This is a genomic window from Yersinia sp. 1652 StPb PI (genome assembly GCF_041538345.1).
GTDB lineage: Bacteria > Pseudomonadota > Gammaproteobacteria > Enterobacterales > Enterobacteriaceae > Yersinia > Yersinia enterocolitica_E.
This window is the reverse complement of sequence record NZ_JAULSM010000001.1, coordinates 400,633-515,975: the sequence shown is the minus strand read 5'-3', so window position 1 is coordinate 515,975 and position 115,343 is coordinate 400,633. Positions and strand designations below refer to the sequence as shown.

The following is a 115,343-nucleotide window of genomic DNA, read 5'->3' as shown; positions in this document are numbered from 1 at the left end:
GAGTTAATGACAATGTTTTCAACTGGGTCCCGTCTGCGTAGTGCCGCAGCCGATACTTTTGCACTGGTCGTGTATTGTTTTGTCATCGGCATGATAATTGAAATCGTGATCTCGGGAATGACCTTCCAGCAGTCTCTTTCTTCTCGCCTGGTTTCAATACCGGTCAATATCCTTATTGCCTGGCCTTATGGGGTGTATCGGGATGCCTTTATCCGCTTTGCGCGTCATCATGCCGGCAAGTATTTTTGGGCACGGAATCTGGCAGACTTACTGGCCTATGTCAGCTTCCAGTCTCCGGTTTATGCCATGATTTTGTGGTCGGTCGGGGCTGATTTAGAGCAAATCACTACAGCGGTTACCAGTAACGCGTTGGTTTCGATGGCGATGGGTGTGGCTTACGGCTATTTCCTGGAATATTGCCGTCGATTGTTCCGCGTGGCGGGCTATATTTGAATACCCGTCATCTTTCATGGTGCAGGTGTGTTGACTGTGCTCACTACTCGGCCCATCCATGAGCCTCACCTCGTTGAGGCCGCTGCCGCCTCCTGCACCATAAAATCTATTGGGTATTAAGCGTCTTAACCGAAATGTTTATTACTCGGTTACTTGCGGCTCAAACTGCCACGGCGGAACAAATTACGGCGAATACGGGTTAAACCCGGTTTCGGTTTATGCGGTTCATCCAGACTGGCTAATACCAGCTCCAGTACGCGCTCGGCAACATCGCGGTGACGCTGTGCCACCGCCAGTACTGGGCACTCAAGGAAGTCCAGCAGCTCGTTATCACCAAAAGTAGCAATCGCCAGATTACTGGGTAAACGCCCACTTTGCTTTAAGGTAACATCCATAACGCCCTGTAGTAGCTGGAATGAGGTGGTAAACAACGCCTGTGGCATTGGGTGGGTCTTAAGCCACTGCGCAAACAGCACACCGGCAGCTTCGCGCTCGTAGCTATTGGCATACAGGTAATCGACTTTACGTGGATCATCTTTCCACGCCTCACGGAATCCCATCTCACGCAAGAAACTGACTGACAGCTCCGGCAGCGCGCCTAAATACAATACAGATTCCGCCGGGAAGGCACGCAGTTCTTGTGCCAACATCAGTGCATCTTCTTGATCCGCGCCGACGACGCTAATGAAATGCTCCCGATCTAGCGCCCGATCCAATGCAATTATTGGCAATGGATCATTAGCCCAGCGCTGGTAAAAAGGGTGCTCAGGGGGCAATGCGGTAGAAACGATAATGGCATCAACCTGACGCTGTAACAGATGTTCGATACAACGCATCTCGTTATCTGGTTGATCTTCCGAGCAGGCTATCAACAGTTGATAACCGCGCTGGCGCGCCTGGCGTTCCAGATAATTTGCAATGCGGGTATAGCTGGTATTCTCAAGATCCGGGATCACCAAACCGATGGAGCGGGTTCTGCCCGCGCGCAATCCTGCCGCAACAGCATTTGGGTGATAGTTATGTTCCCTGACAACCGCCATAACTTTGTCTACTGTTTTATCGCTGACTCGGTACTGTTTCGCTTTGCCATTAATGACATAACTGGCCGTTGTACGCGAAACGCCCGCAAGACGCGCGATTTCATCCAGTTTCACATTAACCCCTTATAAACCCAATAAAGTGATGAAAGGCATGATGTCTGCCAGAGCTAAATATCCCAGCGTTTCTCAATACGCCAATAAACCGCAGTGTTACAGGCTAAAACACACGATTTATAGACATAGTTTAACTACGGATATAGCACACTGTAGATCTAACCGCAGAACTCACTATTGAGCAACCGCTTTAACCGCCCTATAACGCTATCTCGGTTAAAAAATAAGAAAAAAAAAGCCCGACACACCTGCCGAGCCTGATTATTGGAGATTAGTCAGTGTTAATAAGTTTCATTAACGCATAATCTTGTCACCGCGTGACACACCAACAATGCCTGAGCGGGCAACTTCAACAATTTCTGCCACTTCCCGCACCGCATTGAGGAATGCATCCAGTTTATCACTGGTGCCCGCCAGTTGGACGGTGTAGAGCGTGGCGGTAACATCCACAATTTGCCCACGGAATATTTCCGCACACCGTTTCACTTCCTCACGCCCGTAGCCACTGGCCTGCAACTTCACCAGCATAATCTCACGTTCAACATGTGAGCCAGAAACCAGCTCACTGACGCGCAGTACATCCACCAATTTATGTAGCTGTTTTTCTATCTGCTCCAGAACTTTGGCATCACCTACGGTCTGAATCGTCATGCGGGAAAGTGTAGGATCGTCGGTCGGCGCAACCGTTAAACTCTCAATGTTATAACCACGTTGAGAAAACAGGCCCACCACTCTTGAGAGGGCACCTGATTCGTTTTCCAGTAGAACTGATAAAATCCGGCGGCGCATAATTATGTCCTCTCCGTTTTGCTAAGCCACATTTCGTCCATGCCACCACCACGAATCTGCATCGGGTAAACATGCTCCGTTTCATCAACCGTCACATCTACAAATACCAAACGCTTGGTCGCGGATAATTGTGTCAGGGCATCAGCCAGTTTGCTTTCCAACTCATCCGGCGTGCGAATGGAAACACCAATATGACCATAAGCTTCAGCCAATTTGACGAAGTCAGGCAGCGAATCCATATAAGACTGTGAGTGGCGGCCAGAGTAGATCATATCCTGCCACTGTTTCACCATGCCGAGATAGCGGTTGTTCAGGTTCAGCACCAGCACTGGCAAGTTATATTGCAGTGCAGTAGATAACTCCTGAATATTCATCTGGATGCTACCATCACCGGTAACGCAAACTACGGTTTCGTCTGGTAACGCCAGTTTAACGCCAAGCGCTGCCGGCAGGCCAAAGCCCATCGTCCCAAGGCCTCCTGAGTTAATCCAACGGCGTGGTTTATCAAACGGATAATAAAGTGCGGCGAACATCTGGTGTTGACCGACATCAGAGGTGACATAGGCATCACCGCTGGTGAGGCGATGTAGGGTTTCGATCACTGCCTGCGGCTTGATTTTTCCGCTGTCTTTGTTGTAACTCAGGCAATTACGGGCACGCCATTGTTCGATGGATTGCCACCAATCACGCAAACTATCGCAATCTTGTGTGCAATCAATCTGAGACAGCAGCTCCAGCATCTGTACCAAGACTTGTTTAGCATCACCAACAATCGGAATATCAGCATTTACGGTTTTCGAAATTGAAGTCGGGTCGATATCAATGTGTACCACAGTGGCATTCGGGCAGTATTTCGCCAGATTATTGGTGGTTCGGTCATCAAAGCGCACGCCAACGGCAAAAATCAGATCCGTATTGTGCATCGCCATATTGGCTTCGAATGTCCCGTGCATCCCCAACATGCCCACGCTTTGGCGATGAGTGCCCGGGAAGCTCCCCAGCCCCATCAAAGAGCTGGTCACCGGCAAATTCAGTTGCTCAGCAAGAGCTAGCAGCTCTTCGTGGCAGGCAGAATTAATCGCCCCACCGCCGACATACATGATGGGCTTTTTAGCCGCCAGAATAGTTTGCAGCGCGCGTTTAATCTGCCCACGATGGCCTTGTACCGTGGGGTTATAAGAGCGCAAGCTAACCTGATCCGGGTAGGCGTAAGGCATTTTTACCGCAGGGCCAACGATATCTTTTGGTAAATCGATAACGACCGGACCTGGGCGGCCAGTCGATGCCAGATAGAAGGCTTTTTTCAGTACCATTGGAATATCTTCAGTGCGCTTCACCAGAAAACTGTGTTTCACCACTGGGCGGGAGATCCCCACCATGTCACATTCCTGAAAAGCATCGTAACCTATCAATGAGCTAGGTACCTGACCGGAAAGCACCACCATCGGTACAGAATCCATATACGCGGTAGCAATACCGGTAATGGCATTGGTCGCCCCAGGGCCGGAAGTGACCAGCACCACGCCAACCTCACCGGTTGCCCGAGCATAACCATCGGCCATGTGAACCGCGCCTTGTTCATGGCGTACCAGCACGTGATCGATGCCGCCGACCGTGTGCAGGGCATCGTAGATATCAAGTACGGCCCCGCCGGGATAACCGAATACATGCTTCACGCCCTGGTCGATTAACGACCGGACAACCATCTCGGCTCCTGACAACATCTCCATGGGTTTTGCCTCCAGGCTTTGTTTGCTCATTGGATAACGGGAAGTCATTTCCACGGGATCCTGTAGGAAAGGCACTACGCCCTGATTCCTATATTTATTATTTTTAACGTAACCAACTTATTAACATAACGTCAGATTTTCTGGCAGGCAAATGGCAATTCGCTGCGCTAAAGACAATTCTGTTGGTCGCACTCTGTTTTTGCTCGCATTCCAAACATAAAACACTGCCTGTTAAGGAGTGATCTTAGTTTAAACACCGTCAAGATGACCAATCATAGAACTTAATTAGGCTGATAATTTTTATGCATCGGAGGAAGAAAAAACCGGGGGCGATACCGAGCCAGGTGGCGAAAGTGCTGAACGTTCAGAAAAACAGCGGCTGCCTGTTAACAACAGACAGCAACGTAATAACACTATCGATTAATCACGGTACATCGAATCAATTTCATTCTGATAACGCTGGAGAATGATTTTGCGACGCAATTTCATCGTCGGTGTCAGTTCACCGGTTTCCATGGTGAATGCCTGTGGTAACAACGTAAAGCGCTTAACCTGCTCGAACATCGCCAACTCTTTTTGCATATCTTTCAGTCTTTGTTCAAACAAACCGACAATATGGCTATGGCGTAACAACTCTAACCGGTCGTGGTATTTCAGGTTTATCGAACGAGCATACTCTTCAAGTGATTCAAAACAGGGCACAATCAGCGCTGAGACAAATTTGCGCGTATCGGCAATAATCGCGACCTGCTCAATGAAACGATCCTGACCGAGTGTGCCCTCAATCATTTGCGGCGCAATGTATTTGCCGCCGGAGGTTTTCATCAAATCTTTCAGCCGTTCGGTGATAAACAAATTACCCTGAGCATCCAACGCCCCGGCATCCCCCGTTTTGAGCCAACCATCTTCGGTGAACGACTCTGCCGTCTGTTGCGGTTTATTAAAGTAACCACGCATCACAATCGGGCCACGTACCTGAATTTCATTCTCTGCGCCCAAACGCACATCAATCCCCGGTAATGGCTTACCGATAGAGCCGAACCGGAAGTCTTGCTCTTCCCAACAAGAGACGGTGGCACAGGTTTCGGTCATGCCATAGCCGTACTTAATGTTGATACCGATGGACTGGAAAAACAGGATGATATTGTCATCTAACCGAGCACCGGCGGCCGGTAAAAAGCGCACTCTACCCCCCAACACCCCTCGCAATTTCCTCAACACCAGACGATCCGCCAGCTGGTACAGCTGTTCGGATAACAATGATAATGTTTCCCCACGTTGCAGGCTTTGGAATTTGCGCTCACCCCGACCTACCGCCCAGCGAAACAATATCCGGCGATGCCATTTTGCCAGAGCAACTTTGTCATTGATGGCACTGAATACCTTCTCGTAAAAACGAGGGACGGCACACATCACTGTCGGCTTTACTACCTGCATCGCCGAGCGCACCCAATCAGTGTCGCTGATATAGACATTTTGTGCGCCGGTATGCATTACATAGAAGCTCCACGCCCGCTCAAACACATGGGATAATGGCAGGAAACTAAGAGAGACATCCTCTGCTGTCAGGGTTAAGCGCTGATCGTGCAAATAAAGCTGGGCTGCCATATTACGGTAATCCAGCATCACACCTTTAGGTTCACCCGTGGTACCCGAGGTATAAATCAGTGTGAATAAATCATTTAAGTCGCAACTATCTATACGCGTAGTGAGTAGGTGCTGTTGGACCGCATCAGGTTGTTGCTCAAAATCAGCTAAGTGTTGGGCGTATTCACAACCGCGCAAATCGACTGCGGGGTCTAATACAATAATTTGAGCAAGTTGTGGGCACAGCGGCTTTAGTGTTGCGGCAACATCAAATTGTGTCTGTCCACCGACAAATAAAATACGCACATCGGCATCATTGAGCACATAAGCCGCCTGAGTGCTGGTATTGGTGGCATACAGTGGGATGCTGACGCCACGCAACTGTAAAATAGCTAAATCCGCCAACGACCAAGTCATACTGTTGTTGGCAAAAATCCCAATGCGCTCCTGAATGGCAACCCCGAGGGATAACAAAGCTGCTGAAATCCGGGTGACATGCGTGTCAACCTGCTGCCAGCTTAGTTGTTTTTCACCCTCGGGTGACCATTCACGCCAAGCTATCTGGTCAGCACGGTGGCTGATTTGTTGGCGCAGACGGCGCACAAGGTGGTATTGCTCTAATGTGTGGGTCATAACATCGCCGCTCGCTATATACTTGCTGTCTTCCAAGTTGCTACTGTGTGATGGCGGGTGCTCATCCAAATCACGTGACGGAGTCCGTTCATTGGGAGCCTTTCATTTACCGCCTTGCTACACCTTGAAATCTATTGGGTATTGATTATCCATTAAAGTGTACTGTAACTTACCACTAATTGGCATTCAGCTTACATGTGTTCACTTTTTTTCGCGCAGTCTACCTGCTCTATTGGCTATGGCAAACAAAATTCAGAGTAGAAGTGTGAGCTGAAATTGACTTTGATGAAAAAGAGAGCGTTTAGAACCATAGGAGTGAGGGGTAAACACGGCAATAACGTTGTATTGAACTGACCAATGGCTGGAAACAAAATATGTTTTAATTTAGTTGTTACCTTTACCTGCCACTGAAAATAATATGATTCCAGCAGCAGGGGTTAACAAAAGTAATTACTCAGGAGTATCCAATTGGCTGAGTAACTCTTTCATCCACTGATGGCCTTTATCTCTATCAGTAGATTCGTGCCACGTGAGATAACATGGGCGGCATGTTTCCTTCCAAGGTAAAGAGATAAGTTTCAGATTAAGTGCTTCACTGTATGTTTGAACAAGCCAGCGAGGGGCAATAGCCACAAAGCAAGTTTGGGATACAATATTAAGCACACTATTCATATCGGTACTTTCATATACAATAGTTTGAGCACTTATTTCTGATTCATAATAATGCTCACTGAAAGAACCTATTTTATCCAATGACACTACCGCGTGTGACTCTGAAAGGAGCTGTTCTTGCGTAATTGAATTATCAATACGGGGGTGATTTTTTGAGACCGCCAAAACGGACTCATCATTAGATATTGATAAGTAATGGAAGTCTGGGCGCTCAAACTTGGTATAACCTATCACAAACTCGGTCTCTTGATAACGTAACTGATGCTCAATATTATCATTCAAATAAGATTTGATAATGAGTTGAACATTAGGCGCTAATTGCTTAACACTTTCTATTATTTGTGCCGTCAATCTAATATCTAACGGGCTACAAATAGATAGATTAAAGATTCGCCCACTTTTTTTGGCTTCAAAGCCAGCACCGGGTAGCTCATTTTGAACTAATTGTAGAGCTTGTCTAACCGGGCCAAACAACTGACGAGCCCTGGCGGTAGGCTGGATACCACGGCCATAACGAACAAACAGCTCATCATTAAACATCACTTTCAAGCGGGCGACTGCGTTACTCACCGCAGGCTGGGACATCCCCAGTGACTGGGCTGCACGTGTTACATTATGCATTTGCATCACAGCATCAAAAACCGTTAATAAATTGAGGTCGACACTTCTTAAGTGAACATCACTACCTTCTTTTTTAGTTACTTGGTCGTCGGCTACTAAGTTGTGTTCAAGCATGCTTAACTCCACTGATCTTTATGCAGATGACATGATTAATAGAAGAATCCTGCTGATACTTTTGCATACCTCAAAATATCTTTATTCTCTTACTATTAACGATGCCAATGTTCTCATCATTACTCTTATCAGGTAAAATGAGTCTCATCCTTGTATAAATGCAAAAGTATTAATTCCCTCCCTCCCTACCTTTCAGTTAATAACGCCCATAGATAAGTGCGTGAACAAGATATTCACATAAAGTATCTTATATATGCTCATACAGTAATTTACATCAGGAATACCAAACCATTAAATTATAAGTACCAATAATAAAATCAACAAGATGATCACATCACAAAATGGGATAGTTGACAACTATGCCATTAATAAATAATAAATTCATCAATTGAAACTTATTAGTTCTTATTTATTAGTGTGAATATATTAAATAGTGGATTGGATCTAACCACACTTAAGTATGAATTCACGCCATATTCATAACATCTAAAGCCAATAAATAATAGCATTTATTAGAGTGATGAATATTTATATTCAACAAATATATAATAGAAAGATAATAAGGCTTATTGTGAATTTATAATCATGGATTACTAATGGATTACTAATGGGTTACTCTTACTTACCTCATTCCATCTCCGGGAGACTTAAATATAACGTCCCAAAACTGACTTTCACCTCTCTAGCTAGAGAATTTACTATCCAAATATCAAAAAAGCACAATAATCCATATTATTAAGACTATGCCAAATAAAACAAAATCATCAGCATCTATTTTTAGATTAAAAATCCTATATTTTTAATTTTTAGGTTTTTTGTGTCGTCATAAGGAATTGATAACCCGTGCAACCAGTTGAACACGCCATTTTAAACAAAAGTTGACATGACCACAAAATTCACGTATCAATTTAGGCAACGCACTATTTTAACCCATGAGAAACTGAAAAATTATGTTCTACTCAACCCGCCTACTAAGCCTACTACTTAACGCATCTCACTTGCGCGGTATGTTGGTGGACGGAAATCAGAACTGATTCAGTCATCAAGATTAACAAGCCCGCGCAAATGCGCGGGTTTTTTTTTACCCGCTAAGCGCAAATGTAAACACGACAAGGAACAACCCATGAGCCAACAAGTCATTATTTTCGATACAACATTGCGCGACGGTGAACAAGCATTGCAAGCCAGCCTGAGTGTTAAAGAGAAGCTGCAAATCGCGCTTGCGCTGGAAAGAATGGGTGTCGATGTAATGGAAGTCGGTTTCCCGGTTTCCTCCCCTGGCGATTTTGAGTCAGTGCGCACCATCGCTCAGCAAGTCAAAAACAGCCGTGTGTGTGCTCTGGCTCGCTGTGTAGACAAAGATATTGATGTCGCCGCCGAAGCTTTACGTATTGCTGAAGCCTTCCGTATTCATGTGTTTTTGGCGACATCCACCTTACATATCGAATCCAAATTAAAGCGCTCATTTGATGATGTGTTGGCGATGGCAGTGCACTCGGTGAAACGCGCTCGCAACTATACCAATGATGTTGAATTCTCTTGTGAAGATGCTGGCCGTACCCCTATTGATAACCTGTGCCGCATCGTAGAAGCTGCGATTAATGCCGGCGCGACTACCATCAATATCCCTGATACTGTCGGTTACACCACTCCTTATCAATTCGGCGGAATTATCACCGACTTGTATGAGCGGGTGCCAAATATTGATAAAGCCATTATCTCAGTGCATTGCCATGACGATTTGGGCATGTCCGTTGCCAACTCCATCACCGCAGTACAAGCCGGTGCGCGTCAGGTAGAAGGCACGATTAATGGTTTGGGCGAACGCGCCGGTAACTGTTCACTGGAAGAAGTGATCATGGCTATCAAGGTGCGTGAAAAGATGTTGGGCGTGCATACCAATATCAATCATCAAGAGATTTACCGCACCAGCCAGTTGGTCAGTAAGTTATGCAATATGCCAATACCCGCTAACAAAGCCATTGTCGGTAGTAATGCTTTTGCTCACTCATCCGGTATTCATCAGGATGGCGTGCTGAAAAATCGTGAAAACTACGAAATCATGACACCACAATCCATTGGCCTGAAAGAAGTGCAGTTGAACCTGACCTCCCGTTCTGGTCGCGCGGCGGTCAAACACCGTATGGAAGAGATGGGTTATCAGGATAAAGATTACAATTTGGACTCTTTGTACGACGCATTCCTGAAGCTGGCAGATAAAAAGGGCCAGGTATTTGATTACGATTTAGAAGCGTTAGCCTTCATTAATAAACAACAGGAAGAGCCGGAACACTACCGTTTAGACTATTTCAGCGTGCAGTCGGGTTCCAGCGTAATGGCAACAGCATCCGTGAAATTGGTCTGTGGCGAAGATATTAAATCAGAAGCGGCCACAGGTAATGGCCCGGTTGATGCGGTGTATCAGGCCATCAATCGCATTACCGGTTATGAAATTGAACTGGTGAAATATCAACTGTCTGCCAACGGTCAGGGTAAAGACGCATTGGGTCAGGTTGATATCGTGGTTGACCATAAAGGCCGCCGTTTCCACGGCGTGGGTCTGGCAACAGATATTGTCGAGTCATCCGCTAAAGCGTTGGTTCACGTATTAAATAACATCTGGCGCGCTCATCAGGTAGAGATTGAGAAGCAGCGCTTGCAACAAAATAATCAGGAAATGGTGTGAACATGACTAAGACTTATCATATTGCCGTTTTGCCCGGAGACGGTATTGGCCCTGAAGTAATGGCTCAGGCAAATAAAGTATTGGATGCGGTGCGTCAACGTTTCGGCATCAAGATTTCAACCAGCGTTTATGATGTAGGTGGTGCAGCCATCGACCGTCACGGCAGCCCGTTACCGGCAGCGACAGTCAGCGGATGTGAGCAGGCTGATGCTATCTTGTTTGGCTCGGTAGGCGGCCCGAAATGGGAACATTTGCCACCGGCGGAACAACCCGAGCGTGGTGCGTTGTTGCCTTTGCGCAAGCACTTCAAATTATTCAGCAACTTGCGCCCGGCGCGGTTGTATCAAGGGTTAGAAGACTTCTGCCCATTGCGCAGCGATATTGCCGCCAAAGGTTTTGATATTCTGTGTGTGCGTGAATTAACCGGTGGTATCTACTTCGGCCAACCCAAAGGCCGTGAAGGCCAAGGCCAGCACGAGCGTGCTTTTGATACCGAAGTTTATCATCGCTTTGAGATTGAACGTATTGCCCGTATTGCCTTTGAATCTGCGCGTAAACGTCGTGGCAAAGTTACTTCTATTGATAAAGCCAATGTGTTGCAAAGCTCTATTCTGTGGCGTGAAGTGGTAACTGCCATTGCGGCCGATTACCCAGATGTTGCGTTGTCCCATATGTATATCGATAACGCCACCATGCAGTTGATCAAAGACCCTTCCCAGTTTGATGTATTGCTGTGTTCTAACTTGTTTGGCGATATTTTGTCTGATGAGTGCGCCATGATAACGGGTTCAATGGGGATGTTGCCGTCGGCCAGCCTGAACGAACAAGGTTTCGGTTTATACGAACCCGCAGGTGGCTCCGCACCCGATATCGCGGGCAAAAATATAGCTAACCCAATTGCCCAGATTTTGTCATTAACCCTGCTGTTGCGTTTCAGTTTAGGTAAAGACAAGGCCGCCGATGCTATTGAGCATGCGATCAACCAGGCATTGGAACAAGGCTATCGCACGGCTGATTTGGCCGGCGAAGGTAAAGCCATCGGTACCAACGAAATGGGCGATGTTATCGCTAAATTCGTGATGGAGGGGGTGTAAAATGGGTAAGACGTTATATCAAAACAAGACTTTATATCAAAAATTGTACGATGCGCACATCGTTTACGAAGCGCCAAATGAAACCCCATTGTTGTACATCGACCGCCATCTGGTGCATGAAGTTACTTCGCCGCAAGCCTTTGATGGTTTGCGCGCCATGGGTCGTCCGGTGCGTCAGCCGGGTAAAACCTTTGCCACGATGGACCACAACGTTTCAACCCAGACCAAAGATATCAATGCTAGCGGCGAAATGGCGCGGATCCAGATGCAGGAGCTGATTAAGAACTGTGCTGAGTTCGGTGTCTCTTTATATGACCTGAATCATCCGTTCCAAGGCATCGTCCATGTGATTGGCCCTGAACAAGGTATGACTTTACCGGGCATGACTATCGTCTGTGGTGACTCACATACCGCGACCCATGGTGCATTCGGCTCATTGGCCTTCGGTATCGGCACTTCAGAAGTTGAGCATGTGCTGGCAACCCAGACCCTGAAACAGGGCCGAGCCAAAACCATGAAAATCGAAGTTAACGGTACTGTCGGTGCAGGGATTACCGCCAAAGACATCGTCTTGGCGATTATCGGCAAAACCGGCAGCGCGGGCGGCACCGGCCATGTGGTGGAGTTCTGTGGCAGCGCGATTGCAGCGCTGAGCATGGAAGGCCGGATGACATTATGTAATATGGCGATCGAGATGGGTGCTAAAGCCGGTTTAGTCGCCCCGGATGACACCACTTTCGACTACCTGAAAGGTCGTCAGTTCGCCCCAACTGGCGAGCAGTGGGAACAAGGCGTGGCCTACTGGCGCACCTTGAAATCTGATGCTGATGCTAAATTTGACACTATCGTCACCCTGGATGCCGCCGACATCGCGCCACAAGTCACTTGGGGCACCAACCCGGGCCAGGTCATTGCGGTTAATGACATGATTCCTGCTCCTGAGTCCTTCAGTGATCCCGTTGAACGTGCCTCGGCGGAAAAAGCGTTGGCATATATGGATTTGCGCCCCGGCATTAAGTTGACCGAGGTAGCCATTGATAAAGTCTTTATCGGTTCCTGCACTAACTCACGCATTGAAGATTTGCGTGCCGCAGCAGCGGTGGCGCAAGGTCGTAAAGTCGCGACTGGCGTGCAAGCTATTGTGGTACCCGGCTCAGGCCCGGTAAAAGCACAGGCTGAAGCGGAAGGTTTGGATAAGATCTTTATCGAGGCCGGTTTTGAGTGGCGTTTGCCTGGTTGTTCCATGTGTTTGGCGATGAACAACGACCGTCTGGAACCCGGAGAGCGTTGTGCCTCCACTAGCAACCGTAACTTTGAAGGCCGTCAGGGCCGTGGTGGCCGCACACATTTGGTTAGCCCGGCAATGGCCGCCGCCGCCGCTGTCAGTGGTCATTTTGCTGATGTTCGCGCCTTAGAAGCCGCCACCCACTAACCGGAGACACCATTATGGCTAAATTTACTCAACACACGGGTTTGGTTGCTCCGTTGGATGCGGCAAACGTCGATACTGACGCGATTATCCCAAAACAATTTTTACAAAAAGTGACGCGCACTGGCTTTGGCCAACACTTGTTTAACGATTGGCGTTTTCTCGACGACGCAGGCAAAGTGCCAAACCCTGAATTTGTGCTGAACCAACCCCGCTATCTGGGTGCAACCATTTTGTTAGCACGTGAGAATTTCGGTTGTGGCTCCTCACGGGAACACGCGCCGTGGGCATTGACCGACTTCGGTTTTAAAGTGGTTATTGCCCCTAGTTTCGCTGATATATTTTACGGTAACTCGTTTAATAACCAATTATTACCGGTGACCTTAAGCGAAGCAGATATCGATACCTTATTCCAATTGGTTAACGATAATGAAGGCATCGAGTTTATTGTTGATTTGGAACAGCAAACAGTGAATGCCGGTGGCAATAGTTATTCTTTTGAAATAGACAGCTTCCGCCGCCATTGTATGATTAATGGTTTGGACAGTATTGGCCTGACGTTGCAGCATGAAAGTAATATTTCTGCATATGAAAAACAGCAACCGGCATTTTTACGTTAATTTATTTTAAGTTCATTTTGTGAGTATATTGTTGGTGTCAGGTAAGCCCTGACCCAACAATGCAAAATAGATAAAAACCCCATTTTGAAACGCCCCCTTCTTTCTTTCATCATTCACAAAAACAAACCCCACACCAATCAATTGGTTACATGAAATATTCTCAAGTCATTATTTTAACTAGATATTAATTATTCTAATATTGATTTATTTGATTATATTTTGTGCTGGCGGTCACTTTTTATTTCTTCAATCACGGTATGCTATTATTCACCATCGACTCGATACGCATTATACTGCGTTACGAAGCACGTATCTCCGGCGATAGCCGAGCCTGGTTTAATATAGATTAGCGCCTCGCCAACGATTTCCCGCGTTAATTCCCCCATTGCTTATTCAGCTTAGGCTGAAAAAATTCATCTCTTTATTTTGTTGCCGTCATTGGTAATGTGAATGGCTATTTTCACTCGCCAAAATATGACTGCATCTTAAATATTAATAATAAAAATACCCAAAATAATTGGCGTTGCAGAAACGTTAGCTGCGGCTTCAAGTTCCAAGGGTACCTACGAACCCCCGGTTCTGCGCCACTTTGTTACGCGATTAAAACCGGTCGAATAAAGCGCGACTGCCACTCTCCCCCTGCTCACTTCAGGCTGGGGGAATATTGCTGCCAAATAGGTTGGTCATTACCCTTAGCGCCCTACCGGGCGCTATGCCTCTCTCACCCGTGCACAGATGATTAACGCCAGAATAGCTAATCCCATCGCCACCACATATACCGAATTATGGCCCCAGGTTTCGGTCAATACCCCTTGCAGAACCCCAGCCAGAATCACCCCAGTGGAAATGCTATTGGTAAACAGCGTGGTTGCTGCTCCGGCTCTGCCTGGCATTAAATCCTGAAAATAGAGCATGCCAATCCCGGCGACAATACCAATAAAAATGGCATTAAAAATCTGCAATAGCATCAGTGCAGTTTTGAATTTGAATAACACCAATCCGGTATAAAACAGCACACCCGCCAGCACCGCAAACAGCATAATTTTGCGCTTACCAAAACGCCTGACCGAGTAACCCGCCAGCAGCATAATAGGGATTTCCAACCCGGCAGCAGTCCCCATCAACAGACCAGCCAACCGCTCAGGCAACCCCAAGTTTGCTGTGATATACAGAGGCATATCAATGATGTACATGGTGTTGCAGGTCCACATCAGCATTGAAGCAATAAACAGCAACAAAACGTCTTTATCGGCAAACAAACTGCCCTGCACCACCGCTGGCGCATCTACTACCGGCTCTGCTCGCTGCACCGAGGGCAAAATAAACCACACCACCAGCGCGCTGAGGACAAAAATACCGGCGGCGATACTGAACATCAACGTAAAGCCATAATTCAGCGCTAACATAAACGACAGCGGCGGGCCGATAACCCAAGCCAATGAAAGCTGCGCACGCATAATCGAGCTAAACATCACCACTTCCCGCGCCGAGCTATCGGCATATTCTCGCGCTAAGGCGAAAATCTGCGGCATGGCGGTATTTGCTACTGCTGCCAGCAGCACACCGGCGGTGATTAGCGTCAGATAGTCACGATTAAAAGCAAATAGCAGGCAGTTCCCCACCGCCATCAAGTAGCAGACCATAATTAGCTTGCGGCGGTCACCACGTAAATCTGATCGTTTGGCCAGTACAAAGCTGACGGTAATCCCGGCAATGGCATTGACGGTATAAAACAATCCCACCCACAGTGGGCGTACTTTCACTTCAGTGCTTAGGAACAAGCTTAATGTCGGTGCCTGTAACGCGCCAGCGATACCGGAAAGAAAAGCCACCACGAAGAAAGCGAGAAACACCGGGTTAATACGGCGGGAAAAGGTCAAAGCAGATTTCATTCCAGGCTCCAGCGCCAGAAATAACAATTAAACGCTATGCTACAGAAGCGGGTAGATTTATATAGAGAAAAGTATACCAGCAGCATAAATTTCACATCCAAATAATGGATGCGGCTGACCGTGTTTCAGCCTCAAGGAGGCAGGATATTATCCAAAGTCATTGGGGCTATAGCCAGGCAGCAAGCGAGCAAATCCCGATGAGCTTACTCAAGTAAGTGATTCGGGTGCGTGAACGCAGCTAACAACGCTATAGCCTCAAGGAGGCAGAATAAAAAAAGCCAGCAGACTATAAATCCACTGGCTGGTGAAAGTCACCATTACTCAGAAATTTTTGGTACACAGCAAGGCAAGACTTGGTTCATTTAACAAACATCAATATCAATTATCATCTACGACAGCTCACAAAGTGTGCTCGGTTCGGGCGATGATATCGTCTTGTGCATCTGGCGATAGCGCGGTAAAGAATGCCGAGTAACCGGCAACCCGCACCACCAGATCACGGTAGCGGTCTGGGTGCTGCTTGGCATCAAGCAATGTCTCACGCGATACAATGTTGTACTGCACATGCCAGCCCAGATACTCCTCGAAGAAGGTACGCAACATCATCATCAGCTTTTCGCGATCACGCGGGTTATCCAAAGTTGACGGATTCAGTTTTTGATTCAGTAGCACCCCGCCCAGAATAGAGGCTGTCGGCAGTTTTGACAGGGAGTTAAACACCGCAGTTGGCCCCAGATGATCAGTACCAGAAGCAGGGCTTGCTCCCTCCGCCAGCGGGCTGTGCGCTTTGCGGCCATCCGGTGTTGCCATCGTTGCCGCACCAAACGGCACGTTAGCAGAGATAGAGGACGTCCCGGCGTAATAGGTACCGCCTATCGGGCCGCGACCAAAGCGGGTATTGTGATATTGCTTCAGCTCATCAATATACGTCTGATAAGCGCGTACCAGCAGTTGGTCTACATCATCAACATCATTACCGTATTTCGGTGCTGAATTAATCAGATGTTGGCGTAATTGCTCACCGTTCAGGCCAGCAAAGTCATTCGTTAACGCCGTTGCCAGTTGCTGCTGGCCGATAAGCTGTTGTTCAAACACCAGTTTTCGTACCGCTGCCAGACTATTACCCAAATTGGCAATGCCCACCTGCAAGCCGGAAACCCAGTCATAACGCGCGCCCCCCTGCTTGATACTTTTACCGCGCTCAATACAGTCATCCACCAGTGCAGAACAGACAATATCGTGGGCATTCTCTTCCAACACCGTGTCCACCACACACTCAATTTCGATGGATTTTCGCGTGTAGTAACGAATCTGCTGATCCCATTGCGCCATCACTTGTGAGAAATCAGTGAAGTTACCCTTCGATAACCCCTGCTCTTGCGGCAAAAATACTTGCCCAGAGGTCGCATCTTTACCTTGCTCCAGCGCCGCTAGCATCACGCGAGCAAAATTAATAAAACTCATGCCGGTACAGCGATAGCCCCATTTCCCCCCCACCGCAGTTTCAATGCAACCAATGGCGGCGTAATCGTAAGCATCCTGTGGCTCTACACCCAATTTAATAAATTCAGGAATAACAATTTCATCATTATTAAATGCAGGCATACCAAAGCCGCAGCGAATGACCTGCACACAGGCATCGAGGAAATCATCACTGATACCGGCATGGTAGCGCACGCTGAGATTCGGCTGAGTTGAACGTAAACGGCCGCAAGACTCCAACACCGCATAAGAGAGCGGGTTAACCGCATCAATCGCTTTACCCTGCACCAGCTTCTGCCCACCAATAGTGACATTCTGATACAACGGGCTGCCTGCCGAGGCTTTAGAGTGCGAACCGGAACGGATCTTGTTCACTTCCAACAACTTGAGCCAGCAGCTATGCAACATCTCAATGGCTTTTTCGCGACTAAGGGTATTTTCCAGCTCCACGTCACGGCGATACCACGGATAGAGGTATTGGTCGAGGCGGCCAAAGGAAACCGAGTGGCCGTTAGATTCAATTTGCAGCATCAATTGGATGAAATAGCACAACTGCAAGGCTTGCCAGAAGGTCTGTGGCGGCTGGTGAGCAATCAGCTCGCAGTTTGTGGCGATAGTTTGTAACTCAATGCGCCGCCAATCACGGCTCTCTTCTTCTGCCATTTGCCGCGCAACCGCCGCATAACGTTCGATATGCTCGCTCAGCGCCGCCAATGAAATATCAATGGCTTTAAGAAATTGCTCTTTATGCAGGTCACTCCAGTCCGTCAGTTGTAACCGTTCGCGGCGACTTGCCACTTTGCTGCGCAGGCCATCCAGTCCTTTCTCCAGCAATAACGGGAAGTTAACCGCCAAATGCGCATCGCCGGAGGTCATATTACCTTCGGCTTTTATAATGCCGGTGGCCAATAACGCTTTTTGCTCATCGGTAAACATGCCGTAGCAGCGGTCCTGCACTGTTTGGCCGCGCCACCACGGGCAGATACGGTGCAATACCGCTTTATCTGCTGCACTGACCGAGAAACCCGCACCGGGGCGATCGGCCAGCTCATCAATTTCGTTTTCAATCCAACTCACGGTGTATTCAGGGAAAATTGGCGCGGCGCGCAGCTGACTGGCCTGATTACCGATAATCAGCTCATCATTTTTGATCCAGACGGTGCGAAGCTGTAAGTGATGCGCCAGAGCCAGCGCGCGCCTGACGGGGAGAGGTTTGTCCTGATGCTGCTGATAAGCCTCGGTATAATGCTGCGCTCGTTCGGTACAAACCGGCGGTTGCACAATGTGGATCAGTGCGTTTTTATGCTGTTGCGTCCGTTCGCTTAGCGTTACCAAATCAAGGGTGGTCATAGCATTATCCTCGTAAAATTGCGGTCAAGCCTTTATCACGGGCATAGCTTTCCGCGAAGTAAAGCAGTTCAGGAGCATCCAAAGGTGTGCTTGCTGCCCGATACTCTTCACCCAGCAGCGAATATTTGTTGATACCCAACGTGTGGTAAGGCAAAAAGTGAATCTCTTTAACGCCTATCTCATCAGCCGCAAAATCGACGATCCCTTGTATCGAGTGGCGATCTGCATTGAAATCTGGGATCAACGGCACCCGTACTGTGATGTTGGTGCCCGCAGCCGCTAACTGACGAAAGTTGTCCATCACCCGTTTAGCCGAACCTCCAGTCCACTGGCGAAAACGGTTTTCATCCGTGTGCTTTAAATCCGCCAGCATCAGATCCAGCCACGGCAAAGAGGGCGCGATGTAATGCCACGGCGTATGCAGACAAGACTCAACCGCCGTGTGGATACCAAGCTGATGACAGCGTTGCAATAACTCAGCTGCTACATCGGGTTGCATAAATGGCTCACCACCGGATAGCGTCACACCACCGCCACTGCGCCGATAAAACGACATATCGCGCAACAGTGTTGCCATAGTGGTATCAATATCAATCGGGCTACCACACACCGTCAGTGCACCACTCGGACAACGCACGGTGAGTGCCTGAAGGTCATCCTCTTCCAGCCGTTGGCGCGTGATAACAATGCAATCGTCAATGCGCTCTATTGCCTGCGGGCAGGTCTGTCGGCACAACTCACAACCTGATAAGCACAGGCGCGAGTCAAATAACACCTCCGCTTTACGTGATCGGCTTTCCGGGTTTTGGCACCAACGGCAACTCAGCGAACAGCCTTTCAGGAATACCACACTGCGAATACCGGGGCCGTCATGGGTGGAATAACGCTGTAAATTAAAAATCATTTATTCCTCCCGTTGGCGGCATTGCCACGATAACCCGCTTTCATTGGCAATCAGTATCTGCGTAATATAGGGAAAGAAAAATTGATGAAATTTGCCGTGGAGTTCCTCTTTTATGTCTGCCTCACGTCTACAACAGCAGTTTATTCGCCTCTGGCAACGTTTTAATGGCCAGCCGACGGAAACCACCTTGCAGGAGCTGGCAGACGTGCTCAGTTGTTCACGCCGCCATGTACGATCCTTGCTGGGCAGCATGCAGCAAGAGGGTTGGCTAAGCTGGCAGGCTGAAGCGGGTCGCGGTAAACGCTCACAACTGGCCTTCCTCTACTCCGGGTTGGCACTGCAACAACAGCGGGCCGAAGAACTGCTGGAGCAGGACCATATCGATCAGTTAGTGCAGTTGGTAGGGGATAAAAAAGCAGTGCGCCAAATGCTGCTATCCCAGTTGGGGCGCAGTTTCCGCCAAGGGAAACACATCCTACGGGTGCTCTATTATCGCCCGCTACAAAACCTGCTGCCCGGTACCGCGCTGCGCCGCTCCGAAACGCATATGGTGCGGCAGATTTTTAATGGCCTGACACGCATAAATGAGGAAAATGGGGAACTAGAACCGGATTTATCCCATCACTGGCAAGCTATCAGCCCGTTGCATTGGCGTTTTTATTTGCGCCCTGCCATCCATTTTCACCATGGCCGTGAACTGGAAATGGATGATGTCATCAGCAGCCTGACCCGGCTGATTCCACAGCCCTTGTTCTCTCATATCACCGCCGTGCGCTCACCAACGCCCTATGTGATTGATATCCATCTAAGTTGCCCGGATCACTGGTTGCCATGGTTGTTGGGTAGTGTTCACGCCATGATTTTGCCGCAAGAGTGGGAGAATCAACCCGACTTCCGCCGCCATCCTATTGGTACCGGCCCCTACTCGGTGATTAGAAATCACCATAATCAGTTGAAGATACAGGCTTTTGATAACTATTTTGGTTTCCGCGCACTGATTGATGAGGTCAATATCTGGGTGCTACCTGAGTTGTCTGAGGAGTTGGTTTATTCCGGTGTGCAATTGCAGGCTGACGATACCAGTAAAAACGAGCTGGAAAGTCGGCTGGAGGAAGGCTGCTATTTTTTACTGTTTGATCAGCGATCGCCTCAGACCAGTAACCCAGAGATCCGCCGCTGGTTGTGTGAGTTGATAACACCGGTCGCCCTGCTCAGCCATGCAGATCCTTTCTATCAACGCTACTGGTCACCGGCCTACGGCATGCTGCCCCGCTGGCATCACAACCGACTAACCACCCTTGAGCCAAAGCCCGTAGGGCTGACCGAATTGACGCTGACATTTTACAGCGAGCATTCCGAGTTTGACGCCATCAGCCAAACATTAACCACATTGTTGGCGGCACACGGCGTCACACTGGTGATACAAGTGTTGGATTATGTCAGTTGGTATCAGGGCGATGCACAGAGTGATATCTGGCTTGGCAGCGCGAATTTCTATCTGCCACTGGAGTTCTCCCTGTTTGCCACCCTGTACGAACTGCCGCTACTACAACATTGTTTGGATGAAAAACTGCATCAGGATGTTGAATTATGGCGAAATAATACCCTGCCGATGGCGGATTGGAGCCAACGGTTGGTTAGCCAGAATCAATTCCACCCACTGTTCCATCATTGGTTAGAATTATATGGGCAGCACAGTATGCGCGGGGTGCGCATGAACACGCTCGGCTGGTTTGATTTCAAATCGGCCTGGTTTACACCACCAGAGGGCTAACCTGCTTTCATCCGCCCAGATTAGTCTCTACAATGGCGTTGTCTCAACGGGGTGCGGAAAAACTGTTGTGGTCGTGTCCAGAATTCATGCTGGTTCGTTCCATTAACAATGAAACAAAAACGTCGCGAGGTAGGTTCAGTCGGAGGCGGACAGCACGCAGAAACCGGAGCGTACAAGTAGTACGTGAGGATTTCGAGTACTGCCCAACACCGGATCAACCTAACCGCAGCAAGTTTTTCGCTGAGAGCAAACCCGTCGAACCTGATCCGGCTAACACCGGCGGAGGGATTTGAGAAAAATAACGCTGCATTATCATGATATCGCTGTTATTTACCGCCTCAGATACCTTTGCCACCTTTATTGTTAAGGAGTGCAAAGTGTTTAAACGCATTATTCCCTGCTTGTTTTTGCTATCTGCCGCTGCGGTGGCCGCCGATAAACCGACACTGACGGTTTACACCTATGACTCCTTTGCCGCCGACTGGGGTCCAGGGCCTGCGATTAAAAAAGCCTTTGAAGCCGAGTGTGATTGCCAGCTTAAATTTGTGGCGCTGGAAGACGGTGTTTCATTACTGAATCGCCTGCGGATGGAAGGTAAAAACAGTCAGGCTGACGTGATTTTAGGATTGGATAATAATCTGGTGCAGGCGGCAGAACAAACTGGATTATTCGCACCAAGTCAGGTGGATACCGCGAACCTTACTCTCCCGGAGAAGTGGCAGAATAAGACTTTCGTCCCGTACGATTATGGCTATTTCGCCTTTGTGTATAACAAAGACAAACTGAAAAATCCGCCGAAGAGCTTGCAAGAATTAGTTGATAGCAAAGAGCCGTGGAAAGTGATTTATCAAGACCCGCGCACCAGTACCCCGGGCCTTGGTCTGATGCTGTGGATGCAGAAAGTGTATGGTGATAAAGCGCCACAGGCATGGCAGCAACTGGCGAAAAAAACCGTCACCGTTACCAAGGGTTGGAGCGAAGCTTATGGCTTGTTCCTGAAAGGTGAAGGGGATTTGGTGCTGAGCTATACCACTTCTCCGGCTTATCATCTGATTGAAGAGAAGAAAAGCAACTATGCAGCGGCTAATTTCAGCGAAGGCCACTATCTGCAAGTCGAGGTCGCAGGCTTAGTTGCCTCGAGCAAACAGCCGCAACTGGCACAGCGCTTTATGCAATTTATTGTGACGCCAGCATTCCAGGACCATATTCCTACCGGTAATTGGATGTATCCGGTGATTAAAATGGATTTGCCGGCTGGGTTTGAAACCCTTACCGTGCCGCAAAAAGCGTTGCAATTTGATGCTAAAGATGTGGCAGATAATCGCGGCAAATGGATTCAGGCATGGCAATCCGCCGTCAGCCACTGATCCCTGCATGGTTGTGGCCAGGGCTACTGGCGGCCTTACTGATAGTCGGTGTCGCCTTACTGGCGTTCACCGCTATCTGGCGTCACGCGCCTGCGGCAGACTGGCACAGTATCTGGCATGACCGCTATCTGTGGCATGTGATCCGCTTTACCTTTTGGCAGGCATTCTTATCCGCCCTGCTGTCAGTCATCCCTGCCATTTTCTTAGCACGAGCCCTGTATCGCCGCCGCTTTCCCGGCCGACAACTGATGTTGCGTTTATGCGCCATGACACTGGTGCTACCGGTGTTAGTGGCGCTGTTTGGTATTCTGACGGTTTATGGCCGTCAGGGTTGGCTGGCAGCCCTGTTTAGCTGGCTGGGGGTTGATTACCGCTTCTCACCTTATGGTTTACAGGGCATTTTGCTGGCACATATCTTCTTCAATATGCCACTGGCGACTCGCTTGCTATTGCAGTCACTGGACAGCATCGCGGTTGAACAACGCCAGTTAGCCGCACAACTGGGGATGAATGGCTGGCAGCACTTGCGCTGGGTTGAATGGCCCTATCTGCGCCGCCAAATCCTGCCAACCGCGGCGCTGATTTTTATGCTCTGTTTTGCCAGTTTTGCCACCGTGCTGTCACTGGGTGGCGGGCCGCAAGCCACCACTATCGAGCTGGCCATCTATCAGGCACTCAGTTATGACTACGATCTGGGGCGTGCGGCCTTATTGGCGCTAATCCAACTGGGTTGCTGTCTGGGTTTAGTGGTGCTAAGCCTGCGGTTAAACACAGTATTGGCAGTAGGTAATACTCACGGTCAAATCTGGCGCAGTCAGCAGGATAGCTATTGGTCTCGCATCAGCGACACCCTGTTAATTGGTACTGCTTTGCTATTGATGGTGCCGCCATTGCTAGCGGTAGTGATTGATGGCAGTAATCAAACTATGGTGACGGTGCTACAACAAACTGCGCTATGGCAAGCCTTCTTTACCTCATTGACTATCGCTATCGGGGCGGGGTTGCTGTGCGTGACACTCACGATGATGTTGTTGTGGAGCAGCCGTGAACTGAAACTGCGCCAACGGATGGCCTGTGGGCAGGCACTGGAAGTCAGTGGTATGGTGATTCTGGCGATGCCGGGCATTGTCCTGGCGACCGGCTTCTTTTTATTGCTCAACGATACCTTTGGCTTGCCACAATCCCCTTACGGGCTGGTTATCCTCACCAACGCACTGATGGCTGTGCCCTACGCACTAAAAGTGTTAGATAACCCAATGCGGGATCTGGCTGAACGCTACACGCCGCTGTGTTTATCACTGGATATTCGTGGCTGGCACCGTGTGCGCCTGATTGAATTAAGGGCACTAAAACGCCCGCTGGCTCAAGCACTTGCCTTTGCCTGTGTGCTATCGATTGGTGATTTTGGTGTGGTGGCACTGTTTGGCAATGAGCACTTCCGCACGCTGCCGTTTTACCTTTACCAGCAGATAGGTTCTTATCGCAGCAACGACGGCGCAGTTACCGCCCTACTGCTGTTGTTACTCTGTTTCTTGCTGTTTACTCTTATTGAACGACTGCCGAGCCGCCATGTTAAAGCTTGAGAAAATCACCTATTTGTATGACCACTTACCGATGCGTTTCGATTTGCATATTCAGCCCGGTGAGCGGGTGGCGATTCTTGGCCCAAGTGGTGCTGGCAAAAGTACCCTGTTAAGCCTGATTGCTGGTTTTCTCGCCCCCGCCAGTGGCCGTATGCTACTGAATAATCAGGATAATACGGCAACAGCCCCCGCCGAGCGGCCAGTATCGATGCTGTTTCAGGAGAACAATCTGTTCTCACACTTGACCGTCGCACAGAATATCGGGTTGGGTTTACATCCGGGGTTGAAACTCAGCCATGAGCAAAAGTTACTGTTACGCCAGATTGCCCAGCAGGTTGGACTGGAAGATTGCCTTGAGAGGTTACCCGCACAACTTTCCGGCGGCCAACGTCAGCGGGCAGCATTGGCACGCTGTTTAGTGCGTAGTCAGCCAATCCTGCTACTGGATGAGCCATTTTCCGCGCTCGACCCTGCGTTGCGCAATGAGATGCTGCAATTGGTCGATCACGTCTGTACCCATCGGCAACTGACATTACTGATGGTGTCACACAATTTGGATGATGCCGCCCGCATCGCCGATCGGACATTGCTCATTGTCGATGGCCGTATTTACTACGACGGCCCAACCCAGGCGCTGGTTAACGGCAGTGCCCCCGAAGCCAGTGTGCTGGGCATTACTACCCGACCATAATAACTTGTATACCCAAGGGGATTACCCAGCGAGAACCTTCCACAACAGATGACGATAAATCGGCATAATGGGCTGCATATGCAGCCAGGCAAAGCTGGCAATCGCTGCCACCATAGCCAGCACCGTCACCCAGCGCAGGCGAGCCAGTGGTAACCATTGGCTCAGGCGGTCGGGGCTACGTTTGCCAAACCGCCACCAGCGCCATGATAGCCACAGTGCCAACCAAATCAGCATCACCACCACAAATAGCAACCACTTAAACATATAGCTATTGGCGCTCGGTGGGATATCAATAGCAACACCTGCCAGTATGCCTGGGAAAAAGTAGAGCGGTGGCCAGGTCAGGCAGCCAATCACGTTGGGCAAGGCAAATTTTGCCGGTGGCAGGTTGAGCATGCCAGCAACCATCGGGACAATAGGCCGTGCCGGGCCGATAAAGCGCCCCAGTAGGACTGTTGCCATACTGTGGTTATGCAGCGCATGCTCAGTTTTATCCAGCATCGACTTATGCTTTTTCAGGAAGGACCAGCGGTGCAACGGTTCTTTAAAGCGCCGACCGATAAAATACGAGATCCAATCCCCCAGTAGGCAGCCGACAGTTGCAGCAGCCCAGGCCGAGTAAAAACCGACTTCACCACTGCCAATCAACGCCCCCACACTGGTCATCATTACCGTGCCGGGAAGCAACATCCCCACCAGTGCTAATGATTCGAGAAAAGTAACGAACATGACGATAAATAGCGTGAAAGCCAGAGATTGCGTCAATAAATGTAATAAATAGGCTTCCATAGAGTTGTCCGTTGGTTAACACCCAAGGTTCAGGGCGGAGGATTGTCCGGTGTGTCGTGAAATGAGTCAATCAACAAATTTCCCCTTCGTCCTTGAAGCCGCAGGGTTGTTAGCTGCGCTTACTCACCCAAATCACTTACTGGCCGTTGACCTTAAAATGAATAGACTCATCGGGATTAGACCACTTGCTGCCTACCTGCAACTCCAATGACTTTGGGTATACATGGAGCGAATGGAAATCATCATTAAAATAGACAAATACTGTATAAATAACCATACTAAGATAGCATAAACTCTCAGGCGTAATTGTTGCCGTCAGTTTGGATGCGGACAGCGCGGAGAAACCGGAGCGTACACGTAGTACGTGAGGATATCGAGCACTGCCCAAGTTCAAAATGACAAATAAAATAGCCTGTACATTACCTATAAAGGTTAGCATTGTGGCACAACATCGTCAGGGCTTCCTGCTCACTCGCCATTGGCGCGACACGCAGGCAGGCACCGAAGTTGAATTCTGGTTAGCTACCGATGAAGGGCCGCAGCAAGTCAGGCTGCCGCCGCAACCCTCGGTGGCATTTATCCCGGCCGAACAACGGCAACGGGCTGAAACCGTGCTGCGTGATGAACGCCGCTGGCAGTTGCGCCCACTTGAACTGACCGATTTCCATCAGCGCCCGGTGCTGGGCCTGTATTGCAGCCAACATCGTCAATTAATTCGTTTGGAGAAACTGCTGCGCGAAAGTGGTGTAAATGTCTATGAAGGTGATATTCGCCCACCAGAACGGTTTCTGATGGAACGATTTATTACCGCGCCGGTGTGGTTCAGCGGTGATGACAATAACCATGGCCCGCTGCTTAATACCCAAATGAAACCGGCCGAGGATTATCGTCCGACACTGAAACTGCTGTCGCTGGATATCGAAACCAGTGAACATGGCGAGCTGTACTGTATTGGGCTGGAAGGATGCGGCCAGCGTCAGGTTTACATGTTGGGGCCACCTAACGGTGATACGGTTGAAAGTGCGGCGCTGGATTTCAATCTGGAATACGTCGCCAGCCGCCCACAGTTGTTGGAAAAACTAAACCAGTGGCTGGCAGTGCATGATCCCGATGCCATTATCGGCTGGAATCTGGTGCAGTTCGACTTACGTGTTCTGCAAAAACACGCTGACCGCTATCAGATCCCACTGCGCTTTGGCCGTGGTGGCAACCTGCTGGAATGGCGTGAACACGGCTTTAAACAAGGGCACTTTTTTGCCTCGGCAGCCGGTCGATTGATTATCGACGGGATTGAGGCGCTAAAATCCGCCACCTGGAATTTCCCGTCATTTAGTCTGGAATCTGTTTCGCAAACCCTGCTGGGCGAAGGCAAAGCCAGCGACAGCCCTTATCAACGAATGGATGAAATCAATCAACGTTTCGCCCATGACAAACCGGCACTGGCGCGCTATAACCTGAAAGATTGCGAGCTGGTGACACGGATTTTTGCCAAGACCGAGCTGCTCAGCTTCCTGTTGGAACGTGCCACGGTGACGGGGTTAGCCGCGGATCGTAGCGGTGGCTCCGTGGCGGCGTTCACCCATCTTTACCTGCCACGGATGCACCGCATCGGCTATGTCGCCCCCAATTTAGGAGAGTTGCCAGAAGAGCACAGCCCCGGTGGTTTTGTGATGGACTCCCAACCCGGCTTGTATGACTCGGTATTGGTGCTTGACTATAAAAGCCTGTATCCGTCGATTATTCGCACCTTTTTAATCGATCCGGTCGGGTTAGTGGCAGGTATGGCTCAGCCTGATGAACAGCACTCAGTGCCGGGATTTCGCGGTGCCTGGTTCTCGCGCGAGAAACACTGTTTGCCCGCCATCGTTAACCAAATCTGGCAGGGCCGGGAAGCGGCTAAACGTCAGAAAAACAAACCGTTATCACAAGCACTGAAGATCATTATGAACGCCTTTTATGGCGTATTGGGTTCCAGCGGCTGCCGCTTTTTCGATCCCAGACTGGCATCGTCTATCACCTTGCGCGGCCATGACATCATGCGCCAGACCCGCGAGCTCATTGAAGCACAGGGTTATCAGGTGATTTATGGTGATACCGATTCAACCTTCGTCTGGCTGAAAAATGCTCACAGTGAAGAGCAGGCATCACAGATAGGTAAAGAGTTGGTACGCCAGGTCAATCTATGGTGGAAAGATCATATACAACAAACCTTTAATCTACCCTGCGCCCTGGAACTGGAATTTGAAACTCACTATCGACGTTTTCTGATGCCTACCATCCGGGGTGCCGAGCAAGGCAGTAAAAAACGCTATGCCGGGCTGATTTCTACGCCCGAGGGTGATCAGATGGTGTACAAAGGGTTGGAAACCGTGCGCACTGACTGGACACCACTGGCACAGCAATTTCAGCGAGAATTGTATCTGCGCATTTTTCAGCGGCAACCCTATCAGGATTATCTGCGGGATTACGTAGCGCGAACCCTGAATGGCGAATTAGATGAACAGCTAGTTTACCGCAAACGTCTACGCCGACGGCTGGATGACTATCAGCGTAATGTGCCACCTCACGCCAGAGCGGCACGCTTGGCGGATGAGTTTAACCGCAAGCTCGGTCGCCCGCTGCAATATCAAAATGGAGGCTGGATAAGCTATGTCATGACCACCGCTGGCCCCGAACCCCTTGAGATTCGGCAATCCCCTATCGACTACGATCACTACCTGACACGACAGTTGCAACCGGTAGCAGACGCTATACTTCCTTTTATGCACGATGACTTCACCACCTTAATAACAGGTCAGATGGGGCTATTCTGATACTTATACCCTAGATAATTCGAGTGCAGGAAGACGGCAAATGAGCGATAAATTGGTGGTAAACCATTTTAACAGCGCTTGCGCTGGCCCGTAGGGTGAGCCTCTGATGAGGCTCATAATCCCAAGAGCTTATTAATTTTAAGATCAAGAGCAGTAAGTGACTGGGGTAAACTGCGGCCGCCAACGCACATGCAGCTTGAAGTATGACGGGTATTTTACAGGTGACGAAACGCTCCGCTTCCATTACCATAGCGCCCTTGCCAAAATTCGCATTAATCACATTACATAACCGCTAGCCGTAATACTCCTTCTTATTGGGTGCTGCCTGTAGATGCCACATTTTCAGACAGACTCTCAGGCCGCATCGCCTGCGCGGAGGGTAGACTATTGCCAGTGGTTTTATGATATTTGGCTGCCACTAATTATTTATAACCAGATAATTTAAAAAGCATTTCCTTAACTGTCCAACAAAAAATCGAGCCGATAATTTATGCCTTTTACACTTGGTCAACGCTGGATCAGCGACACAGAAAGCGAACTTGGATTGGGTACTGTCGTTGCCATCGACGTACGCATGATTACCTTACTGTTTCCCGCAACCGGTGAAAACCGCCTTTACGCTAGAAATGATTCGCCAATCACCCGCGTCATGTTCAATCCGGGCGATACCATCACCAACCACGAAGGCTGGCAGCTAAAAGTGGAAGAAGTGACTCATGAAAATGGGCTGATTACTTATATTGGGACCCGTTTGGATACTGAGGAAACCGGCGTCTCAATGCGTGAAGTGTTGCTCGATAGCAAACTGACGTTTAGCAAACCGCAGGATCGGCTATTTGCCGGTCAGATCGATCGTATGGATCGCTTTGCCCTGCGTTTTCGTGCTCGTAAATATCAAAGTGAGCAGTTCCGTCTGCCATGGAGTGGGTTACGCGGTATCCGTGCCAGCCTGATCCCACACCAATTACATATCGCCTATGAAGTGGGTCAGCGCCATGCACCAAGGGTATTATTGGCCGATGAAGTAGGTTTAGGTAAAACCATCGAAGCCGGGATGATCATTCACCAACAGCTGTTATCAGGCCGTGCTGAACGTATCCTGATTGTAGTGCCAGAAAGCCTACAACATCAGTGGTTGGTGGAAATGTTGCGCCGCTTCAATTTGCGCTTCTCACTGTTTGATGACAGCCGCTACTCCGAAGCCCTGCTCGACAGCACCAATCCGTTTGAAACCGAGCAGATGGTTATCTGTTCACTGGATTTTGTGCGCCGCAATAAGCAACGGCTGGAACAACTGGCAGATGCGTCTTGGGATCTGTTGGTGGTGGATGAGGCGCACCATCTGGCCTGGAGCGAAGAAGCCCCAAGTCGTGAATATCAAGTCATTGAACAATTGGCTGAGAATATCCCAGGTGTGCTGCTGTTGACCGCAACACCAGAGCAATTGGGCCAGCAGAGCCATTTTGCTCGTCTGCGTTTGCTGGATCCCGATCGCTTCCACGATTACGAAGAGTTCGTCAATGAACAGCAGAAGTATCGTCCGATTGCAGATGCTGTGACGCTACTGCTGGGTGGTGAGCGCTTAACTGACGATAAACTGAATCTGTTGGGCGAACTCATTGATGAGCAGGATATTGAGCCCTTGCTGAAAGCGGCCAACAGCCAAAGTGAAGATAGCGAAGCCGCTCGCCAAGAGTTGGTAACAATGCTGATGGACAGACATGGTACCAGCCGGATCTTGTTCCGTAATACCCGTAATGGGGTGAAAGGCTTCCCGCACCGCGTCCTGCATCAAATCAAACTGCCATTGCCAACCCAATATCAGACGGCGATTAAAGTATCAGGCATCATGGGTGCCAAAAAAACGTTGGAAGCGCGCGCCAAAGATATGCTTTACCCGGAACAAATCTATCAGGAGTTTGAAGGGGAAAATGCCACCTGGTGGAACTTTGACCCACGGGTAGAGTGGTTACTTAACTATCTGATTGCTAACCGTAATGAGAAAGTGTTGGTTATCTGTGCCCAGGCAGCCACTGCCTTACAACTTGAACAGGTGCTACGTGAGCGTGAAGCTATTCGTGCTGCCGTGTTCCATGAGGGTTTATCACTGATAGAGCGTGACCGCGCTGCGGCCTATTTTGCCTCTGAAGAAGATGGGGCTCAGGTATTACTGTGTTCTGAGATAGGTTCAGAAGGCCGTAATTTCCAGTTTGCCTGCCAGTTGGTGATGTTCGACCTGCCGTTTAACCCGGACTTGCTGGAACAACGTATTGGCCGTCTGGACCGTATCGGTCAAAACCGCGAAATCCAGATTATGGTGCCTTATCTGGAACATACTGCGCAGGCGATATTGGTGCGTTGGTATCATGAAGGTTTGGATGCTTTCGAGCACACCTGCCCGACCGGGCGCACCATTTATGACAGTGGCTATCAAGAACTGATCGGCTATCTGGCAACGCCAAGTGAACAAGAAGGGTTGGATGAATTTATTCACGCCTGCCGTCTACAGCACGAAGAGCTGAAACTACAACTGGAACAAGGGCGTGATCGGCTACTGGAGATGCATTCCAACGGTGGCGAGCATGGTCAACAACTGGCGCAGATCATTGCAGATCAAGATAATGACGTTAATTTGGTTAGTTTCGCACTTAACCTGTTCGATATTGTCGGGATTAACCAAGAAGATCGCAGTGACAACCTGATCGTACTGACCCCCTCTGATCATATGCTGGTACCGGACTTCCCTGGGCTGCCGCAAGACGGCTGTACCGTGACATTCGATCGTGAACAGGCGTTATCGCGGGAAGATGCCCAGTTTGTGAGTTGGGAGCACCCGATCATCCGTAATGGTTTGGATTTGATCTTGTCCGGCGATACCGGAAGCTGTGCAGTTTCTTTATTGAAAAACAAAGCATTACCGGTAGGAACACTGTTGGCTGAATTGGTTTATGTGGTAGAAGCTCAAGCGCCGAAACACTTGCAATTAACCCGTTTCTTACCGCCCACCCCAGTGCGGATGCTGATGGACCGAAACGGCACCAATCTGGCGGCACAAGTTGAATTTGAAACCTTTAACCGTCAGTTGAATGCGGTAAACCGTCACACCTCCAGTAAGCTGGTCAACGCTGTGCAACAAGAAGTCCACGCCATGTTGCAACAAGCAGAAGCACTGGTTGAAGAGCAGGCACAACTGTTGATTGAATCGGCCAAGCACGAAGCAGATGATAAGCTGAGTACCGAACTGGCGCGTTTGGAAGCCCTGAAAGCGGTTAACCCGAATATTCGTGATGACGAAATAGAAGCACTAGAGCATAACCGTAAAATGGTACTGGAAAACCTCAATCAAGCGGGCTGGCGTTTAGATGCTATTCGCCTGGTGGTGGTCACACATCAGTAACCCTGAGTAATCATCTGTTTCTGCAATATACCCCATAGATTTCAAGATGCAGGCAGGCGACCAAGCAGCGACAAATCGGTTGGGAACCGATTTGAATAGCATTTATGCTAGCCTCAAGGATGAGGCGCATTAATCCTGATGAGCTTATACAGTCAAATTATTCGGGTTAACGAGAGCAGCCAACACACCTGTGACTTGAACGATGCAGGGTATAAATGGAGCACTAATGGAACCCTATAATCCCCCACGCGACCCTTGGCTGCACATCCTGTATCAGGATGAGCACATCATGGTGGTCAACAAACCTAGTGGGCTACTTTCTGTGCCCGGTCGCGCACCGGAGAATAAAGACAGTGTGATGACTCGTATTCAGGCTGAATTTCCGGCGGCAGAGTCCGTTCATCGGCTAGATATGGCCACCAGTGGCGTAATTATCGTGGCACTGACCAAAGCGGCTGAGCGCGAGCTTAAGCGCCAATTTCGCGAACGTGAACCGAAAAAGTCTTATATTGCCCGCGTCTGGGGGCATCTGGCCGAAGATGAAGGGCTGATAGATCTGCCGTTAATCTGTGACTGGCCAAACCGGCCAAAGCAGAAAGTCTGTTATGAAACCGGTAAATCTGCACAAACTGAGTATCTGGTGCTGTCACGCGATACTGATGGCAGCACGCGAGTGAAGTTATCGCCCATCACAGGGCGCTCACACCAATTACGGGTCCATATGCTGGCGATGGGTCACCCAATCCTTGGTGATGGCTTCTACGCCCATCCAGAGGCCAAAGCGATGGCATCCCGCTTGCAGTTACATGCGCAGGAGCTGTGTATTACTCACCCTGAGTTTGGAACGGCGATGCATTTTAAATGTGAGGCGGAATTTTAATTTTTGTCGTAATAATATTGGCCCGAAATTACCTCAGAACGGCGCATTAACGCCGATCTGAGGTGGGCACTGTTGAAACAAAACCTATTTAAATCCCTTCTCGCGCTTAATCAAATCATACGCAGCTTGAATCTCTTGGGCTTTTTGCTTCGCCATCTCCATCATTTCAGGTGGCAGACCTTTTGCCACCAACTTATCTGGATGATGCTCCCCCATTAACTTACGGTAAGCACGCTTGATGGTCACACTGTCGTCAGTATTGCTAATACCCAGCACTTTGCAGGCATCCTCTAAGGTCGGGCCATTCGAGGCTTGCTGATAGCCCCCCTGAGAATATCCACCCTGCTGGCCCTGCCAACCGCCGTGACCACCAAATTGACGGCCGCCTTCAATCATGCTCAAGAACTGATCAAACTGGCCGCGCGAAATCCCTAACTCTTCAGCAATGACATACAACACTTGCCGCTCGTTAGGATGCAAAGATCCATCAGCAAATGCGGCCTGTAATTGAATTTCCAGAAACATCCGAATTAAATCGAAACGCCCAAAACAGACACCACGTAATTCCTGCAATCTTTCACGCAATGGGAAATCGCTTTCTTTCCCTTCGCGAAACGCTTGCTGTGCGGCTGTTCGAGCTTCACCGTGCAATTGCATTCGATCCATCAACTGGCTGGCGAGTTGAATATCAACTTCCGTAACCCGCCCTTTAGCCTTGGTTAAATGCCCCATGACCTGAAAAGTGGCGCGGAAAAAAATTAATTGTCGTGTTTGTTGATCGGCAAAATAGCCGCGGCGCTTCGTGCTTCGCACCCTGTCTACCATATGGCCGACAAGCAACCCCAGTACCACACCCCAGAAACCAGCACCAGACATTAAGCCCAATACCAGACCGAGCAGTTTTCCCCAATACCGCATATACTCCTCAATTCATCATGCCGTCAGTCAAAATTTGCATTATCATACTCGGCATTCAGCTCAGCGCCTAACAACGAGACGTGCAAACGGCCGGATTTAACGCTAGCGCAACTGTGATGAGTAATATAGTCTCAGACCGTTTGCCGGCATGATGCCCCCCGATGACGGAACACCAAAACCGCGTATGAAAAAAAGATTCCCAACACTGCTGGCCACATTGATATGGACGGCACTATATAGCCAGCAATCGCTGGCCGGCCTCGCTGAGCAATGTATGCTTGGTGTACCCACCTATGACCAGCCATTGGTCAGCGGTGATCCGAATCAGCTACCGGTCCGTATTAATGCGGATAAAACCGAAGCCAATTATCCCGATAATGCCTTGTTCACCGGCAATGTCATTGTCCAGCAGGGCAATAGCACCCTGACCGCGAATCAGGTTGAACTGACGCAGGTACAAAAACCCGGTGAAGCTATCCCGGTTCGTACTGTCACGGCCACTGGCGACGTTAATTATGACGATCCGCAAATCAAGCTGAAAGGCCCGAAAGGCTGGTCAAACTTGAATACCAAAGACACTGATATGGATAAAGGCAAATATCAGATGGTTGGCCGTCAAGGGCGTGGTGATGCGGATTTAATGAAGTTACGAGGTCAGAACCGTTACACCATATTAGAAAATGGGACGTTTACCTCCTGTCTACCAGGTGATAATAGCTGGAGTGTCGTGGGTTCTGAGGTTATTCATGACCGCGAAGAAGAAGTAGCAGAAATCTGGAATGCCCGCTTTAAGATTGGCAAAGTACCGGTGTTCTACAGTCCTTATATGCAATTACCGGTTGGTGATAAACGCCGCTCAGGCTTCCTGATCCCTAATGCTAAATATACCAGTAATAACGGCATCGAATTTATGCTGCCATACTACTGGAATATTGCGCCCAACTTCGATGCTACAATTACGCCTCACTACATGGAACGGCGTGGGTTACAGTGGCAGAACGAGTTCCGCTACTTGCTGGCTCCGGGCAGCGGCACCATGGCATTAGACTGGCTACCGAGTGATCGCTTATACCACGGCACCGATGGTACCGATAAAGAGGCCACCCGCTGGTTGTACTACTGGGGCCATTCCGGTGTGATGGATAAAGTCTGGCGTTTCAACGTCAACTATACCCGTGTTAGTGACCCAGATTACTTTACTGATTTAACGTCGCAATACGGATCGACCACTGACGGCTATGCAACCCAAATATTCAGCGTTGGTTATGCTGATCAAAACTGGGATGCCACCTTGGCCTCTAAACAGTTCCAAGTCTTTACTGACGCCGGTAATAATAATGCTTACCGTGCCCAACCTCAGTTAGATATGAACTACTATAAAAATGATATTGGCCCGTTTGATCTGCATGTTTACGGTCAAGCCGCCAAATTCACCAGCGTCAATCCAGAAAACCCAGAAGCCAGCCGCTTCCATATTGAACCGGCGATTAACCTACCACTGTCCAACGGTTGGGGTAGCCTGAATACCGAAGCCAAATTACTGGCAACCCATTATCAGCAGGATATCCCAAATGGTTTTGCCAGTAATTATGCAAACCAAAATAATGGTGCGACAGCTCCGGATTTAAAAGACTCGATTAACCGGGTGATGCCGCAATTTAAAATTGATGGCAAAGTGGTATTTGATCGGCCAATGGATTGGAGTGAAGGCTTCACCCAGACACTCGAACCACGAATGCAGTATCTCTATGTTCCATACCGCAATCAGGATGATATCTATATTTACGACACCACGCTGATGCAGTCAGACTACTCGGGACTGTTCCGTGACCGTACCTATAGTGGCCTGGACCGTATAGCGTCTGCGAATCAGGTATCTACCGGTTTAACTTCACGCATATATGATGATGCGCTGGTTGAACGTTTTAATGCTTCTGTGGGTCAAATCTATTACTTCAGCCGTTCGCGTACCGGTAATAGCGAAACAATTGATAACAGTGATGATACTGGTAGCCTTGTTTGGGCTGGTGATACATTCTGGCGTATCAGTGATCAAGTGGGTCTAAAAGGTGGCGTGCAGTATGATACCCGCTTGGGGAGTTTGACCCTGGGTAACGCGGTAATGGAGTATAGAAAAGACTCAGAGCGTATGATGCAATTGAATTACCGCTATGCCAGCCCGGAATATATTCAGGCAGCAGTACCAAATGTAAAAAGTCCTGGTTATCAGCAAGGCATTTCTCAGATTGGTGCTACCGCCAGTTGGCCGATTGCGGATCGTTGGGCACTAGTCGGTGCTTATTACTACGATACCAAAGCCAATCAGCCCGCTAGCCAGTTAGTTGGCTTACAATACAACACGTGCTGCTGGGCAATAAACGTGGGCTATGAACGTAAAATTACTGGCTGGAATTCACAAACAGAAGCCAGTAAGTATGATAACAAGATTGGTTTTAACATCGAATTACGTGGTCTGAGCAGCGACCACAACCTGGGTACTGCACAAATGCTGCGCTCAGGCATTCTGCCTTATCAAAGTGCATTCTGATACTGTGTAACACACTGAATACAGTGAATTTTAACCCGCTAAAGCGGATTACATAAATGGAAAAGGTATGAAGAACTGGAGAACGCTTATTCTCGGATTGGTTGTCTGTGCCAATACCGCGTTCGCAGCACCACAAGAAGTTGATAAAGTTGCCGCAGTGGTTGATAACGGCGTCGTTTTGCAAAGTGACGTTGACGGTCTGTTACAATCCGTGAAACTGAATGCACAGCAGTCTGGGCAACAAGTTCCTGATGATGCGACGTTACGTCATCAGATTCTTGAGCGTCTGATCATGGATAATATCCAGTTACAGATGGCGAAGAAGATGGGTATTACTATCAGTGATGAAGCATTGGATAAAGCCATTGCTGATATCGCTGCGCAAAACCGCATGACTCCCGCTCAGATGCGTAGTCGTCTGGCTGCTGATGGCCTGAATTATGACACTTACCGCGAGCAGATCCGTAAAGAGATGCTGACTTCTGAAGTGCGTAACAACGAAGTACGCCGCCGAATAACTATCCTGCCACAGGAAGTTGAGTCACTGGCCAAACAAGTTGGGAACCAGACCAGCGGTGATGCTGAACTGAACCTCAGCCACATTCTTATCCCATTGCCAGAAAATCCCTCTCAGCAGCAAGTTGATCAGGCTGAAGAGCTGGCTAATAAATTAGTCTCCGACATTAAAGGCGGCGCTGATTTTGGTAAATTGGCTATCGCCAACTCGGCGGACTCTCAGGCGCTGAAAGGCGGCCAGATGGGTTGGGGCAAATTACAGGAACTGCCTTCTTTGTTTGCTGAAAGATTACAAACTGCGAACAAAGGTGATGTTGTCGGGCCAATCCGTTCTGGTGTCGGTTTCCACATCCTGAAAGTAAATGATATCCGTGGTGCGGATAAGACCGTTTCCGTGACTGAAGTTCACGCCCGCCACATCTTGCTGAAGCCTTCACCGGTAATGACCGACGATCAGGCTCGTGCCAAGTTAGCGGCAGCGGCGGCAGATATTAAGAGTGGTAAATCCAGCTTCGCCACTATTGCCAAAGAGATCTCTCAGGATCCTGGTTCTGCAATGCAAGGCGGTGACTTAGGTTGGGCATCACCAGATATTTATGACCCGGCGTTCCGTGATGCGCTGATGAAACTGCAAAAAGGTGAGATCAGTGCACCGGTTCACTCTTCTTTCGGCTGGCACTTAATTCAGGTTGTCGATACACGTCAGGTAGACAAGACTGATGCAGCACAGAAAGACAAGGCATACCGTATGCTCTTTAGCCGTAAATTTGCTGAAGAAGCTCAAACTTGGATGCAAGAGCAGCGTGCTGCTGCTTATGTAAAAATTCTTGATGGTAGTAATGCACAACCACAATAATCGTATTGTTATTACCCCCGGTGAGCCAGCCGGGGTCGGGCCAGATTTAGTCGTCGCTCTGGCTCAACAGGATTGGCCTGTTGAGTTAGTGGTGTGTGCCGATCCGGCCTTGCTACTTGCTCGGGCCCGTCAGCTTAATCTGCCTTTGCAGTTGCGTGAATATCAAGCCAGCAAGCCTGCGTTAGCGCAACAAGCGGGGTCACTGACTATCTTACCGGTAAAAACGGCCACAGAAGTGATCCCCGGCAAACTCGACGTCCAAAACAGCCACTATGTTGTGGAAACATTGGCCAAGGCTTGTGATGGCGCGATAAGCGGGGAATTTTCTGCATTGGTCACCGGCCCGGTACAAAAAAGTATTATCAATGATGCTGGCATCCCTTTTATCGGACACACCGAGTTTTTTGCAGATCGCAGCCTCTGCCCACGGGTAGTGATGATGCTGGCAACTGAAGAGTTACGTGTGGCATTGGCGACAACCCACTTACCTCTGCTGGCCGTACCTGGCGCGATCACTCAAGCTAGCCTGCATGAAGTGATCACGATTCTTGATAGCGACCTGAAAACCAAATTTGGCATTAGCCAACCACAGATTTATGTGTGCGGACTGAATCCTCACGCAGGTGAAGGTGGCCATATGGGCCATGAAGAGATCGATACCATTATTCCTGCACTAGATGCACTGCGTCAGCAAGGTATAAATCTTATCGGCCCTCTACCAGCAGACACCCTATTTCAACCTAAATATCTACAACATGCAGATGCGGTTCTGGCGATGTATCATGATCAAGGATTGCCAGTGCTGAAGTATCAAGGGTTTGGCCGGGCAGTAAATATCACTCTCGGTTTGCCTTTTATCCGCACTTCTGTGGATCACGGTACCGCTTTAGAACTCGCCGCAACCGGTTCTGCCGATGTTGGCAGTTTCATTACGGCATTAAACTTAGCCATTAAAATGATAAATAACAGCAATGAATAATAGAGTCCACCAAGGGCATTTTGCCCGCAAACGCTTTGGACAAAACTTTTTAAACGATCAGTTTGTCATCGACAGTATTGTTTCTGCAATTCACCCCGTTCCTGGCGAAGCCGTAGTTGAAATAGGTCCCGGTTTAGGGGCATTGACTGAACCTGTTGCTGCGCGTATGGATCATATGACGGTGATCGAGCTTGATCGCGATCTGGCGGCTCGTTTAGCCAGCCATCCGCAACTGAAAGACAAGCTAACCATCCATCAACAAGATGCGATGAAAGTTAATTTTTCTGAGTTAGCAGAGCTTGCTGGGCAGCCATTACGTGTGTTTGGTAACTTGCCATACAACATTTCCACCCCGCTGATGTTCCATCTTTTCAGCTATACTGATGCTATTCGTGACATGCATTTCATGTTGCAAAAAGAAGTGGTTAATCGTCTGGTCGCAGGACCTAATAGTAAAGCGTATGGCCGACTGACGGTGATGGCGCAATACTATTGCAATGTTATCCCGGTGCTAGAAGTACCGCCAACGGCGTTTACCCCCGCGCCAAAAGTTGATTCGGCCGTGGTGCGCTTGATTCCGCATGTCAACATGCCGAATCCGGTTGGTGACGTTCGTATGCTTAGCCGCATTACCACGCAAGCATTTAATCAGCGCAGAAAAACCGTGCGTAACAGCTTAGGTGATCTATTCACCCCAGAGCAGTTAATCGAATTAGGTATTGACCCGATATTACGGGCAGAGAATATTTCGGTAGCGCAATACTGTAAGCTGGCTAACTGGCTTTCAGCTCAATCGACACCGCAAGAATAAGCAGGAGCACATTATGATTGAACAGCCCCGCGTTTGTGTACAGGTGCAAAGTATCTATGTGGAAACCCAGTCGATACCTGATGAAGAACGTTTCGTCTTCGCCTATACCGTGACGATACGCAATTTGGGTCGTTCAAATGTGCAACTGATTGGCCGTTATTGGTTAATCACTAATAGTAATGGCCGGCAGACTGAAGTTCAGGGTGAAGGGGTCATCGGCGAACAGCCATTGATCCAGCCAGGTAATGAGTTTCAATACACCAGCGGTGCTGTACTGGAAACCCCGCTGGGTACCATGGAAGGGCATTATGAGATGGTTGATCACCTTGGTCAGCCCTTCCGTACTGCAATTCCGGTGTTCCGCTTAGCGATCCCAGCACTGATCCATTAACTCTGATCTTTCAACTATGTCTACTTATCTTATTGGCGATGTTCATGGCTGCCTCGATGAGCTGCTTGCGCTATTAGCACAGGTGAGCTTTGATCCGCAGCAGGATACTTTGTGGTTAACCGGTGATTTAGTTGCCCGTGGCCCAGCATCACTGGATGTTTTACGTTATGTCCGCTCATTAGGGCCTGCTGTTCGTATGGTTCTGGGTAACCATGACCTGCATTTACTGGCCGTTTATGCCGGTATCAGCCGTAATAAACCCAAAGATCGTATTACTCCACTGCTTGAGGCGCCGGATGCTGATGAGTTGATTAATTGGCTGCGTCGCCAACCGGTCTTACAAGTTGATGATGAATTAAAATTGATCATGGCTCATGCCGGGATAACACCTCAATGGGATATTGAAACCGCCCAAATGTGTGCACGTGAAGTGGAGGCGGTATTAAGTAGTGATAGCTATCCACTCTTCCTCGATGCCATGTACGGTGATATGCCGAATAACTGGTCACCAGAGCTATCCGGGCTAGCACGCTTGCGTTTTAGTACTAATGCACTGACCCGCATGCGTTTTTGTTTCCCGAACGGGCAGTTGGATATGATCTGTAAAGATACGCCAGAAAATGCCCCCGCTCCACTCAAGCCTTGGTTCGAGTTGCCAAGATTGGTCTCCCCTGACTATTCAATTATTTTTGGTCACTGGGCATCGCTGGAAGGGAAAGGTGTTCCTGAAGGTATTTATGGCTTGGATACCGGTTGTTGCTGGGGCGGCGATTTAACGCTGCTGCGCTGGGAAGATAAACGCTATTTCACACAGCATGCATTCAAAGTGGAAGCAGAAGTAAGTAACACTAATGAAATAGCAGCGGCAAAAGCCCCCTTTAGTTATCTGTAACATACTGATAATTATATGTTAAAAAATAAAGGCGCATAATATGCGCCTTTATTTTTGGTGCCGTTCTTGTTTGAGGCAGGCAGGTCTTATTTGGGATGGTAGCAATAATCAGCGGCGCTCAAGGATCTCAAAACAATAGCTGTGCGAGTTCGCTTCATCTGCGTCATGAAACTCACTGAATGTGCTTTCCCACTCATCCGGCTCATAGTCAGGGAAATGAGTGTCCCCCCCTACTTCCGCATCGATATGGGTAAGATACATACGATTCGCGCGAGCTAAGAATTGCTTATAGACCCGCCCCCCCCCCATCACCATAACTTCTTCTACGTCGCCAGCGAAAGAGAGAGCTTCTTCAATTGACGTAGCCCAGGTCACGCGCTCATCAGTACCCGGCTGGCTACTGATAACAATATTCAACCGCCCCGGCAAAGGACGACCGATTGATTCGAAGGTCTTACGACCCATAATTACCGGTTTATTTAACGTGTTACGTTTGAACCACGCTAAATCAGCCGGTAAGTGCCATGGCATGGCGTTTTCCATACCAATAACGCGATCCGCCGCCAACGCAGCGATCAGGCTGATAATCATTTTTAAACCCTGTAGGCTACAAGAGCCAGTACCGAAAAATTGCTCACACTATACGTAAAGCCTAATCAAGCGTCGATAGCGATAAGCAGGCTAATCACACATATAAGATTGCTCTTAGCCTGATACATGAACAGAGCAGAAAAAAAGTCTTATACACCAGGACGTTTGCGATATAACCATAATCCTGGCAAAGATAAACCAATCGACAACGCTCCAACAATAAATGACGCTTTCAAGAAATTGGTCACCATCGTGGACATTAACGCTTCGCTATAACCCAAGTGAGAAATCTCAACGACCGATATCATTGCGGTATAGGCGGAAATACCCGGAAACATAGGAATAACAGCCGCGACAGTGAAAACTTTTGGATGTGCCAGCAACCAACGTGACCAGTTAATCCCGATGACGCCAATCATAATTGAAGCCAATAATGAAGCCAGCTCGATATTCATACCAAAATGGATCATTAACATACGCGAACCGTGCCCGACCGCTCCCAGCAATGCGCAGTAACGCAATGCCCGCACCGGCACATTAAATACCATAGCAAAACCCAGTGCCGGGATAGCCGCCAACACCATGTCTTGTAATAATGCCCAGAGTAAATTCATTACCACCCCCGCAATCCCCATAACGCCATCGCGAATATCACCCCAATGCAGGTTGATAACGTTAATAAACTTGCCATCGCCCAACGGGCCAAACCGGTATTAACGTGGCCCTTAAACATATCGGCTACCGCATTAATCAGCGGGAACCCAGGCACGAGTAGCAGTACGCTGGCCGCCATCGCCACGCTGGATGCTTCCTGGAAAAACGGTAAACGCATCAACAAACCGGATGCGGATGTGGCAACAAAAGCAGTGATACAGAAATTAATCAGCGGATTCATATGATTAATCGTCAGACTCTGGCGAACAAACATCGCCAACCCACTGGCTAAAAAGCTAATGGAAAACGCATCCCAACCACCACCGTTTAATTTACTGAAACAGCCACAAGAGAGCGCCACCATCACAACGACCAGCCAGCGCGGATAACGCAGAGGTTTGATATGCTCGAAGCGTTTTTCCACATCTTTTGCATCCAATAAGCGATGCTCCGCCATAATCACAATATGCTGTACTTCAGTGACTACCTGCATATTGATGCCACGATCGGTATTTTTACGGGTAGATGTCAGGCAGTTACCTTCGCTGATAGTGGTCAACACGATTGCGTTAGCCGAGATAGAACTCTCAACGCTGTCCATCCCCAGAGCCATACCAAGCCGTGCAGATAGCTGCTCAACTAGCATACTTTCAGCCCCATGCTGCAACAGCATTAGGGCGCATTTGATGCACAATCGCGTAATCTCTCGCTGCTGTTGATGCGAAACATCACTGTTTATTACATTTTCCAGGCTCATATTCGTGCATCGCTATCCGTCAAAAAGTAAAAGACATCTGTTGCAATCCCATCACTACTGATAACCAAACCACCACAGATAACAAATAAGAATAATGCAGAGGGAGCCAAGTGGCGTTATGATCGCCAGATAGCACCACTATCACTCGGTAATCCTTATGCTTGAAACCTCTATATTTGTTGCCACCCTTGCTACCTTGGGCATGCTCTCCCCCGGGCCAGATTTCTTTCTGGTAATCAAAAATGCTGCCCGCTATCGCCGCCCCGCAGCCATGATGACAGCCCTTGGCGTAATTTTGGGTGTTGCGACACATATGTCTTATTGCGTGGCTGGCCTGGCAGTTGTTATCACTACCACACCATGGCTATTCAACCTGCTGAAATATGCCGGAGCCGGTTATTTGATCTGGATTGGTATCCAGGCACTGCTATCACGAGGAGATAGTAAGCTTAGTATCGATAACACTGCACAATATCCCGTCACGCTGAAAGCCGCATTCTTGCAGGGATATCTTTGCAATTTATTGAATCCCAAAGCGACTCTTTTCTTTCTCGCCGTTTTCACACAAATATTACAGATAGACTCCGGCGTGGGTGAGAAACTGTGGTACGCCTCAATCATCTGGCTACTGGCCGTTATCTGGTGGCCTCTATTGGTAATTCTGATTCAAAGTGCGCCGGTACGTCGCGGTTTGGCGAAAGTGCAAAAAGTTGTCGATAAATTACTGGGCGGCCTGTTAATCGGCCTGGGTATCAAAGTTGCATTAAGCTAGCTGCGCCGATTGTTAACGCCTGGCTATAAGCTACTATCCACAACCCGCACGAACATTGATCTTCACCAATGTTGTTTATGAACAATACTATCGTTTATGAATAATACTTCTGCGCATAAAAAATACTGTTTATGCGGGTAAAAAGCGCGATTTTATAAATAGTAAGCATAAAAAAGGGCGATGTTTCCATCGCCCCCTTTCTTAGCGCCCAAATTAAGCTTTCATATTCTTAATCTTGGCATGCATTTCTTGTACTGAAATCACTTGCTCGGTAGGGTCCGCATTCAAAGCCATTGCGGTTGCGAAGCCACCATTCAAGGTGGTGTCGTAATGCACTTTATATTGCAAAGCACTACGGCGAATCAGTTTAGAATCTTCAATCGCCTGACGCCCTGCCGTTGTATTCACAATATAAGTATATTCGCCATTCTTGATACGGTCCTGAATGTGTGGACGACCTTCATGTACCTTGTTGACTAAGCGAGGATTTATCCCTGCCTCGCCTAGAACCACCGCAGTACCGTGGGTTGCATCCAATTCAAAGCCCTGTTTGAGCAACTTGGCAGCCAAGTCAACCACCCGGTGTTTATCTCCCTCACGAACCGATAACAGTGCGCGGCCACTCTTTTTCATGCCCGATTGACTGCCCAGCATCGCTTTAGAGAAAGCTTCAGCGAAGGTCCGGCCCACCCCCATCACTTCACCGGTAGAACGCATTTCTGGCCCTAAAATCGGATCCACACCTGGGAACTTGTTAAACGGCAATACCACTTCTTTTACCGAGTAATAAGGCGGAATAATTTCTTCCAGAATACCCTGCTCTGCCAATGACTGCCCCACCATCACGCGTGCGGCGATTTTTGCCAGTGGCATACCGGTGGCTTTAGACACAAATGGTACGGTACGGGCTGCTCGAGGGTTAACTTCAATCAGATAAACTTCGTTATTCTTTACGGCAAACTGCACATTCATTAAACCGCGCACGCAGAGTTCAAACGCCAGTTTTTCAACTTGTTGGCGCATCACATCCTGAATTTCTTTACTCAGGGTGTAAGCGGGCAATGAACAGGCTGAGTCACCGGAGTGCACCCCTGCTTGCTCAATGTGCTCCATAATGCCACCGATCAACACGCGCTCACCGTCGCAAATGGCATCAACATCCACTTCAACAGCGTCATCGAGGAAACGATCCAACAGCACTGGTGCATCGTTGGAGACACTCACTGCATTTTGGAAGTAGCGGCGCAAGTCAACTTCGTCATAAACGATTTCCATCGCGCGACCACCCAAGACATACGATGGGCGGACCACTAGTGGATAACCCAGACCCGTGGCTTTCTCTACGGCTTGTTCGATAGTAGCAACCGTCGCGTTCGCGGGTTGTTTCAAGCCCAGACGATTTACCGCCTGTTGGAAACGCTCACGATCTTCTGCACGGTCGATAGCATCCGGGCTGGTACCGATAACAGGAACACCGGCGGCTTCCAGTTCACGTGCTAATTTCAATGGAGTCTGACCACCGTACTGCACGATAACGCCTTGCGGCTTCTCAATACGCACGATTTCCAGCACATCTTCCAGGGTGACAGATTCGAAATAGAGGCGATCAGAGGTATCGTAGTCGGTCGAAACCGTTTCAGGGTTACAGTTCACCATGATGGTCTCGTAACCGTCTTCACGCAGCGCCAGTGACGCATGTACACAACAGTAGTCGAATTCAATACCCTGACCGATACGGTTCGGGCCGCCGCCCAGTACCATCACTTTCGGACGATCACTGGTTGGGTTGGATTCACACTCTTCCTCGTAGGTTGAGTACATGTAAGCGGTATCGGTAGAGAATTCAGCCGCACAGGTATCTACACGCTTGTAAACCGGATGCAAACCCTGCTTGTAACGCAGCTTACGCACTTCACTTTCCGCCGCGCCGACCAATTTTGCCAAACGGGCATCGGCAAAGCCTTTGCGCTTCAACTGGCGCATAAAATCAGCATTCAGGCCATTGATACCACACTCTGCCACGCTCTCTTCCAGACGAACCAATTCTTCAATCTGCACCAGGAACCAGCGGTCAACGTTAGTCAGATTGAAAACACCATCAACCGACATGCCTGCACGGAAAGCATCGGCGATATACCAGATACGATCAGAACCGGCTTCTTTCAACTCACGGCGAATTTTAGTCAGTGCTTCTGGGTCATCCAAACTCACTTTCGGGTCAAAACCGGTCGCGCCAACTTCCAGACCGCGCAAGGCTTTTTGCAGCGATTCCTGCAAGGTGCGGCCAATCGCCATCACTTCGCCGACCGATTTCATCTGTGTGGTCAGACGGTCATTCGCACCGGCAAATTTTTCGAAGTTAAAACGTGGAATTTTGGTCACAACATAGTCGATAGATGGCTCAAAGGAGGCCGGCGTGCGGCCACCAGTGATATCATTCATCAACTCATCCAGCGTGTAACCTACTGCCAACTTGGCGGCAATTTTAGCAATCGGGAAGCCGGTTGCTTTAGAGGCCAGAGCGGAAGAACGGGATACCCGTGGGTTCATTTCGATAACAATCAAACGGCCATTTTTCGGGTTAACCGAGAACTGCACGTTGGAGCCACCGGTTTCTACGCCGATTTCACGCAGCACTGCCATCGAGGCATTACGCATGATTTGGTATTCTTTATCAGTCAGAGTCTGAGCTGGAGCAACGGTTATCGAGTCACCAGTGTGGATACCCATCGCATCGAAGTTTTCGATGGAGCAGACGATGATGCAGTTGTCGTTTTTGTCGCGCACAACTTCCATCTCATACTCTTTCCAACCAATCAGTGACTCATCGATCAACAGCTCTTTGGTTGGCGATAAATCCAGCCCACGTTCACAAATCTCTTCAAACTCTTCACGGTTATACGCGATACCGCCGCCGGTGCCACCCATAGTAAAGGAAGGGCGGATAATACAAGGGAAGCCCACATCAGCCGCTACGGCCAGTGCTTCTTCCATATTGTGCGCGATACCTGAACGTGCAGTGTCCAAACCAATTTTCTTCATCGCGATATCAAAGCGACGGCGGTCTTCTGCTTTATCGATAGCATCGGCAGTGGCACCAATCATGGTGACACCGAACTCAGCCAGAACGCCCTTGCGTTCCAGCTCCAGCGCACAGTTCAGTGCGGTTTGGCCACCCATAGTGGGCAAAACGGCATCTGGACGCTCTTTTTCAATAATTTTGCGTACCACTTCCCAGTGGATTGGCTCGATATAAGTGGCATCGGCCATTTCCGGGTCAGTCATGATGGTTGCCGGGTTGGAGTTCACCAGAATGACACGGTAACCTTCTTCACGCAGTGCCTTACAAGCCTGGGCACCGGAGTAGTCAAACTCACAGGCCTGGCCGATAACGATTGGGCCAGCGCCCAGAATCAGGATGCTTTTTATATCTGTACGTTTTGGCATGGTTTGACGCTCCTGATTATTTATTGGTATGGCTACTGTTACGGCTTGCAGTTGTTGCGCGGTAAGCTTCAATCAGTTCGATAAAGTGATTGAACAATGGCGCTGCATCATGCGGGCCTGGGCTGGCCTCTGGGTGCCCCTGGAAGCTAAATGCGGCTTTATCAGTACGGTGAATCCCTTGCAGAGAACCATCGAATAAAGAAATATGCGTAGTTCGCAGGTTGGATGGCAATGTGGTTTCATCTACCGCAAAACCGTGGTTCTGTGCGGTGATCATCACGCAATCGGCATCTAAATCTTTCACCGGATGGTTGCCACCGTGGTGACCAAACTTCATTTTTACCGTTTTTGCACCACTGGCCAACGCCAGTAATTGGTGGCCTAAACAGATGCCGAACACCGGAATGTCAGTTTCCAGAAAACGCTTAATGGCCGCGATAGCATAATCACATGGTTCTGGGTCACCTGGGCCGTTGGATAAGAAAATGCCATCTGGGTTCAGCTTCAGCACCTCTTCTGCCGGTGTCTGTGCCGGAACTACCGTCAGACGACAGCCTCTATCCACCAGCATGCGCAGAATATTGCGCTTCACGCCGTAGTCGTATGCCACCACATGGAATGGCAAATCTTCTGGTGGCGTTGCCGCAGGTAAGTCACCTTCCAGAGTCCAGCTACCTTGCAACCAGTCATAACGCTCTTTCGTGCTCACTTCTTTTGCCAGATCCATCCCCTTCAGGCCCGGGAATGCTTTCGCCTTTTCTAGTGCTAAAGTGGCATCAGACAAATCACCCACAATAATGCAGCCGTTTTGTGCCCCTTTCTCACGCAGCAAACGTGTCAGCTTACGCGTATCGATATCAGCAATCGCAACAATGTTGTGGCGCTTGAGATACTCAGCTAAGCCTTCTTCATTACGGTAGTTGCTGGCAATCAAAGGCAGGTCGCGAATAACAAGACCTTGGGCGTGTACTGCGGAGGATTCTTCGTCGGAAGCATTAGTGCCGACATTGCCGATATGAGGATAAGTAAGAGTAACGATCTGGCGGGAGTAGGAAGGATCAGTGAGGATTTCTTGATAACCGGTCATCGACGTATTGAAGACCACTTCCCCCACTGCCGTACCCTCTGCCCCGATGGCCCGACCGTGAAATTGGGTTCCGTCTTCGAGAACCAATAGCGCTGACTTAATCAAAACATCCTCCAAGGAATAAACAGTCACATTATTTGCATATTAATTCATATCTAGCGATCTAAATCAATGCAAAAACCGCCCTCAAAGCTAATTTTTGGCAAATTGGGCGCATTTTAATGATGAGTGACGCTCTTGTCTAGCCAAAGTGCCATTTTTTCTCTGTTTTTTACCGTTCTCATTAAAATGAGTGGATTATAGCGGTAAAAACACATGCTAACTTAACATAGTAAACGGTTGCGAGGTGTAGTGACTGAGAAATATCGCTCTGGGGCAGTAAAAATCACTACCAATATCTAAAGAAGGGATTTAAAGACGAAAAAAACAGTAAAAACACAACAAAAAACAGATTACACAAACAATATAAGCTAAACATGTTATTTATAAATACAAATAAAAAAGGACAATAAAATATTGCCCTGTTATCAAACTATTATGATAAAAACAACCACATCACTGGCTGTGCTTTACATCTTTAAAGTTCATTCAAATTCAATACATCACGCATATCAAATAAGCCATTATCCTGCATTGACACCCAAATAGCCGATTTAACCGCGCCATTGGCGAAAGTCATGCGACTGGTCGCTTTGTGTGTGATTTCAACGCGCTCGCCAATATCAGCAAACATAGCCGTATGCTCTCCAACAATATCGCCAGCACGTACGGTTGCGAAACCGATAGTGCCGGGTTTGCGTTCGCCGGTATGACCTTCACGGCTATAAACCGCGCAATCTTTCAGTGAACGCCCTAGTGAGTCAGCAATTGCCTCCCCCATCGCCAGCGCGGTACCTGAAGGTGCATCAACTTTATGCCGATGATGTGCCTCGATTATTTCGATATCGGTATAGTCACCCATCACTTTCGCTGCCTTCTCTAGCAGCTTTAGCACCACATTAACCCCAACACTGAAATTGGCAGCGAACACAATAGCAATGTCCGTTGCCGCAGCCCTGATTGCTTCTTTACCTGCATCATCAAAGCCAGTAGTGCCAATTATCATCGCCTTACGATATTGATGACAAATGGCTAAATGCTCCAGCGTGCCCTCAGGCCGGGTAAAATCGATCAACACATCAAAATGATCAACTACGTCAGATAAATCATCACTTACTGTGATGTTTAACAACCCCACTCCGGCCAGTTCGCCGGCATCGCTCCCCACTAATGTGGATCCAACACGTTCAACAGCAGCCCCCAGCACCACACCTTCAGTGTGAGTAATTGCCTGGATAAGTTGTCGGCCCATACGGCCACCCGCGCCGACAACAGCGATACGAATTGTTGAATCAGTCATACTTCCTCTCATATTGTGTCATCTACCCTGGCCAAGGTTCAGATTAGCCGCCCGCTATGGACTCTGCCAGCCTATTTAATCTGTATTAGAAAAAAATGATATACGCATGCTTTTATCAGTGAAACCACTTAATTCCTTAAATACACGGTAACACTTCATCTGGCATAATGCGGTTATTTCGCATATTCATGCAGTTATGGTGAAATACACCCATAAAAAAGCAGCCACTGAGGGCTGCTTTTTAACGTTGAAGCACGGTATCAATCAGTCGATCTGTTTTACATCGACACGTAATTCTTTAGGTACTTCGAAGACGATACTCTCTTCACGGCCACTAAGTTCGATAGACCCACCAGCACCGAGAGCTTGCAAGCGCGCAATAACTTGCTGTACCAGAATATCGGGAGCAGATGCGCCAGCGGTAACACCGATACACGCAGCCCCCTGTAACCATAACTCTTGTATATCGGCCGCTGAATCAATGAGATAAGCAGGCTTACCCATCCGCTGTGCCAACTCAGCCAACCGATTAGAGTTAGAGGAGTTTTTCGAGCCAACCACTAAGACCACATCGGCATCATTAGCCAGATTGCGCACCGCTTCTTGCCGGTTGGTCGTGGCATAGCAGATATCATCTTTGCGTGGACCGACAATCTTCGGGAAACGCTGGTGTAAGGCATCGATAATTGCAGAGGTGTCATCAACCGACAATGTCGTCTGTGTCATAAAGCACAGATTGTTCTCATCTTTAACCTGCAAAGCCCAGACATCATCAGGTGATTCAACCAGATACATCCCCCCTTTCGGGTTGCTGTATTGCCCCATGGTACCCTCCACTTCCGGGTGACCGGCGTGGCCTATCAAGATGGCTTCTTTACCCTTGCGACTAGCACGTGCGACTTCCATATGAACTTTGGTCACCAATGGGCAGGTTGCGTCAAACAGCATAGTAAGCTTGCGCTCACGAGCTTCTGCTCGCACAGCCTGCGACACGCCATGGGCCGAGAAAATCAGAATAGAGCCATCTGGCACTTCTGAAATCTCCTCGATAAAGATAGCACCACGTTCACGCAAGCTATCAACCACATAACGGTTGTGTACCACTTCATGGCGCACATAGATTGGCGCACCATACATTTCGATCGCGCGTTCAACAATACTGATAGCCCGATCAACTCCGGCACAAAAGCCGCGTGGATTAGCCAGCAATATCTGCATGCATTGCCTCCTGTTGCGGGTCAATCTCCAACACTTCAATTTCAAAGCTAATGGAATGCCCTGCCAACGGGTGATTAAAATCAACAGTAATAGACTCTTCCGCCACTTCCCGCACCACACCTGGCATTTCACTGCCATCACGGGAGGTAAATAGCATAATAGTACCGGCATCTGGCACGCCGGTTTGAGCAAAGTCACGCTGGGTGAAGTACTGAATCAGATCAGGGCTTTCCAAACCAAACGCATCTTCAGGTTGTAAAGTGAAAGCATGCTTATCACCTACTTTCAAACCAATTAACTGCTGCTCAAGTGCATCAGAAAGGCTGTCATCACCTAAACGAAACAGCGCAGGTTTGCCGTGAATATGTGTTGATTCCGCCGTTGAACCATCTTCCAGTTTCAGAGTGAAGTGCACCAATACGGCGCTCTTGTCTTGTACAAAATGGTCTTGTACTTGATTAGCGGGTACACGCTCGGACATCTCATTCACCTTTATTCATGGCCGTTTTTTCAGCAGGGCTTAAAAAACCCTCAAAGATAACCAACGCAGCACCGATACAGATAGCGGTATCGGCGATGTTAAAGGTTGGGAAATGCCAGTTATTGACGTGGAAATCGATAAAATCGATCACCGCACCATGCACCATGCGATCAAATAAGTTACCTAATGCCCCACCAATAATCAGAGCATAAGCACAATTGAGCAGGCGTTGTTTGGCAGTAGAGCGATACATCAGCACCATTAATACCACTGAAATACCAATAGCTATGCCCGCAAAGAACCAACGCTGCCAGCCACTTTTATCGGCAAGGAAGCTAAAGGCTGCGCCAAAATTCTGTGCGTAGGTCAGGTTAAAAAACGGGATCAGCGGCACTGACTCATACAAGGCAAAGTGGGTCATGACCCACTGTTTGCTGCTGAGATCCAAAATAACCACCAATACCGCCAGCCATAACCAGCGCAATCCGGTCGAACAAATAGGTTTACTCATTAGGCGAACTTACGCTCTTCACCGTCTCCGGCAACGTTAGTGACACAGCGGCCGCACAATTCAGCATGTTCCGCTACCAAACCGACATCTTGAGTGTAATGCCAGCAACGCGGGCACTTCTCACCATCAGCCTTATTAAAGGTGATTTTCAGCCCGGCAATCAACTCACTTTGCAGCGCATCATCACCCGCATCAGCATAAGGGGCAACTTTCGCAGCTGAGGTCAACAGCACAAAACGCAATTCATCTTGCAAACTGTTCAATCGCGCAGCCAGTTCAGGCTCGGCGAACAAGGTAACTGCCGCCTCCAATGAACCACCGATACGCTTATCACTACGGGCCTGCTCTAACACCTTGTTGACTTCACCACGGACTTTTAACAGCTCGGCCCAGAAAGTATCGTTCATACTTTCATCACCCGCCAACCCGAACAGACCGTCATACCACTCTTCAGTGAAGACATACTGTGGACGACTGCCTGGCAGTTGGTTCCAGATCTCATCTGCGGTAAAGGACATAATAGGTGCCATCCAGCGCACCAATGCTTCTGCGATATGGAACAACGCGGTCTGGCAACTGCGGCGGGCAACGCTGTCGCCTTTCGCGGTGTACTGACGGTCTTTAATGATATCCAAATAGAAGGACCCCATCTCAACCGAGCAGAACTGCATCAAGCGCTGCACCACCAAGTGGAAATCGTAACTTTCGTACGCTGCCATGATCTCAGCTTGAGCTGCCTGGGCACGGCCGACTGCCCAGCGGTCCACGACTACCATATCTTCCGGTTTCACCTGATGCAGCGCAGGATCAAACCCATTTAGATTCGCCAGCAAGAAGCGCGCAGTGTTACGGATACGGCGATAAGAGTCAGCAGAGCGTTTGAGGATTTCGTCAGAAACCGCGATCTCACCGGTGTAATCGGTTGATGCCACCCACAGACGCAGAATGTCACCACCCAGTTTGTTCATCACATCTTGCGGGCTGATAGTGTTACCGATGGATTTGGACATTTTGCGCCCTTGCCCATCAACGGTAAAACCGTGGGTCAGCACTTGGCGATAAGGCGCTTTGCCTTTCATCGCGGTTGCTATCATCAGTGAAGACATAAACCAACCACGGTGTTGATCAGAACCCTCCAGGTACATATCCGGGCTATGACCACCAAATTCAGGACGCACGTCAACCACCGACGAATGAGTTGAACCGGAGTCAAACCATACGTCCAAGGTGTCTGGCACTTTGGTGTAATCGGCGGCATCAGCACCCAGGATTTCCGCAGGATCCAGATCCCACCATGCCTGAATACCGTCTTGCTCAACGCGTTTGGCGACTTCTTCCATCAGCTCAGTGCTGCGTGGATGTAGTGCTTCAGTCTCTTTGTGCACAAACAGGGACATCGGCACGCCCCAGGTACGCTGACGCGAGATACACCAATCAGGGCGGTTTGCCACCATGGTTTCGATACGTGCCTGACCCCAATCGGGGATCCATTGCACGCCTTTAATCTCTTCCAGCGACTGCTTACGCAGGCCTTTCTGATCCATGCTGATAAACCATTGTGGTGTAGCACGGAAGATAATAGGTGTTTTATGGCGCCAGCAGCACGGGTAGCTGTGAACCAGTTTTTCAACTTTCAGCAGTGCGCCTTTTTCACGTAGCAGCTCAACAATCACATCGTTGGCTTTAAACACGAACATGCCGTCCAGAGTAGGATACGTCCCCGCCAAATAACAGCCATTCGGCCCCACCGGGTTGGCAACTTCTAAACCGTATTTCTGGCCGATAACAAAGTCATCCGGGCCGTGACCAGGTGCTGTGTGAACTGCACCAGTACCGGCATCCAGTGTAACGTGATCACCTAAAATTGCCGGAACATCAAAGCCCATAAACGGATGATTGAAACGCAGCAGTTCCAAATCAGAGCCTTTGCAGCTCCCCAATACCGTCCATTCAGCAATCCCTGCGCGCTTCATGACACTTTCCACCAGATCTTCTGCCAGAATCAGGCATTCGCCATGAACCTGGACAAGTTGGTAAATGTATTCAGCATTCAGTGAAATCGCACGGTTAGCGGGCAAGGTCCACGGAGTTGTCGTCCAGATAACCAGTGAAATCGGGCCTTTAATCGCCGAAACATTAAATTTGGCGGCAACAGCCGCTACATCGACGGCATTAAAGCGCACATCAATGGAAGGTGAGGTTTTATCGTAATATTCAACTTCTGCTTCAGCCAGTGACGAACCACAATCAGTACACCAATGCACTGGCTTCGCGCCTTTGTGCAAGTGGCCGTTATCAATGATTTTGCTTAATGCACGAATGATATTGGCTTCAGTTTTGAAATCCATCGTCAGATAAGGATGGTCCCAATCGCCCAATACCCCCAGGCGGATGAAGTCTTTCTTCTGACCTTCAACCTGCTCAGCCGCATATTTACGGCAAGCAGTACGGAACTCTGCGGCACTGACTTTCTCGCCCGGCTTACCAATTAACTGTTCAACTTTTAACTCAATCGGCAAACCATGGCAGTCCCACCCTGGAATATAAGGAGAGTCGTAACCCGCCATTCCTTTCGATTTAACAATAATGTCTTTGAGAATTTTGTTAACAGAGTGACCAATGTGAATGTTGCCGTTCGCATAAGGAGGGCCGTCGTGCAAAATAAAGGTTTTTTTACCTTTCTTGGCCGTACGAATAATCCCGTACAGATCCTGCTCATACCAACGTTTCAGCATGTCAGGTTCACGCTTAGCCAGATCGCCGCGCATCGGGAACCCTGTTTCAGGCAAGTTCAGGGTATTCTTGTAGTCACTCATTAGATTCTCGGTTCCGTTTCGGCTAGAAATATTAAACCGGTGTCTTTAGCCCGAAAAATGTTCGGGCCGTCACCACATCATGGGCGATTTGCTGCTTCAGGGCATCGAGCGAAGCAAAACGCTGTTCGTTGCGCAGTTTCGCGCGGAGCACCACGTCAATATGGCACCCATAAAGATCCATAGTTACATCCAGCAGATGAACCTCTAGTTGCTGGCGAACACCAGCAACGGTAGGCCGGGTACCAATGTTGGCAACTCCGGGTAATGGCTCTGGACCCAAGCCATACACATCAACCGCATACACTCCTTTCACCGGAGCGACTAAACGTTTTAATGGCAAATTCGCCGTGGGGAAGCCAATCGTGCGCCCCAGTTCATCACCATGAACCACTCGGCCGGAAATGCTATAGGGGTGGCCAAGCAACGCCTCAGCCAACACCAAATCGTCATTATAAAGTGCCTGACGAATTGCGGTGCTGCTAATGCGTAACCCACCATCACAAAAGCTATCTGTGCTGATAACATCGAAACTAAATTCAGCACCAGCTTGCTGTAACAGTTGAAAATCCCCCTGACGCTCTGCGCCAAAGCGGAAGTCATCACCAACAGTTAAAAACTTAACACCCAACTTCTCTACCAGCAACTGAGCAACAAAAGCTTGCGCAGTATTAGCTGCAAAACGCGGATCAAATTTTACGCACAACAGATAATCAACGCCGGCCTCAGCCACATATCTGGCTTTATCCCGCAGGCGCGTTAGCCTTGCTGGTGCTTTGTCCGCTGCAAACAATTCCAGTGGTTGCGGTTCAAATATCATAACCATTACGGGCAAGCCCAAGCGCTGACCTTCACACTTTAGCTGCTCCAATAAGGCCTGATGTCCACGATGGACACCATCAAAGTTACCGATAGTTAGCACGCAACCATGGTGGCGTGCCCGGATATTATGTATACCGCGAATTAGCTCCATAGCTGGCTCAAAACAGTGGAAATCGCCGGATTATACCTTGTACAGCCGTTAAGGTTAACCCGCGATTGGCACCTTTAACCGAAAGTCATACCATTTTGCCAATATTGTGCAGGTAAAATCCCTTTTACTGACTTTATCCTGTAGAATGCGCACGGAGTTTGAATACAGAAGCAGGCTGAGATTTTTACAAGAACCACCGTCGAATCCCTTCAAGGCAGTGAACTGTGGATTTTTCTTTCGAAAGACTGTATTCCGCAGTGCGAAGCTGGTAAAATCCCGCTCCATCACAACGTAGCAAGTGCCGCCCGTACAAACGGCGCTTATTTGCACAAATCCATTGACAAACGAAGGCTAAAAGGGCATATTCCTCGGCCTTTGAATTGTCCTCAATAGAATATATTTGGGAGTTGGACCTTGGCTAATATCAAATCAGCTAAGAAACGCGCCGTACAGTCTGAGAAACGCCGCAAGCATAACGCTAGCCGTCGCTCAATGGTGCGTACCTTCATTAAGAAGGTGTATGCGGCAATTGCAGCTGGCGATAAAGACGCAGCGCAAAAAGCATTTAATGAAATGCAACCAATCGTGGATCGTCAGTCCTGTAAAGGTCTGATCCACAAAAACAAAGCAGCGCGCCATAAGTCAAACTTAGTCGCGCAAATCAACGCAATGCAGTAATTGCATTACGTCGATTGCTTAGTAAAAAGACCGGCCTAGGCCGGTTTTTTTATATCTATTTTTTGAATTGCTTATAATTTAGCCTATTCACGGCAAGACCCATTTATAGCCTATAGAGTTCAAAACGCAGAAAGTCAGCCATCAAATGACAAATTGGTATAAACCCGAGGTGACAGCATTTATGTCAGTCCCTAGGGTGGCACTCATTAATCCCGATAAGCTGACATATTTATGAACGAGTGCAATCAACACAGCTGTAGTTTGCAAGGTAACGTGGCTATTTAGCCACTAAAGAGCGCGGAAAAATCTTTGTTACATACCCGCTGCACTGCCGGATGTTGGATCATACGCTCGGCAAAAATCACATAATATTCTTCCTGCACACTGTCTAAGCGGCCAATTTCGACTATCTGGTCATCTTTAGCGTAGGTATCAGCAGCGTACATTGTCGGTGCAACAAAAATAGCATTGTTATAAATAGCGAAAGCATTCATCAGTGCCGCGTCATCAAACTCACCCAAAATCTCTACCTGTAGCCCTTTACTGTTAATCCAGTTCAGCAATTTGCGCCCAAGCATGGAACGACGGCCCGGTATCAACAAACGCTTTTGCTGCAAACAAGCAGGGAAAGGTAAATCAGGGATCGGCTGACGACAATAAAAACTCACGCTGCATTCGCCCAGTTTGACAGAGAACAACCCTTCTTGTTGGCTGGAGTCAACCGGACAATCGGACAGAATCATATCCAGTTTGTGCTGACTCAACTGCTCCAGCAGCATTTCGTGGGTCGATTCAAAACAGCGCAGATGAATCTTTTCGTTCTCAACGACAGCCGTTTCCAGAACCTGGCTCACCAAGCGCTTGGATAATGCATCGGCAACACCAACATCGAAAAGTAGATTAGATTCTTTGCGATAATTAACGATATCCAGCATTTCATGGCTAAGCATGAACATTTTATCCGCATAACGAAAGACCAACTGCCCCAACTCTGATGGCACCAAGCCTCGCCCTTGTCGCTTAAATAACTTCCCCCCCAGACGCTCTTCCAACGCTTTAATTTGCCCGGTAATTGTTTGTGGCGTCAGGAATAATGCTTCTGCTGCACCGACGACTGAACCTTCTTTACAGACCTGCCAAAAGTAATAAAGATGATTGAAATTGATATGTGACATTCGCATGTTGTTATCCCCTTAACATATCGGCGAGCCAGATATACCCGTCCTACTTCAAGTTGCATGTGCATTGGCAGCGTTCAAAATGGTTTACAACCAATCTGCCTTTCACTTGCCGACTTCCTGCAACTCGAATTATTTAGGGTGTATATAACCTCATGCACGACTAAACGTTCCCTGTTCTGACGGTAAGCCTAGGAATCCATCAGGTAGAACACCAGTACCTTTACGAGCGGCACTGGTCATTCAAATAGTAATCAGCGAGTTATTTTTCTTGTTGCTGGCAAGGCCATACGCAACAAGCTATAACCCACAATGGCTGCGGTGGTGGAGCCTAATAATATGCCCAACTTAGAATAGGTAAGCAAAGCGAGATCGGCGCCATCAAATGCCAGCGACGCAATAAATATCGACATAGTAAAACCGATACCGCATAGCACCGACACCGCAAAAATCTGCTTAAAGTTTATCGCGTCAGGTAGTTTAGCCACCCCTAACTTAACCGCGAGCCAACTAAAGAGGAAAATCCCCAGTGGCTTACCAATAAACAGACCGCTCGCAATCCCCAGAGGCAATAGCGATGTCAATCCAGCGAGTGAAACGCCTTGCAATGAAACCCCCGCATTGGCAAACGCAAACAGTGGCAAGATCAAATAAGCAACCCATGGGTGCAAACCATGTTCGAGCGATTCTGACGGTGAACGCTTATCTTTAGTGTGCAACGGTATCATAAAGCCGACAATGACCCCGGCTAAGGTCGCATGCACACCTGATTTGAGGATGCAGACCCACAATACCAATCCCACCAGTAGATAGGCAGAGGTTTTCCCTACCCCACGCCAATTCATGTAAGCCAGTAGCGCAATAGCCGCAGCAGCTATGCCTAAGGCTTGCAGTGAAACCTCGTGGGTATAAAACAACGCAATAATGATGATGACACCCAAGTCATCAATAATGGCCAGCGCCAGTAAAAAGACTTTAAGACTGGTTGGAACCCGATTCCCCAACAGAGCCATCACACCTAACGCAAAGGCGATATCAGTAGCCGCAGGAATTGCCCAGCCCTGGCGGGTAACCTCATCAGCAGCGTTAAATAATAGATAAATCAAAGCCGGTGCCAGCATACCACCTAATGCTGCTATGGCCGGAAAAACCGCTTTATCGCGGCCAGCTAACGAACCTTCCATCAGTTCGCGCTTAACTTCCAGCCCAATCATCAGGAAGAATATCGCCATTAAACCGTCATTAATCCACAGTAATAGTGGCTTGCTGATATCCAGCGAGGCTATCTTTACCGATACCGGTACATCAAGAAATGATTGGTAAATGCTAAATAGGGGGCTGTTAGCCATAAATAAGGCGACGGTGGCAGCAAAAATTAGAATCAGCCCACCCGCGGCCTCTTGGCGTAAAAATTGACGGATCATGTTTGTCACAATGAATAACTCCTTACATCGGACAGTGAGCCTGTGCCCGGCGAATCAATGCATCAATTTTAAGATAGTCTTCAACTCGAAAAAAGTCGTTTTTATGACATCAAATGATCGAAAAAACCGAGCCATTGATGATTTACTTCACATATATATTTAGTCGATGATGAAAAAAATCCCCGACGTTAATCGAGGATTTTTCGTTTTCTTGCACTTTCTTAGCCGATTAACAACTCATTGATCAGCGAGTCAAATCGTCAAAGAATTTCTTAACGCCATCTAAGAAGCTTTTAGAGCGGGGACTATTTTTCTCACCCGCAGCACCGACGAAACTCTCTTCCAGTTCACGCAGTAGCTGTTTCTGTTTTTCGCTCAGATGGACTGGTGTCTCAACCACAACACGGCATAACAGGTCACCCTGACTTCCGCCACGCACAGATTTAACACCCTTGCCACGCATGCGAAACAGCTTGCCGGTTTGGGTCTCTGCTGGGACTTTCAGCTTAACCCGGCCATCCAGCGTTGGGACTTCAATCTCGCCGCCTAAGGCTGCCATAGCAAAGTTAATTGGCACTTCACAATACAGGTTATTGCCTTCACGTTCGAAGATTGGGTGCGCTTTAACTTGCACCTGAACATATAAATCACCTGCTGGCGCGCCATGTTCACCCGCTTCACCTTCGCCACTTAAGCGAATGCGGTCACCGGTATCAACACCGGCGGGGATCTTAACCGACAGTGTTTTGGATTTTTCAACACGGCCATGCCCATGGCACTTGTTGCAAGGATCTTTAATGATTTGACCATTACCCTGACAAGTAGGACATGCCTGCTGTACGGTAAAGAACCCTTGGCGCATATGTACCTGACCTGCACCACGGCAAGTCGAACAAGTGACTGGCGAACTTCCCGGCTTAGCGCCACTACCGTGGCAAACATCACACTCATTCAGCGTTGGGATGCGAATTTCTTTAGTCACGCCGCGCACGGCTTCTTCCAGTGTCAGATCCATGTTGTAGCGTAGATCGGAACCACGGGAAGCACGCTGACGGCGGCCACCACCAAAGATATCACCGAAAACATCACCAAAAATGTCGCTAAAATCAGCACCACCGCCACCACCAAAACCGCCGCCGCCCATGCCACCTTGTTCAAAGGCTGCATGACCATATTGATCATATGCTGCACGTTTTTGTGGATCAGTCAGAATTTCGTAAGCTTCTTTAACTTCTTTAAAATTTTCACCGGTATCGTTCTCGTCCTGATTACGGTCCGGGTGATACTTTACTGCCAGGCGTTTATAGGCCTTTTTGATTTCACGTTCATCGGCGCCCTTACTGACGCCTAAAACCTCGTAATAATCTCTCTTCGCCATTCTCTTTTTTTCCTACCCTTAACATGCGTGCACGGGCGTAGAGTTTCCTCGACGCCCGTGCTGGTTTCCAGCAACAGTAAGGCCTACCACTGCTGTGCCCGCTTAAGGGCGATTATTTTTTGTCTTTCACTTCTTCGAATTCGGCGTCTACCACGTCGTCTTCTTTCTTGGCACTGGTGTCACCAGCATCGCCGCTTGCGGCTGCTTGCTGCTGCTGAGCCATTTCCAGCAATTTGCCAGAAACCTGCACCAGAGCCTGAGTTTTCGCTTCAATTTCAGCTTTGTCTTCGCCTTTCAGAGCAGCTTCCAGCGCTTTCAAAGCATCTTCGATCGCAGTTTTGTCTTCTGCTGGCAGTTTGTCGCCGGCTTCTTCCAACTGTTTACGGGTGCCGTGAATCAGATGGTCAGCCTGGTTGCGAGTCTGAACCAGTTCCTCAAACTTACGGTCTGCTTCTGCGTTAGCTTCTGCATCACGTACCATTTTCTGGATCTCTTCCTCGTTCAAACCAGAAGATGCCTTGATGGTTATCTTCTGCTCACGACCGGTATTCTTGTCTTTAGCAGACACATGCAGAATACCATCGGCGTCGATATCGAAAGTCACTTCGATTTGCGCCATACCGCGAGGAGCAGCCTGGATACCGTCCAAATTGAACTGACCCAGAGACTTGTTATCCTGAGCACGTTTACGCTCACCCTGAAGCACATGGATGGTTACCGCAGACTGGTTGTCTTCTGCAGTAGAGAACACCTGGCTGTGCTTAGTTGGGATAGTGGTGTTTTTAGTGATAAGCGGGGTCATCACACCACCCATGGTTTCAATACCCAGTGACAGTGGGGTAACGTCCAATAACAGAACGTCTTTCACTTCACCAGACAGAACACCACCCTGCACTGCCGCACCAATGGCTACAGCTTCATCTGGGTTAACGTCTTTGCGTGGTTCTTTACCGAAGAAATCAGCAACTTTCTTCTGAACCATTGGCATACGAGTCTGACCACCAACCAGGATAACGTCCTGGATATCGGAAACAGACAGGCCAGCATCTTGTAAAGCCACTTTCAGTGGTTCAATAGAACGATTAACCAAATCTTCTACCAGTGACTCCAATTTAGCGCGGGTCACTTTGATGTTCATGTGTTTTGGACCGCTGCCATCAGCCGTGATGTACGGCAGGTTCACGTCGGTCTGTTGAGCTGAAGACAGCTCGATTTTTGCTTTTTCAGCGGCTTCTTTCAGGCGCTGCATTGCCAGTGGATCGGTACGCAGATCCATACCCTGGTCTTTCTTGAATTCGTCAACCAGATAGTTGATCAGACGGCTATCAAAGTCTTCACCACCCAAGTGAGTATCACCGTTGGTTGCCAGAACTTCGAAGGTTTTTTCACCGTCAACTTCGTCGATTTCGATGATAGAGATATCGAAAGTACCACCACCGAGGTCATAAACCGCGATAGTACGGTTGCCGACTTCTTTGTCCAGACCGTAGGCCAGTGCCGCTGCGGTTGGTTCGTTGATGATACGTTTTACTTCCAGACCGGCGATACGGCCAGCATCTTTCGTTGCCTGACGCTGAGCATCGTTGAAGTAAGCCGGTACAGTGATAACCGCTTCAGTGACTGGTTCACCCAGAAAATCTTCAGCTGTTTTCTTCATTTTCTTCAGAACTTCAGCAGAAATCTGTGGTGGTGCAACTTTCTGGCCTTTTACTTCAACCCAAGCATCACCATTGTCGGCTGCCACGATTTTGTACGGCATGATATCTTTATCACGCTGCGCTTCTTCATCCTGGAAACGACGGCCAATCAAACGTTTGATGGCAAACAGTGTGTTTTGTGGGTTAGTAATAGCCTGACGTTTAGCCGGTTGACCAACCAGAATCTCACCATCTTGGGTATAAGCGATGATAGAAGGCGTAGTACGGTCGCCTTCGCTGTTTTCCAGCACACGAGCTTTAGTGCCATCCATAATTGCTACACAAGAGTTGGTAGTACCCAAGTCGATACCAATAATTTTACCCATCTAAAACGCCTCCACTAAAAAGTCATATTCGGTCAAGTTACTAATCTATATGTGGGCGGATTGTTTGTTTTCAACTGCCCGTATTTTGTTAATCAATGTTTTCATGCCCAATATTTTACTGATGCATGTGTCCGCTGATCCACGATTAGTCCCTGCGGTTGGGAATAAGATGGGGCCACGAAACGCAGCATCAAGGGGGGAGATGAAAAAAAATTACTTTTTATCACCCTCGAGATCATTGTTTCCAACCGCGTGGATCATTATGATGCGGCGCGCACTAAAGGAATCGACGACTTTTTGGTCATTCAGGCGTTTGATACTTATTCGGATAACTATCCATTTTTTAGCATTCTGTTAATTGCAGAGGACTTATGAACACCACCAAGTTGGCAAATCCTGGCCCGTTAGGCCTGATGGGTTTTGGGATGACAACCGTCTTGCTCAACCTACACAATGCAGGTTTCTTCCCCCTGACCTCTGTTATTTTGAGTATGGGGATTTTTTACGGCGGTCTGGCACAAATTCTGGCGGGTATGCTGGAATATAAGAAGGGTAATACTTTCGCGGCCACTGCATTTACCTCCTATGGCGCATTTTGGCTGAGCCTGGTCGGTTTGCTGATGTTACCTAAGATGGGTATGGCTGACGCAACTGATGCACAATTCCTCGGCGTTTATTTAGGTTTATGGGGCATCTTCACACTGTTTATGTTCTTCGGAACTTTGCCCGCTAACCGTGCTTTGCAGTTTGTGTTCGGTAGCCTGACGCTGCTGTTTGCGCTGCTGGCCGTCGGTAACTTCACCGGTAACCATTCACTGCTGGTTTTCGCCGGTTTCGAAGGCATCATTTGTGGTGCAAGTGCAATTTACCTGGCAATGGCAGAAGTATTGAACGAACAATATGGCCGTACCGTATTGCCTATTGGTGAACCAAGCCCAACTTTACAAGCGCAACATGTAGTTTAATTAGGAAGTTTAGATTTAAAGCCCCTGGAGCATTCATGTTTCAGGGGCTTTTTTATGTTTACTTATTACGTCTAAAAAAAATGGATTACTTGATTAAAATTAGCATTACAAAATAATTAAATAGAATAATTAAAATAGATAAAGTAAATAAAAAACAAATCATATAACATCAAGGTGAGGTAAGTAATATGAAACATTCAAGTTAATAGACTTAAGGACTAACCTATGCGAATAGTCACAAAACTATTGATAAACACTATATTAATAATATCAGAATCAGCCTATTCAAGTGAGGGAAGTGTTTGTTTTTATGAACTAGCGGATTTTAGTGGGGAATCATTTTGCTCAGTAGAGAGTGAATCAATGTCTGCTTATAATCATAAATTTAATAGTAAAATAGAATCAATTTCGGTCCCACCGGGCATGATTGTAACCCTTTATGATGATATTGATCTTTATGGTAAAAAAATAACATTAAAGAATGATATTAATCTACAGCAACTAAAATCATCAGGGTTTTATAACAGAATAAAATCATATCAAATAGCACCGGCAATCTGTTTTTATACAGAAGATGGGTTTCAGGGTGAAACTACTTGTTTAGCATCCAATCAACAAATAGATTTTTATCACGATACAGAGAATATCCTTGAGTCTGACAGAGAAGTACTACCTATTCATAATGATAGTATTCAATCCATCACCATACCCCAAGGAATGATAGCAACAATCTACAAGAATGATAATTTCAATGCTCCTTTTTTTAAGTTAACAGAAAGCATTACTGATAATAGTTTAAAAGCACTGGAAATGAGTAATACAATCACTGGTATCAAGGTATCAGAAAGCAAAGGCCTGAGCTGTGATCAACAGTGTGTCATTGTAACCAACCATAAAATAAAACTCGCTGATGTATTTGGTAAATACTGGAACGACGAACGATTGAAAAATAAGCAGATTTTATTGGTTTTTAACACTATGAATTTAGGAGAAGACGATAATTATGTTCTCACATTATTTAACGGTGCTAACATTAACATTAATAAAAGTATAATTAATTTCTACAATGAAAAAATGAATGATAAGTTTTATTTTGAACATTATAGACGCAGCGACAATCTGTCTTTCATTATACAAATAGAAAAAGACACGGTGAAAGTACAATACATTCGGACATTGGAAAATCATTTAGTGGATACATCCCCCATTATTTTTTTTGATTGGGATAATGGCATTAGCGAACCCCCAGAGATAGTAATAACTAACTACAATAAAGATAAACCATTAGTTATCGTCAAAACTATACTTACCGCTGATACAGGAGATAAGGATTGGGAAAAAAGAGATTTAGCACAAACAAGTAAAATATTATGTGCTTTCACTCCTTTTTTAAATATCTATAATTATATTATACAAGGTAAATGCCAACAATTGAATGGCATCATATTCAGTGCAAATGATTTTTTCAACCATAATACAAAAGGAAAAACATTACATATTGCTGGAAACAGCCCCCCACTAAAACCAAAGTCCAGCAAAGAAGCAGAGTTACGCATACCTAAGGGTGTAGATAACTACATGACATTGACTTATATAGATTACAGTCAACGTAGACAATCTCTAAGCCTCCCGGCGGTAGCCAAAGCCTGCATGGTTTCGCTCCACTCTTTATTTAACTCTCGTCCAACACGTCAAGTAAGACCCCATTGCATTGACTGGACATTAGAAATCATGACTGACTTTACTTTGTTGTTTGGTAATAGCTTAGAAACCTGGAATACAGCATTTTTTGGCCAAATAGTAGATTCAATAATAAGAACAGGAAGTACCGGCGTCACCGCCGAAAATGCAGCAGTAGAAAATAGGTTCATCCATGCTATAACAGAAAAAATAACCGACAGAACCACTAATAATGCCCTTGCCGATATTAAAACCGCTTTTGATTATGCTCAGCTTAGTTATACCTCTTATAACCTTCTTTCCTTATCTGATGAGTCACCATCACAGGTGGAGCTCTTACCATTAGGCATTTATGAGTTGCTATTGGAGACTTTCATCTTTAAACCAACTCCTCCAAAAATTATTTCACAGGGTGAATTTGTTGAGCAAACTGAATTAGAATTCGAAATAGAAATACTCCCAACACCCACCCCTGAGGAAGAAGAAAAGCTTTCAGGTGTAGAAATTAGTAATGCCCAAGCGATGCGGAAAAAACTGAAAGAAATCATTGCTCACTGGGAGCAACAGTATCAGCGAGGTTACCCCGATCAAGGTGCCAGTGCAGATGCCGCTACAGATGAAATTAATGATGCCCTCAATAAACTGCTTCTTGCTGGAAACGTTGTGACGGGTATTATCAATCGAAGACTCACTCTTCATCGCCCCGGTGAAATATATGTAATAGTTAAACTGCGGGGAAGAGTTATCGCGATAGTACTTGCTGACCGTTTTAATAGCCGGGATGAAGTTGAACTGGTTGCGTCGGCAACACTGCCAGACTATGTCTTATTTCCCGATCGCGAAGGAACCGTAAGAGGCGCTGGCACAGCAGCAGTCAGAGAGCTAAGCCGATATTTACAGCAACAGGGTGCCAGAATATTATTCTCTGAAGTCATTACTCAGCCCTCGGCTCGAGTCAAACAGAAGGTTGGTTTTAATTTTAAGAATGAATTTTAAATTATATGGGTCAAAAAATAGCCCATAAATTGTATGGGCTATTTTTGAAGATGAGATCTATTTACCCGCTCTCTTACTCAACCAAAACCTTCTTTGGCAGATGCACTTTCACATCGCTATTAATATCATTACGCAGATAAATCCCCAGCAACAATCCTACCAGCGATAACAACAGCATGTAATAGGCCGGGGCCATCGGTGTCATTTTCATTAATAGGGTCACCACAATCGGTGTCAGACCACCAAAAATGGCATAGGCCACATTGTAAGAGAAGGATATCCCCGTAAAACGGACCTCTGCCGGGAATGCACGGACCATCACATAAGGTACCGCACCGACAATGCCGACACAAAATCCAGCCATCATATAATGCGTAATGAGTTGAGTTGGATCAGTCAAATTTGTGTGGTAGAACGACCATGTGGATGCCGCCAGCATCAGGCTGCCAACAATAAAGGTTTTACTGGCACCGAAACGGTCAATGACCAGCCCGGCAATCACACAGCCAAACACCAATGCGACAATCGCCAAACTATTGGCCTGCAATGCCAGCGCGGGCAGTACGCCGAACTGCTTTTGTAAATACGTCGGGGTCATCAGGATAACCACCACGATCCCGGCAGAGAGCAACCAGGTCAGCAGCATGGAAACAAACACTTCTTTCTTATGATTAACCACGACAGATTTCAGCGGTAACTCTTCAGCCAAGGCTTTACGTGCCTGCATCTCTTTAAAGATAGGTGTTTCTTGCAACCAACGGCGCAGATACATCGCGAACAGACCAAAAATTCCCCCCAGGAAGAATGGTACACGCCAGCCGCCATCTAAAATAGCCTGAGGACTTAAGGTGGTATTCATGGCGGTAGCCACCAGCGACCCCAGCAAGATCCCCGCGGTCAGACCCGCAGTTAACGTGCCACAAGCGATCCCGATACGCCGACGCGGTACATGTTCAGCCACGAAAACCCATGCTCCGGGGACTTCGCCGCCAATTGCCGCCCCTTGTAACACCCGCATTAACAGCAACAGTAATGGCGCAGCAATACCGATCGAAGCGTAAGTCGGCAACATACCGATCGCCAACGTGGGTAAGGCCATTAACAAAATACTGAGAGTAAACATCTTTTTACGGCCAACAAGATCACCAAAATGCGCCATGATGATGCCGCCTAATGGGCGAGCCAGATAACCGGCCGCAAAAATACCGAATGTCTGTACCTGGCGCAGCCACTCAGGCATATCTACCGGGAAGAAAAGATCGCCGATAACCGCAGCAAAGAAGACGAAAATAATGAAATCATAAAATTCCAAAGCGCCCCCTAATGCAGCCAGAGTGAGCGTTTTATAATCTTGCTTATTCAATCGACGGTTAGGATTATGCTCTTGAGCAACATGCGGTTGCGATAAGTCGACTTGAGATGAATTGTGTTCTTGAGACATATGACACCGTAATAAACCAGAGTTGGGGAAGAAAAATATTTTCAGCTTTTTGTAAAGTTAATAGGACTATACCGTACAAAATTCCCCACACGGTTAGAATGGTGCCTTATGTTGTAAAAAGTTTTAATTTAGCTTTTTATATCGATAATGGCATTCTTCGGGCGAAAAGCCGCTACCACTTCAGCATTGGTCTCTATATAAGGCCCATCCAGTAGTTGAATGCAATAAGGCACACTGGCAAAAATACCGGCAACCACCACGTTCGCCTCGGCGTCTTTCACGCCTTCAAGCGTCTCTTTGATTGATTTAGGCTGCCCCGGCAAGTTGATGATCAATGCCTGCTTGCGGATAACCCCTACCTGACGGGATAAAATAGCGGTGGGAACGAAATGAAGGCTGATTTGACGCATTTGTTCGCCAAAACCTGGCATTTGCCGATCCGCAATTGCCAGCGTGGCATCAGGGGTAACATCACGTCTCGCCGGGCCGGTACCGCCAGTGGTCAGCACCAAATGGCAGCCCATTTCATCGACTAACTCACACAATGTCTGCTCAATCAGAGTTTGCTCATCGGGGATAAGACGAGTTTCTATTTCAAAAGGGGTGGTTAACGCACTTGCCAGCCACTCTTCCAGTGCCGGAATGCCTTTATCTTGATATACCCCACTTGACGCCCGATCAGAGACGGAGACTAAACCTATACGTAATGTATTCATGCGACTACCTCGACGAAATGCCTGTTATCCAGGGCGAATAATAGCATATCCAACATAATTAACGTGGGGGGAGCAGCACAAACCTAGCCAGCTAACAGGCAATAAAAAAGGCGGCTTACGCCACCTTTTATCAGACATACCGCTCGAATTACAGCAGGTCAGAGATCATTTTCTCAAGTTTGCCTTGGTCGATAGCAAACTTACGGATACCGTCAGCCAGTTTATCGATAGCCATAGGGTCCTGATTATGCTGCCAGTAGAACTCAGCTTCGGTCAGTGGTGCAGGCTTCGCCTGAACTTCACCGGTATAAGCGAGTTTACGCTCGATCGGGCCTTCGCTTTCTGCCAGTTCTTTCAACAGAGAAGGTGCGATAGTTAAGCGATCACAACCCGCCAGTTCAATGATTTCACCCAAATTACGGAAGCTTGCGCCCATCACCACAGTGCTATAACCGTGTTTTTTGTAATACTGATAAATCTCGGTTACTGAAACGACACCTGGATCTTCGTGTGGCGCGAACTCTTTTTTGTCGCCATTGGCTTTGTACCAGTCAAGAATACGGCCAACAAACGGTGAAATCAGGAATACACCCGCTTCAGCACAAGCACGCGCCTGAGCGAAGGAGAACAGCAGAGTCAGGTTACAGTTAATGCCTTCTTTTTCCAGTTGTTCCGCAGCACGGATACCCTGCCAGGTCGAGGCCAGTTTGATCAGAATACGATCATTGCTGATGCCAGCTTCGTTATACAGTTTAATCAGGCGCTTGGCTTTTGCCACGCTGGCAACGGTGTCATAGGAAAGACGAGCATCAACTTCGGTAGAAATGCGCCCTGGGATCAGTTTCAGAATTTCCAAACCGATATTCACAGCCAATTTGTCAGTGGCATCAACAATCTGCTGAGCATGGTCACTGCTTTGCTCGCGTGCCCAGGCAATGGCTTCATCGATCAGTTTGCGATATTCAGGAATTTGAGCCGCATTCAGGATAAGTGATGGGTTAGTGGTTGCATCTTGCGGCTGGTAAAGCTTCATTGCCGCGATATCCCCGGTATCTGCTACTACAGTGGTAATTTGACGTAGGGAAGTAAGTTTATCGGTCATGTTGTCGTTTCTCGTCGTTTGTGCATGAACTTTTGGCATGTCAAAACTGTTCATTTCCTAAAGAACGCATGTTCTCAAGAATCTGTTTTCTCAAGCTGCTTTCTGCTCTTTCGAAATGTTAGCCATTTCGCAATAGTGGCTATCTGGACGCACTGCCTTGTCTTGATAATAACATGCGTAAGCCTTGGTGCAAGGCAGTTAAACTGATTAAAAAAAGCGCAAAGACAGGCTTTTTGCTTAGCAACCGTTTTCGCCGTGCAAAACAGCCAGAATCCGGTTGGTTAATAGCAATTTCGTCCATTCTTATCGTGCTGAGACGATTTAGCCAAGCTCTATCATCGCTGACAACCCTACAACGTCATGTCCGATGGGGATACCTATCTTAGCAATCGCCCAATCTTTTTTTGCTGACGTGCGCTTTTTGCTACAGTGTCTTATTTAAATATACCCTAAATAATTCGAATGGCAGAAAGACGGCAAGTGAGTGAATCCTCAGGAGCTTACATAAGTAAGTGACTGAGGTGAACGAAAGTAGCCAACGCACATGCCGCTTGAAGTATGACGGGTATTAACAGGATATCGTTATGCTTATTATTATCTCTCCGGCTAAAACCCTTGATTATCAAAGTCCATTAGCGACCAAGAAGTTTACTCAGCCTGAAATGTTGGATAAGTCACAAGTGCTTATTGAGATTTGTCGTGAGCTGACGCCAGCCCAAATCAGCAGTCTGATGGGGATTAGCGACAAGCTGGCCGGTTTAAATGCTGCCCGCTTTAGCGACTGGCAGCCTGATTTTACCCCGGACAATGCACGTCAGGCGATTTTGGCTTTTAAAGGTGATGTCTATACCGGCATGCAAGCACAGAATTTCAGCGCCGCCGATTTTGATTTTGCGCAAAAGCATTTGCGCATGCTCTCTGGCTTGTACGGCCTGTTACGCCCGCTGGATTTAATGCAACCTTATCGCCTGGAAATGGGGATTAAGCTGGCTAATCCGCGCGGCAAAGATCTCTATTCGTTCTGGGGTGACCAGATAACTGAAAAACTGAATCAGGCATTGGAGCAACAAGGTGATAATGTGCTGATTAATCTGGCCTCTGATGAATATTTTAAAGCGGTTAAACCGGCCAAACTGGCAGGCTCACTGATTAAACCGGTATTTTTGGATGAGAAAAATAGTAAATACAAAATCATCAGTTTCTATGCCAAGAAAGCCCGTGGCCTGATGAGCCGCTTTATCATCCAGAATAAGTTAACCAAACCAGAACAACTGGTTGATTTCAATCTGGAAGGCTATGAGTTTGATGCCGGGCTGTCGGCAAAAAATGAACTGGTATTTAAGCGCGCTGAGCAGTTTTAACAACTTCAAGTAGAAAAAGCATTACCCTAAGTAATTGGTGTTGCAGCCAGGCAGCAAACGAACACATCCCGATGAGCTTACTCAGTCAAGTAAGTGATTCGGGTGAGTGAGAGCGGCTAACAACGCTGCAACACCAAGTAAGACGGGTAATTACTTTGGCAAAGCCATCAAGAAAGCCCGCAATTGCGCAAAATCGGCTGGTAAATCATGGGATAACAAAGGCAGTTGCGCCCGAACAGCCAGTGGTTTCGGCAACGGAAGTTCCTGGCCGAGGATCTCTTCCACGCTCTCTTTGAATTTCGCCGGATGAGCGGTACCGATGAACAACCCAAACTCACCGTCCTGCAACTGATCACGCAAGACACGATACGCAATCGCCGCATGAGGTTCAGAGATATAACCCAGCTCCGCCAGCTCACGCATGGTCTCTTTGGTCACTTCATCACTCACCGCACCGTGGCCTAAATCCTTCAACTGCCAGATTTTACGGCGATATAATTCTTCAACACGTGGCCAGTTATTCGGTTGGCTGACATCCATCGCATTCGAGAGCGTCGCGACGGTGGGTTTTGGCTGCCACTGGCCGTTAACCAGGAAGCGCGGCACTGTGTCGTTGGCGTTGGTTGCAGCAATAAAGCGCTTAACCGGCAAACCTAATGATTTCGCTAACAGCCCGGCGGTCAAATCACCAAAGTTACCACTGGGTACCGAGATAACCAGTTGATTACGTGCTTCTTGTGGCAACTGGGCTACCGCTTCAAAGTAATAGCAGATTTGTGCCAATAAGCGGCTGATGTTGATCGAGTTGGCGGAGTTTAGGCTCAGTTCCTGCTTCAGCTCTTCATCATCAAAGGCTTGTTTCACCAAGGCCTGGCAGGCATCAAAATCGCCTTCAATTGCCACGGTGTGGATATTGCCACCTAATGTGCAGAACAGTTTTTCCTGCAAGGGGCTGATTTTGCCACGTGGGTAGAGAATAACCACCCGCACGTTTTTCAGGCCATAGAATGCATGTGCTACCGCCGCCCCAGTGTCACCGGAAGTCGCCGTTAAGATTGTCACCGGCTGATCACCCGCCACTTCAGCCAACATTTGCGCCATAAAACGCGCGCCGAAATCTTTAAACGCGAGTGTCGGGCCGTGGAACAGCTCCAGTGCGGCGATATCATTCTCAACCTGAGCCACGGGTGCCGGGAATTCAAATGCGGCCTGAACGCGTTTGGTTAAGGTTTCAGGGGCAATCTCACTGCCAATAAAAGCAGACAGAATACGGCTACTGCGGGTAACAAAATCCAGATCCAGCAGTTTATCAATTTCTGTCAGTTCAAATTCTGGCAATTCCAGTGGGAAGAACAACCCCTGATGCTTACCCAGGCCTTGTTTGATCGCTTGCGCGAAGCTGACCTGCTCGTTGTGATCTTTAAGGTTATACAGTTTCATGCGTTATCCCAGTAGTCGTGCGCCTGCGGTATCCAGACGGCAAATATGAACAAAACCTTCGTCGTTTTGCAGGTAATGATTTTGTAGCCAGCCCGCCATGCGTTGTGCGGTTTCATGATCATTGCAGACAGCAAATAGCGTCGGGCCAGAGCCGGAAATACCACAAGCCAATGCACCAATATCATGTGCGGCTTGGCGGGCGGCAGCAAAGCCCGGCAACAGTTGGGTGCGGTAAGGTTCGGCGATAACATCTTTCATCATCTTAGCGGCCAAATCAGGTTGCTGAGTGTGACAAGCGTGAATGAATCCAGCCAAATTACGGCCATGAGCGATACAATCCTGACGGCGATATTGCGCCGGTAAAATGGCGCGCGCTTCAGCGGTCGAGACCTTAATACCCGGATACGCCATGACCCACAGCCAATCATCAAACCCGGGAACGTTCTGGCTGATGTAACCTTCCTGTTCGAGGATCAGTTGCATCCCACCCAGATAGCAAGGTGCAACATTATCATAATGCACACTGCCGGAAACACGCCCTTCCAGCTCCCCCATCAGGCCGAGTAACGTGACTTTATCCAGTGGCTTGCCACAGAACTCGTTCATCGCCATTAACCCGGCAACTACCGAACAAGCACTGGAACCTAGCCCAGAACCAATCGGCATATTCTTTTCCAGCACCATCGCCACCGGGATCTGTTTGCCCATTTCCTGACAAAAACGCTCCCAGCATTGATAAACAATATTCTCTTTCGGGTCATCAGGCAGTTTGCTGACAAAGCGGCCTTCATTGCGCAGACTGAAACGGTCTGCCGCCGTCACGCTGACACAATCGCCGAGTAAGGTGCCATCTAGCGGCGAAACCGCCGCACCCAACACATCAAATCCAACGCTGACATTGCCAATCGATGCCGGAGCATAGATCTTAACCATATTTAAACTCCCAACTTCCAGGATAATGTGCGTAAAAGATCGGCGAATACCCCGGCAGCAGTCACGTCATTACCCGCACCGTATCCGCGCAGCACCAACGGAATAGGCTGATAATAGTGGGTATAGAAAGCCAACGCATTCTCACCATTTTTAACTTTATACAGCGGGTCGTTACCGTCAACAGCATCCATTCTGACGATACAACGCCCTTCTTCGATAACCCCAACATAACGCAGCACTTTGCCCTGCTCCGCCGCATTCGCCACCAAACGGGTAAACTCGGCATCCAGTGACGGCAAACGCGCCAGGAAGCTATCTACATCACCAGAAGCATCAAAACTGGCTGGCAGAACGGATTCAACTTCAATATCCGTCAACTCAAGTTTGTAACCTGCTTCACGGGCCAAGATCAACAATTTACGCGCCACGTCCATGCCAGAGAGGTCATCGCGTGGGTCAGGTTCAGTGTATCCCATCTCCCTGGCTTGCAAGGTTGCCTCTGACAATGTCATCCCTTCATCCAGCTTGCCGAAGATAAACGACAGCGACCCTGACAGAATGCCAGAAAAACGCATCAGTTCGTCACCGGCATTGAGCAGATTCTGTAAGTTTTCGATTACCGGTAAACCAGCACCCACGTTAGTGTCATACAGGAATTTGCGACAAGATTTCGCCGCCGCCGCACGCATCTGACGGTAGTAATTCATCGACGAGGTGTTGGCTTTCTTGTTTGGTGTCACAACATGGAAACCATCGGCCAGGAAATCAGCATATTGATCGGCAACAGCCTGACTGGAAGTACAATCGACAATCACCGGGTTGAGCAAGTGATACTCTTTTACCAACCGAATCAGACGGCTTAAGTTAAATGGCTCCTTCACCTCAGCCAGTTCCTGACGCCAGTTATCCAACGCAATGCCATGGACATTGGTCAGCATGGCTTTGGAATTAGCAATACCACACACCCGCAGATCGATATGGCGCTGTTTCAACCACGGCTGCTGACGATAGATTTGTTCGATTAATGCCCCACCGACACCGCCAACACCTATTACAAACACTTCAATCACTTGGTCAGTGTTAAACAGCATTTGATGGCAGACACGCACACCGGTGGTAACCGCATCATTACTCACCACCACCGAAATAGAGCGCTCAGACGAGCCTTGCGCAATCGCAATGATATTAATATTGGCACGCGCCAACGCCGAGAAGAAGCGAGCGGAAATGCCACGCAATGTGCGCATACCATCACCCACCACGGAGATAATCGCCAGATGCTCCATCACATCCAGGGGTTCCAAGAGGCCATCTTTCAATTCCAGATAGAACTCATCTTCCAATGCTCTACGGGCACGCTCTAGCTCCCCCTGCGGCACACAGAAGCTAATGCTGTATTCAGAAGAAGACTGGGTGATAAGTACCACTGAAATGCCACTGCGTGACATCACCGCAAAGACACGGGCAGCCATACCGACCATGCCTTTCATCCCCGGACCTGAGACGTTAATCATCGCCATGTTATTCAGGTTGGTGATACCTTTGACTGGGAAGCCATCATCACTGCTTTCCCCGCCAATTAGGGTGCCAGGTGCCTGTGGATTAGAGGTGTTTTTAATCAGGCAAGGGATCTGGAACTGGGCAATGGGGGCGATAGTGCGGGGGTGAAGAACTGAAGCGCCAAAATAGGACAGCTCCATCGCCTCTTGGTATGACATCGATTTCAGTAAACGGGCATCGGGTACAGTACGCGGGTCACAGGTATAAACCCCATCAACATCCGTCCAGATCTCACAACAATCAGCGCGTAAACAAGCAGCCAGCACCGCGGCTGAATAGTCGGAGCCATTACGCCCCAGCACCACTAACTCACCTTTGTCGTTACCGGCAGTGAAACCTGCCATCAAGATAATGTGGTTGGCCGGAATGCTGCTGGACCCGATACGGCGGGTAGATTCCGTGATATCAACAGTGGATTCGAGGTAATGGCCTTGCGCCAGCAACTTCTCGACCGGATTAATCACAGTAACCGGATAACCTTTGGCCTGAAATAGCGCCTCCATGATTGCAATGGAGAGTTTTTCGCCACGGCAAATGATTGACGCATTGATGCTATCCGGGCACTGGCCGAGCAATGAGATACCATGCAGGACATGTTTGAGTTGCGCAAACTCATGCGCCACCAGCGCTTTCAAGCGTTCATAGTCAAATCCAGGTTGAGTGTCGGCCAACCCGCGTAACAGCTCGGAAAAAATCCGCTCCGCATCGCTGATATTCGGCGAGATATCTTGCCCTGCGACCATTTTGTCGATCATCGCAACCAGATGATTGGTAATTTTAGCGGGAGCGGATAACACGGTAGCCACTTGTCCCTGACGTGCATTACTTTCGATGATATCGGCAACACGCATAAAGCGTTCTGCATTTGCTACTGATGTCCCGCCAAATTTCAACACTCGCATTTCTGATTCTCTCCCGCTTTCGCGCTTTTTTTATCGCAAACTTTTTTTGCAAAGATTTGATTGAAAAAAAAAGCCCGCACTGTCTAGGTGCGGGCTTTTTTCTGTTGTTTCCTGTACGCGTCAGCCCGCCCCGTAACCAGTGGTTTCGGTGGTGGTAATAATTGTTGTGTTCAGGCTGATATATCGCATGTCGTCTGTCTGTCTCATAAATGAAGCTGTCTCTCTATTGGTTAAAGCAATCGCCCCCTCAAGTCAAATTTTTTCATCCAATTCCCTAAAGAAACGCCCCCACCCACAATGGGTAATCAACTAATTCAATGGGGGTAATCAGCAGATACAAATAAAAAATCCCGCGATATACCAGATATTAAATCTGTAATGTTAATTTTAATCACTACTATCCACTGTAAGATTTTTTTTCGACTAAATGACAGAAAACACGCCAACGGACAATTGATAGGATCGCGATAGCAAAATCCAATTGAAGACATAAAATGGCAAATTAATCATCATTGATTTGCATGAGTGACTTAAAAAACAACAAATATGAAAAGTTTCCTCTATTACTTTACATTTAACTAACATTGACGATAATTCTTCTTATGCTTTTAGGCGAAATAGGGCGCTGACAAGAAAAATCCCTTCATGGCTGTAATGCTGAAAGAATATTGATTTTAAACAATAAAAATCAATAGATTAGAAAAATCATTTTTTTGTTACGTTTGACATTCAATTTTTAATATTAATAACACTGAATCGATCACATAATTTAACCAACTCGCGCATAAGCTGGTATTCTTGTAAGTCTTTTTCACAAAAGTGTTAACGTGCTACAATTGAATTTGATATATGTCAACAAAGCGTAGTTTTGTTGGGTGGTAGATTCGGCTCACACTGTTATATTGCTGTTAATAGGGTTAGGATATGCGCCGCTTTTGTCACCTTTGGGGCTGTAGGGAGTAACACCCCGACCAAGCTAGTGATGTTGTTGACGTTGATGGAAAGTGCATCAAGAACGCGTTTACGTACTTTAGTCATGTGATGAACGGGATGACGAGTAACAAGTCAATAAAAATCCTAATATAACAAAGACTTCTGTACTTCCTATTTCTATTTTGTTGGCAATTTTAGGTAGCAAACATGCAGACCCCGCACATTCTGATCGTAGAAGACGAGATAGTTACTCGTAACACCCTGAAGAGCATTTTCGAGGCGGAAGGCTATGTAGTTCATGAGGCCAATGATGGCGCAGAAATGCACCACATTCTGTCTGAGAATGATATCAACTTAGTTATCATGGACATCAATCTGCCGGGCAAGAATGGCCTGTTGCTAGCACGAGAACTTCGTGAACAAGCAAGTGTTGCCCTAATGTTCCTGACAGGTCGTGATAACGAAGTAGATAAGATCCTTGGCTTGGAAATTGGCGCTGATGATTACATCACCAAACCTTTCAATCCGCGCGAATTAACCATTCGGGCACGTAACTTACTGTCACGCACCATGAATTTGGGTAGCGTGGGTGAAGAGCGCCGCTTGGTTGAGAGTTACAAATTTAATGGCTGGGAGCTGGATATCAATAGCCGCTCACTGATAAGCCCTGCTGGCGAGCATTATAAGCTGCCACGTAGTGAGTTCCGCGCCATGCTGCACTTCTGTGAAAACCCAGGCAAAATTCAATCCCGTGGCGAATTGTTGAAGAAAATGACCGGCCGTGAGCTGAAGCCTCATGACCGTACTGTTGACGTGACTATCCGCCGCATTCGTAAACATTTTGAATCCACGCCGGACACACCAGAAATCATCGCCACTATCCATGGTGAAGGTTACCGTTTCTGTGGTGACCTGGAAGAGTAAACCTCTGCCTGCTATCCACAGTAAAAAGCCAGCATTCTATGCTGGCTTTTTTATATCTATCCAATTTTTACCACGGCATAATCGGAACGGCGCTGATCGCATTTTTCGGCGAGCCGTCGACAACGCGATCGGAATAGGTCAGATAGATTAAGGCATTACGCTTTTGATCATAGAAACGCACTACCTGTAACTTTTTAAACACCAAAGAAGTCCGTTTCTGGAAAACCACTGTACCTTCGGATTTTTTATTCTTAATTTTATCACTCAGCTCAATCGGCCCCACTTGCTGACAGGAAATTGCTGCATCAGACGTATCCTCTGCCAACCCCAATCCACCTTTGATGCCCCCGGTTTTAGCGCGGCTGATATAACAAGTTACATTTTTAACATCGGGGTCGTCGAAGGCTTCAACCACGATTTTATGATCTGGCCCGAGCAGTTTAAAGACCGTATCGACGGAGCCAATTTCCTCTGCATGAGCAGTTATGGCCCCAAATGAAAGCAGACAACCAAGGAATATCCAATTCTTTTTCATACACTTACTCCATTCCGCTGAATAACGTTACTCAGCGTTAACTATTTGTACCAAAAATAAAATATTCGTTAAAAAGACATTTTATAAATCTTAGGTTCTTTTTTAACACACTATGCCACAAAATTCTTAAGCAGTCGGGAACATAAAAAGTTGCTACTATTCGCCAGAGCTATTCTTTTCATATGACTAACACCCTAAATTTAGGCCGCTTTACGAGGAAGATCTATGGATCAAGCCAGTATCATTCGTGATTTGCTTAGCTGGCTAGAAAGTCATTTAGACCAGCCTTTAGCACTGGACAATGTTGCTGCCAAAGCCGGCTATTCTAAATGGCATTTGCAGCGAATGTTCAAGGATGTCACCGGGAATGCTATCGGTGCCTATATCCGTGCCAGAAGGTTATCTAAAGCCGCTGTAGCGTTACGATTAACCAGCCGTCCTATTCTGGACATTGCCCTACAATATCGCTTTGATTCGCAGCAAACCTTTACCCGGGCATTTAAAAAACAGTTTGCGCAAACACCGGCGCTGTACCGACGGGCAGAAGATTGGCACTCGGCTGGGATTTGCCCACCGATTCGGCTGGGGGAATATACGCTACCTCAACCTGAATTCATCACCTTGCCTGAACAGCACCTGATTGGTCTGACACAAAGCTACTCTTGTACGCTTGAACAGATATCAACTTATCGTACTGAACTACGTTCGCATTTTTGGCAACAATATCTCGGTGATGCCGATCACTTGCCGCCAGTGCTCTATGGTTTACATCACTCCCGCCCTAATCAGGAGAAAGATGATGAGCAGGAGATTTTCTATACCACCGCCATTGAGCCACAACATGTTCCGGGCAATGTGCCGGAAGGGCAACCGGTTATCTTGCAAGGTGGCGAGTACGTGCAGTTCAGCTATGAGGGGCCGCTGGAGGGATTGCAAAACTTCATTCTGACACTCTATGGCACCAGTCTGCCGCAATTAGGGCTAACCCGCCGGCGAGGGTACGATATAGAGCGCTTCTTCCCGCAGGGGAGGCCGAAAGACGGGCCTCCAACCTCGTTGAAATGTGAATATCTCATTCCTATCCGTCGTTAACGCTGTAGCTCATCAAGTGCTGGCATATCCAAGTGAGCGGTATCGCCAGCACTTTCAATGACCCAGCCAGAGGCCAGCCAAGGGCTTTCTTGATAATCAACCCGTGATAACGAACAGTTGCGCAAACGCAGACGCCGTTCGGCATGCGCGGGCAGACCCAGTAATGTACTCAACAAACATCCCAGCGCCATACCATGGCTAACTAACAGTGGCTTGCTGCCAGCAGGTAACTTCAGACAGCTATCCAGCGCTGCATGCATACGGCTACCCAGTTCAGTCATCGACTCACCTTCAGGAATACGCCCGCCCTCGGTACCATTAACCATCTGCTTACGCCACTGCTCTTCTTCCACCGATAAGCTTTCAATGGGGCGCGCCTCCAACACGCCCATATTCAGCTCACGCAGGCGTGAGTCTGTCACCATGGTTAGGCCGCAAGCATCAGCAATAATTTTAGCTGTCTGCTGTGTGCGGCCAAGGTCGCTGGTAATAATATGGGTGATACCCTGGCTGCTAACCCGTTGCGCAACCAAGTTGGCCTGACGGATACCGATGTCGGTCAGAGGACTGTCTGATTGGCCCTGAATGCGGCGTGAGGCATTCCAGAGGGTTTCACCGTGACGCACGAGATATACCTGTAACATGTCGTTTTTCCGTTATACTGCGTAAAATAGGCACAAAAACCATTACTTTAGATAAACCCAAAGACGTTGGCGTGGCAGATAGACAGCTAACAGCCCTGCTGCTTCAACTCCCAAGGGAATAGGATACTAGACTCATTATGTACCATGTTGTTGCCGCAACTACCAACCCTGCAAAGATTAAGGCTATCACCCTCGCCTTCGATGATGTTTATGGCCCCGGCCAGTATCGTATTGAAGGTGTCAATGTCGATAGCGGTGTTCCCCTGCAACCCATCGGCAGTCTTGAGACACACAGTGGCGCCAGACAGCGTGTGAGTAACGCACGTAAGATTCGCCCTGAGGCTGATTTTTGGGTTGGGGTTGAAGCCGGTATTGAAGATAATATGACCTTTGCCTGGATGGTAATTGAACACTTACAGTTACGGGGAGAATCCCGTTCTGCCAGCTTAATGCTGCCCGACATTATATTGCATGGGATTCGCCAAGGCCGTGAGCTGGGCGACGAAATGGCAGTTTTAACCGGCATATCGAATGTAAAACATCAGGGTGGTGCCATCGGTATTTTTACCGACGGTAAATTGACCCGCACCAGTGTTTATCACCAGGCACTGCTGTTAGCGCTGGTACCATTTCACAACGAAATATATCAACGCCCGGCACCGTGATACTAAACTCAGGAAGGCTTTACATCGTTTGTCAATAATTGGGTCTCAAGCCAGCTTTTGAGCTGTGGCGGGGCCGTTTTCAAGCTGTTAGAGCCACGGGTAATGGTCGCGATACCTGCACCTAACTGGGTTTTCAATTCACGCTGACTTAATTCCCCGCGCATTAACTCCTCAATGATACGTACCCGGGTACCCAGAGCAGTGCGCTCATCCGGTGTCAGCATCAATTGCAGCAAGGGCAAATGCAGGTCTTGCGCAATCGCGTTTTCCAATAGCGCAACAAAGCTCAGCCAGTGCTGATTATCTTCTGGGGATAACGCCGGATCTGGCGCGAAAGCAGTATTAACCGGGCTGTGGATATTAGGCATGTTTATTTCGTCAGCCGACAGATCATCGATCAATCGTAGTTTTGTCATGATAGATACCCAAGGTACTATTTAACTAGTACGAGAGCATACCATAACGTGAGATATAGCCAAAGAACTTGGCGTTGCAGAGCTGCCAGTAAACAAGCCTGCAACGCCAAGGTAGTAAGCGCCGCTAACACCGCCACAGCGTCAAGGACGAAGAGTAACCCCAAAGTCATTGGCGTCGCAGGCAGGCAGCAAGCAAACGCATCCCGATGAGCTTACACAGTCAAGTGATTCGGGTGCGCTAACACCGCCACAGCGTCCAGAACGAAGGAGTATCCTCAAAGTCATTGGCGTTGCGGCAAGGCTGCAAGCGAGCAAACCCCGATGAGCTTACTCCAGTAAGTGATTCGGGTGCGCGAGCGCCGCTAACACCGCCACAGCGTCCAGAACGAAGGAGTATCCTCAAAGTCATTGACGTTGCGGCAAGGCTGCAAGCGAGCAAACCCCGATGAGCTTACACAGTCAAGTGATTCGGGTGCGCGAGCGCCGCTAACACCGCCGCAGCGTCAAGGACGAAGAGTAACCCCAAAGTAATTGGAGTCGCAGGTAGGCAGCAAGCAAACGCATCCCGATGAGCTTACTCCAGTAAGTGATTCGGGTAAGTGCGCGTAGCTAACACCCCTGCGACTTCAAGTACAAAGGGGGATTAGTAACGCCGCTGCCACTCGGCATCACTCAGCACCTTCGCCGGGCGATTCATAAAGTGCCGATAAAAGGCATCGTATGCCAACACATTTTTCACATAGCCACGGGTTTCTGAGAAAGGAATACTCTCGATGAATGCCACTGCATCCACTTGCCCGCCACTGTTACCTAACCAGGTATTCACCCGCGATGGGCCGGCGTTATAGGCGGCACTGGATAAGATACGGTTGCGCCCGAACTGCTGGTAAACCTCTTCCAGATAGCTGGTACCGATCTCAATGTTTGTAAGCGGATCCAGTAATTGGCTGCTATTGACATAACCACTGATATTATTGAGTTTTACTGTGTGTTCAGCGGTACGCGGCATCACCTGCATTAACCCCGTCGCCCCTACTGGTGACTGTGCTTTCGGGTTCCAGGCACTTTCCTGACGGGCAATAGCCATGGCATAACTTGGGGTTATCCCTTTGCCTTCTGTCGCCTGACGGAACTCCTTTGGCCATGCCAGCGGGAAGCGTTCTTCCAGATGGTCCCACAATTTGGCAACGATGGTGGCCTGTACGCTTAAGTCCGCCCACTTCTGGTTAAAAGCGTAGCGCGCCAGTGCTTCCTGTTCCGGCTTACTGCGGCTGGCGACCAGATAGCTCCACTCGTTACGGGCCAGATTGTCCATATTCCAGTACATCAATTCACGCACCCGGATAATTTCCGGCCGCTGTGCTAACGATGCATCCGGTTTGGTCGCTACCTCAACATTAATGGGGTAAGGAACGCCCAATTTTTGAGCTGCAACCATCGGGTAAAAGCCACGTTCCTGCATCAGGCTGCGCAGGATAGCTTCACCCTCGGTTTTTTTACCTTGTTCCAATAACAGCGATGCACGCCAGTAGCGCCATTCATCTTTATCTTGCGCATCGGCCGGTAAGCGTGCCAGCCAGGTCGCTAACCCCTGGCGATCGCCACTGCCCAGAGACATGCGAATACGCCGCTCCAGCAACGACGTTGAATGGCTACGCAAGGTGACTTGATCTCGCCATTTGGCCTGATCGTAAGTCGCATCGGTCCCCATCAAACGCCAGGCCACCGCCTCTTCCAGCTCCAGCTTTTCGCTATCACTCATTTTTTGTAGCCGGGCCAAGGTCGGGATCATCGCTCGCGCGTTCTCCACGTCTTGGCGAGCCAAACGGGTAAAAGCAATGATGGTGGCAGAACGGGTAAAATCTGTCGGCCCGACCGTACGGGCGAAGCTTTCAACACTGGCCGGGTCACTTTGCAGTTTTGCCAGTGCAGTACCCATGGTCTGATAATCCGCTGGCAGTTGTTTAAGTAAATAACTCACTAAACTGGCATTACCCTCTTTCAAGGCTAACTTCATCCGCGCCAGTGTTGCCAGTGGGGTTTGATGCCCGGCTTGTTGCCAGACACTGAATAATTTAGTGCAACTGCCCGGAAGTGTCTGGCCGTTCAGCCAAATTTCACTGGCACCATCCCAGGCCACCTGCTGTTCGCCAGTGGCCCATTTGGCATAGTAATAGTTACAACGGGCTGCAACCGGCTTCGGTGCTGTCGGGCTGAATGCCAATAACCCCCGCCAATCTTCCCGGCGAGCCAGTTCATTAACAAAACGGGATGACAGTGAACGTGCTGGCGGCAAGGTTGGATTACGGCTAAGGAAATCGTTCACTTGCACCGCGCTCACCTGGCTCAGGTCTTGCGTTAACTGGCGGTACTCCAGATATGGGTACAGGGGATAATCACGCAACGTGGGCATCAGTTGTGTCACTGTGTCCATCTGATTGCTGTCCCAGGCCAGTTTAACTTGCTGATAGCGTTGCCGTTGGGCATCAATGGAGTCAGCGAATGCCACTCCTGAAGTCGTCACCAGACACACGCCAATCGCCAGATATCGCCACTTGTCCATACTTACTATTTCCTCACTGGTTGTTGGCTACTGCACTTTACTTATCGCCACATCATTATATCGCTTACCGCAACCTCTGATTAGCATATGCCCGATTAGTTCCGGCAGCAGAACATACTAACGAAGAGTTTCACCTGATAGCCAGTAATAACATAAAGCAATAGGAGCTGAAGATTAATCACTTGGTGTTATCACTTAATACCCGCGAAACATTCAACACCCGCAAGAAGATCAATAGCAGAATAGTTCAGCCTGTAACTACTTACTATTCACAAGGTTACCAACAATATGTTGCTAAATGTTTCTTGTTTATTATCTAAGATCAAGGCACTGCTTTGATAAAAATCGACTATCCTTGCTTAATATAACTATGTTGTTGTAAATATATCCTTCAAAATATTTTTTTTGCTTTTTAAGCAAAATCAAACCATTAAGGAATTGGCACTGTTCACGGAAGAAATGATAAAAACTTTCTCTGCCCCGTCCCACCATGAAACGAATAGATAGATTTTAGATTTATTAATTTTTAAGAAGGTTCTTTCAATGCAAAACTCATCAGACCATAAATCCGCCTCCCCGCCCCCAGAGGGTAAGGCCTGGTATCAACTTACTGCGGAAGAGTCTTTGCAGCATTTAAATAGCCGCGAAGAAGGGTTAACGCCACAAGAGGCGGAGGAACGCCTTAAACAGTACGGTCCCAATGCGTTACCGGCCAAAAAAAGCAAACATCCCCTGCTACAGTTTTTAGCCCACTTTAATGATGTGCTGATTTACATTTTATTAGCGGCAGCATTGGTCAAGGGCCTGATGGGTCACTCGGTTGACACTATTATTATCCTTTGTGTTGCGGTTATTAACGCCTTAATTGGTTATGTTCAGGAAAATAAAGCCGAGAAGTCTCTGAAAAGCATACAGAATATGCTTTCCAGTAAAGCGGTGGTCATTCGTGATGGTAGCGCCCAGATTATTGATGCACAGGATCTGGTCCCTGGTGATATCGTCACCTTGAAACCAGGGGATAAAATCCCCGCAGACCTGCGGTTGCTGGAAGCCCACAATCTTCAGATTGAAGAAGCTATCCTGACCGGTGAGTCAACGGTAGTCGAGAAGCAAATCGGCGTGATTGAGAACGAGTCGGTGATTGGCGATCGCAAAAACCTGCTGTTCTCAGGGACGACCATCAGTGCCGGTACCGCGAAAGGTTTGGTGATTGCCAGCGGCGGTGATACCGAACTGGGCCATATCAACCAAATGATGTCGACGGTTGAATCAACCCGTACTCCGCTGCTGCAACAGATGGATCGTTTAGGCAAAGCCATATTCATCCTGATCCTGGTCATGATGGCATTCCTGTTCGTCTTCGCCTTTATCCTGCGCGACCTGCCGGTCGATGAGCTGTTACTGGCATTGATAAGTCTGGCGGTGGCCTCGGTTCCCGAGGGCTTACCGGCGATTATTTCGATCATCCTCTCCCTTGGTGTACAAGCGATGGCGCGCAACCGCGCGATTATCCGCAAGCTGCCAACGGTAGAAACCTTAGGTGCTATGACTGTCGTCTGTTCCGATAAAACCGGCACACTGACGATGAACGAAATGACCGTTAAAGCAGTGATTCTGGCAGACCACTGCTATCGCGTAGAAGGTGAAAGCTACGAACCGGTTGGCAACATTTACCCGGAAGGGAGTGACCAGCAAGCCTCGCTCGATACCAACGGCACGTTAAAGACATTTATCACTGCGGTGAATTTGTGTAATGACAGCCAGATTCAGAAGAACGACCAAGGTCATTGGGCCATTACTGGCGGCCCGACAGAAGGCGCACTGAAAGTATTAGCCGCCAAATCCGGTATTGAGCTGGGTCAAGTGACTCAGCACGGTAAAATTCCTTTTGATTCTGCCTATAAATACATGGCTACCAGCCATCAGGTTCAAGCAGAAAATAGTATCTTCCTGACCGGCGCACCTGATGTGTTGTTTACGTTCTGCCAACAAGAACTGACCGACCAGGGTGTTGCACCGTTCCGCCGCGATTACTGGGAAGCCGAGATGGCGCGTTATGCCAAGCAAGGTCTACGCATGGTAGCAGCAGCCTTCCGCCCAACAGAACAACCTGTCAGTGAGTTGGACCACAGTGATATCCAGCAGGGCATGGTGTTTGTTGGTATCGCTGGCATGATGGACCCACCACGTCCTGAGGCCATCGACGCCATAGCGACCTGCCAGCAGGCTGGTATTCGCGTGAAAATGATCACCGGCGACCATCAGGAAACCGCGATGGCGATTGGTGCCATGCTGGGAATTGGCAATGGTAAAGACTCCATTACCGGTGGCCAACTGGAGCATATGGACGATAAAGAACTGGCACAAGCTGCCGTTCATTATGATATTTTCGCCCGTACCAGCCCGGAACATAAACTGCGTTTGGTTAAAGCTTTACAAGAGAAAGGCGAAATTGTCGGCATGACCGGTGATGGTGTGAATGATGCGCCAGCGCTGAAACAGGCTGATGTGGGTATCGCCATGGGTATCAAAGGCACCGAGGTGACAAAAGAAGCCGCCGATATGGTGCTGTCAGACGATAACTTCGCGACCATTGCCAGTGCAGTTGAAGAAGGCCGTCGTGTCTACGATAACCTGAAGAAAACCATTCTGTTTGTATTGCCCACCAACCTGGCGCAAGGGTTGCTCATTATCTTTGCCATCCTCGCGGGGGCTGTTATTCCATTAACGCCATTGCAAATCCTCTGGATAAACATGGCAACTTCTACCACGCTCTCTTTCGGTTTAGCATTTGAACCGGCAGAAAGAGGCATTATGCGCCGCAATCCACGTGACCCATCAAAACATGTGTTAGATGGCCATGCCATCTGGCGTATCGCGTTTGTTGGTACCTTGATTGCCTTAAGTGCTTTTGCCTTGGAAGCCTACATGGAACCACGCGGTTACAGCACTGAATTTATCCGTACAGTATTGATGCAAACACTGGTTACCGCGCAGTGGATTTATATGTTTAACTGCCGGGTGATGGACCGCTTCCCACTGAACAAAGAAGTCTTTGTTAACAAAGGGCTGTGGTTAGTATCCGGTGTATTGATCGTGTTGCAGTTAGCCATCATCTACCTGCCATTTATGAATACTGCTTTCGGTACCGAACCATTGCCAGCCTATTACTGGGGCTTAACACTGTTGGTTTCTATCGCCATCTTCTTAGTAGTAGAGATCGAAAAGTGGGTTATCGGTCGCTTTAAGCGCGGATCGAATCCGGTCTGATATCAATACGTTGCGATACATAAAACCCGGCTAATTAGCCGGTTTTTTTTATCGCCCATAAATATGATTTAAGATAAATCGCATATTGCCGATAGCATGACTATTATTGCATCAATTAAATCTTATAATAGAATGGCGGCGATTTATTATGCGATCGCTGCAATGAACATGTGAACCATGCCGCCCTACAGGAAGCGCAAAAATGAACACCGCAACTTGCGCAATTAACGGCGTCAGCAATTATGAACGCGACTATCCGCTAAAACTAATGACGCTATGGCGTGTCTGGCGGGCCTGTGCTTCTATTTTATTACTTCTCTCTGGCTTACTTGCCCCCTTACCATCAATGGCTGCGGATAACATCAATGAAGCCCTTATCCATGAACGCAGTAATGCCGCCACCAAAATGGTGTTGGGTATTATCAGCTATGCACGCTGGCCCGTGGCCCCCGTCGTAACGCGCTTGTGTGTGGTAGCCCCGACAATCTATGCAGAAGAGCTGTTTAATCCCGCGTTTATGGAAACCACACATCCCATTAAAACTCAGCGCTATTCCCTCTCGGATAGCTCGATTGCAACTAATTGCGATGTCGTTTATCTGGGGCGTACCGAGCGACAACAGCGTCAGGAGTTGACAGCCCGACTGTCGGGATATCCGATTCTTACCATCAGTGAAGATTATGACGAATGTACATTTGGCAGTGCATTTTGTTTGTTACTGGAAGGTAAGCAGGCTTCTTTCAAGGTCAATATGGATGCATTGGCACGCGGTGGGGTAAAGGTTCATCCCAGTGTGTTGCAACTTGCGCGTAAAAAGACAGACGCATTATGAATTCAACACAGAATAAGTCAGTCAAACAGACAAAAAATCGTCCAAACATCGCGAAGCTCCCCACTCTGGGACGGGTACTCGGTCGTATACATCTGACGGTGGCATTGGTCTCGGTCGCAACGGCAGGTATTTTTCTCACACTGGCGGCACTGTTTGCCTTGCGGGTGTATGCCGACCATAACCTACATTTAATTGCCCGTTCAATCAGTTACACCACTGAAGCTGCCGTGGTGTTTGGTGATAGCGTGGCCGCTAACGAGGCGCTGTCCTTGATTGCGGCAAATGAAGAAGTTGCCCAAGCTAAAATTCTCGATGTGAATGGCCGAGAAATAGCTAACTGGACGCTACCAAAAGATAGTCCAATGTATGATATGGAACAAAAAGTCGCCCGTTGGGCTTTGCCTGAGCCGGTGGTACTCCCCATGATGCATGCCGGTAATGAAGTCGGCAGCATCGTGATTGTTGGCCATGGTGGTAGTCTGCTACGTTTTCTGTTGCAAGGGTTGGTGGGCTTATTCGTCTGCCTAATTCTCAGCACGTTAGTGGCACTATTCCTGTCGCGCCGGATGCTGTTTGGCATTATCGAGTCGTTGAACAAAATCACCGAAGTTGCTCATAGTGTTAGCCGCCACCGCAGTTTTGGTCAGCGAGTGCCGTCAGCAAAAATTGTCGAACTTAACGAATTAAGTAATGACTTCAATGGATTACTTGATGAGCTCGAGGTTTGGCAAGCCCATTTAACGCAGGAAAATGACTTCCTTGCACACCGTGCTGCCCATGATAGCCTGACTGGATTGGCTAACCGTGCTTTCTTTGAGGGCCGACTAAGCCGCACGTTGAGTGATTGCGCCGATGATGAACAACTGGCCGTGTTATTTATTGATGGTGATCACTTCAAAGAAATCAATGATAACTATGGTCATGCAGCGGGAGATCTGGTGCTGACCGCGATTGCCGATCGTATCCGCGCACTGTTACGTGAAACCGATTTGGTGGCACGTTTGGGCGGCGATGAATTCGCCGTATTACTGGCACCGATCCACGACACCGATGATGTTGTTACCATCGCTAATAATATTATCGACAGTATGAATCAACCTATTGATTTGGTAGATGGTAGTGAGATAACCGCCTCTATCAGCATCGGTATTGCGATTTACCCTGATCATGCGCTGACCCCCGAAGAGCTATTACAACGGGCCGACGAAGCCATGTATCAAGCAAAGAAACGTTTCCAGTTCGGTGGCAGCGTCATTGCCTACCAATCGGATATTACTCTTACTGAAAGCTTAGGATAGGTGACATGCAGGGATTGAAAAACAACAGTCTGATAAGCCATATCTGGATGAGTTTTTTCGCCATGAGTTTATTGATATTGGCGGGGTGTCAGGCAACCAAACCACCAGGATTAACACCCGAGCAGATTGCAGCCTTACAGGAACAAGGATTTAAATTAACTGAAAATGGCTGGGAATTTGGTCTGGCAAACAAAGTGTTATTCGATAGTGACGTGAAAAAATTGAATCCGTCTGGCGGGCAGACAGTACAAAACATTGGCCGTGCGCTATCGAGTGTGGGCATTACTCATCTGCGGGTTGATGGGCATACTGATTCCATCGGTAAAGATGAGTATAACCAACAGTTATCGCTGCAACGTGCCTCTGCGGTAGCGGATGCACTGGCAACCATAGGTATTCCGCGAGCCAATATTGAGGTACGAGGCCGCGGTAAGTTAGAGCCGGTCGCCGATAACCGTACCCCTAAAGGGCGGGCAGAAAACCGCCGGGTGGCCATGATAGTCACCGCACCCTAACCTTTTTGCGTTCCCAACGAGTGCTACAGGGAGATATAAAACGACTCTCACCGAATCACTTAAGTGATTCGAGTTAGCGACAGCAGCGAACACACCTGCGACTTGAAAGATGCCACCAACATATACCCTATAGATTTCGAGCCGCAGGAAGGCAGCAAAGGAGGTAATCCCGATGAGCTTACAATAAGTAAGTGATTCGGGTTAGCAACAGCAGCGAACACACCTGCGACTTGAAAGATGACGGGTATAGTAAAACGGGCTACACTCCGCACCAGATATCCTAATAAAAACTGATCTAGAGAGGCAGACGCAACGTGGCTCAATACGTCTATTCCATGCATCGCGTCGGCAAAGTAGTTCCGCCGAAACGACATATTCTGAAAAACATCTCCTTGAGTTTCTTCCCTGGGGCCAAAATTGGTGTGCTGGGCCTTAACGGCTCGGGTAAATCTACCCTACTGCGTATCATGGCTGGCATTGACACTGATATTGAAGGCGAAGCCCGCCCGCAGCCTGGTATCAAAATTGGTTACCTGCCGCAGGAACCTAAGCTAAATCTTGAGCAAACCGTGCGTGAGTCGGTTGAAGAGGCGGTGGGTGACGTTAAACGCGCGCTGACCCGTCTGGATGAGGTTTATGCACTGTACGCTGATCCTGATGCTGATTTTGATAAGCTGGCGAAGGAACAAGGCGAGCTGGAAGCGATTATCCAGTCTCATGATGGCCATAACCTGGATAACCAGTTAGAGCGTGCTGCCGATGCTCTGCGCCTGCCACCGTGGGAGGCCAAAATTGCCAATCTGTCCGGTGGTGAACGTCGTCGCGTGGCAATTTGCCGCCTGCTGCTGGAAAAACCCGATATGTTGTTGCTGGATGAACCAACTAACCACTTGGATGCCGAATCCGTGGCTTGGCTGGAGCGCTTCTTGCACGACTATGAGGGCACTGTTGTCGCCATTACCCATGACCGTTACTTCCTTGATAATGTGGCGGGTTGGATTCTGGAACTGGACCGTGGCGAAGGTATTCCGTGGGAAGGCAATTACTCCTCATGGCTGGAGCAGAAAGATGCTCGTCTGGCACTGGAAGCCTCTTCCGAAGCCGCACGTCGCAAGTCTATTGAGAAAGAGCTGGAATGGGTTCGCCAGAATCCAAAAGGCCGTCAGGCGAAAGGTAAAGCACGTCTGGCCCGCTTTGAAGAACTTAACAGCGTTGAGTATCAAAAACGTAATGAAACCAGTGAATTGTTCATTCCGCCGGGTCCACGGTTGGGCGACAAAGTGCTGGAAGTTGAGCACCTGAGCAAGTCTTACGGTGACCGTCTGCTGATTGATGATCTGACCTTTGCGCTGCCGAAAGGGGCGATAGTGGGGATCATCGGGCCAAACGGGGCCGGTAAATCAACCCTGTTCCGCATGTTATCTGGGCAGGAACAACCTGATTCCGGCACGATTTCACTGGGCGATACCGTGCAATTGGCATCGGTTGATCAGTTCCGTGACAACATGGACGACAGCAAAACCGTATGGGAAGAAGTCTCCGGCGGTCAGGACATCATGAAGATCGGTAACTTTGAAATTCCAAGCCGTGCTTATGTAGGCCGCTTTAACTTTAAAGGGATTGATCAGGGCAAGCGTGTGGGTGAGCTGTCCGGTGGTGAGCGCGGCCGTATCCATTTGGCCAAACTGCTACAGGTTGGCGGTAACATGTTGCTGCTCGATGAACCGACTAACGATCTGGATATCGAAACGCTGCGCGCACTGGAAAACGCCTTACTGGAATTCCCGGGTTGCGCGATGGTTATTTCCCATGACCGTTGGTTCCTTGACCGAATTGCTACCCATATCATCGACTATCAGGATGAGGGCAAAGTGGCGTTCTTCGAAGGTAACTTTACTGAATACGAAGAGTGGAAGAAACGCACTCTGGGTGCCGAAGCACTGGAACCACACCGTATCAAGTATAAGAAGATGACCAAGTAATATGACATCGGCTCATCACGTGAGCCGATTAAAGCCGCTATTCGGCTCATCAAATGAGCCGAATACTCCAGCGACTCTCTCCCCCCAACAAGCTGCCAACCACCAGAATTCCATTCTGTGATCGTTATCATTCTTACCCACTGAATTTTGCCAGTATTCCTTGTCCTAAGGCAGTCAGCCGAAGGTGACAAGACTGCACACTATTTAGACTCCTTCGTCATCAGCGGTTTATGCGCCCTTCTGGTTCTGCGCCTACCCGCACCATCACAACGAAGGATAATAAGATGAACAATGCGATTATATTGGGGATAATTTGGCATCTGGTGGGCGCTGCCAGTGCGGCGTGTTTCTACGCGCCGTTTAAGCAAGTTAAAAAGTGGTCATGGGAGACCATGTGGTCGATTGGTGGCCTAGTGTCATGGCTTATCCTACCCTGGACGGTCAGCTATTTGTTATTGCCTGATTTTTGGCAATATTACGGCTCCTTCAGTATAGCAACCCTACTGCCAGTATTTCTGTTCGGTGCCATGTGGGGGATTGGTAATATCAACTACGGCCTGACCATGCGTTACCTCGGCATGTCGATGGGGATTGGGATTGCCATCGGTATCACCCTGATTATCGGCACATTAATGACCCCCATACTGCAAGGGCGCTTTGATGTACTGCTCGGCACTGCTGGCGGCCAAATGACCCTGCTGGGCGTCGTCGTGGCACTGATCGGGGTAGCTATTGTCAGTTACGCTGGATTACTGAAAGAACGCGCCATGGGCATTCAGGCGGAAGAGTTCAACCTGAAGAAAGGGCTTATTCTGGCGGTGATGTGCGGTATTTTCTCAGCCGGTATGTCATTTGCCATGGATGCCGCGAAACCGATGCATGAAGCCGCCAGCGCATTAGGGATTAACCCTCTGTATGTGGCGTTGCCAAGTTACGTCATCATCATGGGCGGTGGGGCCATCATCAACCTGAGTTACTGTTTTATTCGTTTAGCCAGCCTCAAGAATTTGTCGGTCAAAGCCGATTTTTCTATCGCCAAGCCGCTGTTGATCACTAATATTTTGTTCTCAGCCTTGGGGGGATTGATGTGGTATCTGCAATTCTTCTTCTATGCCTGGGGTCACGCCAAAATCCCACCACAGTATGACTATATGAGCTGGATGCTGCACATGAGCTTCTATGTGTTGTGTGGTGGTATTGTGGGTCTGTTACTCAAAGAGTGGAAATGCTCTAGCAAGAAACCAGTGACGGTGCTGTGTATTGGTTGTCTGGTGATCATTCTGGCAGCAAATATAGTCGGTTTGGGTATGGCAGCATAATCGCAAAACTAAAGATAAAATGGTATTGGCGGGTGACGTTAAGCAACGTCCTCGCCAATTGGCATCGTTAAATGATGGTCGTACCCTGCGGCTGTTCTGCTTCCCGCCTATTCTTACCCGCGAATAACGGTGCTCGAACAAAACGCTGGCGATAGTCGCGTGGTGTCATGCCAGCTTCACGCGTAAAAACGGCAGAGAAATAATTACTGTCCTCAAACCCGCAACGCGCAGCAATATCACTGATGCGATGCTCACTTCCCCGCAGCAAACATTTGGCATGACAAAGGCGAATTTGGCGTAAATAATGGCTGATACTCATTCCGGTCTGTTGGCGAAACAGTTGTTTAAGTGAACGTTCAACCAACTGATTTTTATGGCAGAACTCCGCCATATCAAAATGCGTTGCCAGGCTTTGTTGTACGGCAGACATCACGAGATCTAGCTGTTCACCATCGGGCAATAGATGTGCCTGTTCAGCTCGGTAGCGATGGCGTTTTAGTACGATGGCGAGTTGCAATAATAGCGCCTCCGTCAGTTGTATCGACCAGGAATCTGTTTTACGTGACTCCTGTGCCAACTGATGAATAATCGGCCGAGCCTGTGCCATGCCCTGCGTGGTTAACCGCCAGTATCCTTGATTCTGCTCATGCCCAAATAGAGGTAATAACTTATGCCACTGTGCATTTAGGTGTAACCGTTCCGGGCAATAAATAATGTTATCTAATACCAAGTCATGCACGGATTCGTAGCTATGATGATCTGTGGCTTGAATATAAAAAACGTCGCCACAGGTAATGCGGTAAGGATGATCATTTAGGACATGTAACCCGTTACCCCGCCAGACAATCACAATCTCGCAGAATTGATGGGTATGCTCTGCGAAGACTTCCTGCGGGTATCGGTTGGTTACCGCCACCGGCATCTGCTCCGATGGCAAATAATCCCGGCTTTCTAACCGCAGTGGTATCCGCATGTTTATCGCCCTATATTTACAGGTCAATTAATAAGCAGCTCATTATCATGAAACTACCAATTTTTACCGTGATGCTATTCACGCCTCCACGGGTTGCACTACAGTTGACGGCGCAAATCACGGGGAGACTGAGAAAACTCCCGCTTAAACAGCGTTGAAAAATGATTGCTGTCACCGAAACCACATTGGTAGGCAATCTCGGTAACGCTATTGTCGCTGTAACACAATTGATGACGCGCCTGTAGCAAACGCAAACGCGTCAGATAACGTTGTGGGGTCATGCCGGTCTGGTTTTTTAACTGCCGATGGAGGGTGCGTAATGGTAAAGCAAAGCGATCAGCCAGTTCCGGCCACTCAATTACCTCACTGTAGTGGTTCTGTAGCCAGTCTAATAATTGGCATAACCGCCCTTCCTGATCCTCACCCACCTGCGCCCGACACCCTTGCCACAGTTGTACCAACAACTGCATAAACACACTTTCATGTAGTGCAATATCTTCAGCTTGCTCACTGTGAGGCGAGTGCTCAAGGCAGCGAATCAAGTGTTTTACTTGCTGTAAAACCTGTCCATTAATCCGCCAATGAGAGGGGTAAACCCCTTCAGTTTCACGTGGCAGAAAATGTTCTACGCCAGACAAGAAACGAAAAGCATCGGGCGCACGGAATAAGACGTTGGTGAGGAACAAACCGTCGGTTGACTCAAACAGGTGACTATCATGGTCACGGACAAAACAAACACACCCTCCGCTTAAGGTGTAGGGGTTGCCATTAAACACATGAACCCCGGCCCCCTGCTCAACAATAATAATTTCATAAAAATCATGATGATGCTCTGGAAATACTGGTTGTGGCGCCCGGGCTTCAATTGCAACCGATGCAGAACTTGAAGAGAAAAAATCAATACTGTGCAAGACAGTCATCTTTTGCCCTCTTTCAACAGGCATGGCGAAATCGCCCTGCTTCAGCTCTCGATAGTAAAAGCAGCAGCGGTAATGAAACCTTCAATTTTTGACGTTAAAAGCGACTTTGGCGGTGATTTTTTTTAGATAAGTGCAGCAATGTTGAAAAGTATGCGCAGGGTCACAGGCGAGCGATGCCCTGTTTAAATACGAAACTGTGAGCTGTTTCACTTTCACTTTCGTCATTTTGCCAGCAAGCCATAGGGGCTGGCAGTGATGAGAAGGTGGTAGGTAAGGCAAGTTTCTACACTGTGGGCATTGAGAAATGACAGGCCACTAATCATGCCCACACAATCAGCAGTGACACCATCTATCAGCCCGCGGCACATAGTCGCCATTGACCTTGGCGCATCCAGCGGGCGCGTGATGCTGGCGAGTTATCATCCCAGCCAACAGCAACTTGAGCTGCGAGAAGTTTGCCGCTTTGCTAATCAGATTAAATCCATTGATGGTACCGATGTCTGGGATATCGATGCTATTGAACAATCAATCCGTCAGGGCCTGAATCAGCTCGATAGCGAAGGGATTCAGCTCGACAGCATTGGCATTGATAGCTGGGGTGTTGATTTTGTTTTACTTGATAAGCAAGGGAAACGAGTCGGACAGCCAGTCTCCTACCGCGACAGTCGTACGCAGGGTGTGATGGAGCAAGCGCAACAAACGCTGGGAAGCAGTGCCATTTATCGCCGTACCGGTATTCAATTTTTACCGTTCAATACCTTGTATCAATTACGGGCATTAAGCGAACAGCAACCGTATTTGTTGGCCGATGTCGCCCATCTGTTACTGATCCCGGACTATTTGCACTATCGTCTTACTGGCCAGCTTAACTGGGAATACACCAATGCCACTACCACCCAGTTACTTAATATTGAAACCAATGATTGGGATAGCGATCTATTAGCCTATGCCGGCGTACCGGCCCATTGGTTTGCCAAACCCACTAAACCCGGCAATACCATCGGCTATTGGCCAGGCGCCAGCGGCCAGCAGGTGCCGGTCATTGCCGTTGCCAGCCACGATACTGCCAGCGCGGTGCTTGCCGCACCATTGATTGATGCGAATGCTGCCTATCTTAGCTCCGGTACCTGGTCATTGATGGGGTTTGAAAGCCTCACCCCCATAACCCATCGGCAGGCGCTGGCCAGCAATATCACCAATGAAGGTGGCGCTGAAGGCCGCTATCGGGTACTGAAAAATATTATGGGTTTGTGGTTACTGCAACGGGCCACTGATGAGTTGCAGATTAAAGACCTGCCGCAGTTGATCGAACAGGCGGCACGCCAACCAGCTTGCCGCTCGCTGATTAACCCCAATGACAGCCGCTTTATCAATCCAGCCAATATGTGCGGCGAGATTCAGAACGCCTGCCGCGAATATGGCATGCCAATCCCCACCACCGCAGCCCAACTGGCTCGTTGTATCTTTGATAGCCTCGCCATGTTGTACCGGCAAGTTGCCCAAGAACTGGCAGAGTTACGCGGGCGTCCAATCAGCCATTTGCATATCGTCGGTGGCGGCTGCCAAAACCAATTCCTTAATCAGCTCTGTGCTGATGCCTGTGGCCTGAATGTCACCATGGGGCCGGTTGAAGCCTCGACACTGGGCAATATTGGCAGCCAATTAATTGCACTGGGAGAGGTGAGCGATGTTGCTCACTACCGCCGTATCGTGGCGAATAACTTCCCACTCCCCCCTTTATCCCCTCACGACAATACTGACTTTGCAGCCCATTGGCCGCAATTCCAGTCACTGAGTCAATTACCTAAGGAACTTTGCATATGACGAACTCTATTGAACAGGCCTGGAGCCTGGCTAAACAGCGATTTGCCGCCGTCGGCGTGGATGTTGATGCCGCACTTGCCCGCCTCGATATCCTGCCGGTCTCCATGCATTGCTGGCAAGGTGATGACGTCACCGGTTTTGAAAACCCGGATGGCGTACTGACCGGCGGGATTCAGGCCACCGGTAACTACCCCGGTAAAGCGCGTAATGCTGCTGAGTTACGTTCTGACCTCGAGCTGGCCCTAACATTGATTCCCGGCCCTAAACGACTAAATTTACATGCAATTTATCTCGAATCGGATACCCCCGTGGCTCGTAATAAAATTGAGCCACGCCACTTTAGCCGCTGGGTTGAGTGGGCTAAAAAACATCATCTGGGATTGGACTTCAACCCATCCTGCTTCTCTCATCCACTGAGTGCCGATGGTTTTACCCTGTCTCATGCCAACCCTGAAATTCGCCAATTCTGGATTGAACATTGTCAGGCCAGCCGCCGGGTCTCTGCCTATTTTGGTGAGCAACTAGGGACACCATCGGTGATGAATATCTGGATCCCCGATGGCATGAAGGATACCCCCATCGACCGTTTGGCACCCCGCCAACGGCTGCTATCAGCACTGGATGAGGTTATCAGTGAAAAGTTAAACCCAAACCATCACATTGATGCCGTCGAAAGCAAATTGTTTGGTATTGGGGCTGAAAGCTACACCGTCGGCTCTAACGAGTTTTACATGGGATATGCCGCCAGCCGCCAGACCGCACTGTGTCTGGACGCCGGTCACTTCCACCCGACTGAAGTGATTTCCGACAAGATCTCTAGCGCCATGTTGTATGTTCCGCGCCTGCTACTGCATGTCAGCCGCCCGGTGCGTTGGGACAGCGACCATGTGGTCTTGCTCGATGATGAAACACAGGCTATCGCCAGCGAAATTATCCGCCACGACCTGTTCGACAGGGTACATATCGGTCTCGACTTCTTTGATGCCTCCATCAACCGTATCGCCGCCTGGGTCATTGGCACTCGCAACATGAAGAAAGCCTTGCTGCGCGCCTTATTGGAACCGACCGAGATGCTACGCCAATTGGAACTGCGCGGTGACTACACCGCACGCCTGGCGCTGCTGGAAGAACAGAAATCCCTGCCATGGCAAGCCATCTGGGAAGGGTATTGTCAGCGCAACGATGTGCCAGTCGATGCCCGCTGGCTCAATGCAGTACGTGATTACGAACAACAGACTCTCAGCCAACGTTAAGGACTCATGATTATGCAAGCTATTCAATCTTCCTGGTTTATTCAGGGAATGATTAAAGCCACCAGCGATATGTGGCGCAAAGGGTGGGATGAACGTAACGGTGGCAATATCAGCCTGCGCTTACTGGCTGAAGAGGTTGAACCCTATCGTGGTAATTTCGCAGCGCAACCACGTAACGTAGAACTCACTCAACCCGCCCCCGAACTGGCGAACAGTTGGTTCTTAGTCACCGGTTCTGGCAAATTTTTCCGCAATGTTGAGTTAAACCCAGAAGACAATCTGGTACTACTGCAAGTCAGCAATGATGGTATGGCTTATCACATTCACTGGGGCCTGCCCCAAGGGGGGCTGCCAACCTCAGAGCTTGCCGCGCACTTCCAATCTCATATTGTTCGCATGCAAGTCAGTGCTGGCAGCAACCGAGTGATCATGCATTGCCATGCCACCAATCTGATTGCTCTGAGTTATGTACAAAAACTGGAAAATGCCAGCTTCACTCGATTGTTATGGGAGGGCAGCACCGAGTGCCTGGTGGTGTTCCCCGACGGTATCGGCATCGTGCCATGGATGGTGCCGGGAACCGACGGTATTGGTAGCCAAACCGCCGAGCAGATGCGTGAACACAGCCTAGTGCTGTGGCCATTCCACGGTATTTTCGGCAGTGGGCCAACACTGGATGATGCCTTTGGTCTGATTGATACCGCCGAGAAATCCGCCGAAATCATGGTGAAAGTCCTGTCTATGGGTGGCAAGCAGCAAACCATTTCTCGTGAACAACTGATAGCACTCGCGGCTCGTTTTGACGTGACCCCATTAGCCGCTGCACTGGACGTTTAACCCCTTCGACCAACGCTCCGGTTCAGGTCGGGGCTGGTCATTATCTGGTCTGCTTTCTTTGAGGAGCACAGCATGAGCTTTATGTTGGCACTACCAAAAATCAGCTTGCACGGCACAGGTGCAATCGAGGATATGGTTAAATTACTCGGTGATAAACAGTGGGGCAAAGCCCTGATTGTCACTGATGGGCAATTGGTCGAGCTCGGCCTACTCGACGGTCTGTTCGCTGCGATGCAGCAGCATCAGCTACCTTATGCCTTGTTTGGCGAGGTATTTCCTAACCCTACCGAAACGTTAGTACAGGCAGGATTCACTGCTTTCAGGCAGCATCAGTGTGACTATCTGATAGCTTTTGGTGGCGGTAGCCCAATCGATACAGCCAAAGCCGTTAAAATTTTGACCGCCAATCCGGGGCCATCCACGGCGTATTCCGGTGTCGGCAAAGTAAAACAGAGCGGCGTCCCTCTGGTCGCCATCAATACCACCGCCGGAACAGCCGCAGAACTGACCAGTAATGCAGTGATTATTGATAGCCAGCGGCAAGTAAAAGAAGTCATTATCGACACCAATATTATTCCTGATATCGCCGTCGATGATCCCGCTGTCATGTTGAATATTCCCGCCAGTGTGACTGCTGCGACCGGAATGGATGCCCTCACCCACGCTATCGAAGCGTATGTATCGCTGGGCGCACACACCCTAACCGACCATTCAGCGCTTGAATCTATTCGCCTGATCAGCCAATGGCTGCCTCTGGCAGTCGATGACGGTAAGAATCTGCACGCACGTGAAATGATGGCGTGCGGCCAGTATCTGGCGGGGATGGCATTTAACAGCGCCGGGCTAGGTTTAGTGCATGCACTGGCCCATCAACCAGGTGCTACCCATAACCTTCCACACGGGGTGTGCAATGCTATTTTACTGCCAATCATTGAAGAGTATAACCGCCCACAGGCAGTCAGCCGTTTTGCCCGCATAGCACAAGCCATGGGGGTAAATACTCAGCAGTTGACTGATGAGCAAGCCAGCCATCAAGCGATAAGCGCCATTCGGCAGTTGTCACAACGTGTTGGCATTCCTGCCGGATTTTCAGCATTAGGTATTCAGGAAAGTGATATCGAAGGCTGGTTAGATAAAGCGCTGGCGGATCCTTGTGCTCCTTGTAACCCACGTACTGCGGACAGAGATCAAGTCCGCGCACTGTACTTACAGGCACTTTGATCGGAGTAATATCATGATACGCAAAGCCTTTGTAATGCAGGTTAACCCTGATGCCCATGCAGAATATCAGCGGCGGCACTCACCCATCTGGCCAGAACTGGAAGCGGTACTGAAAGCCCATGGCGCTCACCACTATTCAATTTTTCTCGATGACACGCGCAATTTGCTATTTGGTTTTGTCGAAATTGAATCAGAAGAGCGCTGGAATGCCGTGGCCCAAACCGCCATTTGCCAGCGCTGGTGGCAACATATGGCCGATGTGATGCCAGCCAACCCTGATAACAGCCCGGTAAGCCAGGCACTACGAGAAGTGTTCTATTTGGCATAGCTCGCCCGATGTGGAGCCTGGCTCCACATCTTTCAGGACGTTGCCAGTCCCTGCACATAGTCTTCAAACACCGGATGACCTATCACCACATCAATAAAACAGCTCAGCGCCGGTGAGTTCAACTTACGACTCGGATACACCAGATACAGCTCATTACCTTCAGCCTGCCATTGTGGTAACACTTCCACTAATTGACGGTTTGCCACCACTTCACGGCTTAAAAATGCCGGTAATAGGGTGATACCACCACCTGCCAGGGCACATTCACGGGCATACAGTAGATTATCAGTGACATGTAGCGCAGGTACCTGCCAGCGGTAAAACTCATCTTCACGGCGTAAAATCAGCGCCTGCCAGGCACGGTGGGCAATGCAGCGGTGAGTATCCAGTTGCCTTGGATGAGTGAGTGGCGGATGCTGTGCCAGATAGGTGGGTGACGCCAACAGATAGCGTGGCGCATAGCCCAATCGGCGGCCAATCAGTGACGAGTCCTGTGGCTTACCGGTGCGCAATGCCACATCAAAGCCTTCTTCAACCAAGTCTACCATGGTGTCCGAGACTAACACCTCCAACAGCACATCCGGGTATTGCCGCTGGAAATCTGTTGCCAACCGCGCCAGTAAAGTCGCGCCCAGCCCTGCCGGAGTTGAGATGCGCAAGCGGCCACTGGGGTTATCCTTCAGGCGTTGCAGCGCCAGATCAGCGCGCTCTGCGGCTTGTAGCATCTCCTGACAATGCACCAGATAGCGCTCACCGGCAAAGGTCAGGTTCAGCTGACGGGTGGTTCGATTGAGTAAACGGATACCTAAGTTTTGTTCTAATTGACTGATGCGCTGGCTGACACTGGATTTCGGCAAACCCGCCATTTCAGCGGCGCGGGTAAAGCTGCCACACTCCGCGACTCGTGCAAACAGCGCCATATCCTGAAGTTGTTTAAACATGATTGTTTATCTTAGACGAACACTGCGTTAGTGATTGTCCATCTTATCACCACCACCAAGAAGGTCTAGACTCAATCCATACGCTAAACAGGAGTATTACCATGTCAGTTAAAGCCATTGCCGTGAACCCGCAACAACCCACCGATTTTATTGAAGTCGCTCTGGACTCACTCACTCCCGGTCCGTTTGATTTGCTGGTTGAGGTTAAAGCCGCATCCATCAATCCGGTTGATACCAAAGTACATGCTGGCCTGAAGAAGAATGGCCTGCAACAGCCGCGAATTCTGGGTTGGGATGCCGCTGGAGTGGTCATCAGCGTCGGTGCGAACGTCACCGAGTTCCGTGCAGGTGATGAAGTGTGGTATGCCGGCGATATCACCCGCCCCGGTAGCAATGCTAACCAACAGTTGGTTGATGCTCGCATCGTGGCCCACAAACCCCGCTCATTCAACTGGGCGCAGGCCGCTGCATTGCCATTAACCGCAATAACTGCATGGGAAGCGCTGTTTGAACATCTAAAAATTCAGCACGCCAGTGCCGGACAAAGTTTATTGATCATCGGGGGAGCGGGCGGGGTTGGCTCATTAGCTATTCCTCTGGCGGCATTACGTAGCCCGCTAAAAGTGATAGCCACAGCATCACGGCCAGCATCAGCCGCCTGGTGTCGTGAACGTGGAGCGGACTTAACCGTTGATTATCACCATCTGAAAGCTGAGCTGGCAGAAGAAGGTATTGATAAAGTTGATTATATTCTTTGCCTGAATGACACCGACGGCCACTGGCCCGCCATCAGTGAGCTCATCGCACCATTGGGGCAAATCTGTACCATCGTTGAGAATGAAAAACCGTTGGATCAGAATCAGTTAAAACTAAAAAGTGCCGCCCTGCATTGGGAATTTATGTTCACCCGCAGTATGTTCTCTACCCCGGATATCGCCCAACAAGGGCAAATTTTAAAACAGGTAAGCCAGTTGGTGGATGAGGGCAAACTGCCAGGCACCTTAAGCGAAACACTGCACGGCCTGACAGTGGAAAACCTGCATGCCGCCCACGCGCAAGTTGCAGGCGGGCATATGCAGGGTAAAGTGGTTATTGCTTACTAAATATATTATTAAAAGGGCTATTTTATTTGCCATTTTACATTTGGGCAGTGCTCACAAAATGCATACATTTTGAACGCCCTTAAGGGCGGCCCGTAGGGGGAGCGTAGCGAATAAAATCCTCACGTAGCCATGATTTATAAGGTCATGGTATACGCTCCGGTTTCTGTGCGCTGTCCGCATGCAAACTGACTGCAACAATCACGCCCTCAGATATCAAATTTTCATCAACCCTATTGTTGTACATCACTCAATAATGAAGGGCGGGCAAGGCGTTGCAGGTCCGCGGCCAGTAACTGCTGCACCAGTTCGACGCAGCGCAGAAAGCGTTCATCATAGTCTGCCGATTCGACGTGAACATATTCGATATTGTTACTGCACAACATCTGCTCCAGTAAGTTCTGGAAGGATTTGCGGTCACGATCGCTCCCCAGGCTGCGCAAACCATCGGCAACCCACGGCGTATTATTTTCCAACAAAATAACCAGATCAAAACGGTATTCGTCAATCAGCGCCTGCACGAAGGGGTGCTCTTTGCCTTCATACTTTTTGCAAAAGGCCTGCGTAGTAACAAAGTCAGTATCGATAAATGCCACTTTGTTGGCGTATTTCACCGCAAAATCCACATACTGTGCCTGCCCCAGCGCGATTTTGTCGTAATCAGAATATTGCAACGCCATCTCATCGCCGCCAAGATGGGAGAAGACATAATCCCGGCCATATTCCCACGCACTGGTAGTATTGAAGATATTGGCTAACTTATTGACCAAAGTGGATTTCCCACTGGATTCACCGCCCAGTATCGCCACAGTACGGACAAAAAATGGCTTCACTTCAGTCGGAATATAGTCCCAGTAACGGAAAGGGTCACGGCGGATCTGGCGACCACTGATATTCATAAATGAGCGCTGTGGATCAATCAGGATGGTTTCGATGCCAAATTGCTCGTTGTAATGCGGCGCATCCTGGCTTTCGCTGGAATAAATAAAATTCGGAACAATGCCTTTTTCATTCATAAAGCTTTTTACGCCATGGCTCCACACATCCCAGCCATGGGGGTACGGCTCGATACCGTGCTCATCAAACGAATGAATATGGATATTTTTCTGATATTTAAAGGTTTGTAACAACCAGCGCAAACGGTCACTGACCGTCGGTTGCTGTGACATCGAACTGTTCTCAAACAGCTCACGATCGCGTGGCTCATCGAAACAAAGAATGATGTGCAACTCGTCAACCTGGCTACAGGCGCGCTGGATTAAATAGATATGGCCGGTATGCAGCGGGTAAAATTTACCAAACACCACGCCGACTTTTTTCTCACGGCGGGGAAACTCCAGCCCGAGGAAACGGTGCAGAGCTTCAAGCTTTTGCGCACTGGGGCTTTTGATTTTGTCGTTGAGTAGCTGGCTTAAATAACCTTTGGTCATGCCGTTGCATTCGGCCACTTGCTGTAAGGTGCAACCCTTTTGCTTAATTGCTGTTTTGAGATAGTCGAATTGCAGCATACCGCCTCCTTGTTTAGTGCGCTAAACAAAAATAACACAGTATGCTGCAAGATGAACACGACTAAATTAGCGGTTATAAATCCTCTAACACCGCCAACGCATCAGCCAATTTCTTCACACCGAACACCTGCATATTGGGCAGGGGCTTCTTCGGCATATTGGCATACGGCACGATAGCGCGTTTAAAACCGTGTTTGGCCGCCTCAGAGATACGCTCTTGACCACTGGGTACTGGGCGAATTTCACCGGCTAGCCCTACCTCACCAAACACCACTAAATCCTGTGGCAGCGGGCGGTCACGCAAGCTGGATACTAGCGACATCAGCAATGCCAGATCAGCACTGGTTTCTGTCACTTTCACACCACCCACCACATTGACGAACACATCTTGGTCCGACATCTGTAATCCGCCATGGCGATGCAATACCGCCAGCAAGATTGCCAGCCGGTTCTGTTCCAGACCGACCGCCACCCGACGTGGGTTGGACATCATTGAGTGATCGACCAGTGCCTGAATCTCTACCAGCAGCGGGCGAGTCCCTTCCCATACCACCATCACCGAGCTACCAGCAGTGACTTCATCCCCACGGCTGAGGAAAATCGCCGACGGGTTGCTAACTTCACGCAAGCCCTGTTCGGTCATGGCAAATACGCCTAACTCATTAACCGCACCAAAGCGGTTTTTGTGGCTACGCAGCGTACGGAAACGAGTATCACCGTCACCATCAAGCATCACAGAGCAGTCAATACAGTGCTCCAGCACTTTCGGCCCGGCCAGTGAACCATCTTTCGTCACATGGCCCACCATGATAATGGCGACACCCCGGGTTTTGGCAAAACGGGTCAGGTAGGCGGCCGTTTCGCGCACTTGGGCCACGCTGCCCGGCGACGACTGAATATCCGCCATATGCATCACCTGAATGGAGTCGATCACCATCAAGCGCGGCTGCTCTTGCTCAGCAATCAAGCAAATTTGCTCGATACTGGTTTCCGACAGCATATTGAGGCCCGCAGTAGGCAACCCCAAACGATGTGCACGCATCGCCACCTGCTGCAACGACTCTTCGCCGGTGACATACAGGGTTTTCATGTTTTCAGACAGCTTGCAGAGCGTTTGCAACAGTAAGGTACTTTTCCCCGCGCCGGGGTTACCACCAATCAGAATGGCACTGCCCGGCACTACACCACCACCCAGCACCCGATCAAACTCCAGAAAGCCCGTTGAAAAGCGCGGTAGTTCGTCCAGACTGATATCTGACAGCTTCTGTACCCGGCTGACGCCTGCATCACCGGCATAGCCACCAAAACGCTCATTGCGCGACGACGACGAGGTTGCCGCCGCCAGCCTGATTTCGGTAATGGTATTCCAGGCATTACAGGCACTGCACTGCCCCTGCCAACGTGGATAATCGGCACCACACTCATTACAGACAAATGCTCGTTTTGGCGCTTTAGCCACGGTTCACCTCAATTTAATTAGCTCACACCTGCCTGAACCCCAAATTACCTAATAGGCGTAATTGTTGCAGGCAGTTTGAGTGCAGACAGCGCGCAGAAATCGCAGCGTACACCATGACGTTGTAAATCATGGCGACGTGAGGATTTTATTCGCTACGCTCCCCCTACGGGCCGCCCTTAAGTGTGTTCAAAATGCATGCGTTTTGTGAGCACTGCACAAGCTCAAAAATGGCAAATAAAACAGCCTATTTCATCGTTCTTCATGCTTCAGACTGCCGGTCAAAATGCAAAGAACACTCAGCAAATCACCGTGACGGATCGCCACTTTCGCTTTGGCATACACCTTCGGCTTTGCATGGAAAGCCAGCCCTAAACCGGCGGCTTGCATCATTTTCAGGTCATTGGCGCCATCGCCGATAGCCACTGTTTGAGCAATAGGGATATTGAGTTTTTCCGCCAACTTGAGCAGGGTATCGGCTTTATATTGTGCATCGACAATCGGCCCTAACACTTTGCCGGTCAGCTTGCCGTCTTTGATTTCAAGTTCATTGGCTGCCACATCGACCAGACGCAGTTTGTCGCGCAGATATTCAGCGTAATAAGTAAAACCACCGGAGGCGATCGCCACATGCCAATCTAATGCCTGAAGCTTACGGACCAGGCTGGTCAGCCCCGGCATCAATGGCAGTTGGTCACGTACCTGTTTTAAGATATTGGCATCCGCCCCTTTCAGGGTAGCAACCCGCTGACGCAGGCTGGCGGCGAAGTCCAATTCACCTTGCATGGCGCGTTCGGTGACGGCAGCCACTTCTTCGCCAACACCGGCGAGCTTGGCAATCTCATCAATACATTCGATTTGGATGGCAGTTGAATCCATATCCATCACCAGCAGGCCCGGGGTACGCAAATGCGGGATAGCCCCCAGAGGGGCGACATCAAGACCGTTTTCATCCGCTAACATTTTAATCCGTGGGGTTAAACTGCCGGCCAAACGGATGACCTGATAATCCTCCACACACCAGGCGGAGACAATCACCATGGCGGCACCCAATTGGCCCTGAAAACCCGTAATACGCTGTTTATCCAGCTTTCTACCGTACAGTAGCCAACCTGTATGACCGGCACGATAATCCAGCGGCATGACCTCATCACCACTGAGCGAAAGTGGCAGACCTGGCCATTGATAGATCTCCGCGGGGAGATCGCAATAGGTCAGACTATTAGACATGAATGACTCCTGTAGAAAACGGGGTAAAGACCAGACAAAAGGACGCATCAAGCTATCCTATCGCCCTTGCTTCTGGCAACATAAAGTCACCGATTCTTGCAAGGAACCTGCATGGCTAAGGCCAAACTAAAATTCCGACTGCACCGTACGGCTATTGTGCTGATTTGCCTGGCATTATTAGTCTTGCTGATGCAAGGTGCATCCTATTTCAGCCTCAGTCATCAACTCGCTCGTTCGGAACAAGTTGAAGAGCTGGCGAAAACACTGGCAAAACAAGTCACTTTCAGCCTCGCCCCCATCATGGACAGTGGGGATGATGATATCGACAGCCAAAAAGTTGACGAAATTCTCCAGCAACTGACGCAATCAAGCCGCGTATTGGATGCCAGTGTATATCAAATTGACGGAACGCTGGTCGCCAGCGCCGGAGAGAACGTAAAAGTACGTGATCGACTGGCTTTGGATGGTAAACGCCCCGGCAGCTATTTCAACCACCAGATTGTCGAGCTGATCCCCGGAAAAAGCGGGCCAAGCGGCTTTCTGCGTATGACGCTGGACACCCATGTGCTGGCGACGGAATCCAAGCAAGTGGATAATACCACCAATTTGCTGCGCTTGATGATTCTCGTCGCGCTGGCGGTGGGGATCATTCTGGCTCGCACTCTGCTGCAAGGTCGCCGCAGCCGTTGGCAGCAATCACCTTATCTGCTCACCGCCAATACGCCGGTCAAAGAAGATGAGGATGAAACACCAGAGACAGCTGCCAGTCAGGCAGATGCAGATAAAAAGACGGGCGATAAATAATACTGCGGATAGATATTATGCCATGCGCTCAATTAGCGTGGTGAGAGAAAGCAGTTGTCCCTGCATCTGTCGGGCAATAAGTTTGAATTCATTACTGATGTTCGAGTGATCTATCACCTGTTGCCAGAATATATTTGCCAGTTGCTGTGCGCGTTGCCAGTGCAGCTTGCTGATATCAGCAGATAAAGAGATTTCCGGCACGTTGTGGCGCATATTCCCCGTACTCGTCGGGGCAAATGCCATTGGCAGCATATCGTAAACTGGCGCTAATGATAGTGGTGTGTTCTCAGGATGCAGAAAGGAAAGGTTACCTTGGTGCATATCGGTATTGGCGATTAATTTGCCAAATGCCCAGATAACGTTAACCTGTTCTAATACCGGCGCGGCCAGTAATCCTTTATCGACTAATTGTTGGCAAACTTGTGGCCAACTGGCGACTGGGTTGCCAACAAATTCGGCATTAACCGCCTCTAAAGAAACTATCCCTAAACGACCACGCTGCCCGCAGCGATCAAATCGCTCTACCTCAAGGAATATTTGCCTACCAACACCCTGTAAAACCTGACTTGTGGCCGCTTTATAACCCCCATTATTCAAGGTGCTAAGTGCAAGCGACTCAGATATCAGTAGGTCACCCCAGCGCCGACTATTGGCGTTTTGTGAAGAGGCAGAAAATTTGACAATAACATATGACGAAGGCCGCTCCAGATTCCCTGCATAACAAGTAAATTTCGGTTGTTCGCCGCCCGCAGAAGAACCAACCATTTCACCCGCCAGAGCCATTTGAGAAAGTTCTGCATAACGAGATAACTTATCTACCGGATCGATAGGTATCGCATCAGGTGCTGCTAACCAATGTTGATAACTTTGTTGTCCAATCAATATATTGCCATTCATATCATCGGCCTGACGTGACAGAGCTAATAAGATATGGTCTTCATTCCACAAACGAACGTCATCGGTGAGCTGTAACTTACCTGCAACTGACTTCCCCCAAATCCGCCCGAGAAACCCCTGAGGCCGCATATCAGTCAAATACCACGGCAAGCTATCAAATAGCTGCCATGTATCAGATGCCAGTTGATGTACACAGCACATTTCAGCCGGATGGATAGGATAGAGTATCGCGACATGGGTTGCATGACCCTGCTCATCGATACGATATAGCGGAAATGCATGCTCTGCGGCACTATCTCCAGCAATGTACCGCCGCAAGGCATATTGTGTTGCTTTGCCTTTACCTATTTTCAGCACCCTCTCTTTTAACCCGCTTAACTGCCGGGAAACCGTGGGTTGACTGATTGCCATAGCTTGCGCCAGATAGCTCGCGGTCGCCGGTTTTTGGCGTAATAACGTTTCCAGAGAGAGCATATGAATAGATTCGTGAATAGAATGATGAATAGATTTATAGCGCTAATTATCTGATGTGTAAAGAAACCTATTTTTTCTGGCAGATTTTATGAATAGATTCAGCGGCAGAAATCGCTGCCGCTGAATAGAGGGAAGCAGAGACGGGATTACTTCTGATCGCCCAACAACACCGATTCTAATGCAATTTCAATCATGTCATTGAAGGTGGTCTGGCGCTCCGCAGCGGTGGTTTGCTCACCGGTACGGATATGGTCAGAAACAGTACAGATGGTCAGGGCTTTAGCACCGAACTCCGCGGCAACGCCGTAGATACCGGCCGCTTCCATTTCCACGCCCAGAATGCCGTATTTTTCCATCACATCAAACATTTGCGGGTCTGGCGTGTAGAACAGGTCAGCAGAGAAGATGTTACCTACACGGACGTCGATACCTTTCGCTTTTGCCGCATCCACTGCATTGCGGGTCATTTCAAAGTCAGCAATCGCTGCATAGTCGTGATCTTTAAAGCGCATACGGTTTACTTTGGAGTCGGTACAAGCCCCCATGCCGATCACCACATCACGCAGTTTCACATCAGCGCGAACCGCACCACATGAACCGACACGAATGATTTTTTTCACGCCAAAATCAGTGATCAGTTCTTTGGCGTAAATGGAGCAGGACGGGATACCCATACCGTGGCCCATTACAGAGATTTTGCGGCCTTTATAAGTACCGGTGAAGCCCAACATGCCACGCACATTGTTCACTTCGCGCACGTCTTGCAGGAAGGTTTCGGCGATAAATTTCGCACGCAGTGGATCCCCTGGCATCAATACAACATCAGCGAAATCACCCATTTCAGCATTAATATGTGGCGTTGCCATAATCACTTTCCTTAAAAATCAGAGAATTAAAATTTATATTACTGAACTGTTTTTAAGTTTGAACTACTTTGCACAGTTCAGAGAAAATCAGCCATCGCCAGCGTAGATGAGCACCGACAGTTTGGGCACGGCCAGCGCACAGCCCCGGAGCGTACACACAGTACGTGAGGAGGGCGAGCACTGCCCGGGTTCAAAATGGCACGCTCAGCTTAGCTGAATGACTTAAAGCATATTCTTACCGTAATCCATTGGGGATAGATTGAAATATGTCGCTACCGTCTGCCCAATATCAGCAAAGGTCTCACGATGCCCAAGCGATCCTGGTTTGACTTTCGGGCCGTAAACCAAGACCGGAATGTGCTCACGGGTATGGTCAGTGCCCGGCCAGGTTGGATCACAACCGTGGTCAGCCGTCAGGATCAGGATGTCATCTTCTTTTACCAGCGCCATCAACTCAGGCAGGCGGCGGTCGAACAGTTCCAATGCAGCAGCATAACCAGCAACGTCGCGACGGTGACCGTAAGAAGAGTCAAAATCCACAAAGTTAGTGAACACGATAGTGTTGTCACCGGCTTTCTTCATTTCTTCTATCGTGGCATCAAATAGCGCATCCAGACCGGTGGCTTTCACTTTCTGAGTGATACCCACATGCGCATAGATATCGGCAATTTTACCGATAGAAACCACTTCTCCCCCTTTCTCATCCACCAGTTTTTTCAACATGGTTGGCGCTGGCGGTTCAACGGCCAGATCATGGCGGTTACCGGTGCGTTGGAAGTTACCTGGCTTGTCACCAATAAACGGACGCGCAATCACACGACCAATATTGTAGCCACCCTCGGTCAGCTCTTCGCGGGCAATTTCACATAATTCATACAAGCGATCCAGGCCAAAGGTCTCTTCGTGGCAGGCAATCTGGAACACCGAGTCAGCCGAGGTATAGAAAATCGGTTTGCCGGTTTTCATATGCTCTTCACCCAGTTGGTCAAGGATAACGGTCCCACTTGAGTGACAGTTACCCAGATAACCCGGCAGGTTGGCCCGTTTTACCAGTTTATCCAACAGTTCCTGTGGGAAACTGTTTTCGACATCACTGAAGTAACCCCAGTCAAACAGCACCGGCACCCCCGCAATCTCCCAGTGGCCTGACGGTGTATCTTTACCGGAGGATAACTCACTGGCATAACCATAGGCACCAATGATATCTGCATTCTTATCCAGCCCGACCGGGAATTTACCGGTGGACTCTTCGGCAGCTTTACCCAACCCTAAACGACTCAGGTTTGGCAGCGTCAATGGGCCACTACGACCAACGTTAGCTTCACCACGGGCGCAGACCTCAGCAATGTGGCCCAGCGTGTCGGCCCCTTCGTCACCAAATTTTTTAGCATCTGCGCTGGCACCGATACCAAATGAGTCTAATACCATAATAAATGTACGTTTCATCATTTTCTCCTGCGTGGGTTCACGCTCTGGGGCAGCAATGTTCATCGGCTCCCCCATGTAATTAATCAATCTGTTTTCGCTAACACTTGCCTTCAAGGGCAAATATCTTCAATAACAAAAGTATGGCGTTTATTCAGTAATACGGCGATAGATAACCGGTGTTTCTTCCGCCGCTTTGTCACCCAAGGTGATCGCCGCACGTAGTGCATCTGCTGCCTGCTGCCAGTCATCTTCGTTATTGGCATGAATCACCGCTAAGGGTTGCTGACCATCAACACCGGTCCCCAGACGTGCCATTTCAGTGATACCAACACTATAATCAATAGGATCAGTTGCCCGACGACGACCACCGCCGAGGGAAACCACCGCCATACCCAGTGCACGGGTATCCATCGCAGTAACCACGCCTGCTCGTTCAGCAAATACCGGCTTGCTCAACATGGCTACCGGCAGGTAGCTGTCATAGCGCTCAACGAAATCACTTGGGCCTTTTTGCGCCGCCACCATGCGACCAAAGAGTTCTGCGGCTTTACCGTTATCCAGCACCGCCTGTAGCTTGGATCTGGCGTCAGCATCATCTTGCGCCAAACCACCTGATAACAGCATTTCAACGCACAGCGCCATCGTCACTTCTAACAAGCGTGGATTACGATATTCACCCGTCAGGAAACGTACCGCTTCGCGCACTTCAACCGCATTACCGGCGCTGGAAGCCAACACCTGATTCATATCGGTCAATAGTGCCGTTGTTTTACAACCCGCGCCGTTAGCCACACTGACAATAGCCTGTGCTAAATCGGCAGATAATTGATATGTCGGCATAAAGGCACCAGAACCCACCTTCACATCCATCACCAACGCATCCAGCCCTTCAGCCAGTTTCTTCGCCAAAATAGAAGCGGTAATCAGTGGAATGGAATCTACAGTGGCGGTGATATCACGGGTAGCGTAGAAACGTTTATCTGCCGGTGCTAATGAGCTGGTTTGACCAATGATGGCGACACCGACGTCCTGAATGATTTTACGGAACGCATTATCATCGGGGAAAATATCAAAACCGGGTATAGCTTCCAGTTTGTCCAAGGTTCCGCCGGTATGGCCCAGACCACGGCCAGAAATCATCGGCACATAGCCACCACAGGCTGCGACCATCGGGCCGAGCATCAGTGATGTCACATCACCCACGCCACCGGTAGAGTGTTTATCCACGATGGGGCCGTTTAGATTGAGGCTCTGCCAGTTGAGCACCGTGCCAGAATCACGCATTGCCATGGTTAGTGCCACGCGCTCCGGCATGCTCATGTCATGGAAATAGATGGTCATCGCCAAAGCAGCAATCTGCCCTTCGGAAACCACATTGTCGCGGATCCCATTGATAAAGAAACGAATCTCTTCTTCGCTCAGTGGCTGACCGTCGCGTTTTTTACGGATAATTTCTTGTGCCAGAAACACAGCATCCCCCTGACCTAAATAAGGATAAAAGCCGCACGGCAGGCTAGTCGCCCGCAGCGCATCGGCTAAACTCAATGATTGCGATAATGATTAGTAACCGCTACTTTTGCTATCACTCTGATGGCCCAGCGTGGTTAATAAGCTGGCTAACAGACTGGATGCGCCAAAGCGGAAGTGGCGGGCGTCGGCCCAACCCTCACCCATCAATTGATCGGCCAGTTGCAGGAATTGCGCGGCATCTTCGGCAGTACGTACTCCGCCCGCTGGCTTAAAGCCGACGGTTTTACCCACACCTAAATCACGGATAGTGCTCATCATAATACCCGCACTTTCCAGTGTGGCATTGACCGGCACTTTACCGGTGGAGGTTTTGATGAAATCCGCGCCAGCTTTAATAGCAATTTCAGAGGCTTGACGGATCAAGTGCTCTTGCTTTAACTCACCGGTCTCTATGATTACTTTCAGTAATACATTCGCGGCAGCGCAGGCTTCTTTGCACTCTTTCACTAATTCGAAGCCGACCTTATCATTACCCGCCATTAAGGCGCGGTAAGGGAAAACCACATCCACTTCATCAGCACCATAGGCAATGGCGGCACGGGTTTCGGCCAGTGCAATAGCAATATCATCATTGCCATGTGGGAAGTTAGTCACTGTTGCAATACGGATTTCAGGGGTACCCTGCTCGCGCAACGTTTTACGCGCAATAGGAATAAAGCGGGGATAAATACAGATTGCCGCCGTGTTACCGGCAGGGCTTTTTGCCTGATGACACAGCGCGATAACCTTATCATCGGTATCGTCGTCATTCAGGGTAGTTAAATCCATCAAACTCAGTGCGCGTTTGGCATAATCGTTAAGATTCGCGCAGGCGGTTAAATCGGTCATAAAACTCTCCAACACTATTTCAGCCCCAGCACCTTGCCAGAACTGAGCATCTATTTATGAGCGGACAAAGAGACCGTACCGGCATCTTTGGTGATTAAAAGTCCCCCTCAGTAGGCGTAATTGTTGCAGTCAGGCAAATAACATAGCCCTAATGAGAAGGTTCTAAGCTCAATACGTTGGCGAGCGGACTTGGTTCCTTGAAGATAGCCCCTATGGGTGGCAATTGAGATCCATCTCACCGCACTAACTACTTGGTCATTGCTTACATCACTGATGCAATGAGACTCCATACACACTTTAGGCTTTCATTCCGAAAGCCAATAACACTATTTGAACACGTTATCGGCAGCTTAGGTGTGTTCAATTTCACACTAATCAATAGTAACTTGTAACGAGACGGAATTATATGTGATTAAAGTCACAAAATAACCTAATTTATAGCTTTCTAACCACGATACGCTCACTCGCTTCAAGAATAGCCTATGGGCAGGAATACACAGTATTGTAGGCCTGAACCATAAAAAATTAAGCGTCAGCGGCGCAGACAGTTTGGGTGCGGACAGCGCGCAGGGACTGGAGCGTACACGAAGTAGGTGACAAGTCCCGAGCACTGCCCAATCCCAAAATGGCAAGTCAAGCTAGCCTAATTATAATGCCAGGAAGAAACCGGCGATCGTCGCACTCATCAGATTCGACAATGTGCCTGCCGCTACCGCTTTCAGGCCGAAACGCGCGATATCGTGACGGCGGTTTGGGGCCATGCTACCCAAGCCACCCAATAAAATGGCAACAGATGACAAGTTAGCAAAACCGCACAGCGCGAAGGAGATAATAGCCTTAGTGTGCTCGGAAAGAACCTGTAAACCCGCGGCTTTGACTAACTCTTCCGCCTGGAGATACTGACCGAAATTCATAAATGCTACGAATTCGTTAACGATAATCTTCTGGCCGATAAATGAACCAGCCACCATCGCTTCACTCCATGGGATGCCTATCAAGTAAGCAATCGGCGAGAATACCCAACCCAGAATCAACTCTAGCGAAAGTTGTGGATAATCAAACCAGCCACCAATCCCACCCAGAATACCATTGAGCAGAGCAATCAAAGCGATAAAGGCCAACAGCATTGCCCCTACATTCAATGCCAGTTGCATGCCGGAAGCCGCGCCAGAGGCCGCTGCATCAATAACGTTAGCTGGGCGTTCATCTTCAGCAATCAAGGTTGTAGCATCAACGTTATCGTGCGTTTTTTCAGTTTCCGGCACCATCAGTTTAGCAAACAGTAACCCACCCGGCGCTGCCATAAAGGAAGCAGCAATCAGATATTCCAATGGTACCCCCATTTGCGCATAACCGGCCAATACTGAACCGGCAACGGAAGCTAAACCGCCGCACATTACCGCAAACAGTTCAGATTGGGTCATGGTGGCAATATAAGGGCGCACCACTAACGGCGCTTCAGTTTGGCCAACAAAGATATTAGCTGTGGCGGAAAGGGATTCAGTACGTGAAGTGCCCAGCAACTTTTGCAAACCACCGCCCAATACCTTAATAACGATTTGCATGATGCCAAGGTAATACAGAACGGCAATCAATGATGAGAAGAATACAATTACCGGTAATACTCGCAGGGCGAATACAAAGCCGCCACCACCAAAAACTTCAAACATTTTGTCAGAAACCAAACCGCCAAAAATAAATGAAATCCCCTCATTACCGTAGGCGATAACGTTAGCGACGCCTTCTGACATACCGCCCAGAATGCGGCGCCCGATGGGCACATATAATACCAGCGCACCAATAGCGATCTGGATAATAAATGCACCTACAACAGTGCGGATATTAATCGCCCTATAATTACTTGAAAGAAGTACGGCTATTAATATCAGTACTGCCATTCCAACCAGACTCATTAGCATGTCGCTATCCCTAATAGTGAAATCATTAATTAAATTGAAATAATTTTCGGGGGATTATACCGACATGAAGACGCTATCAAATAATCTCTGTCACAAATAAACACAACTAAAAGCAACCGAATCAACGTAAGTGTGACAAGAGTCACATTAAAAAGCGGAAATAAAGAGATCACACAAATTATTAGTATGATTTGTATATTCCCGGTGGTGATTTAAAGTGGGCAGCTATCGGCGGGCGGTAATCGGAACAAACGTTGACTATTCGCTAACAACTGGCTGGCAATCTGTTGTGGCGTTTCAGAGCGTAGCTGACACAACACGCTGAACACATCAGCAGCCCGCTCGGGCCGGTTTGGTTGCCCCTGAAAACCGGCTAACGGCATATCTGGCGCGTCGGTTTCCAGCAGTAATGCGGAAAGAGGCAATGTGGCCATGACACTCCGGGTTTTCTGTGCCCGCACATAAGTAATGGTCCCACCCACACCAATATAATAACCCAAGCGAATAAATGCCTGCGCCTGCGCCAGGCTACCGGCGAAACCATGTACAACACCAGTGCGCGGCAACACCGTTTTACGCAGCACCGAGGCTAATTGGTCATGGGAACGGCGAGAATGCAGAATAACAGGCAGATCATGCTGTTTAGCCAACTTAAGTTGCGCCTGCAATAGCGCCAACTGGCGTGGTAACTGCGGCTCATCCATATAAAGATCCAGGCCAATTTCCCCCACGGCCACCAGCTTGTGAGTTTTGTTCGCCAGATAGGATGCCAGTGTCGCCAAATCGGCCTCTTGATGTTGAGCGATATAAAGTGGATGCATGCCGAGTGCGGCAAAAAGGGGCGGATAGTTCGCAGCCAAGGCTAAAATACGGGGAAAATAAGCAGCACCCACCGCAGGAACAATCAATTGCCTGACATTCGCCTGAGCCGCAGTGACTAAACTGGCCGCTTCAGCACCACTGAATGGAGGGAAATCAAAGTGACAGTGGGTATCGATAAAATAAGCTTTATCGCTAAGATTCACTATCTGCTCACTCACTTGTACCATTAGGCGGTATCACCTTTGTTTTTTGCCACACTGGCAGGCAAAATTATCTCTACTGGCAAGGGCTTTCTATTGGT

General features: G+C 48.8%; 91 protein-coding genes, 1 riboswitch and 1 other annotated feature (1 of these 93 running past the window's edge). Of the genes, 39 read left to right on the top strand and 52 right to left on the bottom strand.

The features are described from left to right. The first annotated feature begins 12 nt into the window (after positions 1-12). Positions 13-453, top strand: a complete 441-nt coding sequence (locus Q2T71_RS02330; RefSeq protein ID WP_372558000.1) for an L-alanine exporter AlaE — start codon at positions 13-15, stop codon at positions 451-453. A gap of 149 nt (positions 454-602) precedes the next feature. On the opposite strand, the gene cra is transcribed toward Q2T71_RS02330, so the two are convergent. The 5 genes from cra to leuO all read right to left on the bottom strand — a co-directional run bounded on the left by cra (position 603) and on the right by leuO (position 7,753). Then, the gene (gene cra / locus Q2T71_RS02325) at positions 603-1,607 is read right to left on the bottom strand and encodes a catabolite repressor/activator (protein ID WP_005181395.1); all 1,005 of its coding nucleotides are present in this window, start codon (positions 1,605-1,607) and stop codon (positions 603-605) included. A 294-nt stretch (positions 1,608-1,901) separates the two neighbouring features. Then, the gene (gene ilvN, locus Q2T71_RS02320) at positions 1,902-2,396 is read right to left on the bottom strand and encodes an acetolactate synthase small subunit (RefSeq protein WP_004388986.1); all 495 of its coding nucleotides are present in this window, start codon (positions 2,394-2,396) and stop codon (positions 1,902-1,904) included. Between the two features lie 2 nt (positions 2,397-2,398). Continuing rightward, positions 2,399-4,126: an acetolactate synthase 3 large subunit gene (ilvI, locus tag Q2T71_RS02315; protein WP_372559820.1), complete on the bottom strand. Its 1,728-nt coding sequence runs from the start codon at positions 4,124-4,126 to the stop codon at positions 2,399-2,401. Positions 4,127-4,546: 420 nt separating this feature from the next. After that, positions 4,547-6,346, bottom strand: a complete 1,800-nt coding sequence (locus tag Q2T71_RS02310; RefSeq protein WP_372557999.1) for a long-chain fatty acid--CoA ligase — start codon at positions 6,344-6,346, stop codon at positions 4,547-4,549. A gap of 450 nt (positions 6,347-6,796) precedes the next feature. Continuing rightward, on the bottom strand, positions 6,797-7,753 hold the full coding sequence (leuO, locus tag Q2T71_RS02305) for a transcriptional regulator LeuO (protein WP_372557998.1): 957 nt from the start codon (positions 7,751-7,753) through the stop codon (positions 6,797-6,799). 1,123 nt (positions 7,754-8,876) lie between these two features. On the opposite strand from leuO, the gene leuA reads away from it, so the two are divergent. Genes leuA through leuD form a run of 4 tightly spaced genes read left to right on the top strand, consistent with a single transcriptional unit; the run spans position 8,877 to position 13,582 of the window. Next, complete coding sequence (gene leuA, locus Q2T71_RS02300; RefSeq protein WP_372557997.1) at positions 8,877-10,439, top strand: 2-isopropylmalate synthase; 1,563 nt, start codon at positions 8,877-8,879, stop codon at positions 10,437-10,439. A gap of 2 nt (positions 10,440-10,441) precedes the next feature. Continuing rightward, complete coding sequence (gene leuB / locus Q2T71_RS02295) at positions 10,442-11,533, top strand: 3-isopropylmalate dehydrogenase (protein ID WP_372557996.1); 1,092 nt, start codon at positions 10,442-10,444, stop codon at positions 11,531-11,533. A gap of 1 nt (position 11,534) precedes the next feature. Then, positions 11,535-12,965, top strand: coding sequence for a 3-isopropylmalate dehydratase large subunit (gene leuC, locus Q2T71_RS02290; protein WP_372557995.1), 1,431 nt, complete (start codon positions 11,535-11,537; stop codon positions 12,963-12,965). Positions 12,966-12,979: 14 nt separating this feature from the next. Continuing rightward, positions 12,980-13,582, top strand: coding sequence for a 3-isopropylmalate dehydratase small subunit (gene leuD, locus Q2T71_RS02285; protein WP_083160554.1), 603 nt, complete (start codon positions 12,980-12,982; stop codon positions 13,580-13,582). A gap of 710 nt (positions 13,583-14,292) precedes the next feature. Here leuD and Q2T71_RS02280 read toward each other — a convergent pair. The 3 genes from Q2T71_RS02280 to Q2T71_RS02270 form a co-directional block, all read right to left on the bottom strand. Further along, entirely contained in the window at positions 14,293-15,474 is a 1,182-nt protein-coding gene (locus Q2T71_RS02280) for a sugar efflux transporter (protein WP_372557994.1), read from the bottom strand. Between the two features lie 399 nt (positions 15,475-15,873). Continuing rightward, positions 15,874-18,306 (bottom strand): formate C-acetyltransferase/glycerol dehydratase family glycyl radical enzyme, encoded by a 2,433-nt coding sequence (locus Q2T71_RS02275; protein WP_372557993.1) that lies wholly within the window; start codon positions 18,304-18,306, stop codon positions 15,874-15,876. A gap of 4 nt (positions 18,307-18,310) precedes the next feature. Then, on the bottom strand, positions 18,311-19,210 hold the full coding sequence (locus tag Q2T71_RS02270) for a glycyl-radical enzyme activating protein (RefSeq protein ID WP_372557992.1): 900 nt from the start codon (positions 19,208-19,210) through the stop codon (positions 18,311-18,313). 112 nt (positions 19,211-19,322) lie between these two features. Between Q2T71_RS02270 and sgrR the strand changes: the two genes are divergently transcribed. The 4 genes from sgrR (at position 19,323) to thiQ (ending at position 24,625) form a co-directional block, all read left to right on the top strand. Next, the gene (gene sgrR, locus Q2T71_RS02265; protein ID WP_372557991.1) at positions 19,323-20,984 is read left to right on the top strand and encodes an HTH-type transcriptional regulator SgrR; all 1,662 of its coding nucleotides are present in this window, start codon (positions 19,323-19,325) and stop codon (positions 20,982-20,984) included. A gap of 213 nt (positions 20,985-21,197) precedes the next feature. Then, a riboswitch (TPP riboswitch) is annotated at positions 21,198-21,289 on the top strand. A gap of 72 nt (positions 21,290-21,361) precedes the next feature. After that, positions 21,362-22,351 (top strand): thiamine ABC transporter substrate binding subunit, encoded by a 990-nt coding sequence (gene thiB / locus Q2T71_RS02260; RefSeq protein WP_372557990.1) that lies wholly within the window; start codon positions 21,362-21,364, stop codon positions 22,349-22,351. Continuing rightward, entirely contained in the window at positions 22,327-23,934 is a 1,608-nt protein-coding gene (gene thiP / locus Q2T71_RS02255; RefSeq protein WP_372557989.1) for a thiamine/thiamine pyrophosphate ABC transporter permease ThiP, read from the top strand. The genes thiB and thiP overlap by 25 nt, the downstream gene beginning before the upstream one ends. After that, positions 23,921-24,625 (top strand): thiamine ABC transporter ATP-binding protein ThiQ, encoded by a 705-nt coding sequence (gene thiQ, locus Q2T71_RS02250; protein ID WP_372557988.1) that lies wholly within the window; start codon positions 23,921-23,923, stop codon positions 24,623-24,625. The genes thiP and thiQ overlap by 14 nt, the downstream gene beginning before the upstream one ends. Positions 24,626-24,646: 21 nt before the next feature. Here thiQ and Q2T71_RS02245 read toward each other — a convergent pair whose 3' ends face one another. Then, the gene (locus tag Q2T71_RS02245; protein WP_083160572.1) at positions 24,647-25,414 is read right to left on the bottom strand and encodes a DedA family protein; all 768 of its coding nucleotides are present in this window, start codon (positions 25,412-25,414) and stop codon (positions 24,647-24,649) included. A 440-nt stretch (positions 25,415-25,854) separates the two neighbouring features. Here Q2T71_RS02245 and Q2T71_RS02240 point away from each other — a divergent pair, with 440 nt between their 5' ends. From Q2T71_RS02240 to rluA, 3 genes are all read left to right on the top strand, one after another. Beyond that, the gene (locus Q2T71_RS02240) at positions 25,855-28,227 is read left to right on the top strand and encodes a DNA polymerase II (protein ID WP_372557987.1); all 2,373 of its coding nucleotides are present in this window, start codon (positions 25,855-25,857) and stop codon (positions 28,225-28,227) included. A 490-nt stretch (positions 28,228-28,717) separates the two neighbouring features. Continuing rightward, complete coding sequence (rapA, locus tag Q2T71_RS02235; protein WP_372557986.1) at positions 28,718-31,624, top strand: RNA polymerase-associated protein RapA; 2,907 nt, start codon at positions 28,718-28,720, stop codon at positions 31,622-31,624. 226 nt (positions 31,625-31,850) lie between these two features. Continuing rightward, a complete protein-coding gene (gene rluA, locus Q2T71_RS02230) occupies positions 31,851-32,504 on the top strand; it encodes a bifunctional tRNA pseudouridine(32) synthase/23S rRNA pseudouridine(746) synthase RluA (protein WP_372557985.1) in 654 nt (217 codons plus the stop codon). A gap of 84 nt (positions 32,505-32,588) precedes the next feature. On the opposite strand, the gene djlA is transcribed toward rluA, so the two are convergent. Next, the gene (gene djlA / locus Q2T71_RS02225) at positions 32,589-33,422 is read right to left on the bottom strand and encodes a co-chaperone DjlA (RefSeq protein ID WP_083160582.1); all 834 of its coding nucleotides are present in this window, start codon (positions 33,420-33,422) and stop codon (positions 32,589-32,591) included. 184 nt (positions 33,423-33,606) lie between these two features. Between djlA and lptD the strand changes: the two genes are divergently transcribed. From lptD to apaH, 6 genes are all read left to right on the top strand, one after another. After that, a complete protein-coding gene (gene lptD, locus Q2T71_RS02220) occupies positions 33,607-35,970 on the top strand; it encodes an LPS assembly protein LptD (protein ID WP_372557984.1) in 2,364 nt (787 codons plus the stop codon). Positions 35,971-36,037: 67 nt separating this feature from the next. Further along, positions 36,038-37,342, top strand: coding sequence for a peptidylprolyl isomerase SurA (gene surA / locus Q2T71_RS02215; protein WP_372557983.1), 1,305 nt, complete (start codon positions 36,038-36,040; stop codon positions 37,340-37,342). After that, complete coding sequence (gene pdxA / locus Q2T71_RS02210) at positions 37,326-38,321, top strand: 4-hydroxythreonine-4-phosphate dehydrogenase PdxA (RefSeq protein ID WP_372557982.1); 996 nt, start codon at positions 37,326-37,328, stop codon at positions 38,319-38,321. The genes surA and pdxA overlap by 17 nt, the downstream gene beginning before the upstream one ends. Next, a complete protein-coding gene (gene rsmA / locus Q2T71_RS02205) occupies positions 38,314-39,132 on the top strand; it encodes a 16S rRNA (adenine(1518)-N(6)/adenine(1519)-N(6))-dimethyltransferase RsmA (RefSeq protein ID WP_083160590.1) in 819 nt (272 codons plus the stop codon). Before pdxA ends, rsmA begins: the two co-directional genes overlap by 8 nt. A 13-nt stretch (positions 39,133-39,145) precedes the next feature. Further along, the gene (gene apaG, locus Q2T71_RS02200; protein ID WP_083160592.1) at positions 39,146-39,523 is read left to right on the top strand and encodes a Co2+/Mg2+ efflux protein ApaG; all 378 of its coding nucleotides are present in this window, start codon (positions 39,146-39,148) and stop codon (positions 39,521-39,523) included. A 16-nt stretch (positions 39,524-39,539) separates the two neighbouring features. Beyond that, a complete protein-coding gene (gene apaH, locus Q2T71_RS02195; RefSeq protein WP_372557981.1) occupies positions 39,540-40,415 on the top strand; it encodes a bis(5'-nucleosyl)-tetraphosphatase (symmetrical) ApaH in 876 nt (291 codons plus the stop codon). Positions 40,416-40,523: 108 nt separating this feature from the next. On the opposite strand, the gene folA is transcribed toward apaH, so the two are convergent. The 3 genes from folA to Q2T71_RS02180 form a co-directional block, all read right to left on the bottom strand. After that, positions 40,524-41,006 carry a type 3 dihydrofolate reductase gene (folA, locus tag Q2T71_RS02190; protein WP_083160596.1) on the bottom strand — a complete coding sequence of 161 codons (483 nt, stop codon included), beginning with the start codon at positions 41,004-41,006 and terminating at the stop codon, positions 40,524-40,526. Positions 41,007-41,155: 149 nt separating this feature from the next. Continuing rightward, positions 41,156-41,620: a threonine/serine exporter gene (locus tag Q2T71_RS02185; RefSeq protein WP_193784728.1), complete on the bottom strand. Its 465-nt coding sequence runs from the start codon at positions 41,618-41,620 to the stop codon at positions 41,156-41,158. Beyond that, positions 41,620-42,417, bottom strand: coding sequence for a threonine/serine exporter ThrE family protein (locus Q2T71_RS02180; protein WP_083160598.1), 798 nt, complete (start codon positions 42,415-42,417; stop codon positions 41,620-41,622). Before Q2T71_RS02180 ends, Q2T71_RS02185 begins: the two co-directional genes overlap by 1 nt. A 157-nt stretch (positions 42,418-42,574) precedes the next feature. Here Q2T71_RS02180 and Q2T71_RS02175 point away from each other — a divergent pair, with 157 nt between their 5' ends. Continuing rightward, positions 42,575-43,189 carry a LysE family transporter gene (locus Q2T71_RS02175; RefSeq protein WP_372557980.1) on the top strand — a complete coding sequence of 205 codons (615 nt, stop codon included), beginning with the start codon at positions 42,575-42,577 and terminating at the stop codon, positions 43,187-43,189. 213 nt (positions 43,190-43,402) lie between these two features. On the opposite strand, the gene carB is transcribed toward Q2T71_RS02175, so the two are convergent. From carB to ribF, 8 genes are all read right to left on the bottom strand, one after another. Beyond that, a complete protein-coding gene (gene carB, locus Q2T71_RS02170; RefSeq protein ID WP_005192981.1) occupies positions 43,403-46,636 on the bottom strand; it encodes a carbamoyl-phosphate synthase large subunit in 3,234 nt (1,077 codons plus the stop codon). 16 nt (positions 46,637-46,652) lie between these two features. After that, positions 46,653-47,828, bottom strand: coding sequence for a glutamine-hydrolyzing carbamoyl-phosphate synthase small subunit (carA, locus tag Q2T71_RS02165; RefSeq protein WP_372557979.1), 1,176 nt, complete (start codon positions 47,826-47,828; stop codon positions 46,653-46,655). Between the two features lie 472 nt (positions 47,829-48,300). Further along, positions 48,301-49,122 (bottom strand): 4-hydroxy-tetrahydrodipicolinate reductase, encoded by an 822-nt coding sequence (gene dapB / locus Q2T71_RS02160; RefSeq protein ID WP_372557978.1) that lies wholly within the window; start codon positions 49,120-49,122, stop codon positions 48,301-48,303. Between the two features lie 264 nt (positions 49,123-49,386). After that, a complete protein-coding gene (gene ispH / locus Q2T71_RS02155) occupies positions 49,387-50,340 on the bottom strand; it encodes a 4-hydroxy-3-methylbut-2-enyl diphosphate reductase (protein ID WP_372557977.1) in 954 nt (317 codons plus the stop codon). After that, a complete protein-coding gene (gene fkpB, locus Q2T71_RS02150; protein ID WP_372557976.1) occupies positions 50,321-50,821 on the bottom strand; it encodes an FKBP-type peptidyl-prolyl cis-trans isomerase in 501 nt (166 codons plus the stop codon). Before fkpB ends, ispH begins: the two co-directional genes overlap by 20 nt. A 1-nt stretch (position 50,822) precedes the next feature. Next, complete coding sequence (lspA, locus tag Q2T71_RS02145; protein WP_372557975.1) at positions 50,823-51,332, bottom strand: signal peptidase II; 510 nt, start codon at positions 51,330-51,332, stop codon at positions 50,823-50,825. Beyond that, on the bottom strand, positions 51,332-54,148 hold the full coding sequence (gene ileS / locus Q2T71_RS02140) for an isoleucine--tRNA ligase (protein WP_372557974.1): 2,817 nt from the start codon (positions 54,146-54,148) through the stop codon (positions 51,332-51,334). The genes lspA and ileS overlap by 1 nt, the downstream gene beginning before the upstream one ends. A gap of 31 nt (positions 54,149-54,179) precedes the next feature. Then, complete coding sequence (ribF, locus tag Q2T71_RS02135; protein WP_372557973.1) at positions 54,180-55,118, bottom strand: bifunctional riboflavin kinase/FAD synthetase; 939 nt, start codon at positions 55,116-55,118, stop codon at positions 54,180-54,182. A gap of 414 nt (positions 55,119-55,532) precedes the next feature. Between ribF and rpsT the strand changes: the two genes are divergently transcribed. After that, positions 55,533-55,796, top strand: coding sequence for a 30S ribosomal protein S20 (rpsT, locus tag Q2T71_RS02130; RefSeq protein WP_002220715.1), 264 nt, complete (start codon positions 55,533-55,535; stop codon positions 55,794-55,796). A 281-nt stretch (positions 55,797-56,077) separates the two neighbouring features. On the opposite strand, the gene nhaR is transcribed toward rpsT, so the two are convergent. The 4 genes from nhaR to dnaK form a co-directional block, all read right to left on the bottom strand. Then, positions 56,078-56,977, bottom strand: a complete 900-nt coding sequence (gene nhaR, locus Q2T71_RS02125) for a transcriptional activator NhaR (RefSeq protein WP_083160614.1) — start codon at positions 56,975-56,977, stop codon at positions 56,078-56,080. Between the two features lie 251 nt (positions 56,978-57,228). Next, positions 57,229-58,407, bottom strand: a complete 1,179-nt coding sequence (gene nhaA / locus Q2T71_RS02120; RefSeq protein WP_372557972.1) for a Na+/H+ antiporter NhaA — start codon at positions 58,405-58,407, stop codon at positions 57,229-57,231. Between the two features lie 235 nt (positions 58,408-58,642). Then, positions 58,643-59,776 carry a molecular chaperone DnaJ gene (gene dnaJ / locus Q2T71_RS02115; RefSeq protein ID WP_083160619.1) on the bottom strand — a complete coding sequence of 378 codons (1,134 nt, stop codon included), beginning with the start codon at positions 59,774-59,776 and terminating at the stop codon, positions 58,643-58,645. Between the two features lie 112 nt (positions 59,777-59,888). After that, positions 59,889-61,799, bottom strand: coding sequence for a molecular chaperone DnaK (gene dnaK, locus Q2T71_RS02110; protein WP_372557971.1), 1,911 nt, complete (start codon positions 61,797-61,799; stop codon positions 59,889-59,891). Positions 61,800-62,170: 371 nt separating this feature from the next. Between dnaK and satP the strand changes: the two genes are divergently transcribed. Together satP and Q2T71_RS02100 are read left to right on the top strand one after the other, a co-directional pair. Next, a complete protein-coding gene (gene satP, locus Q2T71_RS02105; RefSeq protein WP_083160623.1) occupies positions 62,171-62,764 on the top strand; it encodes an acetate uptake transporter in 594 nt (197 codons plus the stop codon). A gap of 225 nt (positions 62,765-62,989) precedes the next feature. Further along, on the top strand, positions 62,990-65,440 hold the full coding sequence (locus Q2T71_RS02100; RefSeq protein WP_372557970.1) for a peptidase inhibitor family I36 protein: 2,451 nt from the start codon (positions 62,990-62,992) through the stop codon (positions 65,438-65,440). A 73-nt stretch (positions 65,441-65,513) separates the two neighbouring features. On the opposite strand, the gene Q2T71_RS02095 is transcribed toward Q2T71_RS02100, so the two are convergent. From Q2T71_RS02095 to tal, 3 genes are all read right to left on the bottom strand, one after another. Then, complete coding sequence (locus tag Q2T71_RS02095; protein WP_372557969.1) at positions 65,514-66,881, bottom strand: MFS transporter; 1,368 nt, start codon at positions 66,879-66,881, stop codon at positions 65,514-65,516. Between the two features lie 128 nt (positions 66,882-67,009). After that, positions 67,010-67,597: a molybdopterin adenylyltransferase gene (mog, locus tag Q2T71_RS02090; RefSeq protein WP_372557968.1), complete on the bottom strand. Its 588-nt coding sequence runs from the start codon at positions 67,595-67,597 to the stop codon at positions 67,010-67,012. A 148-nt stretch (positions 67,598-67,745) separates the two neighbouring features. After that, positions 67,746-68,699 carry a transaldolase gene (gene tal / locus Q2T71_RS02085; protein ID WP_005192439.1) on the bottom strand — a complete coding sequence of 318 codons (954 nt, stop codon included), beginning with the start codon at positions 68,697-68,699 and terminating at the stop codon, positions 67,746-67,748. A gap of 584 nt (positions 68,700-69,283) precedes the next feature. Here tal and yaaA point away from each other — a divergent pair. Beyond that, entirely contained in the window at positions 69,284-70,060 is a 777-nt protein-coding gene (gene yaaA / locus Q2T71_RS02080; RefSeq protein ID WP_372557967.1) for a peroxide stress protein YaaA, read from the top strand. Between the two features lie 150 nt (positions 70,061-70,210). Here the strand turns inward: yaaA and thrC are convergent, their stop codons facing one another. The 5 genes from thrC to Q2T71_RS02055 form a co-directional block, all read right to left on the bottom strand. Continuing rightward, positions 70,211-71,500, bottom strand: coding sequence for a threonine synthase (thrC, locus tag Q2T71_RS02075; protein ID WP_083160635.1), 1,290 nt, complete (start codon positions 71,498-71,500; stop codon positions 70,211-70,213). A 3-nt stretch (positions 71,501-71,503) separates the two neighbouring features. Then, positions 71,504-72,433 carry a homoserine kinase gene (gene thrB / locus Q2T71_RS02070; protein WP_372557966.1) on the bottom strand — a complete coding sequence of 310 codons (930 nt, stop codon included), beginning with the start codon at positions 72,431-72,433 and terminating at the stop codon, positions 71,504-71,506. A gap of 2 nt (positions 72,434-72,435) precedes the next feature. Continuing rightward, the gene (gene thrA, locus Q2T71_RS02065; RefSeq protein WP_372557965.1) at positions 72,436-74,895 is read right to left on the bottom strand and encodes a bifunctional aspartate kinase/homoserine dehydrogenase I; all 2,460 of its coding nucleotides are present in this window, start codon (positions 74,893-74,895) and stop codon (positions 72,436-72,438) included. A 63-nt stretch (positions 74,896-74,958) separates the two neighbouring features. Further along, positions 74,959-75,077, bottom strand: a sequence feature (Thr leader region). Then, positions 75,016-75,084 carry a thr operon leader peptide gene (gene thrL, locus Q2T71_RS02060; protein WP_002231504.1) on the bottom strand — a complete coding sequence of 23 codons (69 nt, stop codon included), beginning with the start codon at positions 75,082-75,084 and terminating at the stop codon, positions 75,016-75,018. Its footprint overlaps the feature before it by 62 nt. A gap of 708 nt (positions 75,085-75,792) precedes the next feature. Next, positions 75,793-75,933 (bottom strand): hypothetical protein, encoded by a 141-nt coding sequence (locus Q2T71_RS02055; RefSeq protein WP_004706054.1) that lies wholly within the window; start codon positions 75,931-75,933, stop codon positions 75,793-75,795. Positions 75,934-76,035: 102 nt separating this feature from the next. Here Q2T71_RS02055 and arcA point away from each other — a divergent pair, with 102 nt between their 5' ends. Beyond that, complete coding sequence (gene arcA / locus Q2T71_RS02050) at positions 76,036-76,752, top strand: two-component system response regulator ArcA (protein ID WP_004706052.1); 717 nt, start codon at positions 76,036-76,038, stop codon at positions 76,750-76,752. A gap of 67 nt (positions 76,753-76,819) precedes the next feature. Here the strand turns inward: arcA and creA are convergent, their stop codons facing one another. After that, positions 76,820-77,287 (bottom strand): protein CreA, encoded by a 468-nt coding sequence (creA, locus tag Q2T71_RS02045; protein WP_083160643.1) that lies wholly within the window; start codon positions 77,285-77,287, stop codon positions 76,820-76,822. 225 nt (positions 77,288-77,512) lie between these two features. Between creA and robA the strand changes: the two genes are divergently transcribed. Continuing rightward, on the top strand, positions 77,513-78,379 hold the full coding sequence (gene robA, locus Q2T71_RS02040) for an MDR efflux pump AcrAB transcriptional activator RobA (protein ID WP_372557964.1): 867 nt from the start codon (positions 77,513-77,515) through the stop codon (positions 78,377-78,379). On the opposite strand, the gene gpmB is transcribed toward robA, so the two are convergent. Next, a complete protein-coding gene (gpmB, locus tag Q2T71_RS02035) occupies positions 78,376-79,023 on the bottom strand; it encodes a 2,3-diphosphoglycerate-dependent phosphoglycerate mutase GpmB (protein WP_372557963.1) in 648 nt (215 codons plus the stop codon). The genes robA and gpmB overlap by 4 nt on opposite strands. Before the next feature lie 137 nt (positions 79,024-79,160). Between gpmB and yjjX the strand changes: the two genes are divergently transcribed. Then, the gene (gene yjjX, locus Q2T71_RS02030; RefSeq protein ID WP_083160649.1) at positions 79,161-79,688 is read left to right on the top strand and encodes an inosine/xanthosine triphosphatase; all 528 of its coding nucleotides are present in this window, start codon (positions 79,161-79,163) and stop codon (positions 79,686-79,688) included. An 8-nt stretch (positions 79,689-79,696) separates the two neighbouring features. Here the strand turns inward: yjjX and trpR are convergent, their stop codons facing one another. Continuing rightward, positions 79,697-80,056 (bottom strand): trp operon repressor, encoded by a 360-nt coding sequence (trpR, locus tag Q2T71_RS02025; RefSeq protein ID WP_372559819.1) that lies wholly within the window; start codon positions 80,054-80,056, stop codon positions 79,697-79,699. Positions 80,057-80,747: 691 nt separating this feature from the next. Then, a complete protein-coding gene (sltY, locus tag Q2T71_RS02020; protein ID WP_083160651.1) occupies positions 80,748-82,667 on the bottom strand; it encodes a murein transglycosylase in 1,920 nt (639 codons plus the stop codon). Positions 82,668-83,210: 543 nt separating this feature from the next. Here sltY and Q2T71_RS02015 point away from each other — a divergent pair. The 6 genes from Q2T71_RS02015 (at position 83,211) to rhaT (ending at position 91,883) form a co-directional block, all read left to right on the top strand. Next, the gene (locus tag Q2T71_RS02015) at positions 83,211-85,937 is read left to right on the top strand and encodes a cation-transporting P-type ATPase (RefSeq protein WP_372557962.1); all 2,727 of its coding nucleotides are present in this window, start codon (positions 83,211-83,213) and stop codon (positions 85,935-85,937) included. Between the two features lie 202 nt (positions 85,938-86,139). Beyond that, complete coding sequence (locus Q2T71_RS02010; RefSeq protein WP_372557961.1) at positions 86,140-86,769, top strand: YfiR family protein; 630 nt, start codon at positions 86,140-86,142, stop codon at positions 86,767-86,769. Then, positions 86,766-88,067: a diguanylate cyclase domain-containing protein gene (locus Q2T71_RS02005; RefSeq protein ID WP_372557960.1), complete on the top strand. Its 1,302-nt coding sequence runs from the start codon at positions 86,766-86,768 to the stop codon at positions 88,065-88,067. The genes Q2T71_RS02010 and Q2T71_RS02005 overlap by 4 nt, the downstream gene beginning before the upstream one ends. Before the next feature lie 5 nt (positions 88,068-88,072). Continuing rightward, on the top strand, positions 88,073-88,582 hold the full coding sequence (locus tag Q2T71_RS02000; RefSeq protein WP_372557959.1) for an OmpA family protein: 510 nt from the start codon (positions 88,073-88,075) through the stop codon (positions 88,580-88,582). Between the two features lie 314 nt (positions 88,583-88,896). Next, positions 88,897-90,564: an energy-dependent translational throttle protein EttA gene (gene ettA, locus Q2T71_RS01995; protein WP_083160659.1), complete on the top strand. Its 1,668-nt coding sequence runs from the start codon at positions 88,897-88,899 to the stop codon at positions 90,562-90,564. A 284-nt stretch (positions 90,565-90,848) separates the two neighbouring features. Then, on the top strand, positions 90,849-91,883 hold the full coding sequence (rhaT, locus tag Q2T71_RS01990; protein ID WP_372557958.1) for an L-rhamnose/proton symporter RhaT: 1,035 nt from the start codon (positions 90,849-90,851) through the stop codon (positions 91,881-91,883). A 67-nt stretch (positions 91,884-91,950) separates the two neighbouring features. On the opposite strand, the gene rhaR is transcribed toward rhaT, so the two are convergent. The 3 genes from rhaR to Q2T71_RS01975 all read right to left on the bottom strand — a co-directional run bounded on the left by rhaR (position 91,951) and on the right by Q2T71_RS01975 (position 94,153). Beyond that, positions 91,951-92,856 (bottom strand): HTH-type transcriptional activator RhaR, encoded by a 906-nt coding sequence (gene rhaR / locus Q2T71_RS01985; RefSeq protein WP_083160663.1) that lies wholly within the window; start codon positions 92,854-92,856, stop codon positions 91,951-91,953. A 98-nt stretch (positions 92,857-92,954) separates the two neighbouring features. Continuing rightward, the gene (rhaS, locus tag Q2T71_RS01980; RefSeq protein WP_372559818.1) at positions 92,955-93,776 is read right to left on the bottom strand and encodes an HTH-type transcriptional activator RhaS; all 822 of its coding nucleotides are present in this window, start codon (positions 93,774-93,776) and stop codon (positions 92,955-92,957) included. Positions 93,777-93,997: 221 nt separating this feature from the next. Beyond that, on the bottom strand, positions 93,998-94,153 hold the full coding sequence (locus tag Q2T71_RS01975; RefSeq protein ID WP_372557957.1) for a phosphoribosylaminoimidazole synthetase: 156 nt from the start codon (positions 94,151-94,153) through the stop codon (positions 93,998-94,000). On the opposite strand from Q2T71_RS01975, the gene rhaB reads away from it, so the two are divergent. From rhaB to rhaM, 5 genes are all read left to right on the top strand, one after another. Further along, positions 94,143-95,600, top strand: a complete 1,458-nt coding sequence (gene rhaB, locus Q2T71_RS01970) for a rhamnulokinase (RefSeq protein ID WP_372559817.1) — start codon at positions 94,143-94,145, stop codon at positions 95,598-95,600. The two genes, Q2T71_RS01975 and rhaB, sit on opposite strands and share 11 nt — an antisense overlap. Next, the gene (locus tag Q2T71_RS01965) at positions 95,597-96,853 is read left to right on the top strand and encodes an L-rhamnose isomerase (RefSeq protein WP_372557956.1); all 1,257 of its coding nucleotides are present in this window, start codon (positions 95,597-95,599) and stop codon (positions 96,851-96,853) included. Before rhaB ends, Q2T71_RS01965 begins: the two co-directional genes overlap by 4 nt. 12 nt (positions 96,854-96,865) lie before the next feature. Beyond that, positions 96,866-97,690 carry a rhamnulose-1-phosphate aldolase gene (gene rhaD, locus Q2T71_RS01960; protein WP_372557955.1) on the top strand — a complete coding sequence of 275 codons (825 nt, stop codon included), beginning with the start codon at positions 96,866-96,868 and terminating at the stop codon, positions 97,688-97,690. A 72-nt stretch (positions 97,691-97,762) separates the two neighbouring features. Continuing rightward, entirely contained in the window at positions 97,763-98,911 is a 1,149-nt protein-coding gene (gene fucO, locus Q2T71_RS01955; RefSeq protein WP_372557954.1) for a lactaldehyde reductase, read from the top strand. A gap of 13 nt (positions 98,912-98,924) precedes the next feature. Then, a complete protein-coding gene (gene rhaM, locus Q2T71_RS01950; RefSeq protein ID WP_083160673.1) occupies positions 98,925-99,239 on the top strand; it encodes an L-rhamnose mutarotase in 315 nt (104 codons plus the stop codon). A 32-nt stretch (positions 99,240-99,271) separates the two neighbouring features. Here the strand turns inward: rhaM and Q2T71_RS01945 are convergent, their stop codons facing one another. After that, positions 99,272-100,180 carry a LysR family transcriptional regulator gene (locus Q2T71_RS01945; RefSeq protein WP_372557953.1) on the bottom strand — a complete coding sequence of 303 codons (909 nt, stop codon included), beginning with the start codon at positions 100,178-100,180 and terminating at the stop codon, positions 99,272-99,274. 101 nt (positions 100,181-100,281) lie between these two features. Between Q2T71_RS01945 and Q2T71_RS01940 the strand changes: the two genes are divergently transcribed. After that, positions 100,282-101,283: a zinc-binding alcohol dehydrogenase family protein gene (locus tag Q2T71_RS01940; protein ID WP_372557952.1), complete on the top strand. Its 1,002-nt coding sequence runs from the start codon at positions 100,282-100,284 to the stop codon at positions 101,281-101,283. 230 nt (positions 101,284-101,513) lie between these two features. On the opposite strand, the gene nadR is transcribed toward Q2T71_RS01940, so the two are convergent. From nadR to serB, 3 genes are all read right to left on the bottom strand, one after another. Beyond that, positions 101,514-102,788, bottom strand: coding sequence for a multifunctional transcriptional regulator/nicotinamide-nucleotide adenylyltransferase/ribosylnicotinamide kinase NadR (gene nadR / locus Q2T71_RS01935; protein WP_372557951.1), 1,275 nt, complete (start codon positions 102,786-102,788; stop codon positions 101,514-101,516). Between the two features lie 73 nt (positions 102,789-102,861). Next, positions 102,862-104,247, bottom strand: coding sequence for a DNA repair protein RadA (gene radA, locus Q2T71_RS01930; RefSeq protein ID WP_004701929.1), 1,386 nt, complete (start codon positions 104,245-104,247; stop codon positions 102,862-102,864). Between the two features lie 249 nt (positions 104,248-104,496). Beyond that, entirely contained in the window at positions 104,497-105,474 is a 978-nt protein-coding gene (gene serB / locus Q2T71_RS01925; protein WP_372557950.1) for a phosphoserine phosphatase, read from the bottom strand. A 111-nt stretch (positions 105,475-105,585) separates the two neighbouring features. On the opposite strand from serB, the gene Q2T71_RS01920 reads away from it, so the two are divergent. Further along, positions 105,586-106,278 carry a YtjB family periplasmic protein gene (locus tag Q2T71_RS01920; protein WP_372557949.1) on the top strand — a complete coding sequence of 231 codons (693 nt, stop codon included), beginning with the start codon at positions 105,586-105,588 and terminating at the stop codon, positions 106,276-106,278. 15 nt (positions 106,279-106,293) lie between these two features. Here the strand turns inward: Q2T71_RS01920 and yjjJ are convergent, their stop codons facing one another. From yjjJ to Q2T71_RS01880, 8 genes are all read right to left on the bottom strand, one after another. Next, the gene (gene yjjJ / locus Q2T71_RS01915) at positions 106,294-107,649 is read right to left on the bottom strand and encodes a type II toxin-antitoxin system HipA family toxin YjjJ (protein ID WP_372557948.1); all 1,356 of its coding nucleotides are present in this window, start codon (positions 107,647-107,649) and stop codon (positions 106,294-106,296) included. 146 nt (positions 107,650-107,795) lie between these two features. Further along, positions 107,796-108,515 carry a purine-nucleoside phosphorylase gene (deoD, locus tag Q2T71_RS01910; RefSeq protein WP_372557947.1) on the bottom strand — a complete coding sequence of 240 codons (720 nt, stop codon included), beginning with the start codon at positions 108,513-108,515 and terminating at the stop codon, positions 107,796-107,798. Positions 108,516-108,737: 222 nt separating this feature from the next. Then, the gene (gene deoB, locus Q2T71_RS01905; protein WP_372559816.1) at positions 108,738-109,961 is read right to left on the bottom strand and encodes a phosphopentomutase; all 1,224 of its coding nucleotides are present in this window, start codon (positions 109,959-109,961) and stop codon (positions 108,738-108,740) included. A gap of 129 nt (positions 109,962-110,090) precedes the next feature. Beyond that, a complete protein-coding gene (gene deoA, locus Q2T71_RS01900; RefSeq protein ID WP_372557946.1) occupies positions 110,091-111,413 on the bottom strand; it encodes a thymidine phosphorylase in 1,323 nt (440 codons plus the stop codon). A 90-nt stretch (positions 111,414-111,503) separates the two neighbouring features. Continuing rightward, the gene (gene deoC, locus Q2T71_RS01895; RefSeq protein WP_050072495.1) at positions 111,504-112,301 is read right to left on the bottom strand and encodes a deoxyribose-phosphate aldolase; all 798 of its coding nucleotides are present in this window, start codon (positions 112,299-112,301) and stop codon (positions 111,504-111,506) included. A gap of 647 nt (positions 112,302-112,948) precedes the next feature. Next, a complete protein-coding gene (locus Q2T71_RS01890; protein WP_372557945.1) occupies positions 112,949-114,220 on the bottom strand; it encodes a NupC/NupG family nucleoside CNT transporter in 1,272 nt (423 codons plus the stop codon). A 212-nt stretch (positions 114,221-114,432) separates the two neighbouring features. Further along, a complete protein-coding gene (locus Q2T71_RS01885) occupies positions 114,433-115,269 on the bottom strand; it encodes a TatD family hydrolase (RefSeq protein ID WP_372557944.1) in 837 nt (278 codons plus the stop codon). Next, positions 115,269-115,343 carry the end of a patatin family protein gene (locus Q2T71_RS01880; protein WP_372557943.1) on the bottom strand. It continues 1,173 nt past the right edge of the window, so only the last 75 of its 1,248 coding nucleotides appear in the window; its start codon lies off the right edge, out of view — the gene reads right to left on this strand; it ends in the stop codon at positions 115,269-115,271. The genes Q2T71_RS01885 and Q2T71_RS01880 overlap by 1 nt, the downstream gene beginning before the upstream one ends.

What these genes read in the sequence shown, in the direction of transcription:
- Q2T71_RS02330 (WP_372558000.1), top strand. Translation starts at nt 13, where the DNA reads ATGTTTTCAACTGGGTCCCGTCTGCGTAGTGCCGCAGCCGATACTTTT.
- ilvN (WP_004388986.1), bottom strand. Translation starts at nt 2,396, where the DNA reads ATGCGCCGCCGGATTTTATCAGTTCTACTGGAAAACGAATCAGGTGCC.
- ilvI (WP_372559820.1), bottom strand. Translation starts at nt 4,126, where the DNA reads ATGGAGATGTTGTCAGGAGCCGAGATGGTTGTCCGGTCGTTAATCGAC.
- Q2T71_RS02310 (WP_372557999.1), bottom strand. Translation starts at nt 6,346, where the DNA reads ATGACCCACACATTAGAGCAATACCACCTTGTGCGCCGTCTGCGCCAA.
- leuO (WP_372557998.1), bottom strand. Translation starts at nt 7,753, where the DNA reads ATGCTTGAACACAACTTAGTAGCCGACGACCAAGTAACTAAAAAAGAA.
- leuA (WP_372557997.1), top strand. Translation starts at nt 8,877, where the DNA reads ATGAGCCAACAAGTCATTATTTTCGATACAACATTGCGCGACGGTGAA.
- leuB (WP_372557996.1), top strand. Translation starts at nt 10,442, where the DNA reads ATGACTAAGACTTATCATATTGCCGTTTTGCCCGGAGACGGTATTGGC.
- leuC (WP_372557995.1), top strand. Translation starts at nt 11,535, where the DNA reads ATGGGTAAGACGTTATATCAAAACAAGACTTTATATCAAAAATTGTAC.
- leuD (WP_083160554.1), top strand. Translation starts at nt 12,980, where the DNA reads ATGGCTAAATTTACTCAACACACGGGTTTGGTTGCTCCGTTGGATGCG.
- Q2T71_RS02280 (WP_372557994.1), bottom strand. Translation starts at nt 15,474, where the DNA reads ATGAAATCTGCTTTGACCTTTTCCCGCCGTATTAACCCGGTGTTTCTC.
- Q2T71_RS02275 (WP_372557993.1), bottom strand. Translation starts at nt 18,306, where the DNA reads ATGACCACCCTTGATTTGGTAACGCTAAGCGAACGGACGCAACAGCAT.
- Q2T71_RS02270 (WP_372557992.1), bottom strand. Translation starts at nt 19,210, where the DNA reads ATGATTTTTAATTTACAGCGTTATTCCACCCATGACGGCCCCGGTATT.
- sgrR (WP_372557991.1), top strand. Translation starts at nt 19,323, where the DNA reads ATGTCTGCCTCACGTCTACAACAGCAGTTTATTCGCCTCTGGCAACGT.
- thiP (WP_372557989.1), top strand. Translation starts at nt 22,327, where the DNA reads ATGGCAATCCGCCGTCAGCCACTGATCCCTGCATGGTTGTGGCCAGGG.
- thiQ (WP_372557988.1), top strand. Translation starts at nt 23,921, where the DNA reads ATGTTAAAGCTTGAGAAAATCACCTATTTGTATGACCACTTACCGATG.
- Q2T71_RS02245 (WP_083160572.1), bottom strand. Translation starts at nt 25,414, where the DNA reads ATGGAAGCCTATTTATTACATTTATTGACGCAATCTCTGGCTTTCACG.
- rapA (WP_372557986.1), top strand. Translation starts at nt 28,718, where the DNA reads ATGCCTTTTACACTTGGTCAACGCTGGATCAGCGACACAGAAAGCGAA.
- rluA (WP_372557985.1), top strand. Translation starts at nt 31,851, where the DNA reads ATGGAACCCTATAATCCCCCACGCGACCCTTGGCTGCACATCCTGTAT.
- djlA (WP_083160582.1), bottom strand. Translation starts at nt 33,422, where the DNA reads ATGCGGTATTGGGGAAAACTGCTCGGTCTGGTATTGGGCTTAATGTCT.
- lptD (WP_372557984.1), top strand. Translation starts at nt 33,607, where the DNA reads ATGAAAAAAAGATTCCCAACACTGCTGGCCACATTGATATGGACGGCA.
- surA (WP_372557983.1), top strand. Translation starts at nt 36,038, where the DNA reads ATGAAGAACTGGAGAACGCTTATTCTCGGATTGGTTGTCTGTGCCAAT.
- pdxA (WP_372557982.1), top strand. Translation starts at nt 37,326, where the DNA reads ATGCACAACCACAATAATCGTATTGTTATTACCCCCGGTGAGCCAGCC.
- rsmA (WP_083160590.1), top strand. Translation starts at nt 38,314, where the DNA reads ATGAATAATAGAGTCCACCAAGGGCATTTTGCCCGCAAACGCTTTGGA.
- apaG (WP_083160592.1), top strand. Translation starts at nt 39,146, where the DNA reads ATGATTGAACAGCCCCGCGTTTGTGTACAGGTGCAAAGTATCTATGTG.
- apaH (WP_372557981.1), top strand. Translation starts at nt 39,540, where the DNA reads ATGTCTACTTATCTTATTGGCGATGTTCATGGCTGCCTCGATGAGCTG.
- folA (WP_083160596.1), bottom strand. Translation starts at nt 41,006, where the DNA reads ATGATTATCAGCCTGATCGCTGCGTTGGCGGCGGATCGCGTTATTGGT.
- Q2T71_RS02185 (WP_193784728.1), bottom strand. Translation starts at nt 41,620, where the DNA reads ATGAATTTACTCTGGGCATTATTACAAGACATGGTGTTGGCGGCTATC.
- Q2T71_RS02180 (WP_083160598.1), bottom strand. Translation starts at nt 42,417, where the DNA reads ATGAGCCTGGAAAATGTAATAAACAGTGATGTTTCGCATCAACAGCAG.
- Q2T71_RS02175 (WP_372557980.1), top strand. Translation starts at nt 42,575, where the DNA reads ATGCTTGAAACCTCTATATTTGTTGCCACCCTTGCTACCTTGGGCATG.
- carB (WP_005192981.1), bottom strand. Translation starts at nt 46,636, where the DNA reads ATGCCAAAACGTACAGATATAAAAAGCATCCTGATTCTGGGCGCTGGC.
- dapB (WP_372557978.1), bottom strand. Translation starts at nt 49,122, where the DNA reads ATGACTGATTCAACAATTCGTATCGCTGTTGTCGGCGCGGGTGGCCGT.
- ispH (WP_372557977.1), bottom strand. Translation starts at nt 50,340, where the DNA reads ATGCAGATATTGCTGGCTAATCCACGCGGCTTTTGTGCCGGAGTTGAT.
- fkpB (WP_372557976.1), bottom strand. Translation starts at nt 50,821, where the DNA reads ATGTCCGAGCGTGTACCCGCTAATCAAGTACAAGACCATTTTGTACAA.
- lspA (WP_372557975.1), bottom strand. Translation starts at nt 51,332, where the DNA reads ATGAGTAAACCTATTTGTTCGACCGGATTGCGCTGGTTATGGCTGGCG.
- ileS (WP_372557974.1), bottom strand. Translation starts at nt 54,148, where the DNA reads ATGAGTGACTACAAGAATACCCTGAACTTGCCTGAAACAGGGTTCCCG.
- ribF (WP_372557973.1), bottom strand. Translation starts at nt 55,118, where the DNA reads ATGGAGCTAATTCGCGGTATACATAATATCCGGGCACGCCACCATGGT.
- nhaR (WP_083160614.1), bottom strand. Translation starts at nt 56,977, where the DNA reads ATGCGAATGTCACATATCAATTTCAATCATCTTTATTACTTTTGGCAG.
- dnaJ (WP_083160619.1), bottom strand. Translation starts at nt 59,776, where the DNA reads ATGGCGAAGAGAGATTATTACGAGGTTTTAGGCGTCAGTAAGGGCGCC.
- dnaK (WP_372557971.1), bottom strand. Translation starts at nt 61,799, where the DNA reads ATGGGTAAAATTATTGGTATCGACTTGGGTACTACCAACTCTTGTGTA.
- satP (WP_083160623.1), top strand. Translation starts at nt 62,171, where the DNA reads ATGAACACCACCAAGTTGGCAAATCCTGGCCCGTTAGGCCTGATGGGT.
- Q2T71_RS02100 (WP_372557970.1), top strand. Translation starts at nt 62,990, where the DNA reads ATGCGAATAGTCACAAAACTATTGATAAACACTATATTAATAATATCA.
- Q2T71_RS02095 (WP_372557969.1), bottom strand. Translation starts at nt 66,881, where the DNA reads ATGTCTCAAGAACACAATTCATCTCAAGTCGACTTATCGCAACCGCAT.
- mog (WP_372557968.1), bottom strand. Translation starts at nt 67,597, where the DNA reads ATGAATACATTACGTATAGGTTTAGTCTCCGTCTCTGATCGGGCGTCA.
- tal (WP_005192439.1), bottom strand. Translation starts at nt 68,699, where the DNA reads ATGACCGATAAACTTACTTCCCTACGTCAAATTACCACTGTAGTAGCA.
- yaaA (WP_372557967.1), top strand. Translation starts at nt 69,284, where the DNA reads ATGCTTATTATTATCTCTCCGGCTAAAACCCTTGATTATCAAAGTCCA.
- thrC (WP_083160635.1), bottom strand. Translation starts at nt 71,500, where the DNA reads ATGAAACTGTATAACCTTAAAGATCACAACGAGCAGGTCAGCTTCGCG.
- thrB (WP_372557966.1), bottom strand. Translation starts at nt 72,433, where the DNA reads ATGGTTAAGATCTATGCTCCGGCATCGATTGGCAATGTCAGCGTTGGA.
- thrA (WP_372557965.1), bottom strand. Translation starts at nt 74,895, where the DNA reads ATGCGAGTGTTGAAATTTGGCGGGACATCAGTAGCAAATGCAGAACGC.
- Q2T71_RS02055 (WP_004706054.1), bottom strand. Translation starts at nt 75,933, where the DNA reads ATGACTAAAGTACGTAAACGCGTTCTTGATGCACTTTCCATCAACGTC.
- arcA (WP_004706052.1), top strand. Translation starts at nt 76,036, where the DNA reads ATGCAGACCCCGCACATTCTGATCGTAGAAGACGAGATAGTTACTCGT.
- creA (WP_083160643.1), bottom strand. Translation starts at nt 77,287, where the DNA reads ATGAAAAAGAATTGGATATTCCTTGGTTGTCTGCTTTCATTTGGGGCC.
- robA (WP_372557964.1), top strand. Translation starts at nt 77,513, where the DNA reads ATGGATCAAGCCAGTATCATTCGTGATTTGCTTAGCTGGCTAGAAAGT.
- gpmB (WP_372557963.1), bottom strand. Translation starts at nt 79,023, where the DNA reads ATGTTACAGGTATATCTCGTGCGTCACGGTGAAACCCTCTGGAATGCC.
- yjjX (WP_083160649.1), top strand. Translation starts at nt 79,161, where the DNA reads ATGTACCATGTTGTTGCCGCAACTACCAACCCTGCAAAGATTAAGGCT.
- trpR (WP_372559819.1), bottom strand. Translation starts at nt 80,056, where the DNA reads ATGCCTAATATCCACAGCCCGGTTAATACTGCTTTCGCGCCAGATCCG.
- sltY (WP_083160651.1), bottom strand. Translation starts at nt 82,667, where the DNA reads ATGGACAAGTGGCGATATCTGGCGATTGGCGTGTGTCTGGTGACGACT.
- Q2T71_RS02015 (WP_372557962.1), top strand. Translation starts at nt 83,211, where the DNA reads ATGCAAAACTCATCAGACCATAAATCCGCCTCCCCGCCCCCAGAGGGT.
- Q2T71_RS02010 (WP_372557961.1), top strand. Translation starts at nt 86,140, where the DNA reads ATGAACACCGCAACTTGCGCAATTAACGGCGTCAGCAATTATGAACGC.
- Q2T71_RS02005 (WP_372557960.1), top strand. Translation starts at nt 86,766, where the DNA reads ATGAATTCAACACAGAATAAGTCAGTCAAACAGACAAAAAATCGTCCA.
- Q2T71_RS02000 (WP_372557959.1), top strand. Translation starts at nt 88,073, where the DNA reads ATGCAGGGATTGAAAAACAACAGTCTGATAAGCCATATCTGGATGAGT.
- rhaT (WP_372557958.1), top strand. Translation starts at nt 90,849, where the DNA reads ATGAACAATGCGATTATATTGGGGATAATTTGGCATCTGGTGGGCGCT.
- rhaR (WP_083160663.1), bottom strand. Translation starts at nt 92,856, where the DNA reads ATGCGGATACCACTGCGGTTAGAAAGCCGGGATTATTTGCCATCGGAG.
- rhaS (WP_372559818.1), bottom strand. Translation starts at nt 93,776, where the DNA reads ATGACTGTCTTGCACAGTATTGATTTTTTCTCTTCAAGTTCTGCATCG.
- Q2T71_RS01975 (WP_372557957.1), bottom strand. Translation starts at nt 94,153, where the DNA reads ATGGCGACTATGTGCCGCGGGCTGATAGATGGTGTCACTGCTGATTGT.
- Q2T71_RS01965 (WP_372557956.1), top strand. Translation starts at nt 95,597, where the DNA reads ATGACGAACTCTATTGAACAGGCCTGGAGCCTGGCTAAACAGCGATTT.
- rhaD (WP_372557955.1), top strand. Translation starts at nt 96,866, where the DNA reads ATGCAAGCTATTCAATCTTCCTGGTTTATTCAGGGAATGATTAAAGCC.
- fucO (WP_372557954.1), top strand. Translation starts at nt 97,763, where the DNA reads ATGAGCTTTATGTTGGCACTACCAAAAATCAGCTTGCACGGCACAGGT.
- rhaM (WP_083160673.1), top strand. Translation starts at nt 98,925, where the DNA reads ATGATACGCAAAGCCTTTGTAATGCAGGTTAACCCTGATGCCCATGCA.
- Q2T71_RS01945 (WP_372557953.1), bottom strand. Translation starts at nt 100,180, where the DNA reads ATGTTTAAACAACTTCAGGATATGGCGCTGTTTGCACGAGTCGCGGAG.
- Q2T71_RS01940 (WP_372557952.1), top strand. Translation starts at nt 100,282, where the DNA reads ATGTCAGTTAAAGCCATTGCCGTGAACCCGCAACAACCCACCGATTTT.
- nadR (WP_372557951.1), bottom strand. Translation starts at nt 102,788, where the DNA reads ATGCTGCAATTCGACTATCTCAAAACAGCAATTAAGCAAAAGGGTTGC.
- serB (WP_372557950.1), bottom strand. Translation starts at nt 105,474, where the DNA reads ATGTCTAATAGTCTGACCTATTGCGATCTCCCCGCGGAGATCTATCAA.
- Q2T71_RS01920 (WP_372557949.1), top strand. Translation starts at nt 105,586, where the DNA reads ATGGCTAAGGCCAAACTAAAATTCCGACTGCACCGTACGGCTATTGTG.
- yjjJ (WP_372557948.1), bottom strand. Translation starts at nt 107,649, where the DNA reads ATGCTCTCTCTGGAAACGTTATTACGCCAAAAACCGGCGACCGCGAGC.
- deoD (WP_372557947.1), bottom strand. Translation starts at nt 108,515, where the DNA reads ATGGCAACGCCACATATTAATGCTGAAATGGGTGATTTCGCTGATGTT.
- deoB (WP_372559816.1), bottom strand. Translation starts at nt 109,961, where the DNA reads ATGAAACGTACATTTATTATGGTATTAGACTCATTTGGTATCGGTGCC.
- deoC (WP_050072495.1), bottom strand. Translation starts at nt 112,301, where the DNA reads ATGACCGATTTAACCGCCTGCGCGAATCTTAACGATTATGCCAAACGC.
- Q2T71_RS01890 (WP_372557945.1), bottom strand. Translation starts at nt 114,220, where the DNA reads ATGCTAATGAGTCTGGTTGGAATGGCAGTACTGATATTAATAGCCGTA.
- Q2T71_RS01885 (WP_372557944.1), bottom strand. Translation starts at nt 115,269, where the DNA reads ATGGTACAAGTGAGTGAGCAGATAGTGAATCTTAGCGATAAAGCTTAT.